Source organism: Rathayibacter sp. AY1B8 (assembly GCF_002932775.1).
In the GTDB taxonomy this organism is placed as follows: domain Bacteria; phylum Actinomycetota; class Actinomycetes; order Actinomycetales; family Microbacteriaceae; genus Rathayibacter.
Genome location: NZ_PSWJ01000001.1, coordinates 284,677 through 374,612, shown reverse-complemented (window position 1 = coordinate 374,612; position 89,936 = coordinate 284,677). Strand labels below are relative to the sequence as shown.

Sequence of the window (89,936 nt, the reverse complement as noted above, 5' to 3'; positions counted from 1 at the left end):
GCGCGGGAGGGGGAGAGGCGGGCGGGCCGCTCGGCCGCGCGGGAGACCGCGATGCCGTCGAGGACCGCGAGGAGCAGCGCGGCGTCGTCGGCGCCGAACGACGCCGCGGGATGCGCGGCGCGCAGCAGCTCCAGGACGACGTCCTCCGTGCGCGACCAGCCGGCGGTGTGGATCGCGCGGATCTCCGGATCGGTGCCGGCGCGGGAGGCGAAGGCGGTCCACACGATCGCGTCGGGGACGTCCTCGTCCGCGACGCACGCGATCTCGTCGCAGAAGACGCGCAGCCGCACCTCGGCCGAGGGTTCGGCCTCCAGGCGGCTCCGCATCCGCTCGCGGAAGCGCTCCTCGACCCGGGCCATCGCGCCGGCCAGCAGCGCCTGCTTCGTCGGGAAGTGGTGCTGGACGGCCCCCACTGAGACGCCGGCCTCGGCCGCGACGGTGCGGATGCTGAGGTGCTCCGCCCCGCGGGTCGAGAGGACGGCGACGACCGCCGAGAGGATGTCGCTCCTGCTCTCGCGCCGATCCGGCATGGCGTCCCTCTCGTTCGACTGCTCGAGCAGGCTACGCTCTCGGACATGACCAATACGACCGTATTGCCGCCCCGTGCCGGAGCCGGCCGCCGCATCGCGACCCTGGACGTCGTCCGCGGTGTCGCGATCATCGGGACCCTCGGCGCGAACATCTGGATCTTCTCCCACCCCTGGGGGATGCTCGGACTGCTCTCCGTCCCGGTGACGCCGGAGACCTCCTCCTCCGCCGGGACTGCGCAGCTCCTGCTGATGGCGCTGGCGCAGGGCAAGTTCCTCGCCCTCCTCTCCCTCGCCTTCGGGGTGGGCCTCGCGATCCAGCACGCGTCCGCGGTCCGGCGCGGGACGCGCTGGCCGGGCCGCTACCTCTGGCGCGCGACGCTCCTCCTCCTGGACGGCGCGGTCAACTACGTGCTGATCGCGGAGTTCGACGTCCTCATGGGATACGCCGTCACCGGAGCGGTCGTCGCCTGGCTGCTGCTCACCCGGCCGACGACGCAGCGCCGCGTGATCCTCGTCTGCGGCGCTCTGCACGTCGTCCTGATCTCGGCGCTCGTGGCGCTCGTGGCGGCGAGCCCGGACGGTGCCGGACAGGGGCCGACCGGCCGGAGCCCCTACGCGGACGCGTCGTTCCTCGGCCTCGCCCTCTTCCGGCTGCAGAACGCGGGCGTCTTCCGTGCGGAGCCGGTGCTCATCGGGCTCCTCAGCCTCGCGATGTTCCTCCTCGGCGCGCGCCTCCATCGGGCGGGGGTCCTCGCCGCCGAGGGCGCGTCACTCCGCCGCCGCCTGATGGTCCTCGGCGCCCTCGCCCTCCCCGTCGACCTCGCGCTGGGCATCGGGGGGAGCGCCGCCGGTCTGCTCGCCGAGCGCTACCTCGTCGCGCCCCTGGTCGGGCTCGGCCTGCTCGCGGCCCTCGCCGAGGCCTGCCTCCGCCGGGGCGCCGAGGGCTGGGCGGCACGACGGGCGCGGGAGGTCGGCCGGGTCGCCCTGAGCGCCTACCTCCTGCAGAACCTGCTCGGCGGCGCCCTCTTCTACGGCTGGGGACTCGGGCTGGCGGTGACCGCCGCGCAGTGGCGCGTCCCGGCGACCGTCGGAGCGTTCCTGCTCATCGCGGCGGTCGTCGTGCTCGCGGCGCACCTGTGGCTGCGCCGGTTCGAGCTCGGTCCGGTGGAGTGGCTCTGGAAGCGGGGCGAGCGGATCGGTGTCCGCGCGCCCCGCTGACCGGAGGGGGACCTACGCGAGGAGCTCCGCGACGCCGGTGCGCAGGGCGGCGAGGCGGGACGAGACGGCCGACCGGCGGGCGTCGGCGTCGGAGTCGTGCGACCAGGCGTCGAGGTAGAGCTTGACCTTCGGCTCCGTGCCGCTCGGGCGCGCGATGAGACGGGCACCGTCCAGGGAGAAGCGGAGCGCGTCGGTCGGGGGCAGCGCGCCGCCCTCGGCGAGCAGGTCCTCGCTCCGCTCGACGGCGAGCCCGCCGATCGCGGTCGGAGGCGTCGCGCGCAGTCCGGCCATGATCCGGCCGATCTCGGAGAGGTCGGTGACGCGGAGCGAGATCTGCTCCGATCCGAAGAGCCCGAACCGCTCGGCGAACGACTCCAGCTCGTCGTCGATCGTGCGCTCCTCGGCGGCGAGCGCGCTCGCGAGGGAGAGGAAGGCGAGCGCGGCCGAGACGCCGTCCTTGTCGCGGACCGTCCCGGGGTTCACCAGGTAGCCGAGTGCCTCCTCGTAGCCGAAGACGAGGTCGGGGACGCGCGAGATCCACTTGAAGCCCGTGAGCGTCTCGGCGAAGTCGAGGCCGTAGTCGGCCGCCACGGCACCGAGGGCGGGGGAGGACACGATCGAGCAGGCGAGCGCTCCTCCGGTGCGGCCCTCGCGGCGGACCTGCTCGGCGGCGCGCCAGCCGAGCAGCGCTCCGACCTCGTTGCCGGTGAGGCGCCGGAAGCCCTCCGGGGCGGAGGCGTCGGGCACGGCGGCGGCGAAGCGGTCGGCGTCCGGGTCGTTGGCCACGATCAGCTGCGCGCGACCGGAGCGCGCGGTCGAGAAGGCGAGGTCGAGGGCGCCCGCCTCCTCCGGGTTGGGGAACGCGACCGTGGGGAACGCCGCGTCGGGCTCGATCTGCTCGACCACGACGGCCGGCTCGTCGAATCCCGCCGCGGAGAGCACCCGGTGCGCCGTCTCCCAGCCGACCCCGTGCATCGCCGTGTAGACGATGCGCAGCGGAGCGGACTGGCGGCCGACGGCTGCCGTCGCCTCGATGTAGGCGGCGACCACGGACTCGTCCGCGAGCCGGTACTCGCCGCGCGGCAGCTCCGGAACGCGCCGGTCCCGCGCGACCGCGAGGATCCGCTCGGCGATCTCGGAGTCGACCGGCGGCACGATCTGCGAGCCCTCGTCGGCGCCGCCGAGGTACACCTTGTAGCCGTTGTCCTGCGGCGGGTTGTGGCTCGCCGTGACCATCACTCCGGCGTCGGCGCCGAGGTGGCGCACGGCGAAGGCCAGCACGGGGGTGGGCAGGAGCCGGGGCAGCAGCACCGCGTCCACGCCGGCGCCCGCCATCAGCGCGGCGGAGTCCTCGGCGAAGACGCGCGAGTTCTTCCGGCCGTCGTAGCCGATCACGACCACGGGCCGCTGGACGCCCTGCGCCAGCAGGAAGTCGGCCAGGCCCACGGCGGCCTGCGAGACCAGCACGCGGTTCATCCGGTTGGATCCCGCCGCGATGGCGCCGCGCAGGCCCGCGGTGCCGAACGCCAGTCGGGCGCCGAAGCGGTCCTCGAGCTCGGCGCGGGCGGAGGCGTCGCCCGAGCCGGAGGCGGTCAGCAGGCCGACCAGCTCCTCCCGCGTCTCCGGGTCGGGGTCCTGGGCGAGCCAGGCCTCGGCGAGCTCCCGGACGTCGGCGCTCACAGGGCGCCCGTGATCCCGGCGAGCAGGCGGGCGAGGTCGTCCTCGGCGTCGCGGCCGGCCTCGAGCACCTCCTCGTGGCTGAGGGGGGTCTTCTGGATGCCGGCGGCGAGGTTCGTGATGAGCGACATGCCCAGCACCTCCATGCCCGCCTCGCGCGCGGCGATGGCCTCGAGGGCGGTCGACATGCCGACGATGTGGCCGCCGATGATCTTCGCCATCTGCACCTCGGCCGGGCTCTCGTAGTGCGGCCCGCGGAACTGCACGTACACGCCCTCGTCCAGCTCAGGACGCGTCCCCCGGGCGAGGTCGCGCAGGCGCGAGGAGTAGAGGTCGGTGAGGTCGACGAAGGTCGCGCCCTCGAGCGGCGAGTCGGCGGTGAGGTTGATGTGGTCGCTGATCAGCACGGGGGTCCCGGGCGTCCAGTGCTCCTTGATGCCGCCCGCGCCATTGGTGAGGATCATCACCGTCGCGCCCGTCGCGGCGGCGGTGCGGACGCTGTGCGCGACGCGGCGCACGCCGTAGCCCTCGTAGTAGTGGGTGCGGGCGCCGATGATCAGCGCGCGCCTGCCGGTGGGGAGCAGGACGGAGCGCAGGGTGCCGCCGTGCCCGTGCACGGCCGGCTTGGAGAAGCCGAGGATCTCGGTGGCCTCCACCGTCGCGGTCGTCTCGCCGATCGCGTCGGCGGCCTTGCCCCAGCCGCTGCCGAGGGTGAGGGCGATGTCGTGCTTCTCGACCCCTGTCGCCTCGGCGATCTGAGCGGCCGCGCGGGCCGCGATCTCGAAGGGATCGGCGTCGGGGGCGTCGAGCGGGTGCAGGGTCTGGTCGGACATCCTCCCACCCTACCGACGGGCTGCGCGGCGGCGGAGGGCGACTCCCGCGGCCGATCCGACACCCCGCGATTGGGCGAACACTCAGCGAGAGAGGACAATGGGAAGCATGGCTTACGAGTTCGAGCGCGCGCAGAGGATCGCTGTACTCGGAGGGGGGCCGGGCGGCTACGAAGCCGCCATCGCGGGAGCGCAGCTCGGCGCTGAGGTCACCCTGGTCGAGCGGGTCGGAGTGGGCGGCTCGGCCGTCATCACCGACGTCGTCCCGTCGAAGTCGCTCATCGCGACAGCGGAGGCCACCAACGCCATCGGCGAGGCCGCCGACCTGGGCGTGCAGTTCTTCACCCGCTCGGAGCAGAACAAGCCGGTGCGCCCGGACGTGGCGGTCAACCTGGCGACGGTGAACAAGCGCCTGCTCGGCCTCGCGCGCCAGCAGTCCGAGGACATGCGCGCGAACCTGGTGCACCACGGCGTGCGCATCGTCCAGGGGGACGGGCGCCTGGACGGCTCGAACGCCCTGATCGTCTCGACGGCGGCCGGCGGCGAGGGCATGGACTTCGACCGCATCGAGGCGGACACGATCGTGGTCTCGGTGGGCGCCAGCCCGCGTGTGCTCCCGACCGCGGCACCCGACGGCGAGCGCATCCTCAGCTGGACCCAGCTCTACAACCTCAAGTCGGTCCCCGAGCACCTGATCGTGGTGGGCTCCGGCGTGACCGGCGCGGAGTTCGCCTCCGCCTACCGTGCGCTCGGCGCCCGCGTGACCCTCATCTCCTCCCGCGACCAGGTGCTGCCCGGCGAGGACGCCGACGCGGCCGCCGTGATCGAGAACGTCTTCAAGCGCAACGGCATGGTCGTGCTCTCGAAGTCGCGCGCCGACCGCGTCGAGCGGACCGAGAAGGGCGTGCAGGCCGTGCTCTCGGACGGACGCGTCGTCGAGGGCTCGCACTGCCTGATGGCCGTCGGGTCCGTGCCGAACACGGCGGGCATCGGCCTCGAGGACGCGGGGGTGCAGCTGGCGGAGTCGGGGCACATCCGCGTCAACCGCGTCGCCCGCACCAGCGTCCCCTCGATCTACGCGGCCGGGGACTGCACCACGTTCCTCCCGCTCGCCTCCGTCGCCGCCATGCAGGGCCGCACCGGCGTGTTCCACGCGATGGGCGACGCCGTGAACCCGACCGAGGTGCGCAACGTCGCGGCGAACATCTTCACGCAGCCCGAGATCGCGACCGTCGGGTGGAGCCAGCGCGAGATCGAGGAGGGCATCGCGCAGGGCGAGATCTACAAGCTCCCGCTCGCCGCGAACCCGCGGGCGAAGATGATGGGCATCCGCGACGGCTTCGTGAAGCTGTTCGCGCGCACCGGCTCCGGCACCGTCATCGGAGGCGTCATCGTCGCTCCGAAGGCGAGCGAGCTGATCTTCCCGCTCGCCCTCGCCGTGGAGCACCGCCTGACCGTCGACCAGGTCGCGCGGGCCTTCACCGTCTACCCGAGCCTCACCGGCTCGATCTCGGACGCCGCGCGCGCCATGCACATCGTCACCTGACGCGCCCCTCCGCCGGGCCGCGCGGGGTGCGGCCCTTCATCGGCAGAGCGCGCGACCGGGAATCGCGTGCGAAGCGATTGACGGCAGCGCGACGCGACCCGCTCTGCGATACCCCTCACGTCGAGGAGCCGACCGCGCCGGGCCGCGCGGGGAGCGGCCTTTCATCGGCAGAGCGCGCGACCGGGAATCGCGTGCGAAGCGATTCACGGCAGCGCGACACGACCCGCTCTGCGGTATCCCTCACGTCGAGGAGCCGACCGCGCCGGGCCGCGCGGGGAGCGGCCCGGAACAAGCTCAGACGATCTGGAGGAGCACGTGTCCCGCGGGGACGGTCGCTCCGGCCGTCGCGTCGAGGCCCTTCACGACGCCGTCCTTGTGGGCGGTGAGCGGCTGCTCCATCTTCATCGCCTCGAGGACGACGACCAGGTCGCCGGTGACGACCGTGTCGCCCTCGGCGACGGCGACCTTGACGATGGTGGCCTGCATGGGCGAGGCGACGGTGTCGCCCGTGACGGTGCTGACGGAGGAGGAGCCGCGGCGCTTCGGGGAGGCGGCAGCGGCCCCGCGGGCGGGTCCCGAGCCGACCAGGTCGCCGGGGAGCGTGACCTCGACGCGGCGCCCGTCGACCTCGACGACCACGTTCCGGCGGGCCGCCGGCTCGTCGGTCGCTCCGGGCTCGCCGCTCCAGGCCGGGATCGTGTTCTCGAACTCGGTCTCGATCCAGCGGGTGTAGATCGTGAAGGGCGCGCCGCCCTCGGGGGCGAAGGCCGGGTCCTCGACGATCGCGCGGTGGAAGGGGAGGACGGTCGGCAGTCCGGTGACCTCGAACTCGGCGAGGGCGCGGCGCGAGCGCTCCAGCGCCTGCTCGCGGCTGTCGCCGGTGACGATCAGCTTCGCGAGGAGCGAGTCGAAGGAGCCGGAGATCACGTCGCCGGCGACGACGCCGGAGTCGACGCGGACGCCGGGTCCGCCGGGGGCCTTGAAGACGTGCACCGGGCCCGGAGCGGGGAGGAAGCCGCGGCCCGCGTCCTCGCCGTTGATGCGGAACTCGAAGGAGTGGCCGCGGGGCGCCGGGTCGTCGTAGTCGAGCACGCCGCCCTCGGCGAGGCGGAACTGCTCGCGCACGAGGTCGATGCCGGTGATCTCCTCCGACACGGGGTGCTCGACCTGGAGGCGGGTGTTCACCTCGAGGAAGGACACCGTGCCGTCCTTGCCGATCAGGAACTCGCAGGTCCCGGCGCCGAGGTAGCCGACCTCCTGCAGGATCGCCTTCGAGGCGCGGTAGAGCTCGGTGTTCTGCGCGTCCGTCAGGAACGGCGCGGGCGCCTCCTCGACGAGCTTCTGGTGGCGGCGCTGGAGGGAGCAGTCGCGGGTGGAGACCACGACGACGTTGCCGTGCGCGTCGGCCAGGCACTGGGTCTCGACGTGGCGCGGCTGGTCGAGGTACTTCTCGACGAAGCACTCGCCGCGGCCGAAGGCGGCGACGGCCTCGCGCGTGGCCGAGGCGAACAGCTCCTCGACCTCGTCGCGCTCGCGGGCGACCTTGAGGCCGCGACCGCCGCCGCCGAAGGCCGCCTTGATCGCGACGGGGAGGCCGTACTGGTCCACGAACTCGAGCACCTCGGCGGCGCCGGAGACGGGGTTGAGGGTTCCCGGGGCGAGCGGCGCGCCGACCTTCTCGGCGACGTGGCGGGCCGAGACCTTGTCGCCGAGGCGCTCGATGGCCTCGGGGCCGGGGCCGATCCAGATCAGGCCGGCGTCGATGACGGCGCGGGCGAAGTCGGCGTTCTCGGCGAGGAAGCCGTAGCCGGGGTGCACGGCGTCGGCACCGGAGCGGCGGGCCACCGAGAGCAGCTTGTCGATGACGAGGTAGGTCTCGGCGCTGGTCGTCCCGCCGAGGGCGTAGGCCTCGTCGGCGAGGCGGCTGTGCACGGCGTCGCGGTCCTGGTCGGCGTAGACGGCCACGGAGGCGATCCCGCTGTCGCGGGCGGCGCGGATGACTCGGACGGCGATCTCGCCCCGGTTGGCGACGAGCACCTTCGTAATCTTCGGCATGGTCCCCAACCCTAGGGGGCGGCTCCGCCCGGCCCGGCGCGGCTCACCACAAAGAAGCGGAGGGCCTTCGTCGGTTCCTCACAAGGGCGGGACGGGCCTCAGCGGTTCCAGAGCGCGGTCCAGTCGACGCCGAGGCTCCGCACCAGAGTGCGGAGCGTCGGCACCGACATCCCGATCACCGTCGAGGGGTCGCCCTCGATCGCGGTGATGAAGCCGGCGCCGCGGCCGTCGATGGTGAAGGCGCCGGCCACCTCGAGGGGCTCGCCGGTGGCGACGTAGGCGTCGATCTCGGCGTCGTCGATGTCGTCGGCGAACGTGACGGCGGCGGAGGTGACCGCTCCGGCCTCGGCGACGATCCTCCCGCCACGGTGGTCGACGAGCCAGTGGCCGGAGTGGAGGCGGCCGGTGCGACCGCGCTGGGCGCGCCAGCGCTCCCGGGCCCGCTCCGGCTCGTGCGGCTTGCCGTGGACGACGCCGTCGAGGACGAACGCGGAGTCGCCGCCGAGCACCAGACCGTCGATGTCCGGGCGCAGGACGGCGTGCGCCTTGGCGCGGGCGAGCAGCGAGACGGTGGCGTCCGCGTCCAGCGCCGCGCCCCGCTCCTGCTCGGCCCGGGCGACGGCCGCGGGCTCGTCCACCTCGGAGGGGACGACGACGGGCTCGATCCCGGAGGCCCGCAGCAGCGCGAGGCGCGCGGGGGAGGTGGAGGCGAGGTAGAGGCGCACGAGGGCTCCCTGCGGCCGGGCCCACGCTGTGGGATGCTCGACGGATGGCACAGACCCCGTCCCGAGCATCCGCCCGCCCCGACGGGGCCGACGACGCACTCGGGACCGAGATCGAGCTCGACATTAGCAACGTCGCCCACGGCGGCGTGTTCGTCGCCCGGCACGAGGGCCGCGTCGTCTTCGTCCCGGACGTCCTCCCCGGCGAGCGCGTGCGGGCGCGGATCAGCGAGGTCCGGCACGACAGCTTCTGGCGTGCCGAGGCGCTCGAGGTGCTCGAGGCGTCCGAGCACCGGGTGGAGCACGTCTGGCCCGAGGCCGCCCTCGACCGCCGCCCGGGGGAGCGCGTCGGCGGCGCCGAGCTCGGCCACGCCGACCTGGCCTACCAGCGCGAGCTGAAGCGCCTCGTGCTCGTCGACTCCTTCTCCCGCTTCGCCCGTCGCGAGGTCGAGGTGGAGGTCTCGCCGATCGGCGGGGACGACGCGTCCGGCGGCCTCGGCTGGCGCACGCGGAACCGCCTCCACGTCGACGACGACGGACGGGTCGGCCCCTACGCGGCACGCAGCCACCACGTCGTCACCGTGGAGTCGCTGCCCCTCGCGACCGCCGACTCCTCCCTGGCCGCACCGCTCGGCGAGCGCCTCGCTCCCGGCTCGGTGGTCGACCTCGTCGACGCGGCCGGGTCCGAGGGGGCCGCGGTGCTCGTGCACGACCCCTCCGACAAGCGCGCCCGCCGCGACCGCACGGTAGTGAGCGAGTTCGTCGCCGACCGCACCTTCCGGGTCGACCGCACCGGCTTCTGGCAGGTGCACCGCGGAGCCGCCGCCGCGCTCTTCGAGGCCGTGCAGGCCGCCGTCGACGCGGACGCGGCGGACCCGTCGGCCGCCAACCACGACCTCTACGGCGGGGTGGGCCTGCTCGCCGCGGCGCTGGCCGACCGCCTCGGCGCCGGAGTGCGCGTGACCAGCGTCGAGAGCGACTCCCGCGCCACCGAGCACGCGCTCGAGAACCTGGCCGACCAGGTCGGCGCCCGCGCGGTGACCGCCCGCGTCGACCGCTACCTCCGCGACGTCGTCGCCCAGGCCGATACGCGCGAGCGGGCGCGGTGGCGCGCGGCGACCGTGGTCCTCGACCCGCCGCGCTCGGGCGCCGGCCGGGCGGTCACCGACGCTCTGGCGGAGCTGCGGCCGGCGCAGCTCGTCTACGTCGCCTGCGACCCGGTCGCGCTCGCCCGCGACGTGGGCGCCCTGACCGGGGCCGGCTACGAGCTGGAGCGCCTCGAGGGCTTCGACCTCTTCCCGCACACCTCCCACGTGGAGGCCGTTGCGCGACTGGTCCGCCGAGAGGACTGACCGCGGGCCCGCGCCTGCGTACCATGGGCGGGATGGAGCCCCACGTCGACGCAGCCGAGGCCCCGCGCGTGCGCGTGGCGATCGTGGACGACCACGAGTCGGTGCGCCTGGGCGTGGCCGCCGCCGTCGAGAGCGCGGGGATGCAGGTGGTCGCCGCCGCCGAGACCGTCCAGGCCCTCGAGAGCACGATCGGCGGCGCCGAGATCGAGGTGCTCGTCCTCGACCTGTCCCTGAACGACGGCTCGAGCATCACCAGCAACGTCAAGTGGGGGCAGGTGCGCGGCTCCGCCGTCCTCGTCCACAGCATCGCGGACCGCGTCGTGGCCGTGCGGGAGGCGCTCGCCGCGGGAGCGGCCGGCGTCATCCCGAAGTCCTCGCCCATGTCGACGGTCGTCGCCGCCATCCGCACGGTCGCCCGCGGCGAGGTCCTCAACAATCTGGAGTGGGCCTCGGCGATCGACGCCGACGACGACTTCGCGCGGGCCGTCCTCGGTCGTCGCGAGCGGGACGTCCTGCACCTCTACGCCTCGGGCCTGCCGCTGAAGCTGGTGGCCGAGCGGCTGCAGATCTCGGTGTCGACGGCGAAGGAGTACCTCGACCGGATCCGCGACAAGTACGTCGAGATCGGCCGTCCCGCCCCGACGAAGGTCGATCTGCTGCGCCGCGCGGTGGAGGACGGCATCCTGCCGGGCATCGACCCGGACGACGGCGATGGCGGGCGCTGAGGCGCCGATCGCCCGCCGCAACGCCGGGCGCGAGCGGATCGACCGGATCATCAGCACGGTCGTGTCGTTCTTCGGCTTCGGCTTCGGCGTGCAGACCGTCCCGCCGATCCTCGCCCAGCTGCCCCTGCTGCGCCCCGAGGTGGCCTGGCCGGTGCTGGTGCTGGTCTTCGGATCGCTCACCGCCGCCGTGGTCACCGCCGTGCTGCGGCGGGGCACGCGGATCACGGCGGTCCTGGTCGCCGTCGGTGTCCTCATCGCCCTCCTGACCTGGCCGGCCGCCGTCTCCACCGGGGGCGCGGACCGCGAGACCCCGTGGATCTGGTACCTGCTGACCATCGGCACCGCCTTCTGCACGATCGCGGCTCCCCTCCGGATCGCGATCGCGTACGTGTCGGTGACGACCGTGCTGTTCGGGCTGCTGCGCGTCCTCCCCTCCGGCGGCGGGGCGGAGCCGACCCGCGCGATCCTCGACGCCGCCTACGTGGGCATCGTCGGCTTCGTGATGCTGGTGCTGATCACCGTGCTGCGGCAGTCGGCCGACCAGATCGATCGCGCGCAGACGACGGCCATGGAGCAGTACGAGGCGGCGATGCGCCAGCACGCCGGCGAGGTGGAGCGGGTCGAGGTCGACGCCCTGGTGCACGACAACGTGCTCGCGACGCTGCTCTCCGCCGCCTCCGCCGAGTCGCCGGCCGAGCGTGCGCTGGTCTCCTCGATGGCGCAGCGCACCCTCGCCGTGCTGCTGCCCGACCACGAGCCGGAGCCGCCCGAGGGGCTGGTCCCGCTCGAGCTCCTGCAGCGCCAGCTCGCCCACGCGGCGTCCACCTTCGGGACCGAGATCGCAGTCGCGACGGCCGACGGAGTGGATCCGCGCGCGACGACGCTGCCGCGCCCGGTGGCCGAGGCGCTGCTCGGCGCGGTCTGGCAGGCGCTCGCCAACAGCGTTCAGCACGCGGGTCCGAGCGGCAGCGTCCACCGCGCCGTGCACGGGCTGCTGGGCGACGGCGCGGTGGAGGTCGTGGTGGAGGACGACGGCCGCGGCTTCCGGCTCGCCGACGTCCCGCGCGAGCGGCTGGGCATCCGGCTCTCCATCCTCGAGCGGGTGCACAACGCGCGGGGATCGGCGCGGGTCGACTCGACTCCGGGCGAGGGCACCCGTGTCGTCCTCTCCTGGCGGGCGGACGCGGGAGGAGGGCCGTGATCGCCTACCCGCGCCCCCTGCTCCAGGCGCTCGGCGCCGGCTTCTCGCTGTACCACGTGGTGCTCGCCTTCTTCTCCTTCCGCATCTCCCCGGCCACGCCGGCCGACCTCGTCGCGGTCGCGCTGTACGTCGCGGCGACCGTCGTCGCCCTCTGGCCGGGAGCGACGACCCGGCTCGCCCTGCCCGTCGCGGTCGGGATGACCGCGGTCGCCGTCGCTCTGCCGCTGCTGGTCGCGCCGTCGCTCGATCCGGGCGCCTCCAACGGCTACTCCACCTGGTACATCGCCGCGGTCGGCACCCTCATGACGATCGTGTGCGCCCGCCGGCGCCCGGCCTGCGCCTGGGTCGGCGTCGGCTTCCTGATCGTGCACACCGTGTTCTGGGCCGGCCCGGCCGCGCTGGCCACTCTCGGCGTCGTCGGGGGGATCGCCTGGGTCGCGATCGCGCAGCTGCTCATCGTCGAGCTCGGGCGCGCGGGCTCCGAGGCGCGCGTGCTCGAGGCGGCCGAGCGCGCGGCCGCGTCGTGGCGGGCCGCGGAGGAGGCGCACCTCACGGAGCGCGAGGTCCGGCTGGAGCAGACGCGCGCCCTCGCCGCCGACATGCTGCTACGCATCGCCGGGCCGGGACCGGGCCTCACCGACGAGGAGCGGCGCGAGTGCCGGCTGCTCGAGGCGGCCGTGCGCGACGAGATCCGCGGCCGGCGGCTGCTGGACGACGAGGTGCGGCGTCTCGTGCTCGACGCGCGGCGGCGGGGCGTGACCGTGTCGGTGCTCGACGACGGCGGCCTCGACCGCACCTCCGAGGGCGAGAGCCGACGGGTGCTGGGGGAGCTCGCCCAGGCTCTGAGCGGGATCCGCGAGGAGGTCGACCGCGTGGTGGTGCGCACCGCGTCGGCCGACTCGGCCTCGGCGGTCACAGTGGTGGGCCTGCGGACGGCCGGCGACGGCAGCGCGGGCGCCCTCGGCTCCGACGACGCGGGGGACGAGGTCGACGCCTGGGTCGAGATCCGGCGCGACGGCGTCGGCGGACGGGACGTCTGAGCGGCGGAGAGCGCGCGGGACGGCGCGGCCGTCCGCATGCGCAGCGACCGGCGGCGACCCGCCCCGGAGGGCGTGCGTATCTCGGATCGGTGCCGCGGGCGGTACGCTCCGGCTCTCAGCACAGCTCAGGTCTCGGCGCGCCCGGTCTCTCGGAGCGGACCGATCGTCGGCGCGGCGCGGCACGGCGCGGCACGAGCGTGAGCAGAGCCGTCATGGGCAGAGCCCGTTGAGCGCAGAGCGCGTCAGGACGAAAGCCCGTTAACGGAGTGCGGCGGGCCGTCCACTCCTCCGAAGAGGGGGCCCGGCCCGCCGTCAAACCCCGAGTGAGGGTAACAACCCGAATATTACCCTCACTCGCCCCCAACACACCCGCCTGCTTACCCTGGTCGGCGAGTGATTGGCGGTGCCCCTTCCGAAGGAGGAGCACCGTACGTCCACTAGTGTGCTCGCTCCGCCAGGAGGCGCATAGTCAGCACTTTAGGGGACTAATCGGGGGACAAATTTCACGTTCCGCGTCGCGGATCGCTCGTTCCCCGACGGACTGCGTCTGCGAGTCCGCTCAGCCCGAGAAGGAGCGCCACGCTCCGGGTGCCGGCCGGAGCGGCCCGCGGACCGCCGCGGCGCGGTCGTTCCAGCCGCCGCTGAGCTCCTGCGGGGTCTCCGGCTCGGCCTCGGTGCGCGAGGTCAGTGCGGTGACGACGGCCGTGACGGCGGCGATCTCGGCGGCGTCGAGGCCGGGGGTGGAGATGACGACGGCGGGTGCGGAGTCGGAGGCGGTCATCCCGTGACGCTATCGCATGCCGTTCACGGCGCCGGTCGGCGGGGCATGGCTATGCTGACGCCGGATGCCGCCGGAGCGTCGTCCGTCCGTTGCGAACAGGAGCGTCCCCGCATGCCGACGTGGTTCCCGAGGAGCGGTGCCGCGGCGCTGCGCCCCCTGCGTCTGCTGGTCCGGAGGTCGCCTGCGGCCGTCTCGGTCGTCCTGGTCCTCCTGGCCGCGAGCGCGATCACGGGGACGCTCGTCGCCCCCGCGGGAGCCGAGACGACGGCCTGGTGGGCGGCGGGCCCGATGACGACCCTCGACGGCCGTCCGTGGACGGCGGTGACCGCCCTCCTGATCGCGGCGGACCCGCTGCAGCTGCTCCTGGACGTCGTGCTGGTGCTCCCGATGCTCCTCGCCGCGGAGCGCCGCCTCGGCTCGGCCCGCACCCTCCTCGCCTTCCTCGTGACCGGCGCCGTCGGGATCGTCGTCGGGTCCTCCGTGCAGTCGATCGGCGCTCTCGCCGGCGAGTGGTGGGCGGGCGACACCGTCGGCGACCACACCTTCGACCCGCTGATCGGCGCGGTCGGCGCCCTCATCGCCTCGACCGCCTTCATGGGCGCTCTGTGGCGTCGCCGGCTCCGGGTGACCGTCTTCGCCGTCGTGCTGATGTTCGTGCTCTACGCGGGCGACTCCGCCGACGCGTACCGGCTCCTCGCGGGCGGCGCGGGGCTCGTGCTCGGCGCGGTGCTCGCGCGGGGAGCGTCGGGACTGCGTCCGCAGCGTCCGGCCCCGAGCTCGCACCGCGAGTCCCGGGGGCTGCTGGCGGCGGTCGTCGTCGTCACCGCCATCGGTCCGCTCGTCGCCGTCCTCTCGGACTCGGGCTACGGTCCGTTCTCGTTCCTCGGCCGACTGCTGCAGAGCGCCTTCACGGGGACGACGGACCTCGAGGACCCGTGCAGCCGCGCCCTCCGGCACTGCGCGCACCACGTGAAGCTGAGCCTGGTCGCCCCCGGGCCGATCCTGCTGACGTTCGTCCCGCTCCTCCTCCTGCTCGTCGCCGCCTACGGCCTGCGCTCCGGGCGCCGCCTGGGCCTGCTGCTGGCGGTCGGGGTGAACATCGCGATCGCGATCCTGGAGGTCTTCTCCCTCCAGCGCGCCGCCCGTCACCCCGAGTTCCTGTACTACGCCGAGTACCTGCTCTGGGTGGCGACGACGGTGCTGGTGCCGCTGGCCGTCGTGGCGATGCTCGTGATCGGGAGGAGGCACTTCCGCATCCGCGCGCCCCGTGCCGCTGCGAGGCTCTGGACGCGGGTCGTCGCCATCGCCTTCGTCGTGTCCCTCGGCGGCTACCTGGCGCTCTCGGCCGGCGTGCGCACGAGCTTCGAGCCGCTCCTGGGCCTCGGGAGACTCCTCCTGGACGGGCTGCTGCGCTTCGTCCCGGTGAGCTTCCTCGGCGGCGCCGGACTGCTCGCCGTGCCGCGGGAGCCCGTCGCGCGGATCGTCTTCGAGTGGGTCGGCCCGGTGTTCTGGCTCGTGGTCGTCGTCGCGGTGGTCGCCCTGCTCCGGGCCACCGACGTGCAGCGGAACCGCGGCGACGAGGCGCGGTACCGCGCGCTCCTGTCCCTGCACGGCGCCGGCAGCCTCGGCCATCAGGGGACCTGGGAGGGCAACGCGCACTGGATCTCGGCCGACGGGACCGGCGGAGTCGCCTACCGGGTGATCGGCGGCGTGGCGATCACCCTCTCCGACCCGGCCTGCGCTCCCGAGCGGCGGGAGGACGTCGTGGCCGAGTTCGTGCGTTCCTGCGACGAGCGCAGCTGGACGCCCGTCTTCTACAGCATCCACGACGAGCTCCTCCCCGTCTTCGACCGGCTCGGCTGGTCGCGCCTCTCGGTCGGCGAGGAGACGATCATCGAGCTCTCCTCCTTCGAGCTCACCGGCAAGCGGTGGCAGAAGGTGCGCTACCCGCTCACGCGCGGCATCAAGCTGGGCATCGAGGCGCAGTGGACCAGCTGGCCCGAGCTCTCCCTCGGCATGGCCAACCAGATCGTCGACCTGTCGGAGCGCTGGGTCGCCGAGAAGGCGCTGCCCGAGATGGGCTTCACCCTAGGCGGCATCGACGAGGTCCGCGATCCCGACGTCGCCCTCCTGCTCGCGGTCGGACCGGACGGCGTGCTGCAGGGAGTGACGAGCTGGCTGCCCGTGCATCGGGAGGGGCGCGTGGTCGGCTGGACCCTCGACTTCATGCGCCGCTCCGACGACTCGATGCCCGGCATCATGGAGTTCCTCATCGCCTCCGCGGCGCTGCGCGTCAAGGAGGAGGGCGCCGAGTTCCTCTCGCTCTCGGGCGCACCGCTCGCCACCGCACCGGTCGAGGAGGGGGAGGAGCCTCCGGAGCCGACGGTCCTCTCGCGCCTGCTCGAGTTCCTCTCGCGGACGCTCGAGCCGGCCTACGGCTTCACGTCGCTGTTCCGCTTCAAGGCCAAGTTCCACCCGCGCTACGCGGGCCTCTGGATGACCTACCCCGACGCGCTGCAGCTGCCCCGGATCGGAGCCGCGCTGGGTCGCGCCTATCTGCCCGACCTCTCCGCCGCGCAGGCGCTGGCGTTCGCGCGGGTGGTCGGGGCGAAGCCGGAGGAGAAGTCGTCCGAGGCGTCCGCGGCGAAGCCGGATGCTCCGGCCGCGAAGGCAGGCGCTCCAGCGGTGAAGGCGGGTGCTCCGACAGCCGAGCCGGACGGTCCTGGGGTGAAGGCGGGTGGTCCTGCGGTGAAGGCGGGTGCTCCGGCTGCGAGGGCGGATGCCCGGGAAGCGGAGCCCGATTCCGCGACAGGGAAGCCGGACGCTCCGGCCGCGGAGCCGGACGCTCCCGTCGTGCGGCCCGATGCTCCCGCGGAGTCCGCTGCCCGGCGGACCGGCCCCGGCTCCTCCGACTGATCGTTCCGCCCCTCCGCCCCGTGAGGAGGTGGGCGCAGCGGAACGCCGCGGCACGGACGGTCTCCCGTCTCCTGCCGCGGCGTCCGAGCAGGCCGGGTCAGAGCGGGATGTTGCCGTGCTTCTTCGCGGGCAGGTTGGCGCGCTTGGTGCGCAGCGCCCGCAGCGCCTTGATGACGGAGACACGCGTCGCCGAGGGCTCGATCACGCCGTCGAGCTCGCCGCGCTCGGCCGCGAGGAATGGGCTCGCGACGTTGTAGGTGTACTCGTTCGCCAGGCGCGTCCGGACAGCTGCGACGTCCTCGCCGGCCTCCTCCGCCTTGCGGATCTCGTTGCGGTAGAGGATGTTCACCGCGCCCTGGCCGCCCATGACGGCGATCTCGGCGGTCGGCCACGCGAGGTTGATGTCGGCTCCCAGCTGCTTGGACCCCATCACGATGTACGCGCCGCCGTAGGCCTTGCGCAGGATGACCGTGACCAGCGGCACGGTCGCCTCGGCGTAGGCGTAGAGCAGCTTCGCGCCGCGGCGGATGACGCCGGTCCACTCCTGGTCGGTGCCGGGCAGGTAGCCCGGGACGTCGACCAGGGTCAGGATCGGCAGCGAGAACGCGTCGCAGAAGCGGACGAAGCGGGACGCCTTCTCGCCCGCCTCGATGTTCAGCGTGCCCGCCATGGCGCTCGGCTGGTTCGCGATGATGCCGACGGAGCGGCCCTCGACGCGGCCGAAGCCGATCACGATGTTCGGCGCGAACAGCGGCTGCACCTCGAGGAAGTCGCCCTCGTCGACGATGTGCTCGATGACGGCGCGCATGTCGTACGGCTGGTTCGGGCTGTCCGGGATGACTGTGTCGAGGAAGCGGTCCGCGTCGGTCGTCTCGAGGTCGACCTCGGTCTCGAAGACGGGGACAGGCGACAGGTTGTTGTCCGGGAGGAAGGAGAGAAGCGTCCGCGCGTAGTCGAGCGCGTCGTTCTCGTCGCTCGCGAGGTAGTGCGAGACGCCCGAGATCTTGTTGTGGGTCAGCGCACCGCCGAGCTCCTCCATGCCGACGTCCTCGCCGGTGACGGTCTTGATCACGTCGGGCCCGGTGACGAACATCTGGCTGGTCTTGTCGACCATGATCACGAAGTCGGTCAGGGCGGGGGAGTAGACCGCGCCTCCCGCGGCCGGGCCGCAGATGATCGAGATCTGGGGGATCACGCCGCTCGCCGCGGTGTTGCGGCGGAAGATCTCGCCGTACTTGCCGAGGGCGACCACGCCCTCCTGGATCCGTGCTCCGCCGGAGTCGAGGATGCCGATGATCGGGACGCCGGTCTTCAGGGCGAGGTCCATCACCTTGATGATCTTCTCGCCGGCCACCTCGCCGAGCGAGCCGCCGAAGATCGTGAAGTCCTGCGAGTACACGGCGACCTGGCGGCCGTGGATGGTGCCGGTCCCGGTGACGACGGCGTCGCCGTAGGGGCGCTTCTTCTCCATGCCGAAGGCGTGGGTGCGGTGGCGCACGAACTCGTCCAGCTCGACGAACGAGCCCGGGTCGAGGAGGGTGTCGATCCGCTCCCGTGCGGTCATCTTGCCCTTGGCGTGCTGCTTCTCGATCGCCGCCTCGCCACTGGCCGTGACGGCCTCGTGGTAGCGGTTCCTGAGGTCCGCGATCTTCCCCGCGGTCGTGTACAGATCGGGCGCGGGACGTTCGGTGTTCGCGGTCACCCGCTCACCCTACCGGCGGGGCGGACGCCTCCTCTTGTCGCACTCGCACAGGGAGGGCCGCTCCCGACGGGAGGATCCGGACAAGGGCGGGCCGTCGCGCGCGGCGCTCGGAGCGGCCTCGCGGGAGCCGCCGCTACCGTGGCGGCATGCTCCTCCCGCTCTCCTCCGCCGTCTCCCCCCGCGTCCTCGCGCTCGAGTCGGCGGGGTCGACGAACGACGAGCTCCGCGAGCGGGCTGCCGCCGACCCCGCCGTGTGGCCGCACCTCTCCGTCGTCGCCACCGGCGACCAGCGCGCCGGGCGCGGCCGGCTGGGGCGCGTCTGGCAGGCGCCCGCGGGCCGCACGCTCGCGGCCTCGACTCTGGTCGACGCCTCCGCCCTCGGCGCCGAGGCCTCCGGCTGGCTGCCGCTCGTGGCCGGCGCCGCTCTCGCCCGGGCCCTCGCACCCCTCGTCGACGGGGACGTCGCCGTCAAGTGGCCCAACGACGTCCTGATCGACGGCCGGAAGGTCGCGGGGGTCCTCGCCGAGCGCCTGCCGGAAGGGCGGGTCGTCGTCGGCACCGGCGTGAACCTGCTGCTGACGGAGGCGGAGCTGCCGGTCCCGACCGCCACCTCGCTCGCCCTCGCCGGAGCGCGGACGACGAGCGCCGACGAGGTGCTCGCCGCGTTCCTGACCGGGTTCCAGGGCCTGCTGGCTCCGCTGCTCGCCCAGGGCGACCCCGAGGCCTCCGGAGCGGCCGCCGCCGTCCGCGCCTCCTGCGGCACCCTCGGAACGCGCGTCCGGCTCGAGCTGCCCGACGGCACGCAGGAGGAGGGGACCGCCGCCGCACTCGCCCCGGACGGCTCGCTCCTGCTCGAGCAGGGCGGCGCGCTGCGCTCGTTCACGGCCGGCGACGTCACGCATCTGCGCTCCTGATGGCCAGGACCGACCCCGCCGACCGCGAGCTGGCGCGGCTGACCCCGCGCGCCCGCCGGGCGGTCGCACCGGTCGTCGGCCTCCTCCTGCTCACCTGGACGGGCTTCTACTTCGCCGCGCAGTTCGAGCTCGCCCTGCAGCGCTGGATCATCGGGCTCGGCACCGCACTTCTGGTGCTTCTCCTCTGCGCTCCCGGGATCGCGGGCTGGGCGAGCGTGCGTTACCGCGTCACCGCCTCCGGCCTCAGCGCGCGCCGGGGCGTGGCGTCGATCCGGCGGGCCGAGGTGGTCTTCGATCGGAGGATGGAGGTCGCGGTCGAGCGCTCCCTCGGCCAGCGCCTCGCCCGGTGCGGCGACGTCCGGATCCTGCAGGCGGGAGCCGAGGTGTTCGTGCTGCGGGACCTGCCGGATCCGGAGCTCACGGCCGACCTGCTGCGGGAGGCGATCGGCGCGGCTCCCGCTCTCGAGCAGGAGTGGCCGCCGCCCGCGTGAGCGCGCCGGGCCTCGGTAGCATGGAGCCGCCCCGCGCCAGCGGGCGGAGACGGAGGAGCGCCATGCGCGTCGGCGTGATCGGGGGCGGCCAGCTCGCTCGGATGATGATCCCCGCGGCGGTGGAGCTCGGCATCGAGATCGCCGTGCTCGCCGAGAGCGAGGGCGCCCCGGCGGGGCTCGCCGCGACACGGGTCGGCGACCACCGCGACGAGGCCACCGTGCTCGCCTTCGCCGAGACCGTGGACGTGGTGACGTTCGACCACGAGCACGTTCCCCAGCCGATCCTCCGCGAGCTCGTCGCCCGCGGCGTCGCCGTGCACCCCGGCCCCGACGCCCTGCTGTTCGCCCAGGACAAGCTGATGATGCGGCGCCGCCTGACCGAGCTCGGCGTGCCCGTGCCCGAGTGGGCCGAGGTCTCCTCCGCCGAGGAGCTGGGGGCGTTCCTGGCCGAGCACGGCGGCAGCGCCGTGGTGAAGACCGCGCGCGGCGGCTACGACGGCAAGGGCGTTCGCGTGGTGCGCGGCGCCCACGAGGCGGACGACTGGTTCACCGCCCTCGCCGAGGACGGCCGGGGCGGCTCGCTCCTGGTCGAGGAGCTGGTGGGCTTCCGCCGCGAGCTCGCGCAGCTCGTCGCCCGGCGTCCCTCCGGCGAGAGCATCCTCTGGCCGGTGGTGGAGTCGGTGCAGCGCGACGGCGTCTGCGCCGAGGTGATCGCTCCGGCCCCCGCGTCCGCCGGCCGGCTCGCATCAGCCGCGGCCGAGATCGCGCAGACGATCGCCGACAGCCTCGGGGTCACCGGCGTCCTGGCCGTCGAGCTGTTCGAGACGACGGACGACCGGATCCTGGTCAACGAGCTGGCCATGCGCCCGCACAACAGCGGCCACTGGACGATGGACGGATCGACCACGTCGCAGTTCGAGCAGCACCTGCGCGCGGTCCTCGACCTGCCGCTCGGCGCGACGGGCTGCCGCGATCCGTGGACCGTGATGGTCAACGTGCTCGGCGGCCCGGTGGGGGAGTCGCTGACCGACCGCTATCCGCGGGTGCTCGCCGATCACCCGGGTGTGAAGGTGCACAACTACGGCAAGGAGCCGCGACCGGGCCGCAAGGTCGGGCACGTGAACGCCACCGGCGACGACCTCGACCTCGTGGTCTACGAGGCTCGCGCGGCGGCGGCCGTTCTCACGGACTGACCCGTACGATGGTCGCCGTGACGAGCCTGCCGACCTCCCCGACCCCTGCCGGAGCCCTCTCGTGAGCGCGGACGCGCTCGTGAACGGGCCCGCGCCGCTCGTCGGCGTCGTGATGGGCTCGGACTCGGACTGGTCCGTCATGCAGGCGGCGTCCGCCGTCCTCGCCGAGTTCGGCGTGGCGCACGAGGTCCGCGTCGTCTCCGCGCACCGCACCCCGGAGGCGATGATCGCGTACGGCCGCGAGGCCCGCGGCCGCGGCCTGAAGGTCGTCATCGCCGGGGCGGGCGGAGCCGCCCACCTCCCCGGCATGCTCGCCGCCGTGACCTCGCTCCCCGTCGTCGGAGTGCCGGTCCCGCTCGCCCGACTCGACGGGCTCGACTCCCTCCTCTCGATCGTGCAGATGCCCGCGGGCGTCCCCGTCGCCACCGTCTCCATCGGCGGAGCGCGGAACGCCGGACTGCTCGCGGTGAAGATCCTCGCGACCGCGGACGACGCCCTCTCCGCAGCGCTCGACGCCTTCGCCGCCGACCTCGAGGTGCAGGTCGCCGCGAAGAACGACGCCCTGGTGGCGGGCCTGTGACGGCCGTCGCCCTGCCGCTGCGGCACCCGGACGTCGCCTCCCGCGCCTTCATGACGCGGCGGGCGTGGTGGCTGCTGATCGTCAACCTCCTGGTGCCCGGGTCCGCTCAGGTCCTGGCGGGCAACCGCCGGCTCGGGCGCCTGGGGCTCGGCTTCACCCTCGGGCTCTGGGTCGCCCTCCTGGTCGCGGTGCTCCTCTACTTCGTCTTCCCGACCGGCCTCTACACGCTCGCGACCTTCGACCTCTCGATGCTCGCGCTCCAGGCCGCGCTCGTCGTCTACGGGGTGGTCTGGGCCGTGCTGACGCTCGACACCCTCCGCCTGATCCGCGTCGTCCGGGTGCGCCCGCGGATGCGCGGCGTGCTCGCGTTCGCGACGATCGCGCTGATGGCGGTCTCGGTCGGCACCACCGCCTACGGCACCTACCTGCTCGGCGTGACCCGGGGGACGCTGTCGTCGATCTTCGGCGGCGGAGCGATCGAGCAGCCGATCGACGGCCGCTACAACGTGATGCTCCTCGGCGGCGACGCGGGGGAGGACCGCGACGGTCTGCGCCCCGACAGCATCTCGGTGGTCAGCATCGACGCGTCGAGCGGCAAGGCCTCGATCATCGGCGTCTCGCGCGAGTTCGTCGACTTCCCGTTCCCCGAGACCAGCCCGATGCACGAGCTCTATCCCGACGGCTACGACACCGACAACTGCGCCGTCGACGTCTGCAAGCTCAACTCGGTCTACACCGAGGTCGAGCTGAAGCACCCGGAGCTCTACCCCGACGCCGTCGACCACGGCAGCGAGCCCGGCATCGAGGCGATGCGCGACGCGGTCGAGGGCATCCTCGATCTGAGGATCCAGTACTACGCGCTGATCGACATGGAGGGCTTCGCCCAGCTGATCGACGCGCTCGGCGGCATCGACATCGACTACGTGGCCGACGAGCCGCTGCCCCTGGGCGGGCTGCCCGACTCCGACGGCGTGATGCAGGGCGTGAACCAGTGGATCGATCCCGGGCACTGGCACTTCAACGGCGAGCAGGCGCTCGCCTACGCCCGCTCGCGCTACACCACGAGCGACTACGACCGGATGGCGCGCCAGCGGCAGGTGCAGGAGGCGCTGCTCGCCCAGTTCGAGCCGGGCAACGTCCTCGCCAAGTTCCAGGACGTCGCGTCCGCCGGGTCCCAGGTCATCAAGACGGACGTCCCGCAGGGGATGCTCGGCTACTTCGTGCAGCTGGGGCTCAAGACGAAGTCGCAGCCGGTGGATCCGATCGAGCTGGTCCCGCCGGCCGTCGACCCGGAGGACCCGGACTACGACGTCGTGCACTCGCTGGTGAGTGCCGGACTGTCGGTCGACTCCGCGCCGTAGACGGCCGGGTGCCGCACGCCTCAGAGGTCGGCGTGCAGCGCCCAGACGCGCTCCGCGGAGTCGCGCCAGCTGAAGGCGCGGGAGCGGTCGCGGCCGGCCACCGACATCCGCTCGCGCAGACCGGTGTCGGCGAGCACGCTGCTCATCGCGAGGGCGAGGCGGTCCGGATAGTCCTTCGCGTCGCCGCGCTCGACGGCGACGCCGGCGTCCGCGGCGACCTCCATCAGCGCGGGGTCGTCGGAGTGCACCACCGGCACTCCGAAGTGCATCGCCTCGAGCACGGGCAGGCCGAAGCCCTCGGCGATGCTCGGGTAGACGAAGAGCGTGGCACGGGAGAGGACGACGGCGAGGTCGGCGTCGCTGAGGACTCCCAGGGCGCGCACACGCGTCTCGTCGAGGCCCTGCTCGTCGGCGACGGAGGCCACGTCCAGGTCGCCCCAGCCGGTCGGGCCGACCAGGAGCAGCGGGATCGCCGGGGCGGACGCTCCTCCGAAGGCCGTTATCAGCGAGACCAGGCCCTTGCGCGGCTCCAGCGTGCCGACGCTCAGCACGTACTCCGGGGGGAGGCCCAGCGCCGTGGCGCGCTCGTCGGCGTCCTCCGGGACGACCAGGCCGGAGCCGACGGCTCCGCCGATCACGCGCAGTCGATCGCCGAAGTCCATCAGCTGGGAGAGCTGGTGGGCGACGGCGTGGGTGGGGACGACGACGGCGTCCGCGTGCTTGCGGGCGCGCTTGGCCATCGCCCGGTGCCACTTCGCGCCGTGGGGGGTGAGAGTCTCGGGATGCGTCCACGGCACCGTGTCGTGGATCGTGACGGCGATCTGCTCGCCCTCGCTCCCGTCGTGGCTGCGCAGCGGTGCGAAGAGGCTCGGGGCGTGGATCATGCCGCCGCCGGCCGGGATGGCGATCCCGTACTGCCAGGCGCGCGAGAGCTCGCGACGCCCGAGCGGCAGCCGGTGGATGCGCGCGAGGCCGGGCAGGCGCAGGCGCAGCTCCTCCTCCTTCTCGGGCGGGTGGGCGGAGACGACGGCCTCCACCTCGCAGTCGCGGGGAGCCGTCGCGATCAGCTCGCGGGTGAGCTCCTCGGTGTAGCGGCCGATGCCGCCGGGCACGCGGGCGAGCATCTGGTCGACGACGACGCGGAGAGTGGTGGTCACGGGGTCACCGCCTCGAGGGGTGCGGCGGCGAGCGCGTCCTGCCAGGAGCGCAGCGGCGGCAGGCCCGCCCGGCTCCAGCCGTCGTGGCCGAGGACCGAGTAGGCCGGACGCGGAGCGGGGCGGACGAACGAGCCGCTGTCGGTCGGGCGCAGGCGCTCGGGATCCAGGCCCGCCTTGGCGAAGACGGCACGGGCGAAGCCGAGCCAGGTCGTCTCGCCGGAGCTGGTGCCGTGGTAGATGCCGGCCGGGGCCTCCGCGTCGACCAGCTCAATGAGGCGCGCGGCGAGGTCGGCGGTCCAGGTGGGCTGGCCGTGCTGGTCGTCGACCACGGTCAGCGTCTCGTGCGCGCCCGCCAGTCGCACCATCGTCTTCGCGAAGTTGCCGCCGTGCTCGCCGTAGAGCCAGGCCGTGCGGACGACGTAGCCGCGCTCCGGGTTGGCCTCGAGCACCAGGCGCTCGCCCTCGGCCTTCGTGCGGCCGTAGGCCGAGATCGGGTTCCGGGGGTGGTTCTCGGAGTAGGGGGTCGTCGCGGAGCCGTCGAAGACGTAGTCGGTGGAGACCTGCACGAGTGCGGCTCCCGTCTCGGCGGTGGCGAGGGCGAGGTTGCGAGCTCCGACGGCGTTGACGCGGTGCGCCTCCTCCTCGTCGGTCTCGGCGTCGTCGACGCGGGTGTACGCGGCGCAGTTCACCACGGCGTCGTGTCCCGCGACGGCGGCGCGCACGGCGTCGAGGTCGGTCACGTCGAGGTCGGAGCGGCCGAGGGCGGTGTTGGGGCGGGAGCCGAGGGCCGCGCGCAGGTCGGTGCCGAGCATGCCGGAGGCGCCCGTGATGAGGAAGGTCACCTCCTCATCATGCCCGAGCGGTCCGTCGGCCGACGGTCGGCGCTCCGGCACGCCGCCGGGTGGCGCAGAGAGGCGTCGCGGGCCCGTGACACGCCGTCGTTACACTGGCGACCGTGCAGATCCGAGAGCTCGACATCCCCGACGTCTACGAAGTGACTCCGCGCCAGTTCCCCGACGATCGCGGGGTCTTCTACGAGTTCTACCGCTTCGACCGCCTGGCCGAGAAGGTCGGGCACCCGCTCTCGCTGCGGCAGGGCAACACCTCCGTCTCGCGGCGCGGCACCGTCCGCGGCATCCACTTCGCGCAGATCCCGCCGTCGCAGGCCAAGTACGTCTCGTGCTTCTCCGGCGCGGTCCTCGACTACGTGATCGACGTGCGCGTCGGGTCGCCGACCTTCGGGCGCTGGGAGTCGATCCTGCTCGACGACGTCGACCGCCGCTCCGTCTACATCGCCGAGGGGGTCGCGCACGCCTTCGTGGCGCTGACCGAGGGCGCCGTGGTCTCGTACCTCGTGAACGCCACCTTCGACCCGGTGCGGGAGAAGGGGATCGACCCGCTCGACGAGCAGATCGGCCTGCGCTTCCCGGAGGAGGCCGGCGAGCTGCTCCTCTCGCCGAAGGACACCGACGCACCGACGCTGGCCGAGGCCGAGGCGCAGGGCCTGCTGCCGACCTGGGACGAGGCGCGGGCCTTCTACACGGAGCTCGACTCCGCGTCCTGACCGCCGATCCGGTGGGCGGGCCGCCCGGCGCCGGCCAGGCGGCCCGCCCGATCGGAGCGGATCAGCTCTTCGAGCGCAGGCGCATCAGCGCGACCCGGGCGCCCAGCCCGGCGCGGACCGCCGCGCGGATCGGCGCCTGATACCAGGCCCCGTACTTCTGCGCGAGGTAGAGGTAGGCGCTGCGGTGGTGGACCGCGAGCATCCGCGCCGAGGCCAGGCGGGTGGAGTGCCCGCCGAGGTGGGAGACGACCGCGTCGGCGAGGTAGACGTTGGTCCAGCCGCGCTGTCCGAGCGAGTCGCCCAGCTGGACGTCCTCGAAGTACATGAAGTAGCGGTCGTCGAACCCGCCGATCTCCTCGAAGGCCGTGCGGCGCACCATCACGCAGGCGCCGGAGAGCCAGCCCGCCTCCATCCGGCCGTGGCGGAGGGTCTCGACCGCGCGCGAGCGCCGGTAGGTCGCCGACCACGGGTTGCCGGGCCAGACGTGGGCGAAGACGGCGTGCCCGACGCCCGTGCCGAGCGAGGGCAGAGCGCGGGCGGAGGGGTAGATCGTGCCGTCGGAGTCGAGGATCCGCGGCCCGATCGAGCCGATCCGGTCGTCCGCCGTCGCGGCGGCGTAGAGGGCGTCGATCGAGCCGGGGAGGAAGACCGTGTCCGGGTTGGTCACCAGGATCCACTCGACCTCGGGCCCGAGGCGGTCGACCGCGTAGTTGACGGCCCGGCCGTAGCCGAGGTTCTGCCCGGTCTCGTGGAACTCGACCTGCGGCAGGCGCTCGACGACGCTACGGACGGAGTCGTCCGTGGTCAGGTTGTCGACCACCAGGATGCGCACGTCGTGCTCCGTCGCCTCCGGCACGGACTCGAGGCACGCGCGGAGGACCTCACCCGAGAAGTGGGTGACGACGACGACCGCGATGGGCAACGTCGAGCGGGCGATGGGAGCCTCCGGGTGGTGCGGCGTCGACGGGAGGAGTGCCCCGTCGGAAGAACTCGACGAGGCTAGCACGCGGCTCGAGCGGGGCCCGGGAGCCTGCGGCCCTCAGCGGACGATGTCGACGGGCTCGGTGCTGACGGCCACGGCGGCGGGGGAGACCGTCTCGATCGCGGGCAGCGCATCGTGCGCCGGACGGCGGAAGACGACGAACTTGTACATGCAGAAGTTCCACACCAGTCCCACGAGGACGGCGACGGCCTTGGCGATGTTGATCGCGAGGAAGGCGTTCTCGCCGGAGCTGGGGAGGAAGAGCAGCGAGTTGCCGAAGCGGGTGTCGAAGAAGACCTCGAAGCCGTAGATGATCGCCGACTGCAGGACCAGCGAGCTGAACCCGGTGACGAGGAAGAACTTCGCGAACGTGGCGACCGAGACCCTGCCCGGGTGGCGGAAGACGAAGAAGTGGTTCAGCGCGTACGAGATCGTGATGCCGACCAGGACGGAGAAGACGTTGGCGACGAGGGTCGGCAGACCGAGCAGGAGCACGAGCGTGTTGAGGATGAGGAAGTCGATCGCCGTGTTGGTGCAGCCCGCGATGAGGAAGCGGACCTTCTGCGATTCGAGGAGTCTCTTCATCTGCGGCGCTCTTTCCCGTCCCCCTCTGGCGTCGATGCCCGACCGTCGGGCTCCGACGGGCGTCCATCGGGGCAGGCGAACAAGGGGTGAACCGCCGTGCACTGTCGTCCATCGTAACCGCGGACCCCTGCCGGGCGGTCGAACAGCCGGTGCCATGTTCCTGAGAGAGTGCGCGGACGGGGCGGCGGGCCGCGGGCGCGCTCGGAGGCTCGCGAGCACCGCCTCGTTATACTCGCAGGGCTCTCACCGGTCAGCCGGTGCACCGGAAGAACGGATCCTCCCCGCCTCATGCGCTCCCTCGCCGTCGTCGTCCCCACCTACAACGAAGTCGCGAACATCGCGACGGCGCTGCCGCGGGTCGCGCTCGCGGCGTCCCGCAACCCCGACTTCCACGTGACCGTCGCCGTCATCGACGACAGCTCCCCCGACGGCACCGCGGACCGCGCGCGCGAGCTCGCGGCCGAGCTCGGGTCCGACACCTTCGAGGTCCTCGTGCTCTCGCGCGAGAAGAAGGAGGGGCTCGGCGCGGCGTACATCTGGGCCTTCCAGCACCTCCTCGCGGCCGAGCGCCGCTACGACTACCTGCTGCAGATGGACGCCGACCTCTCGCACGACCCGGACTACATCGACGCCTTCCTCCGCGAGGTGCGCGCGGGCGCCGACTTCGTGGTCGCCTCCCGCTACATCGCCGGCGGGGGCACTCCCGACTGGACGCTCGACCGCAAGCTGCTGAGCGGTGGCGGCAACCTCTACACGCGCCTCTTCCTCGGCTCGAAGATCACCGACTGGACCGGCGGCTTCAACCTCTTCAGCGCGGACCTCCTGCGCACCCTCCACCTCGAGACGATCCGCGCAGCCGGCTACGGCTTCCAGATCGTGCTCAAGTACCGGGCGCTGCGCCGGGCCCGCGGAGTGAAGGAGATCCCGATCGTCTTCCTCGACCGCACGGTCGGCAACTCCAAGATCCCCAGCGACACCCTCCTGAAGAACCTCCTGCTCGTCCTGGCCATCCGGTTCGGCGGGAAGCACCGGTGACGGCGGGTCCGACGGGATCCCCTCGGACCCGGAGGGCCCTCCTCGAGCTCGCCGCCCTCGCCGTCGTCGTCAGCGGGACCCTGCTCGTGCTCGGATTCATGGTCGGCACGCCGTGGCGGCCGCTGCTCTTCCGCGACGGCGACTCGCTGGCGCTGCCGCTGATCCTGCAGTCCTTCGCCGAGGGCCGCCCCGCGGCGTGGGTGATGACGAGCCAGCTCTTCCTCTTCCCCGAGCTCCCCGTCTTCGGCGTCGCGTGGCTGCTGACCGGTGGCGATCCCGCGGCGGCGCTCGCGGTCAACGCCGTGCTCAACGTCGTCCTCCTCTACGGCGTGCTCCGGATGCTCGCGCGACCGCTCGTCGCGGACCGGCACCGCCGGCTGCGGCCCGCGGCCGCGCTCGCCGGCATCGCCGTGCTGCTGGTGCTCTGCTTGACGGAGGGCCGCGCGCTCAACAACGAGGGGGCCCTGGCGACCACCTTCCTCCTCACGACCTACTACTACGGCGCGGTGCTCACAGGCCTTGCCGGGCTCGCCGTCGCTCTGGGCGCACTGCGCGAGCGCCGTCCGGCCGCGCGTCCGCTGCTCCTGGTCGGGGCGGCCGTCGCCGCGACGACCCTCTCCGATCCGCTCCTCCTGGTGCAGTTCGTCGGCCCCCTGCTGGTGGTCCTCGTCGTGCTGCTGGTGCTCGCTCTCGCTGCTCCCCGAGCGGTCCTGATCGTCGCGGGCACGGTCCTCGGGGCCGCCGCGCTCGGAGCCGCGCTGCGGGTCCCGCTCGGCTTCCTGATCGGGACCGACGCCGGCGGGTACCTCCGGCTGCCGCTCGCCGGGACGGCACTGGACGACCTGATCGTGCAGTTCCTGGTGCTGAAGGCGCCGCTGATCGGCAAGCTCGAGGTGGCGCTGCTGGGTCTGCTGCTGCTGGCGGCCCTCGCCGTCGTCGTGGCCGGTGCCGCCCGACTGGCGCGGGGAGCCGCCCTCGACGAGGCGGCCCGTGCGCGCTTCGCGGTGTGCGCGTTCCTGCCGGCGCAGACGGCGGTGCTCCTGGTGGTGCAGGTCTTCACCGGCAGCTCGGTCAGCCGCTACCTGATGCCGATCCCGGTGACCGCGACCGTGGTCGTGATCGCCCTGATCGGCGCCGCGGCGGCGCACCGGCGTGCTGCGGGCGCGCGGCTGGCGCCGGTCGTCCGCGTCGTCGCTCCGCTGGCCGCCGCAGGCCTCGTCGTCGCCGCCGTGCCGGCCACAACGGCGGTCGCCTCCGCGGCGGCCGAGGCGCGATCGGACCCGGACGCCGACTGCCTGGAGCGCTGGATCGACGGCCGCGAGCTCGCGGGCGTCGGCTCGTTCTGGTCCACGCGGCCGCTGGACCTCTACGGGCCGGCCTCGCTGCATGTCCAGCAGGTCAACTTCGACTTCACGGTGCAGCTGTGGATGAACAACCTGAGCGACTACCGCGACCGGCAGTACAGCTTCGTCCTGGCCGACCGGTCGCCCGACTGGGCGGGGCTCGCGCGCGGGACGCTCGGCGCTCCCTCCGATATCGTCGCCTGCGGGGGGTTCGACATCTACGACTACGCGGGCACCGACGGCGAGACCGAGCTGAACCGGATCGTCCAGACCAGCGTGGAGGAGCAGCGCCGTGAGCGCGGCTACTGACGTGCGCGGCCCGCGGACGGCGAGTCGGCGGCGCCGGACGCTCGTCGAGCTCGGATGGGCCCTCGTCGCCGCCCTCGTCTCGGTCGTCGCCGCCGTGCTCGCGCTCGGGATCGGGCCGCAGGACCTGACAGCCCGCTGGACCGTGGGCGGCGACGACCAGATCCTGCACTACACGCTCTTCACCAGCGCCACGCAGGCGTTCCCGTTCGACGGCAACGCGGCGCTCGGCTTCCCCGACGGGTTCAACGCCTTCTTCAGCGCGCAGTTCGACGTCGCCTCCGCCCTCGCCGTGTCGGTCCTAGCCCTCGTGGTGCGCGACGGGACGACGCTCCTGAACGTCTTCTACCTGGGCACGTTCGCGACGGTCGCCGTCACCGGCTACGTGTTCTTCCGCGCTCTCCGCACGCGGCCCTGGGTCGCGGCGTTCTCCGCGGTCCTGCTGTCGCTGCTGCCGTACCACTTCCTCCGGATCGGATTCGGCCACGCGTTCCTCGCCAACTACTGGGCGATCCCGCTCCTGGGCGTGATGGTGCTGATGGTCGCCGGACCGCGCACCGATCCTCTCCGAGCCTGGTCCGAGCGGGGCGCGACGCGGAGGAGCCGCGTACTGCGCTCCGTCGTCCCGGGAGTCGTGCTCGGGCTCCTGGTGGCGAGCACGGGCGGCTACTACTACGTCTTCGCGGTCCTGGTCCTCGGAGCGACCTGGGCGGTGAGCACGGCCGCCGGGCTCCTCTCCCGCGAGCGGCTGCGCGTGCTCGCGGTCTCGTCGGTGCCGATCCTCGCGCTCGGCGTGTTCGTCGGGCTCTCGCTGCTGCTGCTCTCGCTCGACTTCGGGGAGCGCTACAGCCCGTACTTCACGTCGCGGACCGTGGGGGAGTCGGAGGCCTACGCCGGCAAGCTGGTGCTGCTGGGCCTGCCCTGGTCGGGGACCGGGCTGCCGCAGGGGTACGGCCTGCTGAACTCCTACGCGGGCCAGTCCGGCGTGGCGCCGACGACGGAGCCGCCCGGGTTCTCGATCCTCGCCAGCGTCGCGCTCCTGATCACGCTCGTTGCGCTCCCGATCACCGCGCTCGGCGGCGGACGGGCGCTCCGTGCGACCGCGGTCGGCCGGTTCTTCTCGGACGCCCGCGTGCGCGTCCTCGCCGTGGCGACGCTGGCCGCGCTCCTCTTCTACACGGTGACGGGCCTGGGCGTCGTGGTCTCGCTGGTGGCGGGGCCGACGATCCGCGCGTGGGCGCGGATGTCGATCGTCATCGCGGTCCTCGTCCTCGGCGTGCTCGCGCTTCTGCTCGATCGGGTCACGGCCCGTGGCGGTGTCCGGATCCTCGTGGCGGCGCTCCTCGCCGCCGTCGCCGTGGTCGATCAGCTGGCCGGAGTATCGGCCGCGGTGCCGATCGCTCCCACCGACGACTCCGAGATGCGCTCGTTCGTGTCGGAGGCCGACGCGCAGCTGGACGACGGCTGCGGTGTGGTGGAGCTCCCCCTGAAGAGCTTCCCCGACAGCGGGCGGATCGGAGCGCTCTCCGACTACGACGAGGCGCTGCCCTACCTCGCGACCGAGGAGGGACGCCTCCGCTGGAGCTACGGGGCGGTGGAGGGCACCTACGGCTGGGACGTCTGGGGCGACGTCGACGACTCCGCGGAGTTCGCCGACGCCGTGGCGGGCAGCGGCGCCTGCGCCGTCTACGTGGACACCGCCGGCTACACCGACGACCCCGACGGCTGGCGGGCCTACGTCGAGGCGGCGACGGGGGACGTCGAGCCCGAGGTCGCCTCCGCCTCCGGGCGCTGGCTGCTGTTCACGACCCGGCGCTGATCAGCGGTCGTCGAAGGCCAGCTCGAGCAGGCGCCGGGCGGTGCGGTCCCACCCCGGGATGGGCCCCGGTGCGAGTCGCCGGGGACGGCGCAGCGCCTCTCCGATCGCGGCCGACCACCCGGCGCGGTCCGCAGGGTCGATGAAGACGGCGGCGGACTCCCGCCCGGCGAGCGCGTCGCGGAGGCCGGGGATGTCTGCCGCGAGCACCGGAGTGCCGCAGGCGACGGCCTCGAGGGCGGGCAGGCCGAAGCCCTCGTGCCAGGAGGGCATGGCGACGGCGTCGGCGCCCGTGAGCAGGGCCGGCAGATCCTCGTCGGCGACGTAGGAGGAGGCGAAGCGCACGTCGGCTCCTGCGGCGACCGCGCGGGCGACGGCGGAGTGGACGTCCTCGTTGTCCCAGCCGTCCCCGCCGACCAGGAGCAGGGTGTGGTTCTCCGGCCGCTCGGCCTGCCGGTACGCGTCCACCAGGGTGACGAGGTTCTTGCGGCGCTCGATCGATCCGACGAAGAGCAGGTAGGACCCGAGCCCGTGCTCCGCGCGGACCCGCGCCACCTCCTCCTCGCCGCGGGCGTGGAAGAGGTCGGCGTCGATCGTGGTCGGCAGCACGCGGACGCGCGCCGGATCGACGCCCAGAGCGCTCTCGACCTCGGCTGCGGAGGACGGGGTGCCGGTCAGGACCAGATCGCTGCGCCGGATCCAGCGGGGCACCGACCGCGACAGCAGCCCTCGGCGCTCGCGCGGAACGAGCTCGGGCATCACAGCGAAGCAGACGTCGTGCACGAAGGTGAGCGAGCGGGAGCGGGCGAGCGGCCAGCTCCGAAAGTTCGGGAAGAAGTAGGCGCCGCGGCCGAGCAGGAGGTCGATCCCCGGCGCGGGCACTCGGGTCAGTGCGCTCCACACCGGCCGGGGCAGCGGCACCGGTCGGACCCGCAGCGTACGGAAGCCGAAGCGCCCGAGCGAGCCCGCCTCGCTCGCCGGGACGACGAGGAGCACCTCGACGTCTGCGGCGGTCGCGTCGGTGTCCAGCGCGTGCAGCAGGCCGAGCAGGACGCGGCCGACCCCGGTCAGGCGCGGCGCCGCGAGGGCGGTCGCGTCGACCAGGAGGCGGCGGCGCCGCGCGGTCACGGCCTGCTGAGGCGGACGGTGGAGTCGATGTCGACGACGCCGTCGTGCACGGAGGCCCGCTCGACCGTGAAGGTCGCGGCGACCGGGATCCGCATGGTCTCGCCCTGCGAGAAGGTGGCCGAGGAGGCGTGCACGGCGTAGTTGCCGGCGCCGAGGTGCAGGTCGGGGAGGGTGAAGGTGACCGTCATCTCACCGTCGACCGCGCTCAGCGGCGTGCCGATGCGCTCGGTGTTCGTCCCGAAGACGCGCTGGCCGAGGGGCGTGTCGATGCCCATGCCGATGTTCCAGTCGTCGACCGGGCGGCTGGTGCGCACCGTGACGTCGAACTCGAGGGTCTCGCCGCTGCGGACGACCGTGCCGCCGTGCTCGATCGATCCGCCGCGCAGTCGGCAGCCCAGGATCTCGATGAGCTGGGGGGCGGGCTCGTCCGCGGCCTCGGCGGCCTCGGCCTCGCGCTCCTGGCGGGCGGCCCGACGGTCCTCGAAGCTCTCGCGGAGGACCTGGAGCCCCTCCGAGGTCTCGCCGTCGAAGACGACGGTGCCCTTCTCGAGGACGATGGTGCGGTCGCAGAGCTCGCCGACCTGCTCGAGCGAGTGGGTGACCAGCACGATGGTCTTCCCCGCGCGCTGGAAGGCGCGGATGCGGTCCATGCACTTGCGCTGGAACGGCTCGTCGCCGACGGCGAGCACCTCGTCGACCAGCAGCAGGTCGGGATCGGTGTGGATCGCGATAGCGAAGGCGAGCCGCACGTACATGCCCGACGAGTAGAACTTGACCTGGGTGTCGATGAACTCGGCGATCTCGGAGAAGTCGACGATCGAGTCGAACTTGCTGTCCAGCTCGCTGCGCGAGAGTCCGAGGATCGCGCCGTTGAGGTAGACGTTCTCGCGCCCGGTGAGGTCGGGGTGGAAGCCCGCTCCGAGCTCGAGGAGCGCGGCGAGGCGTCCGCGGCGCTCCACGGTGCCGGTCGTCGGCTGCACGATGCCGCCGATGAGCTTGAGGAGCGTGCTCTTGCCCGATCCGTTCGCGCCGATGAGGCCGACGGTCGAGCCCAGGGGGATCTCGAGGTCGACGTCGCGGAGTGCCCAGAACTCGTCGCGGTGCTTGCGCCCGCGGCCGAAGTTGACGATCCGCTCCTTGAACGACTTGTCCTTGCGGATGACGAAGCGCTTGGAGGCGTTGCGCACCCGGACGACGGTCGGGGTGCCGGAGGAGGCGGGCACGGACTCCTGCTTGCTGGTGAGGGTCACGATCAGATCTCCTGGGCGAAGTTGCCCTCGAGGCGGCGGAAGATCCGGTGGCCGATCCACACGAACACCAGCCCGACGACGAGGACGATGAGAAGGCGCAGCTCCATGTCCGGCGGCCACACCTGGGGGGCGATCTCGTTGCCGTCGATGATGCTGACGCGCGAGCCGTCTCCCCAGATCGCGCGCTGGAAGGCGAGGATCGCGTTAGAGATCGGGTTGATGAGGTAGAGCTGCTCGGCCCAGCCGTGGCCCGCTCCGGTGGAGGCGGCGACGACGAAGTTCCACGCGTAGACGATGGGGGAGAGCCAGAAGAAGATCTGCAGCCCGACCTCGACGAGGAACTGGACGTCGCGGAGGTAGACGTTGAGGGCCGAGAGGGCCAGGGCCAGCGCGAGGCCGTACACGAGCACGATCGCCAGCGCGGGCACGATGTAGAGGAGCTGGACGCCGAAGATCAGCGAGCCCGTGAGGACGGCTCCCGCGATCAGGACGACGAACTGCACACCGAAGTTGAAGAGGGCCGAGCCGATGGCCGCCACCGGGAAGATCTCCCGCGGCAGGTACACCTTCTTGATCAGTCCGCCGTTGCCGAGGATCGACGTGGTGCCCGCGGTCACGATCTCGCTGAACAGGCCCCAGAGGGTGAGCCCCGAGAAGACGAAGATCGCGAAGTTCGGGACGCCGCGAGAGGCCCCGAGGATCTGGCCGATCGCCACGTAGTAGATGAGGAGCATGATCAGCGGCCGGACGAGGCTCCAGACGAAGCCCAGGCTGCTGTCCTTGTAGCGCGACTTCAGCTCGCGCCCCACGAGCAGGCGGAGCAGCTCGCGGTGCCGCAGGATCTCGGCGAGGGAGGCGACGAAGCCGCCCGAGCCGCCGCCGACGGCCGACGTGGTGCCGGCGATCTGGAACGGCTCGTCGGCGATCGCGCGCGCGCGATCCACAGCTTTGCTGGGCATGGAACTCCAAGCTCTCGGCCTCCGCCGGGCGACGGACCGCATCATTATACGTGCGGCCCACCCTGGAGCCCCCTGGCTGGCGTGCCGGTGCGCGGCGCATGGCGGGTAGTCTTGCTCCCGCTCGCCGACTGAACGACACGAACGAGGTGTTCGCCATGCCCACGCAGCCATCCGACGTCCCCCTGGACCCGGCGCCGCAGAGCGCTGGGGACCCCGCCCCCGTCCTCGGCGGCACGGGCGAGGACGCTCCTCCCGCTCCCGACCCGAGCCTCGAGTCGGCCGTCGGCGACGCCGCTCCCGCCGCCGTCCCGGCCGAGCCCGCCCGCACGTCCGGGGCTCCCATCGAGCCCCGTCTCGCCGAGCCCGAGTCCCCGGACGAGGAGCTCGCCCGCCTGCGCGCGCAGGTCGACTCCCTCCTCAACGACCCCTTCGACGAGTGGGTCGAGCGGATCCAGGTGGGCGGAGTGACCGCCTCCGGCTTCGAACGCACCCTCTCCTGGCGGGTGACGAAGCCGCTCCGCCTGGTGCGCACCTTCCAGATCCGCGTCGAGCAGCTCGGGCTGTCGGGCGCCGTCGGCCACAGCGCGCGCTTCGTGAAGCGCCGCCTGTCCGGTCGGGCGCGATGAGCGACCGGTCGCAGGTCTCGGCCGCCGGCGCGGCCGCCGCGCGCGCCCACCGCACGGAGGCGATGCTGCAACGCCTGGAGCAGATCGGCGCGCTCCTCTTCGACGAGGAGCGCCGCGCCTCGCTGCGCACCCGCGGGCCCGGCCCGTACCTCGACGAGGTGGCCCGCGAGATCCGCTCGCGCCAGGACGACGAGCTGACCTGGGTCGCGCTGGTGTCGTTCACGGCCGCGTACCCGACGAGCGAGCTGTTCGACTGGTTCCGCCGCGCCCTCGAGCTCGCCCCCGAGGAGGCGGCGCTGCGCATCTTCCTCGAGGCGGGCTCCCGCACCGCGACCGGGTTCGCCGATCTGGACGCCCGTGTCGAGGTCGTCACCGGGGTCGTCCTGATCGACGTCGACTTCCCCGCCCGCCACGGTCACAACACCGGCGTCCAGCGGGTCGTGCGCCAGACCGTGTCCCGCTGGGATGCCGAGCACGAGATCGTCCCGGTCGCCTGGGTCCACGGATCGATGTCCTTCCGGCGCCTGAGCGCGATCGAGCACGAGCGCGTCGTCGACTGGTCCTCCGCCGGGCGGCGCGACTGGGAGCATGGCGATCCGGAGCGCATCGAGTTCGTCGTGCCCTACCGCAGCGTCGTCGTCATCCCCTCGGTGCCCGACTACAACCAGTGCGGGCCGCTCGCGGCCCTCGCCGAGTACTCCGGCAACGAGGTCGTCGTCCTCGGCCACGACGCCATCCCCGTCGTCAGCGCCGACACGGTGCCGCCGGAGGAGACGGTGCGCTTCGTCAACTTCCTCTCCGTGGTCAAGCACGCCGAGCGCGTCGCCACGGTGAGCGCCGCGGCCGCGCTGGAGTTCGAGGGCTTCGTGCGAGCGCTCCCCGCTCAGGGCCTCACCGGCCCGACCGTCGTCCCGGTCCCGCTGCCCGTGGAGCTCCCGGACGGCCTGCGCTCCGAGGGCCGGAGCGCGTCCGGCCTGCCGCTCGTGCTCTGCGTCGGCAGCCAGGAGCCCCGCAAGAACCATCTCGCGGTGCTGCACGCCGCCGAGGTCCTCTGGCGCGAGGGCCTGCGGTTCCGCGTCCGCTTCATCGGCGGGGCCAACCCGTGGGCGCACCAGGTCTTCGATCCCCGCGTGCGCGAGCTGGTCGCCGCCGGGCGCCCGGTCGAGGTGCTCCGCGGAGCCGACGACGACGTCCTGATCGCGAGCTACCGGGAGGCGCTGTTCCTGGCGTTCCCGTCGCTGCACGAGGGGTACGGCCTGCCGGTCGCCGAGGCGCTGTCGATCGGGCTGCCCGTGCTGACCTCGCGCTACGGCAGCACGGCGCAGATCGCCGAGCACGGCGGATGCGTCCTGATCGACCCGGAGTCCGACGAGGAGATCACCGACGGCATGCGCCGCCTGCTGACGTCGCCGGAGCTCGTCGACGAGCTCCGCCTCGAGGCGGCAGAGCGGCCCGAGCGCACCTGGGACGACTACGCCCGGGAGCTGTGGGCCGCCCTGATCGGCCCCTCGGCCCTCATCGAGCACGAGGAGGCGCCCCGTGCGCTCTAAGCAGTACCTGGTCGACCGTCTCGCCACCCTGGTGCGCACCCTGGCCCCCACTGTGGAGCCGCTGGGCAGCGTCGACGCCCTTACCGGACAGCTGAGCGTTCTGCTGCCCGCCCCCACCGACCGCGAGGTCTGGCTGGTGCTCGCCGTCCTCCGCGGCACGCTCCCGCGCCGGGAGGACGTCGTCGACGGCCGCCGCCGGGCCCGGCTGGACGGCACCGCCGGTCTGCTCACCCACGCCGCGTCCACTATCGCCTCGAACCGGGTCTTCGCCCGCTTCCACCACCCCGAGGTCGAGGTGGTCGTCGGCGCGGTCGTCGTCGACGTGCACCACACCGCGCGCACGGGGCTGGCCACGGGCATCCAGCGCGTGGTGCGCCAGAGCCTCGTCCGTTGGACGCGCGACCACGAGATCCTGCTCGCCGGCTGGGACTCGACCCACGAGTCGCTCGTCATGCTCACCCCGGAGCAGAGCCGGAACGCCGTCTCGGGCGACGTGCCCGACGCCGCCGAGGACCGCTCCCGCGTGATCGTCCCGTGGCAGGGCACCTACCTCCTGCCCGAGCTCGCCGTGGAGGACGAGCGGACGTCGCGCGTCTCCGCCCTCGCCGAGTTCAGCGGCAACCGCACGGGCACCATCGGCTTCGACTGCGTGCCGGTCACCACCGCCGAGACGGCGAGCACGGGCATCAGCGCCGCGTTCTCGCGCACGCTCGTCGCTGTGTCGCACATGGACCGCATCGCGACCATCTCCGAGGCGGCCGCGACCGAGTACTCCGGCTGGCGCCACATGCTCGGCAGCGTCGGGATGCAGGGGCCGGACATCCGCCCGATCCTGCTGCCCTCGCAGCCGGAGAGCGTCTCGGACGAGGAGCTGGCCACCGCCGCGCGCTCGCTGGTGACCGGTGACCTCCCGCTCGTCGTCTGCGTCGGCAGCCACGAGCCGCGGAAGAACCACCTGGCGGTGCTCCAGGCCGCCGAGCTGCTCTGGCGCCGGGGCGTTCGCTTCAGCCTGGTCTTCATCGGCGGCAACGCCTGGAGCAGCGCCGAGTTCGAGTACCGACTCGAGGTCCTCGAGGGCCAGGGCCGTCCGGTCCGCTCGCTCTCCAAGATCACCGACGCGCTGCTCTGGAGCGCCTACCGCCTGGCCCGGTGCACCGTGTTCCCCTCGATCAACGAGGGCTACGGTCTCCCGATCGTGGAGTCGATCTCGGTCGGCACCCCGGTCGTGACCTCCGGATTCGGCAGCATGCACGAGGTCTCCGCCTCGGGCGGCGCGCTGTTCGTCGATCCGCACGACGACCACGACATCGCCGCGGCCCTCGAGCGGCTGCTGACCGACGACGAGCTGCACGCGCGGCTCTCGGCGGAGGCGCTCGCGATCGACGGCGGCACCTGGGACGAGTACGCCGCCCGCGTCTGGTCTTACCTCGTCGAGGGAGACGGCGTCGACGAGCGGGCCCGGGCCGAGCAGTCGGACGCGACCGCCTAGGCGTCCTCGACCCACCGCGTGCAGAAGGCCCCCGCTCCAGGAGCGGGGGCCTTCTGCACGCGGTGGGCGCGGCTCAGTCGGAGCGGCGCGCCAGCTCGAGGTCGTTCTCGACCATGCGGGCGACGATCTCCTCGAAGCCGACGGTCGGCGCCCAGCCGAGCACTTCGCGGGCCCGGGAGGCGTCCCCGCGCATCTCGGGGGCGTCCACGGGGCGCGCGAACCGCGGGTCGATCGTGACCCGCTGCTCCCAGTCGTCGATGCCGGCCGCGGTGAAGGCGGCACGGACGAAGTCGCGGACCGAGTGCGCGACTCCGGTCGCCACGACGTAGTCGCTCGCCTCCTCGGCGCGCGAGGCGCGCACGAGGGCGTCCACGTAGTCGGGAGCCCAGCCCCAGTCGCGGCGCGCGTCGAGATTGCCGAGCGAGAGCTCCGACTCGGCGCCCGTCGCGATCGCCGCGACTCCGGCGGTGATCTTGCGGGTGACGAAGCCGAGCGGCCGACGCGGCGACTCGTGGTTGTAGAGGATGCCGGACGAGGCGTGGAGCCCTCGGCCGCGGTAGACCGCGACGAGGTGGTGCGCGAACGCCTTCGCGGCTCCGTAAGGCGAGACCGGGCGGATCGGGGTCCGCTCGGTCTGCGGGTTCTCGGTCGCGGCCCCGAAGATCTCGGAGGAGGAGGCCTGGACGAAGCGGACCTCCCGGCCCGCCGACTCCTGGAGCGCCAGCGAGGCCTCCAGGAGCGCGGCGACCGCGGTGCCGGTCACCTCGGCCGTGAGCACGGGCTCCTTCCACGAGAGCGCGACGGAGGAGAGGCCGGCGAGGTGGAAGACCGTGTCCGGCTGCGCCTCCGCGACGATACGGCCGAGGCCGGAGGCGTCGCGGAGATCGCCCTCGAAGGCGCGGACGGCGGCGGGAAGAGCGGCGTCGTCGGTCCCGCGCACGAGCGCGGAGACCTCCCAGCCGTCGGCGAGCAGGCGCTCGACGAGGTAGCCCCCGTCCTGACCGCTCGCTCCGGTGACGAGAGCGGCAGGCATGACTACTTGATCAGCGCGGACTGCTCGGCGAGGTCGTTCTCGACCATCATCGCCACGAGCTCGGGGAACGAGACCTTCGGCTCCCAGCCGAGGACGTCGCGCGCCTTCGCCGGGTCGCCGATCAGCAGGTCCACCTCGGCGGGACGCATGAACGCGGGGTTCTGGGTCACGTACGGGGTCCAGTCCTCGATGCCGACGTGGTTGAAGGCGATGTCGAGGTACTCGCGGATCTCGTGGGTCTCGCCGGTCGCGACCACGTAGTCGTCGCCCTCGGGCTGCTGCAGCATGCGCCACATCGCGTCGACGTAGTCGCCGGCGAAGCCCCAGTCGCGCTTCGCGTCGAGGTTGCCGAGCTCCAGCGTCTCCTGGAGGCCGAGCTTGATGCGGGCGACCGCGAGGCTGATCTTGCGGGTGACGAACTCCGGGCCGCGGCGGGGCGACTCGTGGTTGAAGAGGATGCCGGAGGAGGCGTGCATGCCGTACGACTCGCGGTAGTTGATGGTCATGTAGTGGCCGAAGACCTTGGCCACTCCGTAGGGCGAGCGCGGCCAGAGCAGCGTCTCCTCGCTCTGCGGGACCTGCTGGACCTTGCCGAACATCTCGGAGGAGGAGGCCTGGTAGAACTTCACGCGCGACATGTCGGAGCCGGCGTAGAGGCGGGTCGCCTCGAGGATGTTGAGCACGCCCTTGCCGGTCACATCGGTGGTGAGCGACGCGTTCTCCCACGAGTAGGCGACGAACGAGATCGCACCGAGGTTGTAGACCTCGTCGGGCTGGGCGGCGGCGAGCACGCGCACCAGGCTCGACACGTCGGTCAGGTCGCCGGTGAGCAGGGTCACCTCGGGCACGGTGCGGCGGACCAGCTCGTACTTGGGGTTGTTCTGCCCGCGGACGAGCCCGAAGACCTCGTAGCCCTTCGAGAGGAGGAGCTCGGCGAGGTAGAGGCCGTCCTGGCCGGTGATTCCGGTGATCAAAGCGCGGGGCACGTGGTGGTCCAATTCGTCGGGGTCGATGACAGCGGGACACATACTACCCACGGGCACGGCCGGGCGCCGGGAGCGGTGCGGCCCGCCGGTATCCTGGCCGGGCTTCGGACCGATTGGACGCCATGCCGGAACTCCGCCCCGTCACGCTCGCCGTGCTCACCGTCGACCCGGGCGGGATGGGCGGCGGCGAGACCTACGCGCGCGCGCTCACGCGCCTCCTCGCGCCGCGGCCGGGGGAGGAGGGGCCCGCCGTGCAGGTGCTCGTCCCCGAGAACGCGCGCGGCTTCAGCGAGGGCGTGCCCGAGGTCGTGGCCGAGGGGGTCGTCAGCGGGGCGGGCCACCGCCGCCGGGCCGTGGGGATGCTCCAGGCGCTCCTGCGCACGCCGCAGCTGCGTCGGCGCCTCGGCCGGGACGCAGTGCTCTACTTCCCGTTCACGGTCCCGCTCCCGTGGCCGTCGCGGCGGCAGGGGCACGTGCAGATGCTGTTCGATCTGCAGCACCGCGACCTCCCGCACCTCTTCCCCCGCGTCGAGCGCGTCTTCCGCCGGCTCGCCTACGAGGCGACCGCTCGCCGCGCCGACGCGGTCATCACCATCAGCGCCTTCACCAAGGGGCGGATCGTCGAGCTGCTGGGCATCCAGGAGGAGAGGATCCACGTGTCGCATCTCGGCGTGGACACCCGGCGCTTCGTCGCGAATCTGGGCACACGCGAGGACTTCGTCTTCTACCCGGCGCGCGCCTGGCCGCACAAGAACCACGCCCGCCTGTTCGAGGCGGTGCGCCTGCTGCGGGAGGAGGGGCACGCCCTCCGCCTCGTGCTGACGGGAGGGGATCTGGACCGCCTCGGCCCGCTGCCGGACTTCGTCGAGTGGCGCGGCCACGTCACTCCGGAGGAGCTCGCCGACCTCTACCGCCGAGCCGCGGTGCTGGCGTTCCCGAGCCTCTACGAGGGCTTCGGCCTCCCGCCCATCGAGGCGATGGCGTCGGGATGCCCGGTCGCCGCGTCCGACGCGGGCTCGCTCCCGGAGATCTGCGGGGACGCCGCGGTCTACGTCGATCCGCTCGAGCCGCGCTCGATCGCGGACGGGATCCTCGAGGCGATCGAGCGGACCGGCGAGCTCGGCCCGCTCGGCGTCGAGCGCGCCCGGTCCTTCAGCTGGGAGCGCTGCCGGGAGGAGCACCTCGCCGTGCTCCGTCAGGTGGCGCGGCGGCGCGGGCGCTGAGGAGTCCGGTCAGTCCCGCGGGTGCAGGAGCCGGCGCCAGCTCAGTCCCTGGGCCGCGCGCATCGCGCAGAGCACCACGAGCAGCCAGCCGGCGTCGAGCAGGATCGAGCTCTCGGCCAGCGCGGTGACCATCAGCACGGTCAGCACCAGCACCGGCCAGACGTGCACGACCGCCTTGCGCTCGGAGGCGATCAGCCAGGAGCGCCAGAGCGCGAGGCCGATCAGCACGACGAAGAGGACCACCCCGACCGCGCCGACCTGCAGGGCCACGTCGAAGAGCGCGTTGAGGCTCGACGAGTGCGGGCGGCCCGAGAGGTAGTCGATGGCGGTGAAGGGGTAGAGGTCGGGCCGCCAGTAGCCCACCCAGCCCCAGCCGACGATCGGAGCGAGGTCCGTGAAGCGCCAGACCTGCTGCCAGAGCCGCAGCCGGAACTCGAACTCGCTGCCCGCGTTCAGCAGCTCGATCACCCGGTAGCGCAGGAGCCACACGGTGAGGGAGGCCGCGGCGGCGACGCCGAGCACCGCGAACTGCCGCCGACGGCGGTGGGTGCCGTCGCCGTGGCGCACCCAGCGCAGAGCGAGGGCGACGACGACGGCCACGGCGAGCACGCCCGCGCTCACGGCGGAGCGCGTGAAGAGGAGGGTGACCGCGGCGAGGGCGATCGAGGCGACGGCCGGCCCGCGGGCGACGGAGCGGGTCATCAGCTCCACCGAGAACGTCACGATCGCCAGCAGGCAGACCAGCCCGAGCTGGTTGCGCGTGCCGACGAGTCCCTGGATCGGCCCGCCGACCGCGAGCAGGCCCTCCACGCCGAGGAAGCGCAGCGGCTGGTCGATCAGCACCCCCGAGAGCACCTCCACGGCCAGCGAGGCGATCAGCACGACCCGCAGCACGTCGCCGACCGAGCGGATGATCTGGATGATGTCGCGCGTGAGGCCGATCGCGATCGCCAGGAACGCCAGGGCGAACTGGTAGACGACGCTCGAGACCGTGGCCCAGGTGTAGTCGCTCCACAGCACGCTGAGCGCGATCCAGCCGAGGAACACCAGGATGCTCGTGGGCAGCAGGCCCTCCCAGTCGAGCCGCCCGCGCCGCAGGACGAGCATGACCGCGGCGAGGGCGGTGAGCGTGGCGACGGCGGCGATGTAGCCGGGCCAGCCGATGAGCCCGCGGACCGCCGGGGCGCAGAGGACGGTGACGAGAGTGGTCTGCGCGAGGGCCGCCGCGAACTGCGGGGACGCCGTCGCGTCGGCGACGGAGGCGGGGAGCGAGGGGCGGCGGGGCCTCATCGCCTCGGGGAGGCGTCGGCGAGGGGGAGCGGGGTCGCGGCGAGGACCTCGGGCGTCTCGGTCGCCGGTCGCTTGGTCTGCACCGCGAAGAGGACGAGGAGCAGCCAGCCTCCCTCGATCAGGATCCGGCTCTCGAACAGCGACTGCGCCAGGAGGGCGACCACGATCAGCAGCGGAGCGAGGCTGACGGCCGTGTAGGGGAGAGTCGAGGTCGCGTCGCGCCGCGGGCGGTCGACCGCGCGGAACCAGGAGCGCCACAGCGTCGAGACGGCGAGCGCCGCGAAGAGGACGAGGCCGACCGCTCCCAGCTGGAGGGCGACGTCGAGCCAGGCGTCGTGGGCCTGCAGGTAGAGCACGCCCTTGCGCTCGGCGAGGGTGTCGAACGGGGCGGCCCAGGGAGCCCAGTAGCTGACCCAGCCCCAGCCGAGGACCGGACGCTGCAGCGTGAGCGCGATCACCGAGTCCCAGATGTCGAGGCGGCCCGTGGCGTCCTCGCTCTTGCCGAGCAGGCCGAGGAGGGCGCCCCAGCCCGCGGCGCCTCCGGCGACGGCCGCCACCGCCAGCCCCGCGGCGGTCAGGTAGACGGGACGCCGGCGGGACTCGCCCCTCCGGCGAGCCCAGAGCGCGAACGCGGCCGCGAGGACGACGGCGACGAGGCAGAGCAGGACGGTCGCCGAGCGGGTGAGCAGGAGGGTCGCGACGAACAGGGCGACCCAGACCGCTCCCCACCGGCGCCGGATCGAGTGGGCCGCCAGCTCGATCGCGATCACGATCAGGCCGAGCAGGGCGAGGAAGCCGAGGAGGTTGCGGTTGCCGACGATCCCCTGGACGGGCTCGCCGGTGAAGAGGGCGGCCTGCGACCAGTAGAAGGCGTCGGGCGTCGGTCCGTCGGCGGGAGGCTCGACGCCGAACGGCAGGACGGGCTGCCGCACGACGACCGCGATCACGAGCTCGAAGAGGAGCGACAGGCCGACGGAGAGGCGCAGGGCCCGTCCGAGAGCCGTGAGCAGCTCCCGGCTGCTCAGCGTGACGGCGAGGACGACGCCGCCGAGCGTCGTCGCGAGCTGCGCCGTGACTCCGATCGCGCTCGCTCCCGGATAGGCGGACCACAGCAGCGAGAGCACCGCGAGCCCGAGGAAGAGGACCAGCGACTTCGGCGTGCGGGCCCAGCGCAGGCGGGGGCGGGCGCGGACGAGCACGGCGATCGAGGCGCCCAGGAGCACCGCGACGACGACGCCCCAGCCCCACCATCCGGCGAGGTTCCGCAGCGACTGGCCGGCCAGCAGCACGGCCAGCACCGCCACCGCGAGCGCTCGGGGAGCGGCGGGGGCGGCGCGTCGGATCATGGCGACCAGTCTAGGGAGCGGGGGCGGCGCGGCGGCGTGCCGGGCGCGCCGCCGCACCCTCCCCGGCCGGGGAGGCTCAGACGAACGCAGCGGTGCCGGTGATCGAGCGGCCGACGATCAGCGTGTTCATCTCGCGGGTGCCCTCGTAGGAGTAGAGGGCCTCCGCGTCGGCGAAGAAGCGGGCGACGCCGTAGTCGAGGACGATGCCGTTGCCGCCCATCACCTCGCGGCACCAGGCGACGGTCTCGCGCATCCGAGCCGTCGCGTAGGCCTTCGCGAGGGCGGAGTGCTCGTCGCGCTGCTCGCCGGCGTCGAGCATCTCGGACACGCGGGTCGCCAGGGCGATGCTGGCCGTGATGTTGCCGATGCTCTTGACCAGGAGGTCCTGCACCAGCTGGTGCCCGACGAGCGGCTTGCCGAACTGCACGCGCTCCTTCGCGTAGCGCAGCGCCGCGTCGTAGGCGCCGATCGCGACGCCGATGGCCTGCCAGGCGACCTCGGCGCGGGTGAGCCGGAGCACCTTCGCGGTGTCGCGGAACGAGTTCGCGCCCTGCAGGCGCAGCGACTCCGGGACGCGGACGCCCTCGAGCACGATGTCGGCGTTCTGCACCGTGCGCAGGCTCTGCTTGCGCGCGATGGCGGTGGCGCGGTAGCCCGGCGTCGAGGTGGGGACGAGGAAGCCCTTCACCTGGCCGTCCTCCGCGTCCTTCGCCCAGATCACGGTCACGTCGCTGAAGGTCGCGTTGCCGATCCAGCGCTTCTCGCCGTCGAGGATCCAGTCGTCGCCGTCCCGGCGGGCGGTGGTGCGCAGGCCCTGGGCGGAGTCGGAGCCGGAGTGCGGCTCGGTGAGCCCGAAGGCGCCGACGACCTCGCCCGAGGCGAGCTTCGGCAGCCACTCGGCGCGCTGCTCCTCGGAGCCGGCGACGCCGACCGTTCCCATCACCAGGCCGTTCTGCACGCCCACGTAGGTCGCGATGCCCGCGTCCACCCGGCCCAGCTCGAGCGCCACCCAGCCGCGGAACACGGCGGAGTTCTCGATCGCGCGGGTCTCGGGCCAGGAGAGGCCGATGACGCCGGTGGCGTGGATCGCGGGGATCAGCTGCCGCGGGAACTCCGCGCGCTCCCAGTACTCGTCGGCGATCGGCCGCACCTGCTCCTCGAGGAACGCGCGGACGCCGACCAGCAGCTCCTTCTCGGCGGGCGTGAGCGCCGCCTCGAACCCGTAGAAGTCGGCCCCCAGGGTCTCGAAGGTCGTGCTGTCCATGCTCTGTGCTCCCTCGCTCGTCGGATGCGGCACGGCGACCGCTCCGACGGCGACAGTGCTGCGAGTCCCAGCGTACGAAGCGCGCCTGCGAGTGCCGCGTCCTCTGGCGGAGAGCACCAACAGGCGGGCCCTCCTCCCGGGCCCGCGTTGTGGATCCTGCTAGCGTCGCAGCGGAGCGGCCCCGGCGCGTCCGGCTGAGCGGCTCGGACCCACCCCTCGGACGGAAGGCCAGCGCTCCCGTGTTCATCCCGATCGGCAACACCCCCCGCGACTACGCCTGGGGCTCGCTCACCGGCATCTCGGAGGCCCTCGGCACCGCGCCCTCCGGCGCCCCCGAGGCCGAGCTCTGGCTCGGCGCGCACCCGGGCTCGCCCGCGCGCATCCTCGACCCCGCCTCGGTCGGCGCCGGCACGCTCGCCGAGTGGATCGGCGAGCACCCCGAGGCGGCGCTCGCCGGAGTGGAGGGGTCGGTCGATCCGGTCTCGGGCGCTCCCCGTCTGCCGTTCCTGCTCAAGATCCTCGCGGCGGGCGGGCCGCTGTCGCTCCAGGCCCACCCCTCGTCCGAGCGGGCCCGGCGCCGGTTCGTCGAGGAGGAGGAGGCCGGCATCCCCCGCGACGCCGCCGATCGCAACTACAAGGACCCGTTCCACAAGCCCGAGCTGATCTACGCGCTCAGCGAGACCTTCGACGCGCTCTGCGGCTTCCGTGAGCCGGCGGACGCCCGGGCGCTGCTCGCCGAGCTGGCCGGGCGCGCCCCGACGGAGGAGGCGGCCGCGATCGCGCGGTTCGCCCGGACGCTCGAGGGCGAGCCCTCGGAGGTCCTCCGCGGCGCCGTGTCGTGGCTGCTCGCCGACGGCGACCGTGCCGAGGTCGCCGCGCTGGTGTCCGCGGTCGTCGCGGCGTCCGCGGGCGACGACCGCCTCGAGACGACCACGGTCCGGGACCTGGCCGAGAGCTACCCGGGCGACCCCGGAATCGTGCTCTCGCTCCTGCTCAACCGCGTCCGCCTCGCCCGCGGCGAGGTGCTCTACCTGCCCGCCGGCAACATCCACGCCTACCTCGCGGGCACGGGCGTGGAGCTGATGGCCGCCTCCGACAACGTGCTGCGCGGGGGCCTCACGCCCAAGCACATCGACGTGCCCGAGCTGGTGAGCGTGCTCGAGTTCTCGCCGCTGCCCGTGCCCTACCTCCCGGCCGAGGAGGCCGGGCCGGGCGTGCGCGTCTACCGTCCGGACGTCCTCGACTTCGTGCTCGCCGTCGTGCAGCCGGCGTCGGAGGAGCCGGCCCGCGTCGCCCTGCACGGGCCCGCCATCGCGATCGCGACCGAGGGCTCGTTCTCGCTCGAGGGCGCCGAGGGCTCGGTCCGCGTCGAGCGCGGCGGCAGTGTGTTCGTGACCCCGTCGGAGGGCGCTCTCGCCGTCACCGGACGGGGCACGCTCTTCGTCGCGACGGTCTGACCCCTCCAACGACCCGGCCGCTCAGGCGGCGAAGGTGCGGCGGTAGGCCGCCGGCGTGGTCCGCAGGACGCGCGTGAAGTGGTGGCGCATCACCGCGGCCGTGCCGAAGCCGACCCGCGCGGCGACCGCCTCGAGGGTCAGCTCCGTCTCCTCCAGCAGCACCTGCGCCCGGAGGAGGCGCTGGCGGGTGAGCCAGGCGAGCGGAGTCGTGCCGAGGTCGGCCCGGAAGCGGCGCGCGAAGGTGCGGGGGGCCATCAGGGCGCGACGGGCCAGCGCCTCGATCGAGAGGTCCTCGTCGAGGTGCTCCAGCATCCACTCGGTGACCTCGGCCAGCGAGTCCGCGCGCGCCTCGGGAACGGGGGTCCGCAGGTACTGCGCCTGCCCGCCGTGGCGCTGCGGGGGCACGACCATCCGCCGGGCGACGACGCTCGCCGCCGTCGCGCCCAGCTCCTCGCGCACCACGTGCAGCGCCGCGTCGATGCCGGCCGCGGTGCCCGCGCTCGTCACGATGCGCCCCTCCTGCACGTAGAGGACCTCGGGGTCCACCGTGACGGAGGGGAAGCGCCGGGCGAGCTCCGCGGCGTGCATCCAGTGGGTGGTCGCGCGCCGGCCGTCGAGCAGGCCCGCCTGCGCCAGGGTGAAGGCCCCGCTGCAGACGCTGAGGATCCACGCGCCGCGCTCGTGAGCCTCGCGGAGGAGGTCGAGCACCCGCTCGTCGGCGGGCCCGCGGCCGTGGGCGGGGACGGCGATCAGGTCCGCGTCCCGGGCCGCGTGGAGACCATCGGCGATCAGCAGGTCGACTCCGAGGCTCGTGCGGACGGGGCCGGGATCGGGAGTGGCGATCCGGAAGTCGAGGGCGGGACCTCCGTCGGTGCCGCGGTCGATCCCGAACACCTCGCAGACGACCCCGAACTCGAACGGCGCGAGGCCGGGCAGGGCGAGGAGGGCGACGGAGCGGAGCACGGCGGCAGGATATCGCCACCCGTCGTCATCCGGCCCATCCACGCCGTCGATCCCCGCCGCTAGGGTGTCTTCCGGCGCGCGGAGTCGCGGGCCCGCACCGAGGAGGATCCACATGGCATGGCTGGTCACCGGGGGAGCCGGATACATCGGGGCGCACGTGGTGCGCGCGTTCTCGGAGCAGGGCATCGACCCCGTGGTCCTCGACGACCTCTCCTCGGGGCACGCGTCGTTCGTGCCCGAGGGCGTCCCGTTCCATCAGGGATCGATCCTCGACGAGGCCCTGCTCGACCGCGTGCTCGCCGAGCACGACATCGAGGGCGTCGTCCACGTCGCCGGGTTCAAGTACGCCGGAGTCTCGGTGCAGCGCCCCCTGCACACGTACGAGCAGAACGTCACCGGCACCATGCGCGTGCTGGCGGCGATGGAGCGCGCCGGCGTCTCCTCGATCGTCTTCTCCTCGAGCGCTGCCGTCTACGGCGCGGTCGACGTCGAGATCGTCACCGAGGACACCCCCAAGAGCCCGGAGTCGCCCTACGGCGAGTCGAAGCTGATCGGCGAGTGGCTGCTCGCGGACGCGGGGCGGGCGCACGGCGTCCGGCACGCCTCCCTGCGCTACTTCAACGTCGTCGGGTCCGGCTACCCGGACGTCTACGACACCAGCCCCCACAACCTCTTCCCCCTCGTCTTCGAGGCTCTGCTGGACGGCCGCACGCCCCGGATCAACGGCGACGACTACCCGACGCCGGACGGCACCTGCGTCCGCGACTACATCCACGTCGCCGACCTGGCGCTCGCGCACGTCGCCGCGGCGCGCCGCCTGGCCGCCGGCGAGCCGATCGACCCGGTCTACAACCTGGGCAGCGGATCCGGGGCCTCCGTCGGGGAGATCATGCGCGCGATCGCCGACAGCACCGGCATCGCCTTCACGCCCGAGGTCGCCCCGCGGCGGCCGGGCGATCCGCCCCGCATCGTCGCCTCCGGTGAGACGGCGGCCCGCGACCTGGGCTGGGAGATGCGGCACACCGTCGCCGAGATGGTGGAGAGCGCCTGGCGCGCACGGAGCGCCGCGACCGCCTGATCGGATCTCACGTTCGCGACACGCCGGTGTGTCGTGAACCCTCCACGGCGGGTTGAGGGTTTATGGTCCGCGACTTGACCTGAGCGAATGACACCGCTGTAATTACCTAGGCAGCGGCTCCGGGAGGAGCGGCCGCCGATCATCGGTTCGCAGGCGGGGTAGGAGACGGCATGACGCTTCCGGAACAGCACTCCGGAGTCCCCGAGGACTGGTTCGTCGATCCGGTCCGTCTGGGCGTGCCCGGGGTCCGACCCGGGATCGACACCGCGACCGAGGCGCCGGGGGGCGCGCTCTCCTGGCAGGTCGACTCGCTGTGCGCGCAGACCGATCCCGAGGCCTTCTTCCCCGAGAAGGGCGGCTCGACCCGCGACGCCAAGAAGATCTGCACCTCGTGCGAGGTCCGGGCCCAGTGCCTCGAGTACGCGCTCGAGAACGACGAGCGGTTCGGCATCTGGGGCGGCCTCTCCGAGCGCGAGCGCCGGAAGCTGCGCCGCCGGGCCTAGTCCCCTCCTCGCCGCGACCCGACCGACGGGGCGGCGAGCCGCAGGCGGGCGGCGCGGCGGCATCGCTTAGGGTGGTCCGCGATGTATCCACGAGTCACCGCCGTCCTCGTCGCGCGCAACGGCGCGGCCTATCTGGAACGAACCCTCGCGGCTCTGCGGGCGCAGACCCGTCAGCCCGACGCGACGGTGTTCGTCGACGGAGGCTCGAAGGACACGACCGACGAGCTCCTCGCGTCCTGGGGTCCGACGCAGCTCGTGCAGGTCGCCGAGCACCTCCCCTTCGGCCAGGCCGTGGCCCGCGCGGTCCGCGTGATGCAGCCGCCGGCCGGAGAGGACGAGTGGCTGTGGCTGCTCGCGCAGGACTCCGCCCCCGAGCCCGGCGCCCTCGCGGCGCTGCTGGGAGCCGTCGAGGTCGCCCCCTCCGTCGCGGTCGCCGGGCCCAAGATCATGGACTGGACGCGCTCCGGCTACATCCGCAGCTACGGCGAGTCGATCACCAAGCACGGCACGACCGTCCACCTCGTCGAGGACGAGCTCGACCAGGGCCAGCACGACTCCACGCCCGACGTCCTGGCCGTCGCCGCCGGCGGCATGCTCGTGCGCCACTCCCTCTGGGAGGAGCTCGGCGGCTTCGACCCCGGCCTGCCGGTCGTCGACGACGCGCTCGACTTCTCGATCCGCACCCGGCTCGCCGGGCACCGGGTCAGCCGCGTGCCGGACGCCCGCGTCACCACCGCCCGCATCGGGCTGCAGCGCCCCGACGGCCGCCGCATCGACAGCGGGGAGCGGCGCCGCGCGCGCCAGCACCGCACCGCGCAGCTGCACCGCCGGCTCGCCTACGCGCCCGTCGCGCTCCTCCTCCTGCACTGGCTCTCGCTCGTCCCCCTGGCGATCGGCCGCGCGGTCGTGCGCCTGCTGCGCAAGCAGCCCGGGCTGGTCGGAGGAGAGCTGCTCGCGGCCCTCGTCGTCGCCTTCGGGGGGACGAAGGTGCTGCGGGCCCGCACGGTGCTGCGCTCGTCGAAGAACGTGGGCTGGAAGGCCGTCGCGCCGCTGCGCATCCCGCTGGACGTGGTGCGGCAGCTGCGCTCGGTGCGCCACGACGCCGTGCGCGTGCAGGCCGGGCGGGACCGCCATCCGCTGCACTTCTTCCAGGGCGGGGGAGTGTGGGTCGTCCTCGTCGCCGCGCTCGCCGGCCTGGTGATCTACACGCCGCTCCTCGCTGCTCCCGCGCTCAGCGGTGGCGGTCTGCTGACGCTCTCGCCGACCGTCGGCGAGCTCTGGCGCAACGCGGCCTACGGCTGGCGCGACCTCGGCTCAGGGTTCATCGGCGCGGCGGACCCGTTCGCCGCCGTCCTCGCCGTGCTCGGCTCGCTGACCTTCTGGTCGCCCAGCTACTCGATGGTGCTGCTCTACCTCGTCGCGCTCCCCGCTGCCGCCCTCGGCGCCTGGCTGATGATCGCGCGGCTCACCCCGCGCGCGACCGCCCGCGCCGCCGGAGCCCTCGTCTACATCCTCGCTCCCGCCTTCTTCGCCGCGCAGGCCGACGGGCACCCCGCCCCGCTGCTGGTGCACGTGCTGCTTCCCTGGCTCTTCTTCGCCGGGTTCGGCGCGTACCGCTCCTGGTCCGCCTCCGCGAGCGCCTCGATCCTGGCTGCGGCCGTCGTCGCGTGCGCGCCGGTGCTGGCCGTGCCGCTCCTGGTGATCTGGCTCGTCGTCGTCGCCACCTCGGGGCGGCGGATCGGCCGCTTCCTCGGCCTGCCGATCCCCGCGGCCGTCCTCCTCTTCCCGCTGGTGGTCGCCCGCGCACCGCGGGGCGACTGGCTCGGCGTCCTCGCGGATCCGGGCGTCCCGCTGCCCTCCGCGCAGTCGGACCTCGTCGCGCTGCTCGCCGGCTTCCCGGCCGGTCTGCCCGACGGATGGCTCGCGTTCCTCGGCGGTCTGGGGATCGGCGCCTCCGCCGCCCCGCTGGTCACGGCCGTGCTCGTCGTGCCGCTGATCGTCGCGGCGCTGGCCGCCCTCCTCCTCCCGAACAACCTCTCGGCCCTCGGCGGCGTCGGCGTCGCGGCGGCGGGTCTCGTGACCGCCTCGCTCGCCCAGGGCGTGCAGGTCGCGACCACCGGCTCCGAGGCGGTCTCCGTCTGGAGCGGCACCGGTCTCAGCCTCTACTGGCTCGGCCTGGTGATCGGCGCGTCGCTCTCGCTCGCCGCCGTGCGCTCCGTGCGCGTGGTGCCGGCGCTCGTCGTCACGGCCGCGGCAGCAGCACTGGTCGGTCCGCTCGCGGTGGCCTTCCCGTCCGGCGCCGGCACGTCCGTGTCGACCACGTCGGACCGCTCGCTCCCCGCCTACGTGGCGGCCGAGGCCCGGAACGACCCGCGGGTGGGCACGATCGTGCTCGTCCCGCAGGCGGACGGCGGCGTCCTCGCCCGGCTGGAGCGCGGAGCGGGCGCGACCCTCGACCAGCAGTCGACCCTCGCGAACACCGGCGCCGAGAGCACGGACGCGATCGACGAGCTGGCGGGCAACCTCGTCTCGCGGACGGGCTACGACGTCCCCTCCGCGCTCGAGAGCCTCGGCGTGCGCTTCGTCGTGCTGACCGAGCCGGCCGGCACCCAGGTCGGCGACGCGGCCGCCGCCGTGCGCGCGCGGGCGGCCGTCTCCCTCGACGGCAACGCGGCGTTCTCGGCCGTCGGCGACACCCGCTACGGGCTCCTCTGGACGGCCGTCGACACCGAGGGGACCCGCACCGAGGCCGCTCCGTCCGGCGTGGTCGGGCCCTTCGGGATCGCCTACACGATCGCCCTCCTCCTCGTCTTCGTCGTCGCCCTCCTGCTGGCGGTGCCCACCGGGCTCTCGCTCGAGCGGGGCCGCTCCAGCGGCGCGGTCGCCGGGATCGACGACGAACCGGGCGAGGCCACCGGCCAGTTCGACGACGGGAACGACGATGTCTGACCCCGCCGACCAGGAGAAGCAGATGCCCGAGTCCTCCGCCCGCCGCTCCCGCGCGGAGCGCCGCGCCGATCGCGCCGCGGCCTCGACGCCCGATCGCGCACCCTCGGCCGCCCGTCGGCGCCGGACGGCCCTGCGCGGTGCGGTGGGCGCGGCCGGAGTCGTGATCGCCGCGGCCGCCGTGGTCGTGCCCCAGCTCCTCCCGTCCCCCCTGGTCTCGAGCGCCGCGGAGGGCGTCGTCGTGACGCCCGTCGCGGCCGACAGCTCGCTGGTCTGCGGCGGCGATCTGATCGACGCCGGAGAGCCGGAGCAGCTGCGTGCCCTCGACGGCGCGGCGACCGCGGTCCGGCCCGAGGGCTCCACCTCGGACCCCACGGTCCTCGACGAGGACGACGTCGCCGCACCGGGCACCGGCATCACCGGTCTGAGCGTGCCCGCGGGCTCCGACCCCGCTCCCGGCGGAGCCACCGTCCAGGGCATCGGCACGGACACCCTCTCCGGACTGTCGGCCCGCGCCTGCGCCGAGCCCTCGGCCGACAGCTGGCTCGTGGCCGGCTCGACCGACGTCGGGCGCACCTCCGTGCTGATCCTGGCGAACCCGAGCGAGGTCGCCTCCACCGTCGACCTCACGCTCTTCTCCGAGACCGGCACCGTCCAGGCCACCGGCGCCACGGGCATCGTCGTTCCGGCCGGAGCGGTCCGCGCGCTCCCGCTCGCGGGGCTCGCCCCCGGGGTCGTCCAGCCCGTCGTGCACGTGACCGCCCGGGGCGGCGAGGTCGCCGCGAGCATGCAGAGCAGCGCCATCTCCGGCCTCACCCCGGAGGGCGTCGAGACCACCGGCCCCTCCGCCGGCCCGGACACGCTCGCCGTGATCGCCGGCTTCACCGTCACGTCGCCTCCGGCCGAGACCGCGAGCGACGACGGCAGCGGCGGCGCGGGCAGCCCCGTGCTGCGCATCCTCACCCCCGGCGACGCCGACAGCACGGTCTCGGTCGAGGTCACCAACGAGGATCCGAGCGGGTCGGGCGCCTCCACCCAGGTCGTCGTCCCCGCCGGCCTCGTCGGCGAGGTCCCGCTCACGGGCCTGGCGGACGGCTCCTACCGCATCGTCCTGCGGGCCGATCAGCCGATCGTCGCGGCGGGGCGGACGACCTCGACCGGCTCGGCCGGCACGGACTTCGCCTGGTTCGCCTCCGGCACCGCGACCACGACGCCCTTCGGCGTCGCCGGCACGGGCGAGGGCGACGCGCGGCTGCACCTGGTCAACGGCAGCGACTCGACCGCCTCGGTCGAGATCGAGGCCCCGGGCGGCACCCGCACGCTCGAGCTCGGCCCGTTCGCGGCTCTCGCGACCCCGCTGGACGGCGACGGCGCGGTCGTCAGCAGCACCCAGCCCGTGCAGGCCTCGGTCTCGATCGCGCGCGACGGGCGGATCGCCTCGTACACGATCGTCCCGCCGGGACCGCTCTCCTCGCCGATCACGGTCTACTCGCACTGAGACGCGGGGCGGCGGCGCCTCGGCCGTGCCGGCGCCTCAGCGGTCCCGGCGCCTCAGAGCTGCCGGCGCCTCAGGGGTGCCGGTAGCGGTCCGGGGAGATGTCCCACGGGTCGCGGCCGAGCAGCTCCGCGACGGCGCGGAACACGTAGCTCTCGATCAGCATGCGCTGGTGCCACTCGTCGCGGCGGTGCAGCTTCGCCAGGCGCTCGATCGGCACGCGGTAGAGCGTGATGCGGCGCGCGGCGTGGTCGACGCGCCACCGCGCGATGCCCGTGCCCTGCAGCCGGTCGGGGTCGACGTCGGGAGTCGCCGCGACGTCGACGCGGATGCCGGCGAGCTCCTCCGGCCAGGTGCCGCGGAGGTAGTCGAAGGCCGAGCCGATCGTCGCCTCGAAGAAGTCGGAGCGGGTCTGCAGCAGGGGGAGGTGCGGACCGGTGATCGGCCCTCGTGCGCCGCGGCCGTGCCGGTCGCGGGAGCCTCCGCGCGACCCGCTCGTCGGGCGAGCGGCGGAACGACGAGCACGGGGCATGGCTCCAGCCTATTGCTACTGTGGGCGGCGATGACCGGACGGCACTGCTCGCGGACGGGCTGCCGTGCGCAGGCCGTCGTCACGCTGACCTACGACTACCGCGACTCGCTGGTGGCGGTCGGGCCGCTGAGTCCTGCGCCGGATCCGCACGGCTACGACCTCTGCGCCAAGCACGACCGGCGGCTCCTCGTCCCGCGCGGCTGGGAGACCGTCCGCTACGGCGCGGGGCCCGCCTAGGCCGCTGCCGCGCGCGTCAGGGCCGCTCGGGGAAGCCGCGCGGCGTGCTCGAGAGCACGGGGGCCAGCCGCTCGAGGCGCTGGTCGGACAGGAGCAGGGCGCGCTCCTCCCGCGCCCGGCGGAGTGCGGCCACGGCGAGGAGGAAGTCCTCCGCGGGCGCGGCGGGCAGCGGGGAGACGTGGACCGCGGTCTCGTCGGCCAGCGCGGCGGCGAGCTGCGAGCGCGACGGCTCCGTCATGCCGTGGCGCTGACGGAGGAACTGCGCCAGTCGGCGCGCCAGGGCGTCGGGGAGGCGCGCGGTGTCCGCCGTGACGGCCCAGCCCCGCAGCGGCTCCGGGATCTCGACGACCAGCGGCTCCGCGCGGGGAACGCGCTCGAGCTGGCTGTGCGTGCCCGCGAGGACGTCGCCGAGACGGCGCGATCGGCGCGAGAGGAGGCCGACGACCGCGGCGAGCCCGCCGAAGGTCATCAGGATCTCGAGGACGCCGGTGAGGCCGCGCACGAGGGCGTGCCGGAAGCCGATGGAACCGCCGTCGTCGCGGACGACGCGAGCGCCGACGGTGAGCTTCCCGAGCGAGCGGCCGCGACTGGCCGTCTCGACGGTGACCGGCACGATCACCACGGCGATGACGAGGGCCGCGATCGCCACGGCGGCCGAGGCGGCGGGGTCCAGGCCGCCGTCCCCGGAGAGGGAGGAGACCAGCAGGAACAGGCCCAGCGCGAGCAGGAGCTCCGCGATCAGGTCGATGATCGCGCCGACCGCGCGGAGCACGAAGGAGGTGACGGGCACCTCGAGCGCGATCGCCTCGCCGGTGATCAGGTCGGCGTCGTCGAACTCGGTGCGCTGCTCCTCCACGGTGCTCCTCCCGGATGCTCGGCCTCGGCGGCGTGCCTGGCTATCCTGTCAGGAGATGGACATCGACGCTCTCTCGGCCGCCCGCACTGCGCAGTGGACCCGCCTCGACGAGCTCTCGCGCAGGCGCCGCCTGACCGGAGCCGAGGCGGACGAGCTGATCGAGCGCTACCAGGCGGCATCCGCGGACCTCGCCACGATCTCCTCCACCGCCGGATCGACGGCCGTCGGCACGCGGCTCGCCGTCTCGCTCTCGCGGGCTCGGGGACGCCTGACCGGCACGCGAGACGAGCCGCTCGCCGCGGTCTCCCGCTTCGTCGTCCTCTCGCTCCCGGCCGCTCTGCACCGGCTGCGCTGGCTGACGCTCGCCGTCGCCCTCGCGACCGCGGTGGTGGCGACGCTCTACGCGCTCTGGATCCTCGGCGACCCGCGCCTGCTCGCCGCGCTGGGCGACGACGAGGAGCTGCGGCGCTTCGCCCGGGGCGACTTCATCGACTACTACTCCGAGAACCCCGCCGCCTCGTTCGCCGGGCAGGTCTGGACCAACAACGCCTGGATTGCGGCGCAGTGCGTGGCCTTCGGGATCGTCGGCGTCTACGTGCCGTACATCCTGCTGCAGAACGCGCAGAACCTCGGCACGTCGATCGCGGTGATGTTCCATGTGGGGGAGGGCGACACGTTCTTCCTCTACATCGCGCCGCACGGACAGCTCGAGCTGACGGCCGTGTTCGTCGCCGCGGCCGCGGGCCTGCGGATCTTCTGGGCCTGGATCGCTCCCGGCGCGCGCACCCGCGGCCAGGCGCTCGCCGAGGACGCGCGGAGCCTGTTCACGGTGGCGATCGGCCTGGTCTTCGTGCTGCTCGTCTCGGGCGTGATCGAGGGGTTCGTCACTCCGGCGCCCTGGCCCTGGTGGCTCAAGATCGGGATCGGGGCGCTCGCCCTCGGCGCGTTCCTCTTCTACATGATCGTCGTCGGCGGGCGCGCGGTGCGGGCGGGGGAGACGGGCGACCTCGACCGGTTCGAGGCGGGGTCGCGCAGCATCGCGGCCGGCTGAGCCGAGCCGGACGAGCACGGCCGTCGAGTCGCGCTCCCGGGAGCGGCGACGGCCCCTCTCGCAGGTCAGAGCCGTCCGGCCGCCTTGAGGGCGAGGTAGCGGTCCGCGAGCGCCGGCGGGAGAGCGGAGGGGCTGCCGAGCACGACGTCCCCGCCGAGACGGCGGACGGCGGCCGAGAGCCGGTCGACGTCCGCGAGCGAGCGCTCGGCGGCGGCGGCGGAGTAGACCGCGGCCCGGTCGCTCCGGTCCTCCGCCATCCGCTGCAGCTCGGGGTCGAGTGCGCAGGCGACCACGACCGTGTGCACGCGAGTGAGCTGCGGTAGCACCGCGAGGAGCCCCTCCGCCGAGCCGACCGAGTCGAGCGCTGTGAGCAGGACCACCAGCGAGCGCTGGGAGGCCAGGGTGCGCACCTGCGCGGGGACCGCCGCCCAGTCGGTCTCGATGAGCTGGGGCTGCACGGGGGCGAGGGCGTCCACGACGCGGGTCAGCACTTCCGTGCCGGTGGCGCCGTGCACGCGGGCTCGCCGGGTGCGGTCGAACGCGAGCACGTCGACCCGGTCACCGGCCGAGGCCGCGAGGGCCGCCAGAAGGAGTGATGCCTCGATCGCCGTGTCCAGGCGCGGCTCGTCCTCGATCCGTGCGGCGGACGTGCGGCCCGTGTCGAGAACGACGATCACGCGCCGGTCGCGCTCCGGGCGCCAGGTGCGGACGACCGGCTCCCGGCGCCGCGCGGTCGCCCGCCAGTCGAGCGAGCGGACGTCGTCCCCGCGGACGTACTCGCGCAGGCTGTCGAACTCCGTTCCCTGCCCGCGGATCATCACGCTGGTCCGCCCCTCCAGCTCGCGCAGCCGCGCCAGGCGCGAGGGCAGGTGGCGACGGGAGCGGAAGGCGGGCAGCACCCGGACGACGGCCGGCGCGGCCCGCGTCGCCTGGCGGCCGGCCAGCCCGAGCGGCCCGCGGGAGCGGATGGTGACGTGGAGTGCCCGGCGCTCGCCGCGGCGGAGCGGCTCCAGGACCGTGGTCACCGCGCGGCGCTCGCCCGGAGGCAGACGCAGGGGCGACCGGGTCTCGAGGGCGCCGGCCGAGGGCTCCCAGGCGTCGCGGAGGACCCCCGTGATCCTCCTGCGGCCGGTGCTCGTGACCAGGAGGGTCGCCTCGGCCCGCTCGCCGAGCCGCACCCGGTCCGGCACCCGCCGCTCGAGCACGACGGCCCGGGGCGAGCCCGCGACCGCGACGTCGATCCCGACGAGGACCGCCCAGGCCAGGAGCCAGAGGCCGAGCACGGCGAAGGCGACCTCGGGGCGGCCGCCCAGGAGGACGACCGGCACCAGGCCGACGAGGAGGACGAGGACGCTGCGTCCGGTGAGGTGCACGGCTCAGACCGGGACGCGGACCTGCTGCAGGATCCCGCCCAGGACGGCCTCGGTGCGGACGCCCTCGAGCTCCGCCTCCGGCTCCAGCTGGATGCGGTGGCGCAGCACGGGCAGGACCATCGCCTGCACGTGGTCGGGGGTGATCGAGCCGTAGCCGTTGAGCCAGGCCCAGGCGCGGGACGCCGCGAGCAGGGCGGTCGAGCCGCGGGGGCTGGTGCCGAGCTTGACGCTCGGGCTCTCGCGGGTGGCTCGGGCGAGGTCGACGATGTAGCCGAGGACGTCGGGGCCGGCTCCGACGCGCCGGGCCGACGCCTGGGCGGCGCGCAGACGAGCGGCGTCGAGCACGGGGCGCACGCCCGCGGCGTCGAGATCGCGCGGGTCGAAGCCCGCGGCGTGGCGCGAGAGCACCTCCACCTCGACGTCGCGCGGCGGGATGTCGAGCACGAGCTTGAGCAGGAACCGGTCCAGCTGGGCCTCCGGGAGCACGTAGGTCCCCTCGTACTCCACCGGGTTCTGGGTAGCGGCGACGAGGAACGGGTCCGGCAGAGGCAGGGTGCGCCCGTCGACGCTGACCTGGCGCTCCTCCATCGCCTCGAGGAGCGCGGCCTGGGTCTTCGGCGGCGTGCGGTTGATCTCGTCCGCCAGCAGGAGGTTGGTGAAGACCGGGCCCTCGCGGAAGGCGAAGCCGGAGGTGGAGGCGTCGTAGACGAGGGAGCCGGTGATGTCGCCGGGCATCAGGTCCGGCGTGAACTGCACCCGGCGGGTGTCGAGGCCGAGCGAGACGGACAGGGCGCGCACGAGCAGCGTCTTCGCGACTCCGGGGACGCCCTCGAGCAGGACGTGGCCGCCCGCGAGGAGGGCGATCAGGAGCCCGGAGACGGCGCCGTCCTGGCCGACGACCGCGCGGCCGACCTCGGAGCGGACCCGGTCGAGCTCGGCGCGCAGGTCGTCGTCGGAGACCGGCGCTCCGTCGCGGGCGGAGGGGGTGGTGTCGCTCATCGGGAGGGGCCTTCCGGTCGTCGGGCGGTCGTCGGGGAGAGGGCGGCGCGGAGCGCGCTCTCGAAGCGGAGGAGCTCGTCGGAGGCGGCGACGAGGGCGGCGTCGTCGCCCGGCAGGTCGTCGACGAGCAGACGGCGCAGCGCGGCCTGATCGCGGCCGAGGCGCTCGGCGGCGACGGCGACGATCTCGTCGACCCCGGTCGCCGGAGCGAGTCCCAGGAGCGCGGCCGTCCGCCGGAGGGTACCGATGCGCAGTGCGTCGAGGGCGCGGGGCCGGAGGGCTCCGCGCGCGTAGAGCCGCGCGCGGCCGCGGGCCGTCTCGCTCGCGTGCACGACGACCGGCAGCGGCTCGACCGCGAGCGGGCCGAGCCGGCGGCCGCGCCAGACGGCGGAGGCGACGAACACGGCCACCAGCAGCAGGAGAGCCGGAGTCACCCAGCCGGGGGCGAGGTCGGCGGGTGCAGGGGTGGTGCTCGCCGAGTCGGCGGCTCCGGCGCGGTACCAGACCAGCCGGTCCTCACCGCCGAGCAGTCCGAGTGCGAGAGCGGCGCGGCCGTCCTGGCCGATGGTGCCGTTGCGGAGGAGGTCGGCGTCGCCGATCGCGGTGACGTCGGCGCCCTGCGGGAACCCGGTGCTCACGAGCAGGAAGCCGTCGTCGCCTGAGGGGAAGCAGCCGACCGCGTCGCCGTCGTCGAGGATCCGGTACGTGCTCCCTCCCGCGGGGAGCGTCCCGGCGCGCTCGGCCGCCGGGAGCGGGCACTCGGCGCGGAAGGGGCCGTCGCCGGCCGGGGAGCCGGCGAAGCGGACGTCCGGCAGCAGGGCGTCGAGCGCGGCTCCTCCCGGGGTCACCAGGACGAGCGAGGCCGAGGCGCGGGCGAGCCGGCGGTACTGGGCCTCGTCGAGGGCCACGTCCGGGTCGTCGACGAGCAGTGTCGCGTCCGGGGAGGAGGCGGCGAGAGCGGAGTCCAGGTCGTCGGCGCGGACGACCTCGACGCCCTGATCGCGCAGCACCTGGGCGAGCGCGCGGGCGCCGTCCGGGGTCGCGCTGTCGACGTCGAGGTCCGGGGCGGCCACCCGGGTCCCGGTCGCGACGGTGAGCAGCAGAGTGCCGACCGCGACGATCACGAGGAGGAGCACCCACACCCGTCCGCGGCGCAGCAGTGCGCCGAGGGTCGGGCTGGAGACCGTGTCGGCGCTCACCGGGGCGCCGCCAGGGCGTCCAGGACCGGCGAGGCCGCGGCGAGCTCGCGGTCCAGAGCCGCGACCCTCTCGTACTCGGCCGGGCCGCAGGGCTGCCCGAGGTAGCGCGCGCGATCGAAGTCGTCGGCCGTGCGGCGCAGCGCGGCGGCGGAGGAGGGGAAGGCCGCGGAGGCGCGCGACGCCAGGCCGAGCGCGGTCGTGCCGGGCGAGACCCGCAGGACGGTCCGCTCGTCGAGGGAGCGCACCAGGGCGCGGAAGCGCTCGACGAGCGCCTCGTCCCAGTCCCCGCGGGCGGCCGCGGCCTCGGCGAGCGAGCGGAGGGTCGCGGCCGAGCGGGTGTCGTCGTCGGCGAGCACCGCTCCCGTGACGGTGCTGCGGCGACCGGCGCGGGGCCGTCCGGCGATGACGAGCGCGGCGACCACGAGCGCCACCAGCACCAGCACGCCGATCACGGCGGCGATCGGCACCGGCGGGCCGTCGCCCTGCAGCGTGAGGGAGGCGAACCAGTCGCGCACCGCCTGCACCACCCGGTCGAAGAGGGTCGGCTCGGCCGCCCGGTAGCGCGGGTCGGCGAGCTCCTCGAGGAGGAGTCGGCGCGCCTGCTCCGCGTCGGGCTCGAGAGGGGCCGCGGCGAGGATCACGGGCGCTCCGGCACGGGGAAGGGATCGGAGGAGGGGCGGCCCGCCGCGCGCTCCTCGACGTGGCGCATCAGCACCAGGTCGAAGCCCTCGCGGCGCATCCGTCGGTCGAGGTAGACCAGGCCCGTCACGGCCGACTGGAGCACCGTGCCGACGGCGCCGATCACGAAGCCCACGGCGACGGAGGCGATCGTCACCACGAGCGAGGTGACGAGCTGCGCGTCCGGGTCTGTCGGGGCGATCAGGGCGCCGGCGATCGGGATGAGCAGGCTGAACGGCGTGGCCACGATCTGGCCGGCGACCTGGATGATCACGGTCATCAGCGCGAGCGCGCCGAAGGTGCGCCAGAAGCCGCCCGCCACCAGCCGCCAGGAGCGCGCCACCGCACGGCGCAGCGGCAGCCGCTCGACGACGATCAGGCTCGGCACCAGGGCGAGCTTCGTCGACAGCCAGACCCCCAGCGCGAGGGCGACCAGGCCGGAGCCGACGAGCACCAGGATCCCGCCGACGATCGCGCTCGACGTCCCGTCCATCGCTCCGATGACGAACAGCGGCACGGCGAGCGCCACGGCGAGGAGCACCAGGAGGAGGTAGCCGACGCCCTGCAGGACCGTCCAGCCGATCAGCGCCCAGAAGCGGCCCCGCAGCCGGGCGAGCAGCTGACGGAAGGTCGCCCGCTCGCCGAGGACGCCGCGGGTGATCTCGAGCACGACCACGCCCTGCACGAGGGCGCCGCTGGCCAGCGAGACGGCGAGGGGGATGAGGGCGGCCAGGACCACGACCGCGAGGGAGCCTGCGCCGACGGCGTCGCGGTCGGCGGACTCCGCCTGCGCGATGCGCCCGACGGCGAGCACCGCGATCAGGCCGTAGACCGCCAGGGCGAGCACCGACCCGAGGCCCTGCACCAGCAGGGCGACGCCCAGGGTCGTGCGGGGGCTGCGGCGGAGGACCTGGAACGGGGCGCCGAGCAGGGTGCCGAAGCCGAGCGGGCGCAGCGGCACGAGACCGGGCTTGGGCGGGGGAGTCCAGCCGGGCGCTGGGCGTCCGGGCGACCAGGGGCCGGCGCCGGCGGGCGACCAGGAGCCCCCGGCGGGACCGGTCGGTACGGGACCTGCGCTCGGCGGCGCGGGCGACCAGGCCGGGGCGACGGGAGCGGGCAGCGGCCTGCGCCGGTCGCCGTCCTGCGCCGGGACGGCCGCGTCGTCCGGACGCCCTGCGGGCGGGGGCCACTGAGCTGCGTCGGTCATCCCCTCCATGCTGTCACAGGCGTGCGGGCGGGGTCCTCCCCCGAGCGGACCCCCTTCGCCCGCAGAGCCCGCTCCCCGCCCACGGAGAGGTGCGTCGGTTAGCCTGGGTCGGGTCACCGTGCGCGCCGTGGGCGGGCGCGACCCGAGACGAGGAAGAGCAGACCGATGAGCGCGCGCATTCTGGTGGTCGACGACGACGCCGCCCTGGCCGAGATGATCGGCATCGTCCTGCGCGCCGACGGGTACGACGTCTCCTTCTGCGCGGACGGCTCAGGCGCCCTCGAGGCCTTCCGGCGGGCCCGGCCGGACCTGGTCCTGCTCGACCTGATGCTGCCCGGGATCGACGGGATCGAGGTGTGCCGCGCGATCCGCGCCGAGTCCGGAGTCCCCGTCATCATGCTGACGGCCAAGTCCGACACCTCCGACGTCGTGCAGGGCCTCGAGTCCGGCGCCGACGACTACATGGTCAAGCCGTTCGACCCCAAGGAGCTCGTCGCGCGGATCAGGACGCGCCTGCGTCCCGCCACCGCCGCCGCGAACGCGGTGCTGCAGGTCGGGGACCTGAGCCTCGACGTCGCCGGCCACGAGGTCCGCCGCGGCGAGACGCGCATCGGCCTGACCCCGCTCGAGTTCGACCTCCTCCTCGCCCTCGCCTCCAAGCCCCAGCAGGTCTTCACCCGCGAGATGCTGCTCGAGCAGGTCTGGGGCTACCACTACAAGGCCGACACCCGCCTCGTGAACGTGCACGTCCAGCGCCTGCGCGCCAAGGTCGAGAAGGACCCGGACGACCCCCGCATCGTGATGACCGTGCGCGGCGTCGGCTACCGCGCCGGCGCCGTCCTCCCGGGCTGACCGTGCCCCGCCTCGCCGCTCCCGACGTGCGCCGGTGGCCCCGCCGCGTGCTCGGGGTGTGGCGCACGTCGCTGCAGTTCCGCGCGGTCGCGATCACGGTCCTGCTCAGCGGCATCGCCATCGGCTCGACCGGCGTCTACCTCTCGTACAGCATCAGCGACAACCTGTTCCAGTCACGGCTGACGCAGGTCACGGGCGACACGTCGCGCGCGACCCGGGCCGCGCAGGGATACCTCGACGCCGCCACAGTCTCCACCCGCCAGGACATGGAGGAGGTGATGAGCTCGGTGCGCACCGCCGTCCGGGACGCCTCCTCCTCCGCGCTGATCGCCGTCGTGCGCTCGCCCGACCAGGAGGCGTCCTCGCTGGCGCCTCAGGACATCTACAACCGTGAGCTGCAGAACGGCGTGATCAGCGACGCGCTGCGCGAGCGGGTGCAGGCGGGCTCCGACGGGCAGTACTGGCAGTCGGTGACGCTCGACGCCTCCGGTCAGCAGCAGCCCGGCATCCTCGTCGGCTCGACCCTCGAGCTGCCGAGCTCGGCCGGGCGCTACGAGCTGTACATCGGCTACTCCCTCGCGGACGCGGAGCGCACGCTCCAGTTCGTGCAGCAGGTGCTCAACGTGGCGGGGATCCTGCTCATCCTGCTGATCGGAGCGGTCAGCTGGGTCGTCGTGCGGATCGTCGTCGCCCCGGTCCGGGTCGCGGCCGAGACGAGCCAGCGCCTCGCCGCCGGCGACTTCGACGTGCGGATCCCCGAGCGGGGCCAGGACGTGATCGCGACCCTCGCCCGGTCCTTCAACGGCATGGCCGACAGCCTGCAGGACCGGATCAGCGAGCTCGCGACGCTCAGCCAGGTCCAGCAGCGCTTCGTCTCGGACGTCTCGCACGAGCTCCGGACGCCGCTGACGACGATGAAGCTGGCCGGGGACGTGCTGTACGACCAGCGCGAGGACTTCGCCCCGGTCGCCGAGCGCACGGTCGAGCTGCTGCACAGCCAGATCGACCGCTTCGAGAGCCTCCTCGCCGACCTGCTCGAGATCTCCCGCCACGACGCGGGATCGGCCGAGCTCGAGCTCGAGCCGGTCAACCTGGTGAAGCTGGCCGGCGACGAGATCGAGGCGATGCGCGGGATCGCGGAGGCGAACGGCTCCCGGCTCACTCTCTCCGCCCCGGGCGGCTACTTCGACGCCGACCTCGATCCGCGCCGCATCCGCCGGATCGTCCGCAACCTGCTGGGGAACGCGATCGAGCACGGCGACGGCCGCGAGGTCGTCGTCACCGTCGACAGCAACGCCAGCGCGGTCGCCCTCGCGGTGCGCGACTACGGGCACGGCATGAGCAGCGAGGAGGTGGTGCGCGTCTTCGACCGCTTCTGGCGCGCCGACCCGTCCCGCCGCCGCACGCTCGGCGGCACCGGCCTCGGCCTCTCCATCGCGCAGGAGGACACCGCCCTGCACCACGGCTGGCTGCAGGTCTGGTCCGTGCCCGATCGCGGCGCCTGCTTCCGCCTGACCGTGCCCCGCCACCGCGGCGAGCGGATCGAGGCCTCGCCGCTCCCGCTGCCCCCGGTCGACGCGGGCGAGCAGGCCTACAGCGGCCCGATCGTCCTCCCTCCGCTGCAGCCTCCTCCGGTCGGGGCCGCGGGGGTGCTCCCGTGAGGCGCGGCGTCCTCCGCGCCGCCGCGGCCGCCGCGCTGCTCGCGCTCGGGCTGGCCGGGTGCGCCGGCATCCCGCGGGACGGCGACGTCGGAGTCGGACGGCCCGACACCGCGCCGCAGGACCTCCAGTACGACTTCCTCCCGTCGGGACCCGCCGTCGGTGCGTCGCAGCGCGACATCCTGACCGGCTTCATCGACGCCGCGTCGAGCCCGCAGAACAACTACAAGATCGCCCGCGAGTTCCTCTCCACCGGAGCCGACTGGACGCCGGGCGAGCACGTCACGGTCGACGAGGGCCAGCGCTCCGCCTCGCCGCAGTCGGGATCCACGCTCTCGCTGACGATCACGCCCGTCGCCGAGGTCGACGCGACCGGCGTCTACACCGACGTCGCCACCACGGCCGGCCTGACCCTCGACTACGGCTTCGTCCAGGAGAACGGCGAGTGGCGCATCAGCGCGCCGCCGAGCGGCGTGGTGATCGACCGCACCACCTTCGAGCAGGTCTTCTCGACGCACGCGCTCTACTTCTTCGACCCCGGATACCAGTACCTCGTGCCGGACCTGCGCTGGTTCGCCTCGCGCGCCGACAGCTCCACCAGCACCACGATCGTCACCGAGCTGCTGCGCGGCCCCACGCCGTGGCTGCGGGACTCCGCCGCCGTCGTGTCGGCCTTCCCGACCGGCACGACCCTGGCGGCCGAGACCGTGCCGGTCGAGTCGCAGCGCGCCGTGGTCGACCTGAACCCGGCCGCTCTCGAGGCCGATCCGGCGCAGTGGCGGCTGATGGCCCTGCAGCTGAACCGGAGCCTCGCGAACGTCTCGAACGTCACCGGAGTCGCGCTCTCCGTCGAGCAGAACCCGATCGACGTCCCCTCCGAGGTCACCGGGCTGCCGACCTCGCCCCGCGTCGACACCCGGCCGCTCGTGCTGACCGACGACGCTTTCGGATTCCTCGGCTCCTCCGGGCTGGCCGGCCTCGGGATCTCGGATCGGATCGAGGCGCTGCAGCCGCGGGCCGCGGTCCTCGGCGAGCAGCGCGGGGCCGACTCGGACGCGTCGGCCGCCGTGCTCACCGCCGCGGGCGTGAGCCTCGTGGAGCCCGACGGCGCCGACGTCCTCCTCGACGCGCGGTCGGGCCTCGTCGCGCCGACGATCGATCCGCTCGGGTACGTGTGGTCCGTGCCGTCGGCCTCGCCCGGGCAGCTGGTGGCGTACTCCGCGGACGGCTCGCGCTCGATGCAGGTCGCGACGGCCTGGAGCGAGGTCGAGTCGCTCGCCTCGATCGCCGTGTCGCGCGACGGCACCCGGATGCTGGCGCTCGCCCAGGACGGGCAGCAGGCGACGGTGCTGGTGGCTGGCATCACCCGCTCCCGGGACGGCGACCCGGTGGCGGTCGGCGAGCCGGTCGTCCTCCGCTCGACTCTGGGGACCGCGGTCGCCGCGGCCTGGACGGACGAGCTCGATGTGGTGTCGGTCGTCCGCGGCTCGACGGGAGAGGACGCCGTCACGATGAACCTGCTCGGCGGAGGCGCCACGGCGCTCGGCACGACGACGGGCACGGTCCAGATCGCCGCGGGCAACACCTCGACCCAGATCCGCATCCTCGCCGAGGGCGGGGAGCTCCGGCAGCAGCGGGGCTCGGCCTGGCAGACGACCGCGACGGACATCCGGCTGCTCGCGGCGCAGACCGGCATGGGGTCCTGACCGGTCCTGTCGGCGGCGACGAGCCCTTCCGACGGCGGCGCGCTCCGGATGCTCCTCCCCAGGCGCGTCGGGCAGGCGGATCGTCCCGATCCGACGGATCCACCGCCCGCGCCGCGGCCCGGACGGCGAACGTGGAGGCATGCTCTCCGATCACCTGCTCGACGCCCTCGCCGTCCTCCTCCCGCTGGAGTGCCCCGCCTGCGGAGAGCCGACGAGCCGGGCGCCCTGTCCGGACTGCTCGGCCGACGCGGCCGCCTCGGCCTGCCTGCTGACCCGCGTCGTCGGACCGCAGGACGATCCGCTCCTCATCGTCACCGGTGCCCCGTACGAGGGCACGGTGCGCCGCCTCGTCGTCGCGCTGAAGGAGGAGGGCCGCACGGCCTGCCTCGCCCCGCTCGGCGCGCTGCTGCGTCCGGCCCTCGGCGCGGCGCTCGCCGGCAGCCCCGCGATCCTGGTCGTCCCGCCCGGCTCCTGGCTCGGCCGCGTGCGGCGGGGCACCGATCCCGTCGCGCAGCTGGTCGCCGCGTCGGGAGGGCGGGCGGTGCGTCCTCTCCGGCGGTCGCGGATAGTCCGCGACCAGGTCGGGCTCGGCCGCGTCGAGCGGCGCGGCAACCTCGACGGGGCGTTCCGCGCCCGCCGTCCGCTCTCGTCGTGGCCGCCGGTGGTCCTCGTCGACGACGTGGTCACCTCCGGCGCGACCCTGCTCGAGCTCCGGCGCGCCGTGCGTGCGGCCGGCGGGACGGTCCGGGCCGCGGCGGCCCTGGCCGGCACCGCGCAACGAGGAGGGAACGTAGCAGCAGAATCCGGACGAATTCCCGGTGACGATCCGGTGGCCGGGGTCTACGGTGGGGGCACGGCGTGAACGGTCCGCCCCGGAGAAAGGCGGCACGCCGTACTCGACTGGGAGGTTGTCATGGACATCGACATCACAGGACGCAACATCGACATCACCGATCGCTTCCGCGCGTACGCGACGGAGAAGTCGGACAAGGTGGCGCACCTCGCCGATCGTGCTCTCGCACTCGAGATCAAGGCGAGCAGGCACGCCGAGGGCAAGGGCTCGGCCGGCGGCGACCGCGTGGAGCTGACGCTGATCGGCAAGGGGCCCGTGGTCCGGGCCGAGGCGAGCGGAGCCGACAAGTACGCGGCGTTCGACGTCGCCATCGGCCGGCTGCTCGAACGGGTGAGACGCGCCAAGGACCGGAAGAAGGTCCATCGGGGCCAGCATCGGCCGACCTCGCTCCGCGACGCGGCCGCCGACGACTTCAGCGTCGTCGCCATCCAGCCGGCCGACGCGGCGGTGCTGGAGCAGCTGAGCACGGGCGTCATCCCCGTGCAGGAGGCGCCGGAGCCGGTGGAGGACGAGGTCGAGGAGCCGTACTGCCCCGTCGTCATCCGCAAGAAGGTCTTCGCCTCCGTCTCGATGACCGTCGACGACGCCGTGGACTACATGGAGCTGGTCGGACACGACTTCTACCTCTTCATCGACTCCGACACGAACCGCCCGAGCGTGGTCTACCGCCGCAAGGGCTGGGACTACGGCGTCATCGGCCTCGGCGACGAGGCCGACGAGCTCGCCGAGCAGGCCGCCGGCTGAGATCCGACCCCGGGCCCCGGAGCATCCGCTCCGGGGCCCTCCCCGTGCCCCGGAGCATCCGCTCCGGGGCCCTCCCCGTGCCCAGGCAGGGAGTCCGCCCAGGGCGGACGCGTCGCCCCGACCGCTCGCCGCCCGCCCCGGCTAGGCTGGTCGCGGTCCGCGCTCCGGCGCGCGACTCCTGTCTTCTACTTTTATTGGAGTACCCCGTGGCCTCTGTCCTCGAAAAGGTCCTTCGCGTCGGGGAGGGGCGGGTCATCCGCCGCCTCGAGAACTACGCGAAGGCCGTCAACGCCCTCGAAGAGGACTTCACGCACCTCAGCGACGAGGAGCTGAAGAACGAGACCGTCGAGCTGCGCGAGCGCTACTCGAACGGCGAGTCCCTCGACGACCTGCTGCCGGAGGCGTTCGCCGCCGTCCGCGAGGCCTCGCGCCGGACGCTCGGCCTCCGCCACTTCGACGTGCAGCTCATGGGCGGCGCCGCCCTGCACCTGGGCAACATCGCCGAGATGAAGACCGGAGAGGGCAAGACGCTCGTCGCGACCCTCCCGGCCTACCTCAACGCGATCGCCAGCCGCGGCGTGCACATCGTCACGGTCAACGACTTCCTCGCGTCGTACCAGTCCGAGCTGATGGGGCGCGTGTTCCGCGCCCTCGGCATGACGACCGGAGTGATCCTCTCGGGCCAGACCCCGGAGCAGCGCCGCGAGCAGTACTCGGCCGACATCACCTACGGCACGAACAACGAGTTCGGCTTCGACTACCTCCGCGACAACATGGCGTGGCAGGCGCAGGACATGGTCCAGCGCGGCCACTTCTACGCCATCGTCGACGAGGTCGACTCGATCCTCATCGACGAGGCCCGCACCCCGCTGATCATCTCCGGGCCGGCCTCGGGCGAGGCGAACCGCTGGTTCGCGGAGTTCGCCAACCTCGCCAAGCGCCTCGACGAGGGCGAGGACTTCGAGGTCGACGAGAAGAAGCGCACCGTCGGCGTCCTCGAGCCCGGCATCGAGAAGGTCGAGGACTACCTCGGCATCGACAACCTCTACGAGTCGGCGAACACCCCGCTGATCTCGTTCCTCAACAACGCCATCAAGGCGCGCGCGCTGTTCAAGAAGGACAAGGACTACGTCGTGCTGAACGGCGAGGTCCTGATCGTCGACGAGCACACCGGCCGCATCCTGGCCGGACGCCGCTACAACGAGGGCATCCACCAGGCCATCGAGGCGAAGGAGGGCGTGCAGGTCAAGGCCGAGAACCAGACCCTGGCCACAGTCACGCTCCAGAACTACTTCCGCCTCTACGCGAAGCTCTCCGGCATGACCGGAACGGCCGAGACCGAGGCCGCCGAGTTCATGTCGACCTACAAGCTCGGCGTCGTCCCGATCCCGACGAACCGCAAGATGCAGCGGATCGACAACGCCGACCTCGTCTACAAGAACGAGCAGGTCAAGTTCGCCCAGGTCGTCGAGGACATCGCGGAGCGCCACGCGGCCGGGCAGCCGGTCCTCGTCGGCACGACCAGCGTCGAGAAGAGCGAGTACCTCTCGCGCCTGCTCGCCAAGAAGGGCGTGCGCCACGAGGTCCTGAACGCCAAGAACCACGCACGGGAGGCGGCCATCGTCGCCCAGGCCGGCCGCCTCGGCGCCGTCACCGTCGCGACCAACATGGCCGGTCGAGGCACCGACATCATGCTCGGCGGCAACGCCGAGTTCCTCGCGGTCTCCGAGATGACGGCCAAGGGCCTGAACCCCTCCGAGACTCCGGAGGAGTACGAGGCCGCGTGGGACGAGGTCTTCGCCGCCGTCAAGGAGAAGGTGGGCGAGGAGGCCGAGAAGGTCCAGGCCGCCGGCGGCCTCTACGTGCTCGGCACCGAGCGCCACGAGTCGCGCCGCATCGACAACCAGCTCCGCGGACGCTCGGGCCGCCAGGGCGACCCGGGGGAGAGCCGCTTCTACCTCTCGCTCACCGACGACCTCATGCGCCTGTTCAACTCCGGCGCCGCCGAGGCGCTCATGGGCCGGGGCAACGTCCCGGACGACATCGCCATCGAGTCGAAGGTCGTCTCGCGCGCCATCCGCAGCGCCCAGTCGCAGGTCGAGGCCCGCAACGCCGAGATCCGCAAGAACGTCCTCAAGTACGACGACGTCCTCAACCGCCAGCGCGAGGCGATCTACTCGGACCGCCGCCACATCCTCGAGGGCGACGACCTGCACGAGCGCACCCAGAAGTTCCTCGTCGACGTGATCGACGAGATCCTCGAGGTGCACACCGGCGACGGCAACGGCGACGACTGGGACTTCGACGCCCTCTGGACCGAGCTGAAGACGCTGTACCCGATCAGCCTCACCATCGACGAGGTGGTGCAGGAGGCGGGCAGCCGCGGCCGCATCAACAAGGAGTTCATGCGCCGCGAGATCCTCTCGGACGCGCAGCTCGCCTACCAGCGCCGCGAGGAGCAGCTGGGCTCTCCCGCCATGCGCGAGCTCGAGCGCCGTGTCGTGCTCTCGGTGATCGACCGCCGCTGGCGCGACCACCTCTACGAGATGGACTACCTCAAGGACGGCATCGGCCTGCGCGCGATGGCCCAGCGCGACCCGCTGGTCGAGTACCAGCGCGAGGGCTTCGCCCTGTTCCAGCAGATGATGGGGCAGATCCGCGAGGAGACCGTCGGCTTCCTCTTCAACCTCGAGGTCGAGGTGACCCAGAAGCAGGGCGAGGTCGCCGGAGTCGCGGCCAAGGGCCTCGCTCAGCCGGTCGCTCCGGCCGAGAAGCTCAGCTACTCGGCCCCGAGCGACACCGGCGGCGTCGAGGTCCGCGACCAGCGCGGACAGGTGCAGCAGGCGGCCACCGCGAAGGCCCGCGCCGAGGAGGCCCGCAAGGCGCTCCCCGAGGGCGAGGCGGAGGAGACTCCGACGACCGGCGCCTTCGGCCAGAAGCCGGGCGGCTCGGACGCCCCCGCCAACCGCGAGGAGCGACGCGCGCAGTCCAAGCGCCGCTGAGTCCTCCCCGGACGACGCCCTCGGCCCCGGTCCCGCAGCAGCGGGTGTCCGGGGCCGTCGGCGTTCCTGCGGAGGCTCGGAGCCCGGCCTCGCCCGCCGTCAGGACTCGCCGCGCGCGAGAGCCGAGACGAAGCCGCCGGCGAAGGTGTCGCCGAGGCCGATCGTCGTCGGCCGGTCCGTCTCGAGGACGAGCCCGGGGACGCAGCAGGCCTCGAGCGCCGACTCCACCGCTGCGCACACCGCTTGCGAGCCGGGCTGGGGAGGGAGTCCGCCGATGTGGTCGTAGTCGGCGGCGGTGAAGCCGTCCCCGAGGAGGTCGCGGAGCTCGGTCGCGCGGATCATCTCGCCACCGCCGCCCCGCCGCCCCCGGAGCTCGAGGAGGCCCTGCGCGACAGGGGAGTGGAGATCGTGCTCCCGGCCGGTGCGGCCGCCCGGGAGCGCTGACCCGCTCCTCACAGCACGTTGATCGCGGTGGCCCGCCAGCGGGCGTCCGTACCCTCGAGCCGGATCGCGACGGCCCGGCTCCGTGCGCGGTGATGCACCAGGACCACTCCCTCGACGACGCCGTCCCGCGGCTCCGTGACGATCACCCGTCCGACCGTGAACGGGACGCGCTGCGCCGTCCGCTTCCGCAGGCTGCGGGCGCGGGCCGCGAGCACGACCCGCTTCTGCAGGTGGTGGTAGACCTCGTCGCTCAGCCATCGCGCGATCTGGTCGATCTCGCGCGAGCCCTCCAGGATCTCGATCACGAGGTGCGTGAGCCGGGCGAGCAGGGGCTCCGGGTCGGGCAGCTCGGCGCGGGTCGCAGGCTGCGGGGCGAAGAACTCCGCGAGGGTGAGCCGCTCCACGGCCGCCTCGGGGTCGAGGGGGAGGGTGCGGTAGTCGAAGGCGTGGAGGGGAAGGCTCATGCGGCGATCTCCTGGGGCAGGACGAGCTGTTCACGGGTCCGGGTCACCTCTCTGCTCGACGGGCGGGGCGCGCTGGGTCGGCACGCGAGGACGACCTCATCGAAGCAGTCGAGGGATGCTCATGGAGTGCAGAGGCGCAGACTGTGGATAATCGTCGGCCGTCCCGAGCTGTGGACAGCGAGCCCGGCGTGCACCGCCCGGCCGCGCCCTAGGCTTGTCGGGTGTCGACCCTCAGTGACCTCGTCCTCTCCCACGGCCGATCCGACGAAGCGGACGTCGAATGGCTGCACCTGCTCGTCGGCGACCTGCAGCTGCTCGCCGACCTGGCCTTCGCCGACATCGTGCTCTGGGTGCCCACGGCCGACGACAGCTTCGTCGCCGTCGCCCACGCGCGCCCCAGCAGCGCGGCGACGCTCTTCTACCGCGACTTCGTCGGGCAGAGGATCAAGTCGGAGTGGCGCGCCCAGGTCGTCGAGGCGTTCGAGACCGCGCGGATCGTCGACACCTCCGCCCCGGACTGGTTCGAGGAGACGCCCACCCGCGTGCGCGCGGTGCCCGTCCTGCGCCGCCTGGGGGCCTCCGACGGCGGCACGACGGACCGCCCCATCGCGGTCGTCACGCGCCACACCAACCTCAGCGAGACGCGCACGCCGAGCCGGCAGGAGCTGACGTTCAACGACTGCGCGAACGACCTCTTCTCGATGATCGCCTCGGGCGACTTCCCGGACCTGGGCGCGCCGACCGGTCCACGTCGCGGGGCGCCGCGCGCGTCCGACGGACTGATCCGCCTGGACGTCGACGGCGTCACCACGTTCGCGAGCCCCAACGCCCTCTCGGCGTTCAACCGCATCGGCTTCGCCGACGAGCTCGAGGGGGAGTCGCTCGCCGAGGTCACCACGAAGCTGATCGCGGGGAAGGTCGTCATCGACGAGTCGCTCCCGCTGGTCGTGACCGGCCGGGCGCCGTGGCGCACCGACATCGAGGCCCGCGGAGTGACGGTGTCGCTGCGCGCGATCCCGATCCGCGACCGCGGCGAGCGGGTCGGCGCCGTCGTCCTGTGCCGCGACGTGACGGAGCTGCGCCACCAGGAGCGGGAGCTCATCACCAAGGACGCGACGATCCGCGAGATCCACCACCGCGTGAAGAACAACCTGCAGACCGTGGCCTCGCTGCTGCGGATCCAGGCCAGGCGCACCCACTCCGACCTCGCCCGGGAGGCGCTCACGCAGGCGATGCGCCGCGTCGCCGCCATCGCGGTCGTGCACGACACGCTCTCGGAGGGGCTGAACCAGAACGTCGACTTCGACGCGGTCTTCGACCGGGTGCTGCTGCTGATCGCCGAGGTCGCCTCGACCCACAACACCACGGTGCACCCGAAGCTGACGGGGAGCTTCGGCAACCTGCCCAGCGAGTACGCGACTCCGCTCGCGCTCGCCCTGACCGAGCTGGTCACCAACGCCGTCGAGCACGGCCTGGCCGGACGGGAGGGCGACGTGGAGATCGTCGCCTCGCGCAGCGACGACGAGCTCACGGTGAAGGTGCGCGACACGGGCGTCGGGCTGCCGGAGGGCAAGGTCGGATCGGGCCTGGGCACGCAGATCGTGCGCACGCTCATCCAGGGCGAGCTCGGCGGCACCATCGACTGGCACACGCTGGTCGGGCGCGGCACCGAGGTCACCATCGAGGTGCCGCTGCGGTGGCTGGAGCGCGCCCGCTCCTGAGCCCGGAGACGACGCGACCCCCGCTGCCGAGAGGCGACGGGGGTCGGGATCGTTCGTGCCGCCGAGCGGCTCGTGCGCCTAGGAGGCGCGGCGTGCGCGGGCGGCGCGGCGCTTCAGGGCGCGACGCTCGTCCTCGCTGAGGCCGCCCCACACGCCCGAGTCCTGGCCGGTCTCGAGGGCGTACTGGAGGCAGACCTCGGTGACGGTGCAGCGTGCGCACACCGACTTCGCCTTCTCGATCTGGTCCACGGCCGGGCCGGTGTTGCCGACCGGGAAGAAAAGCTCGGGGTCTGCGGTGAGGCAAGCGGCCTTGTCGCGCCAGTCCATGCGGGTGCTCCTTGTGTGAAGGCGTGCGTGGAGGAACCACGCAGTGTTCGGGTGGGATGATCGATCCACGCCGACGATCCCGACCAGTACTCGACCTCCGCGCCCTCACCGGCGCACGCCACGAGGCCCCGTGCTGGAGCGCGGGGTGGATCGGGGTGGTGGACGGGAGAACGCTCGGTTCTTGCCGGTGCACTCGACGCGATGCGTGAGCACTGCGTCGGCCACCCGGCTCCAGTGCTGGTCATCCGGCTCGCCCCCTTGCCTGACGGCGCGGCGGGATCGGATGTTCACATCGGCGGAAACCCACGACCCTGTGAGCGGTGAAACGAACTGGACTAGCCTGTCACGGGGATGAGCCCGAATCAAGAGTCCTGGATGGGATGTGCCTGTGACCGCTGACGCGAACGGGTCCCGCGGACCCCGCCCGATCGCCTCCCGGCCGCTCGGTCTGGTGGTGCTGATCGCGGTCCTGGCCCTCGAGACGCTCGCCGTCGCCGGGGTCGCGGCGTGGCTCGTGCTCGAGCTGCTGACGACCCGGGCCGACACGGTCGGCGGAGGGATCGCCATCGTCGTCCTCGCGCTGATCGCCGTGTGCTGGGCCGCCGCGACGACGCTCGGCGCCGTGCGACGGCGAGGCTGGATGCGCGCGTCGGCGCTGACGATCCAGCTGGTGATGATGGCCGTGGCGCTCGGCGCCTTCCAGGGCCAGTACGCCGTGCCCGACATCGGCTGGGCGCTGCTGGCGCCGGCCGCGGTGGCCGTCGTCGCGCTGTTCCTCCCGAGCGTGGTCGCCGCCACTCGTCGCGATCCGGCCGTGTAGCCGGACGGCTGGCGCGCCGCCGCTCGCGGGTGCGACGCTGGAGGGACCCCCTCCTCGACACGGAAGCGACGCGCATGGACTCCACCCGACTCGGCTCCAGCGGCCTGCAGATCTCCTCGATCGTCCTCGGCTGCATGAGCTTCGGCGCTCCCGACCGCGGGGCCCACGGCTGGAGCATGGGCGAGGAGGAGTCGCGGACCTTTCTCCGGCGGGCGCTGGACCTGGGGATCACCACGTTCGACACGGCGGACGTCTACTCCGACGGCACGAGCGAGGAGTTCGTCGGCCGGGCGCTCGCGGACTTCGCGGTCCGCGAGGAGGTCGTGATCGCCACGAAGGTCCACGGGCGGATGCGCCCCGGCCCCAACGGCGGCGGCCTCTCGCGGCGGCACATCCTCAGCGCGATCGACGACAGCCTCCGACGTCTCGGCACGGACTACGTCGACCTCTACCAGATCCACCGCTGGGACCCCGAGACGCCGATCGAGGAGACGATGGAGACGCTCCACGACGTCGTCCGCTCGGGCAGGGCGCGCTACATCGGCGCCTCGAGCATGTGGGCGTGGCAGTTCGCGAAGGCGCAGTACACCGCGGATCTGGGCGGCTGGACGCGGTTCGTCTCGATGCAGGACCAGTACAACCTGATCCAGCGCGAGGACGAGCGCGAGCTGCACCCCTTCTGCGTCGACCAGGGAGTCGGCGTGATCCCGTGGTCGCCGCTCGCCCGGGGCCGGCTCACCCGCGACTGGGACGAGACCACGGCGCGCACCGAGACCGACGTCTTCGGCGGCACCCTCTACCGCCAGCAGGAGGAGGCCGACCGGCGGACCGTCGCGACCGTCGCACGCATCGCCGAGCAGCGCGGCGTGCCCCGTGCGCAGGTGGCGCTCGCCTGGGTCCGGCAGCAGGAGGCGGTCACCGCTCCGATCGTCGGAGCCACGAAGCTCCACCACCTCGACGACGCGGTCGCGTCGCTGGACGTGGAGCTGACCGCCGACGAGCTGGAGGCGCTGGGCGCCGACTACGCACCGCGCGCCAACGAAGGGTTCTGATCCGGCCGATGCGCCACCGCTGATCCGCCCGAGCGGTCTCCGCTATGTTTCCTCTCGAAGATGACGGAAGCTCGGATCGGGAGGCGGCATGGTGAGGAGTGCTGGGGATCCGTTGGGGGCGCGCTACCGCCTGCTCGAGCGGATCGGCTCGGGTGCCGCGGGCGAGGTGTGGCGCGTCGCTGACGCGCAGGGGCCGGACCGCGCGGCGAAGCTCCTCCGCGGTGAGCACGTGCACGACGCGGGCCTGGTCGAGCGGTTCGTCCGTGAGAGGTCGGTGCTCACCCGTCTGCGGCACCCGCACGTCGTGGAGGTGCTCGACCTCGTCGTGGAGGGGGAGACGCTCGGGATCGTGATGGAGCTCGTCGGCGGCGGATCGCTGCGGGAGCTGCTGCGGGACGAGGGCACCCTCCCGGCGGTCGATGCGCTGCCCGTGGCGGCCTCGATCCTCGACGCTCTCGCCGCCGCGCATGCGATCGGCACGGTCCACCGGGACGTGAAGCCCGACAACGTCCTGCTCGCGGAGGGTGCGGACGATGCGGGCTCCGCCGTCCGCGTCTCCGACTTCGGCATCGCTCATGTGGTCGCCGAGGGGCCGCGCGCGACGACGGGTGTCATCGGGACGCCGGAGTACCTCTCGCCCGAGATGCTCGCCACCGGAGCGGCCGGCCCGCCGAGCGACGTCTACTCGACGGGGATCCTGCTCTACGAGCTGCTGTGCGGCCGGACCCCCTTCGCCGGTCCCGGCGCCGACGTCGCGGTCGCCTACCGGCACGTCGCGATGCTCCCGCCGCCGCTGGATCTGCCGCCGCGGCTCGCGTCGCTCCTGGACCAGATGCTCGCGAAGGATCCGGCGTCGCGGCCGACGGCTGCGGAGGCGGCGGGGATCCTGCGACGCCTCTCCCCGGCGCTGGCCGGGTTGCCGGCGCTGCCGCTCGCGGCGGGCGCGGCGGAGTTCGAGGAGGCCGAGCGCCCGGGCACGGTCCTCCGCGGGATGGCGGTGGAGATGTCGTCGGAGCCGGTGGAGGAGGGGCCCGCTCCCGAGCTCGGCCCGTCGTCGCAGGCGACCGTGCTCCGCCCGGTGCCGCGCAGCGAGCTGCGCCTGGCGGAACGGCCGTTCGAGGCTCCTGCTCGGCGGGGGCGCGGCGGACGTCTGCGGATGATCCTCGCCGCCGTCGGCGCCGGCGTCCTGCTCATCGGGGCGATGCTCCTCGCCGTCCAGCCGCGCGACGGCGGAGCACCGGCCTCGGCACCGGATGCCGAGCTGTCGGCCCGGCAGCAGGACCGGCCGCTGCCGACGGGTCTCGGAGTGACGCGATCGGCCATCTGGGACGCGGAGCGACGGGCCGTGGTCGTCGAGATCTCCTACTCCGCCCAGAGCGCGCCCCTCTCGGGGTCCTTCCTCGAGGTGCTGCCGGGCCCGGACGCCGCGGCGGCGTGCCCCGCGGCCAGCTGGTCCGGAGTGACGGCGGTGCGCAACCGGCCGAGCGTCACCGGAGTCGGGGTCGGCTGCGGTTGGAGCCTGACGGACCTGCACGTCCCGGCGCAGGGGATCGTCGACGTCACGGCGACCGTGCCGATCGCGGTGGCCGAGCAGAGCGCCCTGGACGGGTGGCTCGCGGCGGCCGCATCAGCGACGGCACAGGCGGTGGCCGACCCTGCGGTCACCGGGACGGCGTATCCCGTGCAGCGGCTGCGGGATGTGCGGATCGAGACTCCCGCGCGGACGGTCGGCCGGACCCCGCTGCCGGTGACGCTGGTGCCGGTCTGGCCGAGCGGGGCGGACCCCGTGAATCCCCTGCTGGCGACGCCGTCGTCCGCGCCGGCGAGCAGCATGCTCGACGCGATCGCGGGCGGAGTGGAGGGCGTGCGGTTCAGCGACGGTTGCGGCGGCGCGGTCGCCGTGTCGTCCGACGGGCTGACGGTGACCGCCCTCACGGTGACTCCGTCCTGCGAGCTGCGCGCCCGAGTGGGCGCGTTCTCGGACCTCTCGAGCAGTCCCTTCGCGATCACCACTCGCGAGTGAGTCGACCTCCCGCGCCAGTGTCGAGCCGTCGACGCCACGCGAGCCGTCTGTGCTGTCTTGCCTTCTACCATGACGAGACATCCTCATGAAACGTTGGTGGAGTGGGGAGCGGTCGGGACGGTCCCGTCCGCAGGGGTAGAAAGGTGTGATCCATGTCACGTGTTCTCTCGACCGACGAGGCGAAGTCCGCGATCCAGCAGATCCAGTCGATCGTCAACGGCGGCCTCGCCGATCAGATCAGCCGGCTCGACGCACAGGGGCGGACACTGTCCGACCCGAACGTCTGGGATGGTCCGCTGGCCTCGCAGTTCCGCTCGTCGACCTGGCCGGAGACGAAGTCGGCCCTCGAGAAGGCCAAGCAGGAGCTCGAGGAGCTGCGCGGCCAGCTGGCGACGATCTCGCAGAACATCTTCGCCGCCGGCGGAGGGAGCTGACCGGCCGTCCCGCCCCTGCGTGCTCCGGCGAGCGGGGGCGGGACGTGCTCGTCGTCTCCGCGCTCCTTCCTCCGCGCACCTCCATCGGTGCGTCTCGGAGTGATCGGAGCGCTCTCGAGGAGGACGCGCCGATCGACTCGGTGGCGGAGGCGCGATCACCCGCCCGAGGGCGCTGATCCGCCGCCGTCCGCCGGCGTCGGCGAGACCGACTGCACGAAGTGGATCTCGCCGTCGAGGCTGACGAAGCCCCGGCCCACCGTGGGCGGGACGGGGAAGCGCCGCGGGATCTGCGCGCCGAGGAGAGTGCCGTCGTTGTCGATGTCGGGCTGGAGCAGCAGCACGGAGCGGGAGGCCGCCGCCTTCTTCGTCCAGTTCCCGAAATGGCTGCGGAGCTCGCTCGACCGGCCGGCCAGCACGACGCAGAGTCCCGGGCGACCCGACGAGACCAGCCTCATCAGCGCCTGGTCGGTGTCGTCCCAGCGTTCGGCGTCGTCGAGAAGGAGCAGCACGGGGCCCTCCTCCGTCGACAGCGACGTGAGGAGGGTGCAGAGCTCCTCCGCGCCCACGGCGAGTCGGTCGAGGTCGGCGCCCCTGAGCGGGGAGCGTCGATCGCACACTCCCCAGACGGCGACCGAGCCGGCGGCCCGCGCCGCCTCGGCCAGGGCGAGCAGCACGGTCGACTTGCCCGATCGGGCGGGTCCGGCGATGACGACGTGCTCGCCCTCGAAGACCTGGAACGCCAGCGGGGCGAGGTCCGACTCGCCGAGGCCGATCGGGAGCAGCCACGGCTCGCGATCGAAGCGGGCCTCGATCCCGAGCGCGCTCACGGCGACCCTGTCGGGAAGCGTGCCGACCGTGCTCGTCCTGCCGCGCGCATCCGGCCAAGCGGCCGCGAGCTCGGCGATCGCGTCGTCGAGACCGGCCCTCGGAGTCGCGACCTGCGTCTGCAGGAGCGACGAGGTGAGAACGCAGCGCCCCGGCACTGCTGCCGGCGCCTGCACCGGCTTCACCCCGGCGGCGGCGTAGTCCTGCGGGTCGGCGAGGCGGAACAGCCACTTCTGCGTCGTGACCTCCTCCATCACCGAGGGGATCGCCCTCGCCCGGGTGCTCGTCACCGCGAAGTGCAGGCCGAGCTCCGGTCCGTCGGCGTAGGCGCGGGTGAACGCCTCCATCAGAGCCAGGCCCTCCCAGTCCTGGAACTCGTCCTTCAGAGTCGCGAGACCGTCGACGAGCACCAGCGCACGACGGTGGCCCCCGGGCGATGCTCGGCGCCGGCGCACCTCGTCGCGGAGGTGACGGAGGAACCGGGTCTGCTTCTCGTGGGATCCGCCACCTGCGCCGGCGTAGGAGACGGTGTGCGGGAGTCGCGCGAGCGGGGCGGAGTCGCGGCAACCGGCATCGAGGACGTAGAGGTCGAGCTCGTCCGGGGGGAAGTGGCGGGCGGCCGTCAGTGCGATCGACGCGAGCGCCGTGCTGGTGCCGCTGCCGGGGATGCCGATGAGGAGCAGGTTCCCCTCGCCCAGATCCCAGCCGGTCGGCGTCCGGCGCTGCCGGTCGGGGTCGTCCGAGAGTGCGACGTGCAGGACGTCGCCGACGACGCGACCGAGGTCGGACTCCTCCGCACCGAACCCGCTGAGGGCCACGGTGTCCTCGAGCGGCTCCGGCCAGATCGGGCGGGGAGGGCCGAAGCCCGAAGCGGCGTCCGCCTCGACCACCGCGTCGATCAGGAGGTCGAGATCGGTCGGGGCCGTCTCTTCGGCGGCGACCGGGGAGGGGCCCTCGACGGGGACGCCCGTGGGTCCGACCGGGCGGACCTCGATCGCCTCGACGGCCGGCGCCTCCGCGCGACCGGTGACCAGCGCCGTCTGGACGGGCAAGATGTCGTTCTGGCCCCGCTTCACGTACGCCCGGCCGGTCTGGGAGCGGGAGATCCCGGCCGCACTCGCAACTCCGATCACGTCGGCGGAGTCGTCCCGGCTCTGCACCCGGAGGGCGACGCGGAGGTTGGTGTTGGCGAGGATGTCGTCGTTCACCACTCCGGCAGGACGCTGGGTGGCGAGGATCATGTGCACGCCGAGCGTCCTGCCGACCGCGGCGACGCTCACGAGGGACGTCAGGACGTCGGGATGCTCCTTCGCGAGAACGGCGAACTCGTCGACGACGAGCAGGAGCCGCGGCATCGGCTCCGGCGGCGAGGTGGCCCAGTACGCGTCGAGGTCGTCGACACCCTCGCCGGCGGCGGCGAAGAGCCGCTGACGACGCCGCATCTCGGCCTGGAGCGAGCGCAGCGCGCGGTCGGCGAGCTGGGCGTCGAGGTTGCTGATGGTGCCGATCGTGTGCGGGAGCCGCTCGCAGGACGCGAACGCTGCACCTCCCTTGAAGTCGATGAGCACGAAGGTGAGGCGAGTCGGATCGTTCCAGGCCGCGAGGCCGGCCACGAAGGAGCGCAGGAACTCGCTCTTGCCCGAGCCCGTGGTGCCGCCGACCAGGCCGTGCGGGCCGTCGGCGACGAGATCGACCACGAGCGGACCGTGCTCGGACGAGCCGACGGGCGCGCGCACGCCCCGGGCGCTCGACCACCACCGCCGGACGTCCGCGGCGGTCGGACGATCGGCGCCCAGGAGCGGCGGCAGCCGCACGAGCGCGGAGAGGGCCGCCCCCGCGGTGACGAGCTCCGGGTCCTCGAAGCGCGCCAGGTCGCGCGCACAGCGCTCGGCCGTGGAGGAGGCGAGACCGGCGAGCACCACGTCCTCGACGGTGATCCGCTCGTCGGGCCGGGAGAGGACCGCCGAGGCGTCCGCTCCGACCCGGACGACGACCGTGCAGGAGGCGGGGAGCTGCTCCTCCGACGCCGCGAGGACGAGGCCGGAGATCCGGGTCGCCGCCTCGCGCTCGCCGCGGCCGAGTCCGAGGAGTTCGCGCGCCGGAGCGGCGCGTCCCTCGGTCAGCACGTCGGAGTCGAGCACCAGGAGCACGCGCGGCGAGTCCTCGTCGCGGAGGGCGCGGAGGAGCTCGGAGCTGCGGTCGCGCCGGTCGGAGAGGCGGCGTCCACCCCCGGGCAGACGTGTGTGGGGGAGCCAGGAGGCCCAGCTCCAGTCGGAGTCCCGTCGCCGGTCGCAGAACACCCCGATCGCCAGGTCGGCCGGACCGCAGTGGACCGCCGCCTGGCAGAGCAGGCTCCTCGCCAGAGCGAGGCCGCCCTCGCGGTCGCCGACGATCCCGACGACGCCCGAGTCCGCGAGATCGATGGACACCGGCGCGCTCGGGACGACGCTCACCGCGAGGATCGCGCGCACCTCCTCCTCGAGCCGCGGCACTCCGCGCTGATCGAGCGGGGGAGACCACGGGACGTCGCCGACGCCGATGTGCAGGCGGAGCACATCGGCGGAGGTCGCGCGCCGCTGCCACAGCGACGTGGCGGGCAGCGCCGCCCGGCGGATCGTCGTCGCCGGGTCGGGCGCGTCCTCCTCGAGGCGGGCCCGTTCGACACGCGCGGAACGGGCGATGGCGTCGCGGAGCGTCTGCAGCGCCTCGCCGTAGCGCTGCTCCTCGGACCGGGTCGCTCGGGCGTGCCGGTGCCGCTGCTCGAACCACATGCCCACCCCAGCCACGGGGCTGAGCGCGGCGAAGAGGGCGTAGCGCGCATCGCCCATGATGAGGACCATCGCGAAGGCGAGGACGAGCGGCGCGGCGACGGTGATCACGCTGAAGGTCGTGGCGGAGGCGATCTCGAGGCGGGCCGGCGGGACGACCGCCTCGCCGGCCGCCGGACGTCCCGGTCGCGGCGGCCGGTTGAAGGGCACGGTCGCCGTCGCGGTGACGTTGTCCGTGCTCCCCGGCTCGGGCGCGAGGAGCTCGGGAGGCGCGGGGCGCAGTCGGAGAGCCGCCCCACCGGCGATCACGACCGCGGCGTCGGAGACGAGGACCCCGTCCCCCGTCGCGGAGACGCCGTCGACCAGAGTGCCGTTGGTGCTGTCGGCGTCGCGCACCCGCAGGCCGTCGCCCTCGCGGGTCACCGAGAAGTGCTCCCAGGAGGCGCTCGCCGTGTCGAGGACGACGTCGGCGTGCGGGGAGCGGCCCACGATCAGCGCACGGCCCCGCGGGATCTCGACCACGGCTCCCGCGCCGAGACCGCCCGACAGCACGGCCGTCCACCCGCGGGCCGTGGCAGGTCGGGGCAGGGGGGAGCGGGCGATCCGCGTTCCCTCGAGCAGCAGCAGATCGGCCAGCCGGGTCTCCACAGGATGCAGGGCGGTGTCGACGGCGAGGGCCGTCCCGGGCGGGAGGCGGTGCCCGGTGGCGGTGGCGATCAGCTCGCCGAGTGTCACGGAGTCGCGGTGGCGGCCGAGGTCGATGTCGGAGCGGGTGCCGTCGAGGTCGAGGAGGAGTCGCACCGGGGGCTCACGGTCGGGGCTGTCCGGCGAACCAGAGCAGCGGCGGGTCGGCGGGCCGCAGGCCGAGACGCTGCGGCGAGGAGTGGAGGGGGAGTGCCGGGGCGTCCAGAGCGTGCGCGGCGCCGAAGTCGAGCGGCGGACCGGCGAGCCCGTCCGTCGGTCCGATCGTGGATCCCCGGAATGCGGCGGCGACCGCCGAGGGTTCCCTGCTGCCTGCGACGGCCGCGGCTCGCACGAGCGCCACGACGGCGTCGTGGCTGGGGGCGTCCGCGACCGCGGCGAGATCGCGGAACGCGCGGTCGCCGAGGAGGGTCGCCCGCGCGGCATCGTCGGCGGTCATCCGCACGGCCCCCAGGAACGCGGAGGCCGCGCGTCCGCGCTCGTCGCCGCGGAGGGCGACCGCGTCGCCGGAATCCGTGCCGATCGTCGTCAGATCTCCCGAGAGGGTGCCTCCGGCCGCGGCCAGGGCGGGAGTGAAGGCGGGGCTCAGCGCGTCGGGCGTGAGCAGGATCGGGACGGACGCCCCCGCCGCCTGCAGAGCGGCGACCGCCGTCGCCTGCGCCGCGGCGGGGCCGGACACGACGACGCGCTCGACCGCCGGCTCGCCCTCGAGGTGCGGGCGGGCGGCGGTGATGATCACGTCCGCGGTGGCGCCGGGATCGGCGGTCACCGTCGCGGCGGGCGAGAGACCGGTCGGGGTGCCTCCACCGGTGTCGACGAGGAGTACCCGGGCGCCTCCGCCGGCCTCCTCCACGAGTGCCGCGTCGGTCGAGGCGGTGTCGGGTCCGAGGGACCAGACGCCGTCGCCGGGCAGGGCGGGGTCGCCTCCGTACGGGAGGACGGCCGCTGTCCCCGCTGCCCGAGCGGCGTCCACGGCCGCAGCGGTGTGGGTGCCGTGGGTCGCGAGGACGAGGCCGGACACGCCCTGGCCCGTCAGCTCCTCGACGGCGGCGCGGGCACCCTCGGGCGTCCCGTGGTCGTCGACGGCGACGAGACCGATCTCGCAGCCGCCCATCGCTGACCGGTGCGCTGCGACGACGGCACCGTTCGCCGCGTCCTTCCACTCCGCGCCCTCGCCCGGAGCCGAGCTGAGCGAGACCACCACCCCGAGCGTCAGCTGCTCGGGCACCCGGGCGCACGAGAAGCCGACCGGGAGAGCGGCGACCTCCGTCATCGGGGCGGACTGCGGGGGCAGGAGGGAGACGAGGGCACCGCTGACGCCGAGGAGGGCGACGGCGCCGCCGATCAGCATCGGGCTCCGTCGGGCGGTGCGGGGGTGCTGCGCCTCGCGCCTGCCCAGGCGGGTCATCGCTCGTCCCCGATACGGAAGGAGTAGACCGTCCGGGTCCGCGTGCCCTCGGGCAGGTCGAGGTGGAACGCGGGAAGCTCATCCCCGGCGCGGAGGGAGGCCCGCTCCTGGGCCTGCGCCAGCAGGATGCCCGAGACGTCCTCGGATCGCACCGCGGCGTAGCCCCGTGCGCTCTGCGAGGCGAGGGCGAGCTGCACGTCGGCGGTGCCGACCTTCGCGGCACTCGTGGTCATCGATCCGAGCAGGCCGGAGCCGCCGACCGTCCGGTCACCGAGGTCCAGGAGCACCTTGTGCAGATCGGCTGCGAGGAGCGCGGCGGCCGCGTCGGTGTCGCGGGTCGAGGCGTCGATCGTCGTCGCGATGCCGGCCAGGGAGGCGCGCGTCCGCTCGGAGACGGCCCCGCCGATCCGGGCCTCCGCGGTGCGGAGAGCCCGGTGCCCGGCGTCCACCGTCGCTGCACCGTCGGAGCGGATGCCGGAGGAGGCCGTGCGCAGGCTCGAGACCGACCGGTCGAACATCGCGACGACCGCGTCGGCGTCGGCGCCGGAGCGCGTCGAGATCCGCCGCACCTGCTCGTCGAGGAGTGCGGTGACCGCGGATGCGGCTGCCGTGTCCGCCTCGGCGAACGCCTTCTGGATCGCCGGTGCGAGAGCGTCCTGCTGGGCACCGAGAGCGTCGATGCGGGTGCCGAGGGCGTCGCGCTGAGCGGTCAGCGCGTCGACGCCGGTGCGGAGGGAGGCGAGCAGGCCGGTGAGGCGCGTGTCGTCCGAGCCGGCCGTCGTGCCGGCCTCGGCCACGCCTCCGCGGACCGTGGCGAGCGCGGCGCGCAGGGCGGCGAGGTCGGCGCTAGCGCCGGTGCTGCCGACGGTGGAGGCGACGGCGGTCCACGCGTGGACCTGGTCGCTCAGCCGATCGGCCAGGGGGGCCGGATAGCCGTCGGGAGCGTCGAGGCGGCCCGTGCCGGAGCAGGGCGTCGCGGTCAGGTAGGCGCGGAGCTCCTCGACGGAGCCCCGGGTCACCTCCACGGGTGCGCGCGTCGGGCGCCCGGTCGGCGTGGGTGCGGCAGCAGGGGACTGTGTCGCCGGCGACAGCTCGCAGAGCCGATCGGCCAGCTCCTGGTTCTGCGCCGACAGCGACCCCGTGCTGGTCGGCGTGCCGAGCTCGTCCAGGGCGGTCGTGGCGGCGGTGCCGACCGAGGCGACCGTCGTCTCCAGGCCCGCGGTGTCCGCGTCGAGCTCGTCCAGCGTCGCCGACAGGGCGGCGAGTGCCCGGGTGACGGATCCCTCCGGGTCGGCCAGGGTGTCCACCGAGGCCGACGCGGCGTCCACCCTGCTCGCGAGGGCGGCGAACCCGGCCTGCACGCCGTCCATCAGCTCCGGCTGCAGGGAGTCGACGAGGTCCTGCCCGCGATCGAGCATCCCGAGCAGCACGGTGTCGACGGCGGCTCCGGAGGCGGCGAGGGAGCAGGTGGTCGAGGGTGCCTTGCAGGTCTCGGCGGAGGGCTGTGCCGGCCCCGCGGCAGCACGGACAGCCGCGACGACCTCGTCGCGGCAGGACTCGGCCGCCGCTCCGTACGCGTCGAGCTCGGCCGTGAGCCGCAGCAGCTCGGAGTGGATCGAGCCGGAGCGGCCGCCGTCGACGGCGACTCCGCATCCGCTGCCCGAGACCGTCGGCGGCGGCACCGCGGCCGATGTATCGCCCAGCAGGGCGTCCACCGCGTCGATCGCCTCGGACAGCTGCGCCAGCAGGCCGGACTCGGTGCCCGAGACCGTCGACGACAGCTGCGCCCGGAGCGCGCCGAGCTGCCCGGAGAGGCTCTGCATCGAGGCCGCCGTCGAGGCGGCGCCGGCCCGCAGCTCCTCGGCCGTGCGGACACCGAGAGTCTCGGAGGTCGCGTCGAGCGAGGCCCGCACCTCGGCGACGGTGGTGCCGGCCTGCGTCAGCAGGTCGTCCACCGCGGTGACGACCTCGATCGTGCGGCGCTCGAGGGCGAGCGGCGAGGCGTCGGAGGAGTCGAACGCGGCGCCCAGCGCCCCCTCGGTGGTCGGGTCGGTGCTCAGGCCGGGCTGGACCGCCAGGTCGAAGGCGGGGACGGCGAAGTCGGCGACGTCGGCGACGAGGGTCAGCGTCGCCGTCGCGCCACCGCCCGGGGGAGCGAGGAGAGCGGCCCACTGGACGACGGCGTCTCCGTGCTCGTCACGGCTGAGCACGCCGTTGGTGACGGCCCCCGACTCGCTCTCGGTGACGACGCGACTCGGCGAGACGCCCGGCAGGACCGCGGAGGCTGCGATCGTCAGCGGAGCGCCGACGAGTGCACTGCGGCGGGCTGCACGACCGGCCGCGTCGAACGCGACCTCCTCGGGTCGGACCGTCAGGTTCTCCACCGCGAGCGAGATCTCGATCCGACCCGAGCGCCCGGCGAGGTCGGCCGGATCGGTGCCCGAGGCGTCGGCGGTACGCCACGAGGGCCGCACACGGACCGGCAGGTCGGCGGCGACCTCGGGGGGATCGTAGACGGTGGTGGTCGCCGAGGTGTCGGACGGGTCGTCGCCGACGGCGAGGGCCGTCCCCTCGATCGCACGGACACCCCCGTCGAACGAGACGGCGACGGACACCGCCTGCAGCACCCTGGCGGCGGTGAGCGCCGGCTCCGGTGGCGTGCAGCCCGCCAGTACAGCGGCCACGACCGCGATCGCCGCTGCGGCCGTCGTCCTGCGAGCATTCGAGCGCACCCTGACCACCCCTCGTCCCGACGGGGCACCGGGCGGTGCCGCTCACGTCGACATGAGAGATGCTCGCATACGAGCGGAACCCCGAGAGCCGGTGGCGCACGATGACCTGCACCGCGCGCCCCGGGGTCAGACGAGCTTCAGCTTCTTGCGGAGCGCCTGCACGTGCCCGGTCGCCCGGACGCCGTACTGCGCGAACTCGAGCGCTCCCTCGGCTCCGACGACGAACGTCGAGCGCAGCACGCCGACGACGGTCTTGCCGTAGAGGCTCTTCTCGCCCCACACCGCGTACGCGCGGTGCACGGTCATGTCGGGGTCGCTCAGCAGCGGGTACGCGATGCCCTGGGCGTCGGCCCAGCGGCGCAGCGCCTCCGGGGCGTCCCGCGAGATCCCGAGGACCTCGTAGCCGGAGTCGCGGAGGGACGCCGCGTTGTCGCGGAAGTCGCAGGCCTCCGTGGTGCAGCCGGGGGTGTCGGCCTCGGGGTAGAAGAACAGGATGACGCGCCGTCCGCGGTAGTCCGCGAGCGAGACGGGCTCGCCGTCCTGGTTCGGCAGCGTGAACTCCGGAGCGGAGTCGCCGGCGGCGAGGCGCGCCTCGGCGGGGAGGGGGGAGAGGTCGGTCATCGTCTGCTTCCGTCGGTCGTGGCGAAGGTGGTCAGGAGGCGCTGGAGCGAGTCGAGGCGCTCCGGTCCGCTGGCGCCCAGCAGTCCGCCCTCGACCGCCTCGATGATGGCGCAGTCGGGGGAGTCGGGCAGGTGCGTGCAGCCGCGCGGGCAGTCCCGGGCGATCACGGCGAGGGTCGTGAACGCGCCGAGGATGTTGTCGGTGTTCACGTGGCCGAGTCCGAACGAGCGGACGCCGGGGGTGTCGATCACCCAGCCGTGCCGGTCGCCGCGCTCCACGCGCAGCGAGACGGTGGAGGACGAGGTGTGCCGGCCGCGGCCCGTCACGGTGTTCACGCGCCCGATGGCCCGGTGCGCGTCCGGGACGAGCTTGTTCACGAGGGTGGACTTGCCGACTCCGGAGTGCCCGACGACCACGGTCTCGTGGCCGAGGAGGGCGTCGGCGATCTCGTCGACCGGCGGCTCGTCCTGGCTCGAGAGGAACACGCGGAGGTCGAGCCCCTCGAAGTTGCGGAGGAACGGGGCCGGGTCCGCGAGGTCGGTCTTGGTGATGCAGAGCATCGGAGTGATCCCGGCGTCGAAGGCGGCGACGAGGTAGCGGTCGACCAGCCGGGTCCGGGGCTCGGGGTCGGCGGCGGCCACCACGCAGAGCATCTGGTCGGCGTTGGCGACGATCACGCGCTCGATCGCGTCGGTGTCGTCGGCGCTGCGGCGGAGGAGGGTCGACCGCTCGCGGATGCGGACGATGCGGGCGAGCGTCCCCTCGTCGCCGCTGGAGTCCCCGACCACGTCGACGCGGTCGCCGGCCACGATCGCCTGGCGCCGCAGCTCGCGGGCCCGGGCCGCCGTGAACTCGTGCTCCTCGGGCGTCCCGTCGCCGATCATCACCGTGTAGCGACCCCGGTCGACGCCGAGCACCATCGCGATCTCGGCGTCCTCGTAGGCGGGCCTGTTCTTGGTCCGGGGCTTCGTGCCCTTCGGGTTCGGGCGCACCCGCGCGTCCGACTCGTCGTACCCGTCGAAGTCGTCGAGAGCACCGTCGGCGTCGAGGCCGCTGTCCGTCCACCACGACACGGGTCAGACCGATCCGGCGAGGGTCGTCCACAGCTCCGGGAACTGCGGGAGGGTCTTCGCTGTCGTCGCGACGTCCTCGATCACCACGCCGGGGACCACGAGGCCGATCAGAGCGCCGGCGTGGGCCATGCGGTGGTCGGAGTAGGTGCGCCAGCGGCCGCCGTGGAGCTCGGCCGGCTCGATGCGCAGACCGTCCTCGAGCTCCGTGACCCGGCCGCCGAGGCCGGTGATCTCGGCGGCGAGGGCGGCGAGGCGGTCCGTCTCGTGGTGGCGGATGTGGCCGATCCCGGTCAGGGTGCTGGGAGTGGAGGCCAGCGCGGCGAGGGCGGCGAGGGCGGGGGCGAGCTCGCCTCCCTCCGACAGGTCGAGGTCCACGCCCAGGATCTCGTCGCCGCCGGTGACCACGAGGTCCTCGCCGTCGCGCTCGACGCGGGCGCCGAACAGCGGCAGGATCCGCTCGAGGTGCGCCCCGACCTGCGTGGTGACGGCCGGCCAGTGGCGAAGCCGGACGCGGCCGCCCGTGACGAGGGCCGCAGCGAGGAACGGCGCGGCGTTCGAGAGGTCGGGCTCGATCAGCACGTCGGCGCCGGCGATGGGCTGCGGCGCGACGGTCCACTCGCCGTCGGCGGGCGTGCCGACCTCGACGCCCCGTGCCGCCAGCGCGGCGACGGTCATGTCGATGTGGGGCCGGGAGGGGACGGCGCTGCCCTCGTGGCGCAGGTGCAGTCCCTCCTCGAAGCGGGCGCCGGCCAGCAGGAGCGCCGAGACGAACTGGCTCGACCGCGAGGCGTCGACGACGACGTCGCCGCCCCGGACGGCCCCGGAGCCGTGGACGGTGAAGGGGAGCGCGCCGCGGCCGTCGTCGGCGACGTCGACGCCGAGCGCGCGGAGGGAGGCGATCGTCGCCCCCATCGGCCGCTTCGCCGCGTACGCGTCGCCGTCGAAGGTGGTGGGGCCGAGCGCGAGGCCGGCCAGCGGCGGGACGAAGCGCATCACGGTGCCCGCGAGCCCGCAGTCGATCGTCGTCGAGCCGAGCAGCTCCTCCGCGGGCTCCACGACCAGGTCGGCGCCGAAGCCGCCGGTCGAGCCGGACTCCCGGATCGTGGTGCCGAGCGAGCGCAGCGCCTCGATCATCAGGGCGCTGTCGCGGGAGTGCAGCGGCGCCCGCAGCGTGGAGGGTCCGTCCGCCAGAGCGGCGAGCACCAGCTCCCGGTTGGTCAGCGACTTGGAGCCGGGCAGGCCGACCTCGGCGTCGAGAGCGCCGGCCGCGAGGGGTGCGGGCCAGGCGTCGTCGCCGGGGAGCGCACGGGCGTCGCCGTACGGATCGAACTCGGGGGCGGAATAACGCGAGAAGACCATCGGTTGTC

74 protein-coding genes are annotated in these 89,936 nt (G+C 73.6%); 38 read left to right on the top strand and 36 right to left on the bottom strand.

Going from position 1 to position 89,936, the window contains the following annotated elements:
• Positions 1 to 530, bottom strand: a 530-nt coding sequence (locus tag C5C63_RS01635) for a TetR/AcrR family transcriptional regulator (protein ID WP_104325386.1), incomplete at its 3' end; no start/stop codon positions are given.
• Positions 531 to 575: 45 nt separating this feature from the next.
• On the opposite strand from C5C63_RS01635, the gene C5C63_RS01630 reads away from it, so the two are divergent.
• Positions 576 to 1,748: a DUF418 domain-containing protein gene (locus tag C5C63_RS01630; RefSeq protein WP_104325385.1), complete on the top strand. Its 1,173-nt coding sequence runs from the start codon at positions 576 to 578 to the stop codon at positions 1,746 to 1,748.
• 12 nt (positions 1,749 to 1,760) lie between these two features.
• Here C5C63_RS01630 and C5C63_RS01625 read toward each other — a convergent pair whose 3' ends face one another.
• Positions 1,761 to 3,428, bottom strand: coding sequence for a phospho-sugar mutase (locus C5C63_RS01625; protein WP_104325384.1), 1,668 nt, complete (start codon positions 3,426 to 3,428; stop codon positions 1,761 to 1,763).
• Positions 3,425 to 4,258 (bottom strand): purine-nucleoside phosphorylase, encoded by an 834-nt coding sequence (locus C5C63_RS01620; protein ID WP_104238027.1) that lies wholly within the window; start codon positions 4,256 to 4,258, stop codon positions 3,425 to 3,427. The genes C5C63_RS01625 and C5C63_RS01620 overlap by 4 nt, the downstream gene beginning before the upstream one ends.
• A 106-nt stretch (positions 4,259 to 4,364) precedes the next feature.
• Here C5C63_RS01620 and C5C63_RS01615 point away from each other — a divergent pair, with 106 nt between their 5' ends.
• On the top strand, positions 4,365 to 5,801 hold the full coding sequence (locus tag C5C63_RS01615; RefSeq protein WP_104325383.1) for an NAD(P)H-quinone dehydrogenase: 1,437 nt from the start codon (positions 4,365 to 4,367) through the stop codon (positions 5,799 to 5,801).
• A 294-nt stretch (positions 5,802 to 6,095) separates the two neighbouring features.
• Here the strand turns inward: C5C63_RS01615 and C5C63_RS01610 are convergent, their stop codons facing one another.
• Complete coding sequence (locus C5C63_RS01610; protein WP_104249484.1) at positions 6,096 to 7,856, bottom strand: biotin carboxylase N-terminal domain-containing protein; 1,761 nt, start codon at positions 7,854 to 7,856, stop codon at positions 6,096 to 6,098.
• Between the two features lie 98 nt (positions 7,857 to 7,954).
• Positions 7,955 to 8,581 (bottom strand): nucleoside triphosphate pyrophosphatase, encoded by a 627-nt coding sequence (locus C5C63_RS01605; RefSeq protein ID WP_181027094.1) that lies wholly within the window; start codon positions 8,579 to 8,581, stop codon positions 7,955 to 7,957.
• 44 nt (positions 8,582 to 8,625) lie between these two features.
• Here C5C63_RS01605 and C5C63_RS01600 point away from each other — a divergent pair, with 44 nt between their 5' ends.
• The 4 genes from C5C63_RS01600 to C5C63_RS01585 are packed head-to-tail and all read left to right on the top strand — an operon-like array spanning position 8,626 to position 12,896.
• Positions 8,626 to 9,930: a class I SAM-dependent RNA methyltransferase gene (locus tag C5C63_RS01600; RefSeq protein ID WP_146086339.1), complete on the top strand. Its 1,305-nt coding sequence runs from the start codon at positions 8,626 to 8,628 to the stop codon at positions 9,928 to 9,930.
• Positions 9,931 to 9,953: 23 nt separating this feature from the next.
• The gene (locus C5C63_RS01595) at positions 9,954 to 10,655 is read left to right on the top strand and encodes a response regulator transcription factor (RefSeq protein ID WP_104223169.1); all 702 of its coding nucleotides are present in this window, start codon (positions 9,954 to 9,956) and stop codon (positions 10,653 to 10,655) included.
• Positions 10,642 to 11,856 carry a sensor histidine kinase gene (locus C5C63_RS01590; RefSeq protein ID WP_104225460.1) on the top strand — a complete coding sequence of 405 codons (1,215 nt, stop codon included), beginning with the start codon at positions 10,642 to 10,644 and terminating at the stop codon, positions 11,854 to 11,856. Before C5C63_RS01595 ends, C5C63_RS01590 begins: the two co-directional genes overlap by 14 nt.
• Positions 11,853 to 12,896 (top strand): hypothetical protein, encoded by a 1,044-nt coding sequence (locus tag C5C63_RS01585; RefSeq protein WP_104325382.1) that lies wholly within the window; start codon positions 11,853 to 11,855, stop codon positions 12,894 to 12,896. The genes C5C63_RS01590 and C5C63_RS01585 overlap by 4 nt, the downstream gene beginning before the upstream one ends.
• Before the next feature lie 559 nt (positions 12,897 to 13,455).
• On the opposite strand, the gene C5C63_RS01580 is transcribed toward C5C63_RS01585, so the two are convergent.
• A complete protein-coding gene (locus C5C63_RS01580) occupies positions 13,456 to 13,677 on the bottom strand; it encodes an acyl-CoA carboxylase subunit epsilon (protein ID WP_104223166.1) in 222 nt (73 codons plus the stop codon).
• Positions 13,678 to 13,788: 111 nt separating this feature from the next.
• Between C5C63_RS01580 and C5C63_RS01575 the strand changes: the two genes are divergently transcribed.
• Positions 13,789 to 16,593 carry a bifunctional lysylphosphatidylglycerol flippase/synthetase MprF gene (locus tag C5C63_RS01575; protein WP_181110540.1) on the top strand — a complete coding sequence of 935 codons (2,805 nt, stop codon included), beginning with the start codon at positions 13,789 to 13,791 and terminating at the stop codon, positions 16,591 to 16,593.
• A 97-nt stretch (positions 16,594 to 16,690) separates the two neighbouring features.
• On the opposite strand, the gene C5C63_RS01570 is transcribed toward C5C63_RS01575, so the two are convergent.
• Complete coding sequence (locus C5C63_RS01570; protein WP_104223164.1) at positions 16,691 to 18,295, bottom strand: acyl-CoA carboxylase subunit beta; 1,605 nt, start codon at positions 18,293 to 18,295, stop codon at positions 16,691 to 16,693.
• 146 nt (positions 18,296 to 18,441) lie between these two features.
• Here C5C63_RS01570 and C5C63_RS01565 point away from each other — a divergent pair, with 146 nt between their 5' ends.
• The 5 genes from C5C63_RS01565 (at position 18,442) to C5C63_RS01545 (ending at position 22,834) form a co-directional block, all read left to right on the top strand.
• A complete protein-coding gene (locus C5C63_RS01565) occupies positions 18,442 to 19,209 on the top strand; it encodes a biotin--[acetyl-CoA-carboxylase] ligase (protein WP_104325380.1) in 768 nt (255 codons plus the stop codon).
• Complete coding sequence (locus C5C63_RS01560) at positions 19,209 to 19,700, top strand: PH domain-containing protein (RefSeq protein ID WP_104232824.1); 492 nt, start codon at positions 19,209 to 19,211, stop codon at positions 19,698 to 19,700. The genes C5C63_RS01565 and C5C63_RS01560 overlap by 1 nt, the downstream gene beginning before the upstream one ends.
• A 62-nt stretch (positions 19,701 to 19,762) precedes the next feature.
• Entirely contained in the window at positions 19,763 to 20,893 is a 1,131-nt protein-coding gene (locus C5C63_RS01555) for a 5-(carboxyamino)imidazole ribonucleotide synthase (protein ID WP_104232823.1), read from the top strand.
• 112 nt (positions 20,894 to 21,005) lie between these two features.
• Positions 21,006 to 21,473, top strand: coding sequence for a 5-(carboxyamino)imidazole ribonucleotide mutase (purE, locus tag C5C63_RS01550; RefSeq protein ID WP_104249647.1), 468 nt, complete (start codon positions 21,006 to 21,008; stop codon positions 21,471 to 21,473).
• The gene (locus C5C63_RS01545) at positions 21,470 to 22,834 is read left to right on the top strand and encodes an LCP family protein (RefSeq protein ID WP_258062818.1); all 1,365 of its coding nucleotides are present in this window, start codon (positions 21,470 to 21,472) and stop codon (positions 22,832 to 22,834) included. The genes purE and C5C63_RS01545 overlap by 4 nt, the downstream gene beginning before the upstream one ends.
• Positions 22,835 to 22,854: 20 nt before the next feature.
• Here the strand turns inward: C5C63_RS01545 and C5C63_RS01540 are convergent, their stop codons facing one another.
• Together C5C63_RS01540 and rfbD are read right to left on the bottom strand one after the other, a co-directional pair.
• Complete coding sequence (locus tag C5C63_RS01540) at positions 22,855 to 23,991, bottom strand: glycosyltransferase family 1 protein (protein ID WP_258062819.1); 1,137 nt, start codon at positions 23,989 to 23,991, stop codon at positions 22,855 to 22,857.
• Positions 23,988 to 24,833: a dTDP-4-dehydrorhamnose reductase gene (gene rfbD / locus C5C63_RS01535; RefSeq protein ID WP_104294935.1), complete on the bottom strand. Its 846-nt coding sequence runs from the start codon at positions 24,831 to 24,833 to the stop codon at positions 23,988 to 23,990. The genes C5C63_RS01540 and rfbD overlap by 4 nt, the downstream gene beginning before the upstream one ends.
• A 113-nt stretch (positions 24,834 to 24,946) precedes the next feature.
• On the opposite strand from rfbD, the gene C5C63_RS01530 reads away from it, so the two are divergent.
• On the top strand, positions 24,947 to 25,555 hold the full coding sequence (locus tag C5C63_RS01530; RefSeq protein WP_104232821.1) for a dTDP-4-dehydrorhamnose 3,5-epimerase family protein: 609 nt from the start codon (positions 24,947 to 24,949) through the stop codon (positions 25,553 to 25,555).
• A 61-nt stretch (positions 25,556 to 25,616) separates the two neighbouring features.
• Here C5C63_RS01530 and C5C63_RS01525 read toward each other — a convergent pair whose 3' ends face one another.
• Together C5C63_RS01525 and C5C63_RS01520 are read right to left on the bottom strand one after the other, a co-directional pair.
• Positions 25,617 to 26,477, bottom strand: a complete 861-nt coding sequence (locus C5C63_RS01525; RefSeq protein WP_258065203.1) for a glycosyltransferase family 2 protein — start codon at positions 26,475 to 26,477, stop codon at positions 25,617 to 25,619.
• Positions 26,478 to 26,594: 117 nt separating this feature from the next.
• Positions 26,595 to 27,122, bottom strand: a complete 528-nt coding sequence (locus C5C63_RS01520; protein ID WP_104223158.1) for a GtrA family protein — start codon at positions 27,120 to 27,122, stop codon at positions 26,595 to 26,597.
• A 288-nt stretch (positions 27,123 to 27,410) separates the two neighbouring features.
• Between C5C63_RS01520 and C5C63_RS01515 the strand changes: the two genes are divergently transcribed.
• Genes C5C63_RS01515 through C5C63_RS01505 form a run of 3 tightly spaced genes read left to right on the top strand, consistent with a single transcriptional unit; the run spans position 27,411 to position 31,625 of the window.
• Positions 27,411 to 28,157 (top strand): polyprenol monophosphomannose synthase, encoded by a 747-nt coding sequence (locus C5C63_RS01515; RefSeq protein ID WP_104223157.1) that lies wholly within the window; start codon positions 27,411 to 27,413, stop codon positions 28,155 to 28,157.
• The gene (locus C5C63_RS01510; protein ID WP_104325379.1) at positions 28,154 to 29,809 is read left to right on the top strand and encodes a hypothetical protein; all 1,656 of its coding nucleotides are present in this window, start codon (positions 28,154 to 28,156) and stop codon (positions 29,807 to 29,809) included. Before C5C63_RS01515 ends, C5C63_RS01510 begins: the two co-directional genes overlap by 4 nt.
• Positions 29,793 to 31,625: a hypothetical protein gene (locus C5C63_RS01505; protein WP_146086338.1), complete on the top strand. Its 1,833-nt coding sequence runs from the start codon at positions 29,793 to 29,795 to the stop codon at positions 31,623 to 31,625. The genes C5C63_RS01510 and C5C63_RS01505 overlap by 17 nt, the downstream gene beginning before the upstream one ends.
• Here C5C63_RS01505 and C5C63_RS01500 read toward each other — a convergent pair whose 3' ends face one another.
• The 3 genes from C5C63_RS01500 to C5C63_RS01490 are packed head-to-tail and all read right to left on the bottom strand — an operon-like array spanning position 31,626 to position 34,959.
• A complete protein-coding gene (locus C5C63_RS01500) occupies positions 31,626 to 32,750 on the bottom strand; it encodes a glycosyltransferase family 1 protein (protein WP_104325377.1) in 1,125 nt (374 codons plus the stop codon).
• Positions 32,747 to 34,000, bottom strand: coding sequence for an ABC transporter ATP-binding protein (locus tag C5C63_RS01495; RefSeq protein WP_244229465.1), 1,254 nt, complete (start codon positions 33,998 to 34,000; stop codon positions 32,747 to 32,749). The genes C5C63_RS01500 and C5C63_RS01495 overlap by 4 nt, the downstream gene beginning before the upstream one ends.
• Before the next feature lie 2 nt (positions 34,001 to 34,002).
• Positions 34,003 to 34,959: an ABC transporter permease gene (locus tag C5C63_RS01490; protein ID WP_104223153.1), complete on the bottom strand. Its 957-nt coding sequence runs from the start codon at positions 34,957 to 34,959 to the stop codon at positions 34,003 to 34,005.
• Positions 34,960 to 35,114: 155 nt separating this feature from the next.
• On the opposite strand from C5C63_RS01490, the gene C5C63_RS01485 reads away from it, so the two are divergent.
• The 3 genes from C5C63_RS01485 to C5C63_RS01475 are packed head-to-tail and all read left to right on the top strand — an operon-like array spanning position 35,115 to position 38,624.
• Positions 35,115 to 35,585: a hypothetical protein gene (locus tag C5C63_RS01485; RefSeq protein WP_104223152.1), complete on the top strand. Its 471-nt coding sequence runs from the start codon at positions 35,115 to 35,117 to the stop codon at positions 35,583 to 35,585.
• The gene (locus C5C63_RS01480; protein ID WP_104325376.1) at positions 35,582 to 37,135 is read left to right on the top strand and encodes a glycosyltransferase; all 1,554 of its coding nucleotides are present in this window, start codon (positions 35,582 to 35,584) and stop codon (positions 37,133 to 37,135) included. The genes C5C63_RS01485 and C5C63_RS01480 overlap by 4 nt, the downstream gene beginning before the upstream one ends.
• Positions 37,125 to 38,624, top strand: a complete 1,500-nt coding sequence (locus C5C63_RS01475; RefSeq protein WP_104232815.1) for a glycosyltransferase family 1 protein — start codon at positions 37,125 to 37,127, stop codon at positions 38,622 to 38,624. The genes C5C63_RS01480 and C5C63_RS01475 overlap by 11 nt, the downstream gene beginning before the upstream one ends.
• Positions 38,625 to 38,697: 73 nt before the next feature.
• Here C5C63_RS01475 and C5C63_RS01470 read toward each other — a convergent pair whose 3' ends face one another.
• A complete protein-coding gene (locus C5C63_RS01470; protein WP_104232814.1) occupies positions 38,698 to 39,657 on the bottom strand; it encodes a GDP-mannose 4,6-dehydratase in 960 nt (319 codons plus the stop codon).
• Between the two features lie 2 nt (positions 39,658 to 39,659).
• Complete coding sequence (locus C5C63_RS01465) at positions 39,660 to 40,643, bottom strand: GDP-mannose 4,6-dehydratase (RefSeq protein ID WP_104275317.1); 984 nt, start codon at positions 40,641 to 40,643, stop codon at positions 39,660 to 39,662.
• Positions 40,644 to 40,765: 122 nt separating this feature from the next.
• Here C5C63_RS01465 and C5C63_RS01460 point away from each other — a divergent pair, with 122 nt between their 5' ends.
• On the top strand, positions 40,766 to 41,866 hold the full coding sequence (locus C5C63_RS01460) for a glycosyltransferase family 1 protein (protein ID WP_104294938.1): 1,101 nt from the start codon (positions 40,766 to 40,768) through the stop codon (positions 41,864 to 41,866).
• 9 nt (positions 41,867 to 41,875) lie between these two features.
• Here C5C63_RS01460 and C5C63_RS01455 read toward each other — a convergent pair whose 3' ends face one another.
• The 3 genes from C5C63_RS01455 to C5C63_RS01445 form a co-directional block, all read right to left on the bottom strand.
• Complete coding sequence (locus C5C63_RS01455; RefSeq protein WP_104325375.1) at positions 41,876 to 43,156, bottom strand: O-antigen ligase; 1,281 nt, start codon at positions 43,154 to 43,156, stop codon at positions 41,876 to 41,878.
• Positions 43,153 to 44,502, bottom strand: coding sequence for an O-antigen ligase (locus tag C5C63_RS01450; protein ID WP_104232810.1), 1,350 nt, complete (start codon positions 44,500 to 44,502; stop codon positions 43,153 to 43,155). Before C5C63_RS01450 ends, C5C63_RS01455 begins: the two co-directional genes overlap by 4 nt.
• A 76-nt stretch (positions 44,503 to 44,578) precedes the next feature.
• Positions 44,579 to 45,766, bottom strand: a complete 1,188-nt coding sequence (locus C5C63_RS01445) for an acyl-CoA dehydrogenase family protein (RefSeq protein ID WP_104324133.1) — start codon at positions 45,764 to 45,766, stop codon at positions 44,579 to 44,581.
• A gap of 239 nt (positions 45,767 to 46,005) precedes the next feature.
• On the opposite strand from C5C63_RS01445, the gene manA reads away from it, so the two are divergent.
• Positions 46,006 to 47,223 (top strand): mannose-6-phosphate isomerase, class I, encoded by a 1,218-nt coding sequence (gene manA / locus C5C63_RS01440; protein WP_104325374.1) that lies wholly within the window; start codon positions 46,006 to 46,008, stop codon positions 47,221 to 47,223.
• 21 nt (positions 47,224 to 47,244) lie between these two features.
• Here manA and C5C63_RS01435 read toward each other — a convergent pair whose 3' ends face one another.
• Complete coding sequence (locus C5C63_RS01435) at positions 47,245 to 48,186, bottom strand: GlxA family transcriptional regulator (RefSeq protein ID WP_104325373.1); 942 nt, start codon at positions 48,184 to 48,186, stop codon at positions 47,245 to 47,247.
• A gap of 112 nt (positions 48,187 to 48,298) precedes the next feature.
• On the opposite strand from C5C63_RS01435, the gene galE reads away from it, so the two are divergent.
• The 4 genes from galE to C5C63_RS01415 all read left to right on the top strand — a co-directional run bounded on the left by galE (position 48,299) and on the right by C5C63_RS01415 (position 54,211).
• Positions 48,299 to 49,264, top strand: coding sequence for a UDP-glucose 4-epimerase GalE (galE, locus tag C5C63_RS01430; protein WP_104255247.1), 966 nt, complete (start codon positions 48,299 to 48,301; stop codon positions 49,262 to 49,264).
• A 170-nt stretch (positions 49,265 to 49,434) separates the two neighbouring features.
• Positions 49,435 to 49,767 carry a WhiB family transcriptional regulator gene (locus C5C63_RS01425; RefSeq protein ID WP_104224145.1) on the top strand — a complete coding sequence of 111 codons (333 nt, stop codon included), beginning with the start codon at positions 49,435 to 49,437 and terminating at the stop codon, positions 49,765 to 49,767.
• An 81-nt stretch (positions 49,768 to 49,848) separates the two neighbouring features.
• A complete protein-coding gene (locus tag C5C63_RS01420; protein ID WP_104325372.1) occupies positions 49,849 to 52,716 on the top strand; it encodes a glycosyltransferase family 2 protein in 2,868 nt (955 codons plus the stop codon).
• Complete coding sequence (locus C5C63_RS01415; protein WP_146078918.1) at positions 52,709 to 54,211, top strand: DUF5719 family protein; 1,503 nt, start codon at positions 52,709 to 52,711, stop codon at positions 54,209 to 54,211. The genes C5C63_RS01420 and C5C63_RS01415 overlap by 8 nt, the downstream gene beginning before the upstream one ends.
• A gap of 70 nt (positions 54,212 to 54,281) precedes the next feature.
• On the opposite strand, the gene C5C63_RS01410 is transcribed toward C5C63_RS01415, so the two are convergent.
• Positions 54,282 to 54,740, bottom strand: a complete 459-nt coding sequence (locus tag C5C63_RS01410) for a metallopeptidase family protein (RefSeq protein WP_104224142.1) — start codon at positions 54,738 to 54,740, stop codon at positions 54,282 to 54,284.
• 30 nt (positions 54,741 to 54,770) lie between these two features.
• Here C5C63_RS01410 and C5C63_RS01405 point away from each other — a divergent pair, with 30 nt between their 5' ends.
• The gene (locus tag C5C63_RS01405; protein ID WP_104325371.1) at positions 54,771 to 54,977 is read left to right on the top strand and encodes a DUF3499 family protein; all 207 of its coding nucleotides are present in this window, start codon (positions 54,771 to 54,773) and stop codon (positions 54,975 to 54,977) included.
• A 16-nt stretch (positions 54,978 to 54,993) separates the two neighbouring features.
• Here the strand turns inward: C5C63_RS01405 and C5C63_RS01400 are convergent, their stop codons facing one another.
• On the bottom strand, positions 54,994 to 55,833 hold the full coding sequence (locus C5C63_RS01400; RefSeq protein ID WP_244230605.1) for an RDD family protein: 840 nt from the start codon (positions 55,831 to 55,833) through the stop codon (positions 54,994 to 54,996).
• A gap of 55 nt (positions 55,834 to 55,888) precedes the next feature.
• On the opposite strand from C5C63_RS01400, the gene C5C63_RS01395 reads away from it, so the two are divergent.
• Entirely contained in the window at positions 55,889 to 56,884 is a 996-nt protein-coding gene (locus C5C63_RS01395; protein WP_104224139.1) for a stage II sporulation protein M, read from the top strand.
• Between the two features lie 65 nt (positions 56,885 to 56,949).
• Here the strand turns inward: C5C63_RS01395 and C5C63_RS01390 are convergent, their stop codons facing one another.
• From C5C63_RS01390 to C5C63_RS01370, 5 genes are read right to left on the bottom strand one after another with little or no spacing between them, the layout of a single operon-like run.
• A complete protein-coding gene (locus C5C63_RS01390) occupies positions 56,950 to 58,257 on the bottom strand; it encodes a DUF58 domain-containing protein (protein WP_104294946.1) in 1,308 nt (435 codons plus the stop codon).
• Between the two features lie 3 nt (positions 58,258 to 58,260).
• Positions 58,261 to 59,256 (bottom strand): MoxR family ATPase, encoded by a 996-nt coding sequence (locus C5C63_RS01385; protein ID WP_104224137.1) that lies wholly within the window; start codon positions 59,254 to 59,256, stop codon positions 58,261 to 58,263.
• Entirely contained in the window at positions 59,253 to 60,455 is a 1,203-nt protein-coding gene (locus C5C63_RS01380; protein ID WP_104225485.1) for a DUF4350 domain-containing protein, read from the bottom strand. The genes C5C63_RS01385 and C5C63_RS01380 overlap by 4 nt, the downstream gene beginning before the upstream one ends.
• Positions 60,452 to 61,096 carry a DUF4129 domain-containing protein gene (locus tag C5C63_RS01375; RefSeq protein WP_104325369.1) on the bottom strand — a complete coding sequence of 215 codons (645 nt, stop codon included), beginning with the start codon at positions 61,094 to 61,096 and terminating at the stop codon, positions 60,452 to 60,454. Before C5C63_RS01375 ends, C5C63_RS01380 begins: the two co-directional genes overlap by 4 nt.
• Positions 61,093 to 62,340: a hypothetical protein gene (locus tag C5C63_RS01370; protein ID WP_146086337.1), complete on the bottom strand. Its 1,248-nt coding sequence runs from the start codon at positions 62,338 to 62,340 to the stop codon at positions 61,093 to 61,095. The genes C5C63_RS01375 and C5C63_RS01370 overlap by 4 nt, the downstream gene beginning before the upstream one ends.
• A 165-nt stretch (positions 62,341 to 62,505) precedes the next feature.
• Here C5C63_RS01370 and mtrA point away from each other — a divergent pair, with 165 nt between their 5' ends.
• From mtrA to secA, 6 genes are all read left to right on the top strand, one after another.
• A complete protein-coding gene (gene mtrA / locus C5C63_RS01365; RefSeq protein ID WP_104224133.1) occupies positions 62,506 to 63,192 on the top strand; it encodes an MtrAB system response regulator MtrA in 687 nt (228 codons plus the stop codon).
• Positions 63,193 to 63,194: 2 nt separating this feature from the next.
• The gene (mtrB, locus tag C5C63_RS01360; protein ID WP_258065365.1) at positions 63,195 to 64,853 is read left to right on the top strand and encodes an MtrAB system histidine kinase MtrB; all 1,659 of its coding nucleotides are present in this window, start codon (positions 63,195 to 63,197) and stop codon (positions 64,851 to 64,853) included.
• Entirely contained in the window at positions 64,850 to 66,556 is a 1,707-nt protein-coding gene (locus C5C63_RS01355) for an LpqB family beta-propeller domain-containing protein (protein WP_104325367.1), read from the top strand. The genes mtrB and C5C63_RS01355 overlap by 4 nt, the downstream gene beginning before the upstream one ends.
• A 139-nt stretch (positions 66,557 to 66,695) precedes the next feature.
• The gene (locus C5C63_RS01350; protein ID WP_104325366.1) at positions 66,696 to 67,418 is read left to right on the top strand and encodes a ComF family protein; all 723 of its coding nucleotides are present in this window, start codon (positions 66,696 to 66,698) and stop codon (positions 67,416 to 67,418) included.
• 51 nt (positions 67,419 to 67,469) lie between these two features.
• Positions 67,470 to 68,153, top strand: a complete 684-nt coding sequence (gene hpf, locus C5C63_RS01345; protein ID WP_104224131.1) for a ribosome hibernation-promoting factor, HPF/YfiA family — start codon at positions 67,470 to 67,472, stop codon at positions 68,151 to 68,153.
• A gap of 206 nt (positions 68,154 to 68,359) precedes the next feature.
• Positions 68,360 to 71,155, top strand: coding sequence for a preprotein translocase subunit SecA (gene secA, locus C5C63_RS01340; protein ID WP_104225488.1), 2,796 nt, complete (start codon positions 68,360 to 68,362; stop codon positions 71,153 to 71,155).
• Between the two features lie 99 nt (positions 71,156 to 71,254).
• On the opposite strand, the gene C5C63_RS01335 is transcribed toward secA, so the two are convergent.
• Together C5C63_RS01335 and C5C63_RS01330 are read right to left on the bottom strand one after the other, a co-directional pair.
• Complete coding sequence (locus C5C63_RS01335) at positions 71,255 to 71,497, bottom strand: hypothetical protein (RefSeq protein WP_104224129.1); 243 nt, start codon at positions 71,495 to 71,497, stop codon at positions 71,255 to 71,257.
• Positions 71,498 to 71,607: 110 nt separating this feature from the next.
• On the bottom strand, positions 71,608 to 72,063 hold the full coding sequence (locus C5C63_RS01330; protein WP_219812326.1) for an Rv3235 family protein: 456 nt from the start codon (positions 72,061 to 72,063) through the stop codon (positions 71,608 to 71,610).
• 221 nt (positions 72,064 to 72,284) lie between these two features.
• Here C5C63_RS01330 and C5C63_RS01325 point away from each other — a divergent pair, with 221 nt between their 5' ends.
• On the top strand, positions 72,285 to 73,784 hold the full coding sequence (locus C5C63_RS01325; protein WP_104224128.1) for a sensor histidine kinase: 1,500 nt from the start codon (positions 72,285 to 72,287) through the stop codon (positions 73,782 to 73,784).
• Between the two features lie 78 nt (positions 73,785 to 73,862).
• Here the strand turns inward: C5C63_RS01325 and C5C63_RS01320 are convergent, their stop codons facing one another.
• Complete coding sequence (locus C5C63_RS01320) at positions 73,863 to 74,111, bottom strand: WhiB family transcriptional regulator (RefSeq protein WP_055788231.1); 249 nt, start codon at positions 74,109 to 74,111, stop codon at positions 73,863 to 73,865.
• Positions 74,112 to 74,499: 388 nt separating this feature from the next.
• Between C5C63_RS01320 and C5C63_RS01315 the strand changes: the two genes are divergently transcribed.
• The 4 genes from C5C63_RS01315 (at position 74,500) to C5C63_RS01300 (ending at position 78,440) form a co-directional block, all read left to right on the top strand.
• Positions 74,500 to 74,931: a hypothetical protein gene (locus tag C5C63_RS01315; RefSeq protein WP_258065364.1), complete on the top strand. Its 432-nt coding sequence runs from the start codon at positions 74,500 to 74,502 to the stop codon at positions 74,929 to 74,931.
• A 74-nt stretch (positions 74,932 to 75,005) separates the two neighbouring features.
• Entirely contained in the window at positions 75,006 to 75,983 is a 978-nt protein-coding gene (locus C5C63_RS01310; RefSeq protein WP_104325363.1) for an aldo/keto reductase, read from the top strand.
• Positions 75,984 to 76,071: 88 nt separating this feature from the next.
• Complete coding sequence (locus C5C63_RS01305) at positions 76,072 to 78,006, top strand: serine/threonine-protein kinase (protein WP_104325362.1); 1,935 nt, start codon at positions 76,072 to 76,074, stop codon at positions 78,004 to 78,006.
• 152 nt (positions 78,007 to 78,158) lie between these two features.
• The gene (locus C5C63_RS01300; RefSeq protein ID WP_104291592.1) at positions 78,159 to 78,440 is read left to right on the top strand and encodes a pyrophosphorylase; all 282 of its coding nucleotides are present in this window, start codon (positions 78,159 to 78,161) and stop codon (positions 78,438 to 78,440) included.
• A gap of 155 nt (positions 78,441 to 78,595) precedes the next feature.
• Here C5C63_RS01300 and C5C63_RS01295 read toward each other — a convergent pair whose 3' ends face one another.
• From C5C63_RS01295 to aroA, 6 genes are all read right to left on the bottom strand, one after another.
• Positions 78,596 to 82,834: an FtsK/SpoIIIE domain-containing protein gene (locus C5C63_RS01295; protein ID WP_104325361.1), complete on the bottom strand. Its 4,239-nt coding sequence runs from the start codon at positions 82,832 to 82,834 to the stop codon at positions 78,596 to 78,598.
• A 7-nt stretch (positions 82,835 to 82,841) separates the two neighbouring features.
• Entirely contained in the window at positions 82,842 to 84,143 is a 1,302-nt protein-coding gene (locus tag C5C63_RS01290) for a hypothetical protein (RefSeq protein ID WP_146078408.1), read from the bottom strand.
• A complete protein-coding gene (locus tag C5C63_RS01285; protein WP_146078407.1) occupies positions 84,140 to 86,875 on the bottom strand; it encodes a hypothetical protein in 2,736 nt (911 codons plus the stop codon). The genes C5C63_RS01290 and C5C63_RS01285 overlap by 4 nt, the downstream gene beginning before the upstream one ends.
• A gap of 126 nt (positions 86,876 to 87,001) precedes the next feature.
• On the bottom strand, positions 87,002 to 87,496 hold the full coding sequence (gene bcp, locus C5C63_RS01280) for a thioredoxin-dependent thiol peroxidase (RefSeq protein WP_104232788.1): 495 nt from the start codon (positions 87,494 to 87,496) through the stop codon (positions 87,002 to 87,004).
• A complete protein-coding gene (gene rsgA, locus C5C63_RS01275; protein ID WP_104224119.1) occupies positions 87,493 to 88,569 on the bottom strand; it encodes a ribosome small subunit-dependent GTPase A in 1,077 nt (358 codons plus the stop codon). Before rsgA ends, bcp begins: the two co-directional genes overlap by 4 nt.
• Before the next feature lie 3 nt (positions 88,570 to 88,572).
• Positions 88,573 to 89,928: a 3-phosphoshikimate 1-carboxyvinyltransferase gene (gene aroA, locus C5C63_RS01270; protein ID WP_104225496.1), complete on the bottom strand. Its 1,356-nt coding sequence runs from the start codon at positions 89,926 to 89,928 to the stop codon at positions 88,573 to 88,575.
• Positions 89,929 to 89,936 lie beyond the last annotated feature (8 nt).

Coding starts and splice junctions, on each gene's coding strand:
- C5C63_RS01395 (WP_104224139.1), top strand. CDS start 55,889: ATGGACATCGACGCTCTCTCGGCCGCCCGCACTGCGCAGTGGACCCGC.
- C5C63_RS01350 (WP_104325366.1), top strand. CDS start 66,696: ATGCTCTCCGATCACCTGCTCGACGCCCTCGCCGTCCTCCTCCCGCTG.
- C5C63_RS01515 (WP_104223157.1), top strand. CDS start 27,411: ATGCGCTCCCTCGCCGTCGTCGTCCCCACCTACAACGAAGTCGCGAAC.
- C5C63_RS01610 (WP_104249484.1), bottom strand. CDS start 7,856: ATGCCGAAGATTACGAAGGTGCTCGTCGCCAACCGGGGCGAGATCGCC.
- C5C63_RS01590 (WP_104225460.1), top strand. CDS start 10,642: ATGGCGGGCGCTGAGGCGCCGATCGCCCGCCGCAACGCCGGGCGCGAG.
- bcp (WP_104232788.1), bottom strand. CDS start 87,496: ATGACCGACCTCTCCCCCCTCCCCGCCGAGGCGCGCCTCGCCGCCGGC.
- C5C63_RS01330 (WP_219812326.1), bottom strand. CDS start 72,063: ATGAGCCTTCCCCTCCACGCCTTCGACTACCGCACCCTCCCCCTCGAC.
- C5C63_RS01630 (WP_104325385.1), top strand. CDS start 576: ATGACCAATACGACCGTATTGCCGCCCCGTGCCGGAGCCGGCCGCCGC.
- mtrA (WP_104224133.1), top strand. CDS start 62,506: ATGAGCGCGCGCATTCTGGTGGTCGACGACGACGCCGCCCTGGCCGAG.
- C5C63_RS01490 (WP_104223153.1), bottom strand. CDS start 34,959: ATGCCCAGCAAAGCTGTGGATCGCGCGCGCGCGATCGCCGACGAGCCG.
- C5C63_RS01425 (WP_104224145.1), top strand. CDS start 49,435: ATGACGCTTCCGGAACAGCACTCCGGAGTCCCCGAGGACTGGTTCGTC.
- C5C63_RS01565 (WP_104325380.1), top strand. CDS start 18,442: ATGCTCCTCCCGCTCTCCTCCGCCGTCTCCCCCCGCGTCCTCGCGCTC.
- C5C63_RS01580 (WP_104223166.1), bottom strand. CDS start 13,677: ATGACCGCCTCCGACTCCGCACCCGCCGTCGTCATCTCCACCCCCGGC.
- C5C63_RS01420 (WP_104325372.1), top strand. CDS start 49,849: ATGTATCCACGAGTCACCGCCGTCCTCGTCGCGCGCAACGGCGCGGCC.
- C5C63_RS01470 (WP_104232814.1), bottom strand. CDS start 39,657: ATGCCTGCCGCTCTCGTCACCGGAGCGAGCGGTCAGGACGGGGGCTAC.
- C5C63_RS01320 (WP_055788231.1), bottom strand. CDS start 74,111: ATGGACTGGCGCGACAAGGCCGCTTGCCTCACCGCAGACCCCGAGCTT.
- C5C63_RS01305 (WP_104325362.1), top strand. CDS start 76,072: ATGGTGAGGAGTGCTGGGGATCCGTTGGGGGCGCGCTACCGCCTGCTC.
- C5C63_RS01310 (WP_104325363.1), top strand. CDS start 75,006: ATGGACTCCACCCGACTCGGCTCCAGCGGCCTGCAGATCTCCTCGATC.
- C5C63_RS01615 (WP_104325383.1), top strand. CDS start 4,365: ATGGCTTACGAGTTCGAGCGCGCGCAGAGGATCGCTGTACTCGGAGGG.
- C5C63_RS01460 (WP_104294938.1), top strand. CDS start 40,766: ATGCCGGAACTCCGCCCCGTCACGCTCGCCGTGCTCACCGTCGACCCG.
- C5C63_RS01600 (WP_146086339.1), top strand. CDS start 8,626: ATGGCACAGACCCCGTCCCGAGCATCCGCCCGCCCCGACGGGGCCGAC.
- C5C63_RS01555 (WP_104232823.1), top strand. CDS start 19,763: ATGCGCGTCGGCGTGATCGGGGGCGGCCAGCTCGCTCGGATGATGATC.
- purE (WP_104249647.1), top strand. CDS start 21,006: ATGGGCTCGGACTCGGACTGGTCCGTCATGCAGGCGGCGTCCGCCGTC.
- C5C63_RS01450 (WP_104232810.1), bottom strand. CDS start 44,502: ATGATCCGACGCGCCGCCCCCGCCGCTCCCCGAGCGCTCGCGGTGGCG.
- C5C63_RS01415 (WP_146078918.1), top strand. CDS start 52,709: ATGTCTGACCCCGCCGACCAGGAGAAGCAGATGCCCGAGTCCTCCGCC.
- C5C63_RS01575 (WP_181110540.1), top strand. CDS start 13,789: ATGCCGACGTGGTTCCCGAGGAGCGGTGCCGCGGCGCTGCGCCCCCTG.
- C5C63_RS01335 (WP_104224129.1), bottom strand. CDS start 71,497: ATGATCCGCGCGACCGAGCTCCGCGACCTCCTCGGGGACGGCTTCACC.
- C5C63_RS01560 (WP_104232824.1), top strand. CDS start 19,209: ATGGCCAGGACCGACCCCGCCGACCGCGAGCTGGCGCGGCTGACCCCG.
- C5C63_RS01370 (WP_146086337.1), bottom strand. CDS start 62,340: ATGACCGACGCAGCTCAGTGGCCCCCGCCCGCAGGGCGTCCGGACGAC.
- C5C63_RS01445 (WP_104324133.1), bottom strand. CDS start 45,766: ATGGACAGCACGACCTTCGAGACCCTGGGGGCCGACTTCTACGGGTTC.
- aroA (WP_104225496.1), bottom strand. CDS start 89,928: ATGGTCTTCTCGCGTTATTCCGCCCCCGAGTTCGATCCGTACGGCGAC.
- C5C63_RS01595 (WP_104223169.1), top strand. CDS start 9,954: ATGGGCGGGATGGAGCCCCACGTCGACGCAGCCGAGGCCCCGCGCGTG.
- C5C63_RS01410 (WP_104224142.1), bottom strand. CDS start 54,740: ATGCCCCGTGCTCGTCGTTCCGCCGCTCGCCCGACGAGCGGGTCGCGC.
- C5C63_RS01520 (WP_104223158.1), bottom strand. CDS start 27,122: ATGAAGAGACTCCTCGAATCGCAGAAGGTCCGCTTCCTCATCGCGGGC.
- C5C63_RS01455 (WP_104325375.1), bottom strand. CDS start 43,156: ATGAGGCCCCGCCGCCCCTCGCTCCCCGCCTCCGTCGCCGACGCGACG.
- C5C63_RS01480 (WP_104325376.1), top strand. CDS start 35,582: ATGAGCGACCGGTCGCAGGTCTCGGCCGCCGGCGCGGCCGCCGCGCGC.
- C5C63_RS01290 (WP_146078408.1), bottom strand. CDS start 84,143: ATGACCCGCCTGGGCAGGCGCGAGGCGCAGCACCCCCGCACCGCCCGA.
- C5C63_RS01300 (WP_104291592.1), top strand. CDS start 78,159: ATGTCACGTGTTCTCTCGACCGACGAGGCGAAGTCCGCGATCCAGCAG.
- C5C63_RS01405 (WP_104325371.1), top strand. CDS start 54,771: ATGACCGGACGGCACTGCTCGCGGACGGGCTGCCGTGCGCAGGCCGTC.
- C5C63_RS01620 (WP_104238027.1), bottom strand. CDS start 4,258: ATGTCCGACCAGACCCTGCACCCGCTCGACGCCCCCGACGCCGATCCC.
- hpf (WP_104224131.1), top strand. CDS start 67,470: ATGGACATCGACATCACAGGACGCAACATCGACATCACCGATCGCTTC.
- C5C63_RS01485 (WP_104223152.1), top strand. CDS start 35,115: ATGCCCACGCAGCCATCCGACGTCCCCCTGGACCCGGCGCCGCAGAGC.
- galE (WP_104255247.1), top strand. CDS start 48,299: ATGGCATGGCTGGTCACCGGGGGAGCCGGATACATCGGGGCGCACGTG.
- C5C63_RS01385 (WP_104224137.1), bottom strand. CDS start 59,256: ATGAGCGACACCACCCCCTCCGCCCGCGACGGAGCGCCGGTCTCCGAC.